This window comes from Mucilaginibacter sp. P19 (genome assembly GCF_050632265.1).
In the GTDB taxonomy this organism is placed as follows: Bacteria; Bacteroidota; Bacteroidia; order Sphingobacteriales; family Sphingobacteriaceae; genus Mucilaginibacter; species Mucilaginibacter gossypii.
On the sequence record NZ_CP192586.1, the window covers coordinates 922,747 to 1,038,089 of the forward strand.

At 42.8% G+C, this 115,343-nt stretch carries 101 protein-coding genes, 2 tRNA genes and 4 pseudogenes (2 of these 107 only partly in view); 71 read left to right on the plus strand and 36 right to left on the minus strand.

Going from position 1 to position 115,343, the window contains the following annotated elements; translation table 11 throughout:
* The 3 genes from ACQ86K_RS04480 to ACQ86K_RS04490 all read right to left on the minus strand — a co-directional run.
* Positions 1-1,094, minus strand: partial view of a cellulose binding domain-containing protein gene (locus ACQ86K_RS04480; RefSeq protein ID WP_431199878.1) — the 5' portion only. It extends 6,076 nt beyond the left edge of the window; the window shows 1,094 of its 7,170 coding nt (coding positions 1-1,094); it begins with the start codon at positions 1,092-1,094; its stop codon lies beyond the left edge, outside the window.
* A 572-nt stretch (positions 1,095-1,666) separates the two neighbouring features.
* The gene (locus ACQ86K_RS04485; protein WP_431199879.1) at positions 1,667-2,461 is read right to left on the minus strand and encodes a glycosyl hydrolase family 28 protein; all 795 of its coding nucleotides are present in this window, start codon (positions 2,459-2,461) and stop codon (positions 1,667-1,669) included.
* Positions 2,462-2,465: 4 nt separating this feature from the next.
* Positions 2,466-3,149: a hypothetical protein gene (locus ACQ86K_RS04490; protein ID WP_431199880.1), complete on the minus strand. Its 684-nt coding sequence runs from the start codon at positions 3,147-3,149 to the stop codon at positions 2,466-2,468.
* 291 nt (positions 3,150-3,440) lie between these two features.
* Between ACQ86K_RS04490 and ACQ86K_RS04495 the strand changes: the two genes are divergently transcribed.
* From ACQ86K_RS04495 to ACQ86K_RS04530, 8 genes and pseudogenes are all read left to right on the plus strand, one after another.
* Positions 3,441-5,237 (plus strand): glycoside hydrolase family 97 catalytic domain-containing protein, encoded by a 1,797-nt coding sequence (locus ACQ86K_RS04495; RefSeq protein WP_431199881.1) that lies wholly within the window; start codon positions 3,441-3,443, stop codon positions 5,235-5,237.
* A 92-nt stretch (positions 5,238-5,329) separates the two neighbouring features.
* Positions 5,330-5,677 carry a LacI family DNA-binding transcriptional regulator gene (locus ACQ86K_RS04500; protein ID WP_431199882.1) on the plus strand — a complete coding sequence of 116 codons (348 nt, stop codon included), beginning with the start codon at positions 5,330-5,332 and terminating at the stop codon, positions 5,675-5,677.
* Positions 5,569-6,333 (plus strand): substrate-binding domain-containing protein, encoded by a 765-nt coding sequence (locus tag ACQ86K_RS04505; RefSeq protein WP_431199883.1) that lies wholly within the window; start codon positions 5,569-5,571, stop codon positions 6,331-6,333. Before ACQ86K_RS04500 ends, ACQ86K_RS04505 begins: the two co-directional genes overlap by 109 nt.
* A 517-nt stretch (positions 6,334-6,850) precedes the next feature.
* Positions 6,851-10,957, plus strand: coding sequence for a hybrid sensor histidine kinase/response regulator (locus ACQ86K_RS04510; RefSeq protein WP_431199884.1), 4,107 nt, complete (start codon positions 6,851-6,853; stop codon positions 10,955-10,957).
* A gap of 254 nt (positions 10,958-11,211) precedes the next feature.
* Complete coding sequence (locus ACQ86K_RS04515) at positions 11,212-11,796, plus strand: RNA polymerase sigma factor (protein ID WP_176622361.1); 585 nt, start codon at positions 11,212-11,214, stop codon at positions 11,794-11,796.
* A gap of 82 nt (positions 11,797-11,878) precedes the next feature.
* The gene (locus ACQ86K_RS04520; RefSeq protein WP_431199885.1) at positions 11,879-12,826 is read left to right on the plus strand and encodes a family 43 glycosylhydrolase; all 948 of its coding nucleotides are present in this window, start codon (positions 11,879-11,881) and stop codon (positions 12,824-12,826) included.
* 247 nt (positions 12,827-13,073) lie between these two features.
* Positions 13,074-15,521 carry a bifunctional YncE family protein/alkaline phosphatase family protein gene (locus tag ACQ86K_RS04525; RefSeq protein ID WP_091172262.1) on the plus strand — a complete coding sequence of 816 codons (2,448 nt, stop codon included), beginning with the start codon at positions 13,074-13,076 and terminating at the stop codon, positions 15,519-15,521.
* A gap of 370 nt (positions 15,522-15,891) precedes the next feature.
* Positions 15,892-17,074 (plus strand): annotated as a pseudogene (locus ACQ86K_RS04530) (acyl-CoA dehydrogenase).
* Between the two features lie 279 nt (positions 17,075-17,353).
* On the opposite strand, the gene ACQ86K_RS04535 reads toward ACQ86K_RS04530, so the two are convergent.
* On the minus strand, positions 17,354-18,268 hold the full coding sequence (locus ACQ86K_RS04535; protein WP_091172319.1) for a PfkB family carbohydrate kinase: 915 nt from the start codon (positions 18,266-18,268) through the stop codon (positions 17,354-17,356).
* Positions 18,269-18,584: 316 nt separating this feature from the next.
* Here ACQ86K_RS04535 and ACQ86K_RS04540 point away from each other — a divergent pair.
* The 11 genes from ACQ86K_RS04540 to ACQ86K_RS04590 all read left to right on the plus strand — a co-directional run bounded on the left by ACQ86K_RS04540 (position 18,585) and on the right by ACQ86K_RS04590 (position 30,750).
* A tRNA-Asn gene (locus tag ACQ86K_RS04540) sits at positions 18,585-18,658 on the plus strand.
* Between the two features lie 319 nt (positions 18,659-18,977).
* Positions 18,978-20,084, plus strand: a complete 1,107-nt coding sequence (locus ACQ86K_RS04545; protein WP_091172264.1) for an acyltransferase family protein — start codon at positions 18,978-18,980, stop codon at positions 20,082-20,084.
* A gap of 224 nt (positions 20,085-20,308) precedes the next feature.
* Entirely contained in the window at positions 20,309-21,118 is an 810-nt protein-coding gene (locus ACQ86K_RS04550; RefSeq protein ID WP_091172266.1) for a 3-keto-disaccharide hydrolase, read from the plus strand.
* A 342-nt stretch (positions 21,119-21,460) separates the two neighbouring features.
* Positions 21,461-21,967 carry a ligand-binding sensor domain-containing protein gene (locus ACQ86K_RS04555; RefSeq protein WP_431199886.1) on the plus strand — a complete coding sequence of 169 codons (507 nt, stop codon included), beginning with the start codon at positions 21,461-21,463 and terminating at the stop codon, positions 21,965-21,967.
* A complete protein-coding gene (locus ACQ86K_RS04560) occupies positions 21,871-22,884 on the plus strand; it encodes a ligand-binding sensor domain-containing protein (RefSeq protein WP_431199887.1) in 1,014 nt (337 codons plus the stop codon). The genes ACQ86K_RS04555 and ACQ86K_RS04560 overlap by 97 nt, the downstream gene beginning before the upstream one ends.
* A complete protein-coding gene (locus ACQ86K_RS04565; RefSeq protein ID WP_431199888.1) occupies positions 22,851-24,023 on the plus strand; it encodes a ligand-binding sensor domain-containing protein in 1,173 nt (390 codons plus the stop codon). The genes ACQ86K_RS04560 and ACQ86K_RS04565 overlap by 34 nt, the downstream gene beginning before the upstream one ends.
* A 35-nt stretch (positions 24,024-24,058) precedes the next feature.
* Positions 24,059-25,606, plus strand: coding sequence for a response regulator (locus ACQ86K_RS04570; protein WP_431200792.1), 1,548 nt, complete (start codon positions 24,059-24,061; stop codon positions 25,604-25,606).
* A gap of 87 nt (positions 25,607-25,693) precedes the next feature.
* Positions 25,694-25,767: transfer RNA gene (locus tag ACQ86K_RS04575), tRNA-Asn, on the plus strand.
* Positions 25,768-25,962: 195 nt separating this feature from the next.
* On the plus strand, positions 25,963-26,739 hold the full coding sequence (locus tag ACQ86K_RS04580) for a hypothetical protein (RefSeq protein WP_431199889.1): 777 nt from the start codon (positions 25,963-25,965) through the stop codon (positions 26,737-26,739).
* A 50-nt stretch (positions 26,740-26,789) separates the two neighbouring features.
* The gene (locus ACQ86K_RS04585; protein WP_431199890.1) at positions 26,790-30,224 is read left to right on the plus strand and encodes an NACHT domain-containing protein; all 3,435 of its coding nucleotides are present in this window, start codon (positions 26,790-26,792) and stop codon (positions 30,222-30,224) included.
* 238 nt (positions 30,225-30,462) lie between these two features.
* Complete coding sequence (locus ACQ86K_RS04590; RefSeq protein ID WP_431199891.1) at positions 30,463-30,750, plus strand: acyl-CoA thioesterase; 288 nt, start codon at positions 30,463-30,465, stop codon at positions 30,748-30,750.
* A 280-nt stretch (positions 30,751-31,030) separates the two neighbouring features.
* Here ACQ86K_RS04590 and ACQ86K_RS04595 read toward each other — a convergent pair whose 3' ends face one another.
* Together ACQ86K_RS04595 and ACQ86K_RS04600 are read right to left on the minus strand one after the other, a co-directional pair.
* The gene (locus tag ACQ86K_RS04595; protein ID WP_091172274.1) at positions 31,031-31,426 is read right to left on the minus strand and encodes a DoxX family protein; all 396 of its coding nucleotides are present in this window, start codon (positions 31,424-31,426) and stop codon (positions 31,031-31,033) included.
* Positions 31,427-31,937: 511 nt separating this feature from the next.
* On the minus strand, positions 31,938-32,996 hold the full coding sequence (locus tag ACQ86K_RS04600) for an alpha/beta fold hydrolase (RefSeq protein WP_091172275.1): 1,059 nt from the start codon (positions 32,994-32,996) through the stop codon (positions 31,938-31,940).
* A gap of 330 nt (positions 32,997-33,326) precedes the next feature.
* Here ACQ86K_RS04600 and ACQ86K_RS04605 point away from each other — a divergent pair, with 330 nt between their 5' ends.
* The 3 genes from ACQ86K_RS04605 to ACQ86K_RS04615 all read left to right on the plus strand — a co-directional run bounded on the left by ACQ86K_RS04605 (position 33,327) and on the right by ACQ86K_RS04615 (position 37,419).
* Positions 33,327-35,618: a GH92 family glycosyl hydrolase gene (locus tag ACQ86K_RS04605; protein ID WP_091172277.1), complete on the plus strand. Its 2,292-nt coding sequence runs from the start codon at positions 33,327-33,329 to the stop codon at positions 35,616-35,618.
* A gap of 131 nt (positions 35,619-35,749) precedes the next feature.
* Positions 35,750-36,868, plus strand: a complete 1,119-nt coding sequence (locus ACQ86K_RS04610; RefSeq protein WP_091172279.1) for a Gfo/Idh/MocA family protein — start codon at positions 35,750-35,752, stop codon at positions 36,866-36,868.
* A 284-nt stretch (positions 36,869-37,152) separates the two neighbouring features.
* Entirely contained in the window at positions 37,153-37,419 is a 267-nt protein-coding gene (locus ACQ86K_RS04615) for a DUF4342 domain-containing protein (protein WP_090534028.1), read from the plus strand.
* 52 nt (positions 37,420-37,471) lie between these two features.
* On the opposite strand, the gene ACQ86K_RS04620 is transcribed toward ACQ86K_RS04615, so the two are convergent.
* On the minus strand, positions 37,472-38,359 hold the full coding sequence (locus ACQ86K_RS04620; RefSeq protein ID WP_091172280.1) for a dienelactone hydrolase family protein: 888 nt from the start codon (positions 38,357-38,359) through the stop codon (positions 37,472-37,474).
* A gap of 69 nt (positions 38,360-38,428) precedes the next feature.
* Between ACQ86K_RS04620 and ACQ86K_RS04625 the strand changes: the two genes are divergently transcribed.
* Positions 38,429-38,527: a DUF2135 domain-containing protein gene (locus ACQ86K_RS04625; RefSeq protein WP_143020839.1), complete on the plus strand. Its 99-nt coding sequence runs from the start codon at positions 38,429-38,431 to the stop codon at positions 38,525-38,527.
* 238 nt (positions 38,528-38,765) lie between these two features.
* Here the strand turns inward: ACQ86K_RS04625 and ACQ86K_RS04630 are convergent, their stop codons facing one another.
* From ACQ86K_RS04630 to ACQ86K_RS04660, 7 genes are all read right to left on the minus strand, one after another.
* Positions 38,766-39,368, minus strand: a complete 603-nt coding sequence (locus ACQ86K_RS04630; protein ID WP_091172283.1) for a DUF1684 domain-containing protein — start codon at positions 39,366-39,368, stop codon at positions 38,766-38,768.
* 472 nt (positions 39,369-39,840) lie between these two features.
* Positions 39,841-40,242, minus strand: a complete 402-nt coding sequence (locus ACQ86K_RS04635) for a nuclear transport factor 2 family protein (protein WP_218134524.1) — start codon at positions 40,240-40,242, stop codon at positions 39,841-39,843.
* Positions 40,243-40,260: 18 nt separating this feature from the next.
* Positions 40,261-40,800, minus strand: coding sequence for a carboxymuconolactone decarboxylase family protein (locus tag ACQ86K_RS04640; protein ID WP_090534021.1), 540 nt, complete (start codon positions 40,798-40,800; stop codon positions 40,261-40,263).
* Between the two features lie 20 nt (positions 40,801-40,820).
* Positions 40,821-41,393: a DUF417 family protein gene (locus tag ACQ86K_RS04645; protein WP_091175966.1), complete on the minus strand. Its 573-nt coding sequence runs from the start codon at positions 41,391-41,393 to the stop codon at positions 40,821-40,823.
* 67 nt (positions 41,394-41,460) lie between these two features.
* Positions 41,461-42,318, minus strand: coding sequence for a helix-turn-helix domain-containing protein (locus ACQ86K_RS04650; RefSeq protein ID WP_431199892.1), 858 nt, complete (start codon positions 42,316-42,318; stop codon positions 41,461-41,463).
* A 222-nt stretch (positions 42,319-42,540) separates the two neighbouring features.
* Positions 42,541-43,743 carry an aminotransferase class V-fold PLP-dependent enzyme gene (locus ACQ86K_RS04655; protein WP_091175970.1) on the minus strand — a complete coding sequence of 401 codons (1,203 nt, stop codon included), beginning with the start codon at positions 43,741-43,743 and terminating at the stop codon, positions 42,541-42,543.
* Between the two features lie 5 nt (positions 43,744-43,748).
* On the minus strand, positions 43,749-44,216 hold the full coding sequence (locus ACQ86K_RS04660) for a GNAT family N-acetyltransferase (protein ID WP_091175973.1): 468 nt from the start codon (positions 44,214-44,216) through the stop codon (positions 43,749-43,751).
* A gap of 91 nt (positions 44,217-44,307) precedes the next feature.
* Here ACQ86K_RS04660 and ACQ86K_RS04665 point away from each other — a divergent pair, with 91 nt between their 5' ends.
* The gene (locus ACQ86K_RS04665) at positions 44,308-45,753 is read left to right on the plus strand and encodes a PLP-dependent aminotransferase family protein (RefSeq protein WP_091175976.1); all 1,446 of its coding nucleotides are present in this window, start codon (positions 44,308-44,310) and stop codon (positions 45,751-45,753) included.
* Positions 45,754-45,930: 177 nt separating this feature from the next.
* Complete coding sequence (locus tag ACQ86K_RS04670; protein ID WP_176844591.1) at positions 45,931-48,213, plus strand: histidine kinase dimerization/phosphoacceptor domain -containing protein; 2,283 nt, start codon at positions 45,931-45,933, stop codon at positions 48,211-48,213.
* A 6-nt stretch (positions 48,214-48,219) separates the two neighbouring features.
* Here the strand turns inward: ACQ86K_RS04670 and ACQ86K_RS04675 are convergent, their stop codons facing one another.
* From ACQ86K_RS04675 to ACQ86K_RS04690, 4 genes are all read right to left on the minus strand, one after another.
* Complete coding sequence (locus ACQ86K_RS04675) at positions 48,220-48,642, minus strand: DUF1801 domain-containing protein (protein WP_091175981.1); 423 nt, start codon at positions 48,640-48,642, stop codon at positions 48,220-48,222.
* 41 nt (positions 48,643-48,683) lie between these two features.
* A complete protein-coding gene (locus tag ACQ86K_RS04680) occupies positions 48,684-49,346 on the minus strand; it encodes a LytR/AlgR family response regulator transcription factor (protein ID WP_431199893.1) in 663 nt (220 codons plus the stop codon).
* A gap of 73 nt (positions 49,347-49,419) precedes the next feature.
* The gene (locus tag ACQ86K_RS04685) at positions 49,420-50,169 is read right to left on the minus strand and encodes a sensor histidine kinase (protein ID WP_431199894.1); all 750 of its coding nucleotides are present in this window, start codon (positions 50,167-50,169) and stop codon (positions 49,420-49,422) included.
* Positions 50,166-50,552 (minus strand): hypothetical protein, encoded by a 387-nt coding sequence (locus ACQ86K_RS04690; protein WP_431199895.1) that lies wholly within the window; start codon positions 50,550-50,552, stop codon positions 50,166-50,168. The genes ACQ86K_RS04685 and ACQ86K_RS04690 overlap by 4 nt, the downstream gene beginning before the upstream one ends.
* A gap of 674 nt (positions 50,553-51,226) precedes the next feature.
* On the opposite strand from ACQ86K_RS04690, the gene ACQ86K_RS04695 reads away from it, so the two are divergent.
* Positions 51,227-53,680, plus strand: a complete 2,454-nt coding sequence (locus tag ACQ86K_RS04695; RefSeq protein WP_431199896.1) for a TonB-dependent receptor domain-containing protein — start codon at positions 51,227-51,229, stop codon at positions 53,678-53,680.
* 71 nt (positions 53,681-53,751) lie between these two features.
* Here ACQ86K_RS04695 and ACQ86K_RS04700 read toward each other — a convergent pair whose 3' ends face one another.
* A complete protein-coding gene (locus ACQ86K_RS04700) occupies positions 53,752-54,648 on the minus strand; it encodes an AraC family transcriptional regulator (RefSeq protein WP_091175988.1) in 897 nt (298 codons plus the stop codon).
* Positions 54,649-54,886: 238 nt separating this feature from the next.
* Here ACQ86K_RS04700 and ACQ86K_RS04705 point away from each other — a divergent pair, with 238 nt between their 5' ends.
* From ACQ86K_RS04705 to ACQ86K_RS04720, 4 genes and pseudogenes are all read left to right on the plus strand, one after another.
* Positions 54,887-55,921: an aldose epimerase family protein gene (locus ACQ86K_RS04705; RefSeq protein ID WP_091175991.1), complete on the plus strand. Its 1,035-nt coding sequence runs from the start codon at positions 54,887-54,889 to the stop codon at positions 55,919-55,921.
* Between the two features lie 140 nt (positions 55,922-56,061).
* Positions 56,062-57,378: pseudogene (locus tag ACQ86K_RS04710) on the plus strand (sugar porter family MFS transporter); the annotation flags it as partial.
* A 14-nt stretch (positions 57,379-57,392) separates the two neighbouring features.
* Positions 57,393-60,731: a DUF5107 domain-containing protein gene (locus tag ACQ86K_RS04715; protein ID WP_091175996.1), complete on the plus strand. Its 3,339-nt coding sequence runs from the start codon at positions 57,393-57,395 to the stop codon at positions 60,729-60,731.
* Between the two features lie 15 nt (positions 60,732-60,746).
* On the plus strand, positions 60,747-62,960 hold the full coding sequence (locus tag ACQ86K_RS04720; RefSeq protein WP_256337572.1) for an alpha-galactosidase: 2,214 nt from the start codon (positions 60,747-60,749) through the stop codon (positions 62,958-62,960).
* Between the two features lie 324 nt (positions 62,961-63,284).
* Here the strand turns inward: ACQ86K_RS04720 and ACQ86K_RS04725 are convergent, their stop codons facing one another.
* Both ACQ86K_RS04725 and ACQ86K_RS04730 read right to left on the minus strand, forming a co-directional pair.
* A complete protein-coding gene (locus ACQ86K_RS04725) occupies positions 63,285-64,010 on the minus strand; it encodes a hypothetical protein (RefSeq protein WP_431199897.1) in 726 nt (241 codons plus the stop codon).
* Positions 63,976-64,287 carry a hypothetical protein gene (locus ACQ86K_RS04730; RefSeq protein WP_431199898.1) on the minus strand — a complete coding sequence of 104 codons (312 nt, stop codon included), beginning with the start codon at positions 64,285-64,287 and terminating at the stop codon, positions 63,976-63,978. The genes ACQ86K_RS04725 and ACQ86K_RS04730 overlap by 35 nt, the downstream gene beginning before the upstream one ends.
* A gap of 294 nt (positions 64,288-64,581) precedes the next feature.
* Here ACQ86K_RS04730 and ACQ86K_RS04735 point away from each other — a divergent pair, with 294 nt between their 5' ends.
* Positions 64,582-65,370 (plus strand): helix-turn-helix domain-containing protein, encoded by a 789-nt coding sequence (locus ACQ86K_RS04735; protein WP_090533985.1) that lies wholly within the window; start codon positions 64,582-64,584, stop codon positions 65,368-65,370.
* Positions 65,371-65,389: 19 nt separating this feature from the next.
* Here ACQ86K_RS04735 and ACQ86K_RS04740 read toward each other — a convergent pair whose 3' ends face one another.
* Entirely contained in the window at positions 65,390-65,881 is a 492-nt protein-coding gene (locus tag ACQ86K_RS04740) for a DUF6265 family protein (protein WP_091176002.1), read from the minus strand.
* 327 nt (positions 65,882-66,208) lie between these two features.
* Between ACQ86K_RS04740 and ACQ86K_RS04745 the strand changes: the two genes are divergently transcribed.
* Positions 66,209-66,643: a pentapeptide repeat-containing protein gene (locus ACQ86K_RS04745; protein WP_091176006.1), complete on the plus strand. Its 435-nt coding sequence runs from the start codon at positions 66,209-66,211 to the stop codon at positions 66,641-66,643.
* Positions 66,644-66,862: 219 nt separating this feature from the next.
* On the opposite strand, the gene ACQ86K_RS04750 is transcribed toward ACQ86K_RS04745, so the two are convergent.
* The gene (locus tag ACQ86K_RS04750; protein ID WP_091176009.1) at positions 66,863-68,740 is read right to left on the minus strand and encodes a M1 family metallopeptidase; all 1,878 of its coding nucleotides are present in this window, start codon (positions 68,738-68,740) and stop codon (positions 66,863-66,865) included.
* Between the two features lie 146 nt (positions 68,741-68,886).
* On the opposite strand from ACQ86K_RS04750, the gene ACQ86K_RS04755 reads away from it, so the two are divergent.
* From ACQ86K_RS04755 to ACQ86K_RS04765, 3 genes are all read left to right on the plus strand, one after another.
* The gene (locus tag ACQ86K_RS04755) at positions 68,887-69,123 is read left to right on the plus strand and encodes a hypothetical protein (RefSeq protein ID WP_091176012.1); all 237 of its coding nucleotides are present in this window, start codon (positions 68,887-68,889) and stop codon (positions 69,121-69,123) included.
* Between the two features lie 189 nt (positions 69,124-69,312).
* Entirely contained in the window at positions 69,313-69,873 is a 561-nt protein-coding gene (locus ACQ86K_RS04760) for an NUDIX domain-containing protein (protein WP_091176014.1), read from the plus strand.
* Between the two features lie 221 nt (positions 69,874-70,094).
* Complete coding sequence (locus tag ACQ86K_RS04765; RefSeq protein ID WP_431199899.1) at positions 70,095-70,643, plus strand: lysophospholipid acyltransferase family protein; 549 nt, start codon at positions 70,095-70,097, stop codon at positions 70,641-70,643.
* Between the two features lie 173 nt (positions 70,644-70,816).
* On the opposite strand, the gene ACQ86K_RS04770 is transcribed toward ACQ86K_RS04765, so the two are convergent.
* Positions 70,817-71,224 carry a hypothetical protein gene (locus ACQ86K_RS04770; RefSeq protein ID WP_431199900.1) on the minus strand — a complete coding sequence of 136 codons (408 nt, stop codon included), beginning with the start codon at positions 71,222-71,224 and terminating at the stop codon, positions 70,817-70,819.
* A 590-nt stretch (positions 71,225-71,814) separates the two neighbouring features.
* On the opposite strand from ACQ86K_RS04770, the gene ACQ86K_RS04775 reads away from it, so the two are divergent.
* The 4 genes from ACQ86K_RS04775 (at position 71,815) to ACQ86K_RS04790 (ending at position 73,747) form a co-directional block, all read left to right on the plus strand.
* Positions 71,815-72,288 carry a ribonuclease H-like YkuK family protein gene (locus ACQ86K_RS04775; protein ID WP_091176022.1) on the plus strand — a complete coding sequence of 158 codons (474 nt, stop codon included), beginning with the start codon at positions 71,815-71,817 and terminating at the stop codon, positions 72,286-72,288.
* A 59-nt stretch (positions 72,289-72,347) separates the two neighbouring features.
* Positions 72,348-73,184, plus strand: coding sequence for a sulfurtransferase (locus ACQ86K_RS04780; RefSeq protein ID WP_091176024.1), 837 nt, complete (start codon positions 72,348-72,350; stop codon positions 73,182-73,184).
* A gap of 205 nt (positions 73,185-73,389) precedes the next feature.
* Complete coding sequence (locus ACQ86K_RS04785; protein WP_431199901.1) at positions 73,390-73,536, plus strand: hypothetical protein; 147 nt, start codon at positions 73,390-73,392, stop codon at positions 73,534-73,536.
* Positions 73,517-73,747, plus strand: a complete 231-nt coding sequence (locus ACQ86K_RS04790) for an SRPBCC family protein (RefSeq protein WP_431199902.1) — start codon at positions 73,517-73,519, stop codon at positions 73,745-73,747. The genes ACQ86K_RS04785 and ACQ86K_RS04790 overlap by 20 nt, the downstream gene beginning before the upstream one ends.
* Positions 73,748-73,887: 140 nt before the next feature.
* On the opposite strand, the gene ACQ86K_RS04795 is transcribed toward ACQ86K_RS04790, so the two are convergent.
* Both ACQ86K_RS04795 and ACQ86K_RS04800 read right to left on the minus strand, forming a co-directional pair.
* A complete protein-coding gene (locus tag ACQ86K_RS04795) occupies positions 73,888-75,066 on the minus strand; it encodes an MFS transporter (protein WP_091176029.1) in 1,179 nt (392 codons plus the stop codon).
* Between the two features lie 14 nt (positions 75,067-75,080).
* Positions 75,081-75,830, minus strand: coding sequence for a DeoR/GlpR family DNA-binding transcription regulator (locus ACQ86K_RS04800; protein WP_090533966.1), 750 nt, complete (start codon positions 75,828-75,830; stop codon positions 75,081-75,083).
* A gap of 66 nt (positions 75,831-75,896) precedes the next feature.
* Here ACQ86K_RS04800 and ACQ86K_RS04805 point away from each other — a divergent pair, with 66 nt between their 5' ends.
* Entirely contained in the window at positions 75,897-76,457 is a 561-nt protein-coding gene (locus ACQ86K_RS04805; protein ID WP_091176060.1) for a 5' nucleotidase, NT5C type, read from the plus strand.
* Between the two features lie 70 nt (positions 76,458-76,527).
* On the opposite strand, the gene ACQ86K_RS04810 is transcribed toward ACQ86K_RS04805, so the two are convergent.
* The 4 genes from ACQ86K_RS04810 to ACQ86K_RS04825 form a co-directional block, all read right to left on the minus strand.
* Positions 76,528-77,370 carry a hypothetical protein gene (locus tag ACQ86K_RS04810; protein WP_143020905.1) on the minus strand — a complete coding sequence of 281 codons (843 nt, stop codon included), beginning with the start codon at positions 77,368-77,370 and terminating at the stop codon, positions 76,528-76,530.
* 27 nt (positions 77,371-77,397) lie between these two features.
* Positions 77,398-78,735: an acetylxylan esterase gene (locus tag ACQ86K_RS04815; RefSeq protein ID WP_431199903.1), complete on the minus strand. Its 1,338-nt coding sequence runs from the start codon at positions 78,733-78,735 to the stop codon at positions 77,398-77,400.
* 7 nt (positions 78,736-78,742) lie between these two features.
* Complete coding sequence (locus ACQ86K_RS04820; protein ID WP_143020906.1) at positions 78,743-79,975, minus strand: acyltransferase family protein; 1,233 nt, start codon at positions 79,973-79,975, stop codon at positions 78,743-78,745.
* Positions 79,976-80,362: 387 nt separating this feature from the next.
* On the minus strand, positions 80,363-81,319 hold the full coding sequence (locus ACQ86K_RS04825; protein ID WP_256337574.1) for a TIGR01212 family radical SAM protein: 957 nt from the start codon (positions 81,317-81,319) through the stop codon (positions 80,363-80,365).
* Between the two features lie 282 nt (positions 81,320-81,601).
* Here ACQ86K_RS04825 and ACQ86K_RS04830 point away from each other — a divergent pair, with 282 nt between their 5' ends.
* Positions 81,602-82,009 carry a hypothetical protein gene (locus ACQ86K_RS04830; RefSeq protein WP_431199904.1) on the plus strand — a complete coding sequence of 136 codons (408 nt, stop codon included), beginning with the start codon at positions 81,602-81,604 and terminating at the stop codon, positions 82,007-82,009.
* A 30-nt stretch (positions 82,010-82,039) separates the two neighbouring features.
* Here the strand turns inward: ACQ86K_RS04830 and ACQ86K_RS04835 are convergent, their stop codons facing one another.
* Positions 82,040-82,846: a DUF5995 family protein gene (locus ACQ86K_RS04835; protein WP_091176037.1), complete on the minus strand. Its 807-nt coding sequence runs from the start codon at positions 82,844-82,846 to the stop codon at positions 82,040-82,042.
* A gap of 182 nt (positions 82,847-83,028) precedes the next feature.
* Here ACQ86K_RS04835 and ACQ86K_RS04840 point away from each other — a divergent pair, with 182 nt between their 5' ends.
* A complete protein-coding gene (locus tag ACQ86K_RS04840; protein ID WP_431199905.1) occupies positions 83,029-83,670 on the plus strand; it encodes a hypothetical protein in 642 nt (213 codons plus the stop codon).
* A 434-nt stretch (positions 83,671-84,104) separates the two neighbouring features.
* Here ACQ86K_RS04840 and ACQ86K_RS04845 read toward each other — a convergent pair whose 3' ends face one another.
* Both ACQ86K_RS04845 and ACQ86K_RS04850 read right to left on the minus strand, forming a co-directional pair.
* Positions 84,105-84,650, minus strand: a complete 546-nt coding sequence (locus ACQ86K_RS04845; protein ID WP_091176042.1) for an REP-associated tyrosine transposase — start codon at positions 84,648-84,650, stop codon at positions 84,105-84,107.
* Positions 84,651-85,078: 428 nt separating this feature from the next.
* Positions 85,079-85,807 carry a class I SAM-dependent methyltransferase gene (locus tag ACQ86K_RS04850; RefSeq protein ID WP_431199906.1) on the minus strand — a complete coding sequence of 243 codons (729 nt, stop codon included), beginning with the start codon at positions 85,805-85,807 and terminating at the stop codon, positions 85,079-85,081.
* Between the two features lie 144 nt (positions 85,808-85,951).
* Here ACQ86K_RS04850 and ACQ86K_RS04855 point away from each other — a divergent pair, with 144 nt between their 5' ends.
* From ACQ86K_RS04855 to ACQ86K_RS04880, 6 genes are all read left to right on the plus strand, one after another.
* Complete coding sequence (locus ACQ86K_RS04855) at positions 85,952-86,821, plus strand: helix-turn-helix transcriptional regulator (RefSeq protein WP_431199907.1); 870 nt, start codon at positions 85,952-85,954, stop codon at positions 86,819-86,821.
* A gap of 402 nt (positions 86,822-87,223) precedes the next feature.
* Entirely contained in the window at positions 87,224-87,712 is a 489-nt protein-coding gene (locus ACQ86K_RS04860; protein ID WP_431199908.1) for a hypothetical protein, read from the plus strand.
* Positions 87,713-87,911: 199 nt separating this feature from the next.
* Positions 87,912-89,093 carry an Eco57I restriction-modification methylase domain-containing protein gene (locus ACQ86K_RS04865; RefSeq protein WP_431199909.1) on the plus strand — a complete coding sequence of 394 codons (1,182 nt, stop codon included), beginning with the start codon at positions 87,912-87,914 and terminating at the stop codon, positions 89,091-89,093.
* A gap of 121 nt (positions 89,094-89,214) precedes the next feature.
* A complete protein-coding gene (locus tag ACQ86K_RS04870; protein WP_431199910.1) occupies positions 89,215-89,361 on the plus strand; it encodes a hypothetical protein in 147 nt (48 codons plus the stop codon).
* 165 nt (positions 89,362-89,526) lie between these two features.
* The gene (locus ACQ86K_RS04875) at positions 89,527-90,291 is read left to right on the plus strand and encodes a hypothetical protein (RefSeq protein WP_431199911.1); all 765 of its coding nucleotides are present in this window, start codon (positions 89,527-89,529) and stop codon (positions 90,289-90,291) included.
* A 103-nt stretch (positions 90,292-90,394) separates the two neighbouring features.
* Positions 90,395-91,015 carry a hypothetical protein gene (locus tag ACQ86K_RS04880; protein ID WP_431199912.1) on the plus strand — a complete coding sequence of 207 codons (621 nt, stop codon included), beginning with the start codon at positions 90,395-90,397 and terminating at the stop codon, positions 91,013-91,015.
* A 68-nt stretch (positions 91,016-91,083) separates the two neighbouring features.
* Here ACQ86K_RS04880 and ACQ86K_RS04885 read toward each other — a convergent pair whose 3' ends face one another.
* The 3 genes from ACQ86K_RS04885 to metK form a co-directional block, all read right to left on the minus strand.
* A complete protein-coding gene (locus tag ACQ86K_RS04885) occupies positions 91,084-92,160 on the minus strand; it encodes an AAA family ATPase (protein WP_431199913.1) in 1,077 nt (358 codons plus the stop codon).
* Positions 92,161-92,646: 486 nt separating this feature from the next.
* The gene (locus tag ACQ86K_RS04890; protein ID WP_431199914.1) at positions 92,647-93,180 is read right to left on the minus strand and encodes a hypothetical protein; all 534 of its coding nucleotides are present in this window, start codon (positions 93,178-93,180) and stop codon (positions 92,647-92,649) included.
* A gap of 193 nt (positions 93,181-93,373) precedes the next feature.
* Positions 93,374-94,624, minus strand: coding sequence for a methionine adenosyltransferase (gene metK / locus ACQ86K_RS04895; RefSeq protein WP_091175761.1), 1,251 nt, complete (start codon positions 94,622-94,624; stop codon positions 93,374-93,376).
* A gap of 217 nt (positions 94,625-94,841) precedes the next feature.
* Between metK and ACQ86K_RS04900 the strand changes: the two genes are divergently transcribed.
* From ACQ86K_RS04900 to ACQ86K_RS05010, 23 genes and pseudogenes are all read left to right on the plus strand, one after another.
* Positions 94,842-95,729, plus strand: coding sequence for a diacylglycerol/lipid kinase family protein (locus ACQ86K_RS04900; protein ID WP_431199915.1), 888 nt, complete (start codon positions 94,842-94,844; stop codon positions 95,727-95,729).
* A 5-nt stretch (positions 95,730-95,734) separates the two neighbouring features.
* Positions 95,735-96,070: a translation initiation factor gene (locus ACQ86K_RS04905; RefSeq protein ID WP_129571484.1), complete on the plus strand. Its 336-nt coding sequence runs from the start codon at positions 95,735-95,737 to the stop codon at positions 96,068-96,070.
* Positions 96,071-96,501: 431 nt separating this feature from the next.
* Positions 96,502-97,336 (plus strand): annotated as a pseudogene (locus ACQ86K_RS04910) (MotA/TolQ/ExbB proton channel family protein).
* Positions 97,337-97,423: 87 nt separating this feature from the next.
* On the plus strand, positions 97,424-98,065 hold the full coding sequence (locus ACQ86K_RS04915; protein WP_431199916.1) for an ExbD/TolR family protein: 642 nt from the start codon (positions 97,424-97,426) through the stop codon (positions 98,063-98,065).
* Positions 98,053-98,598 carry an ExbD/TolR family protein gene (locus tag ACQ86K_RS04920; RefSeq protein WP_090533926.1) on the plus strand — a complete coding sequence of 182 codons (546 nt, stop codon included), beginning with the start codon at positions 98,053-98,055 and terminating at the stop codon, positions 98,596-98,598. Before ACQ86K_RS04915 ends, ACQ86K_RS04920 begins: the two co-directional genes overlap by 13 nt.
* 40 nt (positions 98,599-98,638) lie before the next feature.
* Positions 98,639-99,469, plus strand: a complete 831-nt coding sequence (locus ACQ86K_RS04925) for an energy transducer TonB (RefSeq protein ID WP_091175774.1) — start codon at positions 98,639-98,641, stop codon at positions 99,467-99,469.
* Positions 99,470-99,472: 3 nt separating this feature from the next.
* Complete coding sequence (locus tag ACQ86K_RS04930; RefSeq protein ID WP_090533924.1) at positions 99,473-99,703, plus strand: hypothetical protein; 231 nt, start codon at positions 99,473-99,475, stop codon at positions 99,701-99,703.
* Positions 99,693-100,613 carry a PstS family phosphate ABC transporter substrate-binding protein gene (locus ACQ86K_RS04935; protein ID WP_431199917.1) on the plus strand — a complete coding sequence of 307 codons (921 nt, stop codon included), beginning with the start codon at positions 99,693-99,695 and terminating at the stop codon, positions 100,611-100,613. The genes ACQ86K_RS04930 and ACQ86K_RS04935 overlap by 11 nt, the downstream gene beginning before the upstream one ends.
* Positions 100,614-100,630: 17 nt before the next feature.
* Entirely contained in the window at positions 100,631-102,328 is a 1,698-nt protein-coding gene (locus ACQ86K_RS04940; RefSeq protein ID WP_091175778.1) for a hypothetical protein, read from the plus strand.
* Positions 102,329-102,504: 176 nt separating this feature from the next.
* A complete protein-coding gene (locus tag ACQ86K_RS04945) occupies positions 102,505-102,876 on the plus strand; it encodes an NADH-quinone oxidoreductase subunit A (RefSeq protein WP_090533920.1) in 372 nt (123 codons plus the stop codon).
* 123 nt (positions 102,877-102,999) lie between these two features.
* Positions 103,000-103,542, plus strand: a complete 543-nt coding sequence (locus ACQ86K_RS04950) for an NADH-quinone oxidoreductase subunit B (protein WP_091175781.1) — start codon at positions 103,000-103,002, stop codon at positions 103,540-103,542.
* On the plus strand, positions 103,542-104,045 hold the full coding sequence (locus ACQ86K_RS04955) for an NADH-quinone oxidoreductase subunit C (protein WP_091175783.1): 504 nt from the start codon (positions 103,542-103,544) through the stop codon (positions 104,043-104,045). The genes ACQ86K_RS04950 and ACQ86K_RS04955 overlap by 1 nt, the downstream gene beginning before the upstream one ends.
* A 137-nt stretch (positions 104,046-104,182) precedes the next feature.
* Positions 104,183-105,394 carry an NADH-quinone oxidoreductase subunit D gene (locus ACQ86K_RS04960; protein ID WP_175490103.1) on the plus strand — a complete coding sequence of 404 codons (1,212 nt, stop codon included), beginning with the start codon at positions 104,183-104,185 and terminating at the stop codon, positions 105,392-105,394.
* The gene (gene nuoE / locus ACQ86K_RS04965) at positions 105,387-105,911 is read left to right on the plus strand and encodes a complex I 24 kDa subunit family protein (protein ID WP_090533912.1); all 525 of its coding nucleotides are present in this window, start codon (positions 105,387-105,389) and stop codon (positions 105,909-105,911) included. Before ACQ86K_RS04960 ends, nuoE begins: the two co-directional genes overlap by 8 nt.
* 3 nt (positions 105,912-105,914) lie before the next feature.
* A complete protein-coding gene (gene nuoF, locus ACQ86K_RS04970) occupies positions 105,915-107,273 on the plus strand; it encodes an NADH-quinone oxidoreductase subunit NuoF (RefSeq protein WP_091175787.1) in 1,359 nt (452 codons plus the stop codon).
* Between the two features lie 168 nt (positions 107,274-107,441).
* A complete protein-coding gene (locus ACQ86K_RS04975; RefSeq protein WP_371328329.1) occupies positions 107,442-108,431 on the plus strand; it encodes a 2Fe-2S iron-sulfur cluster-binding protein in 990 nt (329 codons plus the stop codon).
* On the plus strand, positions 108,431-109,462 hold the full coding sequence (gene nuoH, locus ACQ86K_RS04980; RefSeq protein WP_091175791.1) for an NADH-quinone oxidoreductase subunit NuoH: 1,032 nt from the start codon (positions 108,431-108,433) through the stop codon (positions 109,460-109,462). Before ACQ86K_RS04975 ends, nuoH begins: the two co-directional genes overlap by 1 nt.
* Before the next feature lie 17 nt (positions 109,463-109,479).
* Positions 109,480-109,977 (plus strand): NuoI/complex I 23 kDa subunit family protein, encoded by a 498-nt coding sequence (locus ACQ86K_RS04985; RefSeq protein ID WP_090533905.1) that lies wholly within the window; start codon positions 109,480-109,482, stop codon positions 109,975-109,977.
* A 57-nt stretch (positions 109,978-110,034) separates the two neighbouring features.
* Positions 110,035-110,538 carry an NADH-quinone oxidoreductase subunit J family protein gene (locus ACQ86K_RS04990; protein WP_091175794.1) on the plus strand — a complete coding sequence of 168 codons (504 nt, stop codon included), beginning with the start codon at positions 110,035-110,037 and terminating at the stop codon, positions 110,536-110,538.
* The gene (gene nuoK, locus ACQ86K_RS04995; protein WP_090533902.1) at positions 110,538-110,867 is read left to right on the plus strand and encodes an NADH-quinone oxidoreductase subunit NuoK; all 330 of its coding nucleotides are present in this window, start codon (positions 110,538-110,540) and stop codon (positions 110,865-110,867) included. Before ACQ86K_RS04990 ends, nuoK begins: the two co-directional genes overlap by 1 nt.
* 143 nt (positions 110,868-111,010) lie before the next feature.
* Complete coding sequence (gene nuoL / locus ACQ86K_RS05000) at positions 111,011-112,924, plus strand: NADH-quinone oxidoreductase subunit L (protein WP_091175797.1); 1,914 nt, start codon at positions 111,011-111,013, stop codon at positions 112,922-112,924.
* 25 nt (positions 112,925-112,949) lie between these two features.
* Complete coding sequence (locus ACQ86K_RS05005; protein ID WP_091175800.1) at positions 112,950-114,425, plus strand: complex I subunit 4 family protein; 1,476 nt, start codon at positions 112,950-112,952, stop codon at positions 114,423-114,425.
* Positions 114,426-114,447: 22 nt separating this feature from the next.
* A pseudogene (locus tag ACQ86K_RS05010) lies at positions 114,448-115,343 on the plus strand (NADH-quinone oxidoreductase subunit N) (it continues 488 nt past the right edge of the window).

Genomic DNA, 115,343 nt, shown 5'->3' on the forward strand with positions numbered 1-115,343 from the left:
CCGCCGGCCGGAGAATAATTGGTGGAGCCAGGCTGCATTAACGCAGCCCTCATTCTGTCGGTATTAGGGGTAGGGATGCCCTTACGTACAGCGTAAGCGCTGTAAATAATATTAGTCATATCGCCGACCCTCGCTCCGGGCTGAATCCCCCAGCCGGTCCAATAACTTGCATAGCCCCCCAACGGGATAAAGGTCATTGTTGCTCCGTCAAAAGCGTATTTATGATACAGCTCACCGATAGCCAATACACGGTTATCCAATTCGGCAAACATATCTGCACCTTGCTTGTAGGCAACTTCCGCGCCCCAGGCCAGTGCGGCTGCCTGTACGCGCCAATGGTCGTCGCGGCCCGAATCTCCTACTTCACCACCGGGCAACGAATTGCGCATACCTCCGCCGGCATCCATCCGGTACACTTCCACCGCCTGGTTAAACCGGGTGACATCATCACAAAAAACTGATGCGGCAAGCGCTATTTTTAACTGAAGAGCCCCTTTATTCGCGTCGCGCAAGGGGCTTGGCACCCAGGAAGTAGGGAATAAAACATTAGCAAAATAATTTTTTACATGCTGTGTATTGGCTGGGGTCCAACCAGGAAAAGTAGATCGAAGGATTTCGGCACCTACGCCCCAATACTGTGCATAGTCGCCAATATCCAGCATTGATTCTCCGCCGCCCCAGGTAGTATTGGTTACAGCCCAGGCATCGAGCAGGTTTGTAGCTTTACGGGCATAAGTAGAATCGCCTGTAAACCACCACATCCAGGCAAGGTTGTGAACGGCCTGCATGTCTTCAATCCAGGCACTGTTGTTTAGGTTTGGCGCCCTTGTAACTGTTGCAAAAGGCCCTTTTTGCCCATAGCTTAATTGTGAATGCGAGTCGTTTTTAAATGCATTATAACCGGAAAGCCATGGTTCGCGGCTAATGTTGGCTTTCAACTGATCCAAATCGGCCCGGTTAAAGGCCACGCCAGGATGGACAAAAGGTTGGGCGCATACACCCATCGTGACAAACATCGACAGCGAAAACAACAGCAGCCTTATCTGCCGGTGCGTACCTGTCAAATAATTACAAAGCGTAAAAAGTTTTTTCATGGTTTAATTGTTTAGGTAAACATATTTACTGCCGTTCCGGTATGTTTGGAAGTCGTGTAAGAGCGTGGAACAAAACAGTTTTATAATCGGACACACCAAAGACAATGACTGCTGTAAATGATACTCACAGCAAACTGGTGTTTTTTGAAATTTTTATGACGTTAAAGTGCTTGGAATAAGCTGCTTTGTGTATGGGTAAGTATTGTAGAAGTAATTAAAGATTCTTTCAATTCCTTTCTTGAGCTATTGTCTGTACACTCCTTCAATGATTTATTATCAATTGAAAAACGATGTCATTTCGACGAACGTAGCGTCGGGAAAGTGTGTTGGGGGAGGAGAAATCTTCTACACCATGTCCGCGAGCTTTTCACGTTACTTGGCATATCGTATAAGATCTCCTTTGCTCGCTCGCTCAGGCCTCCACAGCTCTATTGAAATGACATTTTCTTTTAGTTGAAAAGAAGTGTACACAACAGTAGTTTCCCAAGAAGGGAATCGCACAATTTAATACCTTAAAAATATTAGTGGAGATATAAAAGATTGCACACAAGGACAGGTAGTCAATCTTACCCTCAATCCTTCCTCAAAAACTGGATCGCGTCCACATGTTCACCCACAAATATGTTAGCCATATCGCTTGTTTTATAAAAGCCGGGTTTGCCCGGCATCTTATCGAATATCAGGGTGCCGTTTATCTTCAGGTTTTCAAATATAACGTTCCTGATGCCGTGTTTGTCATCGTAGCCGGCTATAACAGACATATTAGCCCGCTTCCCGTTATAATTAACATTCCTGAACAATATGTTCTCGATCCCCAGCCCGGGAGAGGTGTTATATTTCCGGTTATACATCACTCTTAAATTAAACAGTTGCCCCTTGCGGATATCCTCAATCTCCACGTTTTCAAAACTGGCGTTCCTGATCAGGTTGCTGTCGCCGGCATTAAGTGATATGCAGCCCTGGTAATCAAGCTGGTTTTCGTTATGGTCAAGTACGGTCATATTTTGAACCCGGATATTCTGTAAGGTATCGGGATGGTCGGTATCGCCGTGGGTGCCTATCAGCAGCGGGTGGGCTACATCTGCCCATAAAGTGACGTTGTTAACTGTAATATCGGAGGTATTGCCGTAATAGTTCCAGCGGTGACCGTAAATAGCGATACAATCGTCAGAGTTTCGCATGTATATATGATCGAGCTTAATATCCTGACTGCAGAAAATGTCGATACCATCGGCATTACCGGTAGAACTAAAAGCTTTGAAATTGCTTATTTTCACATGCTTTGATTCGCCCATCAAAATAGAATAACCCGTTGGTAATTCAATAATCCCGTCAACACTGATGTTATTGCTGTTCTGGATGATCAAATGGTCATTCCTTAACTTTGAGAGTGTTCCTGTAGTATTTGGGGGTAACGCTGTCGCCCTGTACCGGGTGCTGTGTAAGGATTCCGCGGCCGCAGATCCTGACGTTCTCTGCATGATCTATAACAAATGAACCTTCAACAATAGCGCCGCCGGCCACATACACGGTTTTACCCGAGGGGATCACCATCCGGCCGATTTTATGGATGCCCGGGCCGAAATAAAGTGTTTGCGCATCGGCTTTTGTGGGACGGCTGTTTTCTATAGGATTAGCAAAAATCTGCAGGTTTTCAAAAATGTTGCCGTTTACCTCTAACGAAACATATTGCGAAGCGTTTAATTCAAATTCCACAACGTTGCCTTTAACCTCGGGCTTGATGCCGTATGCCGTAGGTCTGATCCTTACTTCTTTGATATTCCCCTGGTTTAACTTAATCCGAAGCTTTACTGAACCGGAACAATCAAAATAAGTAAAAGCGGTTTTTTTAATAATGCGCTGCGTGTCAAAACGAGCCGCAACATCGGCGTTATATACATCTAAGGGCTGCCAGTTGCCTGTACCCTGCCGCACATCTACTTTAATTGTATGATTAACTAAGTTACTTTCGGGTGCTTTATAAGTTATGATTTCTGCCTTGACTGTTTTTAATAAAAATACGACTGCACATGCCAGTGCCAGGAATTTGTTCATAGAAGTTTTTATAGTGTATAGAGGAAGACAATAAAGGCGGATTCTCATACTCAATAAAAAAACTATATCGAAAAAATAACTGCATTTGCCTGAGATAATGTGCCCTAATGAGATACCTAGGAACAATTTGAACTAAATCACTAATCTCTTTGAGTATATTTAATAGCATTGCTTGTCCTTATTACTGTTGTTGCCCCGTATCCTGAACAATGAAGAATAAATACCTTTTTTTGCCTTTTTTTAGCCCTTTCTCCCTTTTGCAATAATGCTGTGTCCGCAAAGCAAAAGGTTGTGGCACTGCTTTATTCACCAGATAACCGTACGCGGGCGCAATTTTCACTGGATGAGCAAGGGCAGCTATATTATCGGTTAATTTTCAATACACGGTTAATTGTTAACTGGTCGCGTTTGGGGATCGAAACTACCGGTTCTTCGTTAGTTCAGGGCATCACGTTAAAGGGATCGGCCAAAAAAGAAATCAATGAAAAGTTTTTGTGGCCGCTGGGGGAGGATGCCAGCCTGGTAAACCATTGTAACGAGCTCACGCTTCATTGCACCTCTGGCAGAGGTAATTCTGATATTATCGTAAGGGTATATGATGGAAGCCTGGCGTTTAGGTATGTCTGCAAGCAGCTTGGTGATAGCATTGTACAACTTAAATCGGAGCTAACGGAGTTTAACCTTGCAACAAGCTATTGCATTTACCAGTATCACGAAGAATCTGTTTTCAGGCCGGTTATGGTCGATTCATTGCCGGGTACCAGTGACCTCCCTTCAACGCTTACAGCCGCACAGTCATATATAAGTATCGGTGAAGCCGATAACCGCAATTATACCAAATGCGTATTGGTTCACGGCAGCCGTCCCAATAGCCTGTCGCTACAATTTTATACCGATACCATTTACCGCGACCATCGCGTTCAGTCCGTTCGGAAGGATTCGTTGATCCGGTTCATCGATAGTCTCATTACTCCCTGGCGAACCATCAGTTGCAGTAGCACTGCCATAGGTTTGCACGCGTTTAGTGAGCTTAATCTAAAACTGGTTAAACCGCTTAGTAATGAGGTGCCCGATTATGTAAAACCCGGAAAGGTTTTCAGGGTACCTATCAGTACGCAGGGCGCCCTTGATGGAATTGATTTTGCTCAAAAAATGAACTTTCAATACATTTTAGTTGATGCAGGCTGGTACGGTGCCGAATTTCGAACTACTTCTGATCCTTCCAGATACTTACCTGATTTCCACTTGCCGGATATCATTGCCCATGCCCGGCAAAAAGGCATCGGTGTTATTTTATACGTAAATTATGTGGGGCTCAAAGCTAAGATAGATACCATATTGCCGCTTTATAAAAAGTGGGGAGTTAGCGGGCTAAAGTTTGGCTTTGTGGATGGCGGCACACAGAAAGGCCTTGCCTGGCTTGATTCGGCCATGAAAAAAGTAAATGATTATGGCATGATACTCAACGTACATGATCATTATAAACCCACAGGTTTGAGCCGCCGGTACCCGTATGTGCTTAGCCAGGAAGGGATCAGGGGCGACGAAAACAGTCCCGATGCTTTCCATAATACCGTATTGCCATTTACGCGTTACCTGGCCGGCCCTGCCGATTTTACCTTTTGCTACCCCAACAAGGTGAATGATTACAGTAAAAATATCCGGGTAAGCAAAGCCCAGCAAATGGCCCTGACCATTGTATACTTTGACCCGCTCCAGGCGATTTTCTGGTACGGGCGGTCGCAGGATTACCGGGATGAGGCGGATATCGACTTTTTTAAATATGTGCCCACCGTATGGGATGAAAGCAGATATGTGAAGGGAGAGATAGGCGAAGGCATTACCGTAGCACGCCGTAAAGGCCGTACCTGGTACATGGGCAGCGCTGCAGGCCTTCAGAAATGGGGAGGAAGCTTCAAGCTCGATTTCCTGGAAAAAAATCAGGTATACACTGCTACTGTTTATGGCGATGACGGACAGGGCGGCATACAGGTAAAAAAGGTTGAGCTAAGGCACAATGATGCTTTTGTTATTGACCTGGATGCAAAAGGGGGCCTGGCCGTTATCATAAGACCTCAAATAAAATAGAAGGCGGGGCTTTTGTTGTGCGGTATTATTAACGATTGTATTAGTTTGACTTAAGGAGGATTCAGCTTTGGGCGAAATGAAAAAAATTGGCTTTGAAAGATATTGCTGCCGCGTTAAAAGTGTCGGAAGCATCTGTTTCCTATGTTCTTAATGGCAAGGCGAGGCAATATGGCATCAGCGTGGCGCTGGAAAATAAAATACTGAGGTTTGTTGAAAAGGTAGGTTACCGGCCAAACCGGCTGGCAGCCAGCCTGCGGACAGGAAAAAGTAAAACGGTGGGCATGATTGTAGAAGATATCAGCGATCCTTTTTTTCGGCCATCGCCAGGGTTGTGGAAGAGCATATTTATAAAGAAGGTTACCGCGTTATTTATGGCAGCTCAGAAAATTCGACTGTTATTGCCCGTGACCTGCTGCAAACCTTTAAAAATTACCAGGTAGATGGGTACATTCTGGCGCCTACTGCCGGCTTGGACGATGATATCAACCAGCTTGTAAAGGAAGGTTACCCGGTAGTAGTGTTCGACCGCGCCTCGCCTGATCTGCAATGTTCCAAAGTACTTGTCGATAACTTTCGCGGCAGCGAGACTGCGGTTTTACATTTGATAGATAACGGCTTCCGTAACATTGCCATGGTTACGCTTGCGGCCGGGCAGGACCAAATGAACGAACGTGTTAACGGTTATCACGCGGCCCTCCAAAAACACGGGTTGCCGGCTATCCTAAAAGAAATTATCTATAATGAAGATCCACACAAAACCATCCAGAACCTTAAAAGCCTGCTGAAATGTAAAAAGGACATAGATGCCATTTTTTTTGCGACCAACTATCTCGCCTTAAGCGGCCTGCAGGCCCTGAAAGAATCAGGACTGATTATTACCAGGGACATCGGTGTTGCTGTATTTGATGATATTAACAATTTTGCCCTTTTTAACCCGGCCATAACCGCTGTTGCCCAGCCAATTAAAGAGATCGGGCTCAGGGTTACCAAAATTTTATTGGAAGAGCTTCAGGATAACCACATAATCGATTCGCAAAATATTTTATTGAAAACCAAACTGATCATAAGGGATTCATCCGCAAGGTTACTGGTGTAATTTATCCGAAATAAAAAAATTAAAAAAATGAGTATCAAACCTGTTTGGGATTGTCTTTGTTGTAACTCTCCCCTAATAAACCGTCCGGTTTAGCAAAGTTGGTTATAATAAGGCTTCTGAAAGGAAGCCCTTTTTGTTAATGATAAACAGCAGGGAATATTGAGGAAAATGATCGGTAGGGGCACGGATATAATCCTTGTTCTTTATTTGTCAGATAATTATATTTTTGTTTTGAGTAAAATGTTACAGGGTGCAGACATGATAGTTTATCGATTTATGAAAAAAAGCGAAACGAAGCGGAACCCTTAGAGCTATTTCAGATAAAGAATCCGAAAGCAGACGAGACAAACGATCAAAAAAAGCTGGAATTCAATAGTTCAGAAAATAAATCAGGACCCTAAAAAGAAGCGCCAGGAGTAATGTTTAGCCTGACGGGACAGTTTTTGAAACACAAACCAAATGTTTCGCGGCACTTATATTCAAATTGAGCAGTATTCAACAACCGGCATCCTCCTATATGCGGCTATTTAAAGCGGCCGCACGTTGGTGTTGTGTAATTATTTTAGGAGCACTGATTTTAAACAGCAATGCCGCGGCGCTTGCTTTACCCAATATTCAGCGGCTTGGCCTCAAAGACGGGCTTTCCAACAGCGAAGTACGATGTATTTTCCAGGACCATTCAGGCTATATGTGGTTTGGCACTTACGACGGCTTGAACCGTTTTGACGGATATGACTTCCGTATTTACCGCAATCAGCCCGAAAAGCAACATTCAATTATTCATAATTTTATTAATTGTATTGCAGAGGATGCGGCCAATAATTTATGGGTAGGTACGCGCCAGGGCATAAGTATCTTAAACCCGGTAACTGAAGAGTTTTCTCCGGCATATGCAATTTTGGCCGGCAAAGAAACACCCGTGACATCTTTTGTAAGGGACATTAAAACGGACCGCTCCGGGCGTATTTTCATTGCCACTCTTTCCAACGGCCTTATCGTTATGGATAAGGGCAAACGAACCGGCCATGTTATACCATACTATGATAATGGAAAAGCTGTACAGAGTTATAACGTTAGCGCGTTGTATGTAGGGCCAGGCGACCAAATCTTTGCGCTGATCAGCGGCGCGGGCCTTTTTACGTATGATGCGGTACACGGTACTTTGAAGTTACTGAACACTTCGGTTACCGGCGCTACCTGTATTTATCCCGAAGGCAATGGTTTATGGGTAGGCACAACTCAGGGCCTGCACCATTATGATTTCAAAACAGGGCAATATGACCGTCTTTTTGACGAGTTTAACGGGCCTTTCAAATCGGGCAGGATAACGAGCCTGCAAGTCATGCCCGATAGTACACTTTGGGTGAGCACTGATGGCGGCGGGATCCAGATCATGGATAAAGGACGCGACAAGATTACCTATCTGCCTGCGGGGAGTGACGAGCACTCACTTTCAAGTGATGCTGTTTATGCTTTATTTTTAGACCGCGAAGGCAGAAAGTGGATCGGTACATTACGGGGCGGAGTAAATGTTATTGATGAGGTAAAAGAACGTTTTGTAAATATCAGGCATAATGACCTGAACACGAATAGCCTTATCAGTAACTTTGTTAAATCGTTATATGAAGCCCCCGATGGCAGGCTGTGGATAGGCACCGACGGCGGCGGATTGAGCATTTGGGACCGGCAGGCCCATCGCTTCACTAATTTTCGCCATGATGCTTCACAGCCGGGCACCCTAAGCTCAAACTTTGTAACCAGTATTGCCGGGGATAGGGAAGGCAGGACCTGGATTGCCACTTATGGGGGCGGCATTAACCTGTACCAGCCGGGTTCCAATACATTCACTACATTTCGGGGTGTAGACAGGCAGGGAGCTGCCAGCCGGATAGTGTTCTGGTGCCTGTACCTGGACCATGCTGGAAATCTTTGGGCCAGCGGCTTACAGGACGGGCTGTTTCTATATGATAAGCATAATAACCAATTCAGGTTGTATGACGCGGCTCTGACCAATATCCTTTCAATGGGCGAAGATCATTTTGGAAACCTTTGGGCTGGAAATTTCGAAGGGGTTTATAAGATTGATCAAAAAAGCAACGCACGTAAGTTTTATCCGGTAGGTAAAGCGGTAAGATCAATGCAGAAAGCAGGCAACGGCGACATGTGGTTGGGTACAGAAGCCGGCTTGTTGTATTTTTCAGCATCTAAGGAAAAAATAATTCACCACTATACCACCAGTAACGGACTTAGTAATAATACGGTACTGGCCATTTTGGAAGACGCGCAAAAGCGTTTGTGGCTAAGCACTTACAACGGGCTTTGCCGCTTTGATCCCAAAGTCGTTAGTTTTACCAATTTTTTTGAAAGCGATGGCCTGGCGAGCAATGAGTTTAACTTTAACGCTGGCTTAAGGCTAAACAATGGTCAGCTTGCGTTTGGGGGGATCAATGGTGTCACGATGTTTCATCCGCAGGCAATCCTGCCCCTGCATGATATCCCCAACATTGTTATAACTGATATTAAAATTAACAATAAGCCCATAAGTACTTATCCGGACTATGTGAAGACGGATGCTGGGAATGTTATCCGGTCGTTAGAGGTTCCTTACGATCAGGCATCAATAGCCGTTAGTTTCGCAGCTATCGAATTTACCGCGCAGGATAGGATCGGTTACCGTTATACGCTCCAGGGCTGGGACAGGGGATGGGTGTATGCAGCGCGTCAGCGTAATGCGCTTTATACCCGTTTGGAGCCCGGTACGTATACATTAAAAATTAACTGTACCAATGCCGAAGGCCAATGGATCAGCCGGGAAATCCATCTTCATATCATTATTTTGCCGCCCTGGTATCGTACCGTCTGGGCCTACCTCATTTACGCGATGTTGCTTGCGGCAGTTGTTTACCGGTACCTGCGTTATAGGTTTAGGGAAACACGGCTTAAATATGAAGTACAACTGGCCAATGCCGCCGCTGCACACCAGCGCGACCTGCAGGAAAAGGAACGCGAATTGAATGACAGGCGCGTAGAGTTTTTCACGGGCGTTTCTCATGAGTTTCGTACGCCCCTTTCGCTCATCATCAACCCCTTAAGGGATTTGCTCGCCAAAATTGGCCCTGAGAACCGTGCGGAACTTAATATTGTTTATCGTAATTCAAGGCGCCTGTTAAGCCTTGTTGATCAGCTGCTGCTGTTTCGTAAGGCCGATTCGGGCGCTGGGATCCTGCAAATTGCGCCAATGGACATTACCCTTGTTTGCCGGGAGGTATTTTTATGTTTTGTGCAGCAGGCCAGGCTTGCGGGTATCAGTTTTGAATTAAACGTGCCGGAAGAGCCGGTACTGATATACGGAGACAGGGAAAAGATTGAGATTATCCTGTTTAACCTTATATCCAATGCTATTAAATATACGCCGGCCGGGAAAGCCGTGTGCGTTGGCCTGCAATCGGGGCCGGATGAGGTAGTGATCAATGTGATTGACAATGGACCGGGAATATCTCCGGAAGCGGGGAAGCATATCTTCGAAAAGTTTTACAGGTCAAATACGCATGGACAGGCGGCAAAAGGAGGCTTTGGGATCGGTTTATTCCTGGCCCGCCAGTTTACGATAGATCACGGCGGTTCATTAGCATTTGAAAGTGAGCCGGGCAAAGGTTGTGATTTTTGTTTAACCCTGTTAAAGGGTAAAGCTCATTATTCGCCGGATGTAGCAGCGGCAGCCGATACCGCTGATTTATCGCCTTTGCTTAGTGAAATGGTTGAAGACCAGCCGGCAATAGCTGAAGCCGGCCAAATTAATGATATTGGTTTTAAAGCTGATAAGATTTTTACCGACAAGCAAAGGATCCTGGTTATTGATGATGACAGCGAGATCCGGGCTTACATTTGTTCCATTCTTGAAAGCCGTTACAGGGTTTACGAGGCAGATAATGGTTTGACCGGTTTACAGAAAGCGAAAGAAAAGCAACCCGATCTTATTATCTGCGATGTAATGATGCCTGGTTTAAATGGCATTGAACTTTGCTCAACCATTAAGCAGGACCAGCAATTGAGCTATATCCCAATGATTTTACTAACAGCCAGCTCATCTGCCGAAAATAAGATCAAAGGACTGGAAAGCGGCGCCGATGACTATATATCCAAACCTTTTGATAAGGATGTACTGGTTGCGCGCATTGCCAATCTGCTGCAAAACAGGAGTAACCTTCAAAGCTATTTTTATAATACCATTACCCTCAAATCGGTTAACGTCACTATTTCGGATGAGTATAAAAACTTCCTGGAAAAATGTATCGAAATAGTTGAGCAGCATATTACCGACGAAAACTTCAATATCAAAATACTGGCTTCAGAGATCGGCATGAGCCATTCAAATCTTTACCGCAAAATTAAATCGCTGTCGGGTCATACCGTTAATAGCTTCATACGTTACATACGCCTCAGAAAGGCGGCTGAGCTATTGATCCAGTCGGATATGAATGTTAATGAAGTAGCCATTGAAACAGGCTTTAACAGCATTAAATACTTCCGCGATCAGTTTTTTAAACTGTTCGGCGCTAACCCATCAGACTTTCTTAAGCAAAAAAGACCTATATTTAAGAAAAATAAAAACATAATTAACTGATATTGAGTTATTTATTTGTGTTCTCTCCATTGCTTAATCAATTGAGTAATTTGATAAAATGCCGAATTTATACCGCATAAATGACCAATTTAAGTCCCATCTGCCGAATAAAATCTATTCATATTAGCTTATATAAACCAGTTATTAGAACCATAGGCAAACTTACTTAATCGATTATGTAAATCGGTTTTTCAGCTTAGGTTCCTAAAGTCGGTAACGACCAATTTAAAGAGAAACCAGTTTTTAAAGCCAATATGAACAATTGTAACCAGCTAACTACATGGTGGGAAGAAGCCCTCCACGGAAATGTCAAATCTTTTGGCAGGATACATGACGAACTGTATTCCGGTTTGTATTTCTACCTCTATAAAATTATCAAAGATGAGGATGCAGCCCAGGATGTTTTACAGGAACTGTTTATAAAAATGTGGGAGCGGAGGATAACATTTGGACCTATTAAAAATGTTAAATACTATTTCTTTAAATCGGCGCGGTCACTTGCCATTAATTTTTTAAAGGCCGCGAGGCCCGAGTTTGTAGGCTTATCCGCAAGCCATGATATCGATATTGTTTTTTCGAGGGAAGATGTGCTTGTTTTGGAAGAAACCGGGAGAGAAGTGGAGCACATGCTTGCGCTTGCCTTGAATACCTTGCCAAGGCGCCAGAAGGAGATGATCTTTTTAAGATATTTTGATAATTGGAATTACGATCAGATTGCTGAAGTAACGGGGTTACAATATCAGTCGGTAGTTAATCATGTACACCGGGGCATCAATCAACTGCGTATTAAACTTTCTGAAGGCAGTAAGATAGCCACAACCGAACTGGTGCTTTCATAAAAACATTATATAAGATTTCCTGACTTTCAAAAAACACCGAATGATTAAAAAAATACTTTTAAAAAGAATAACCATGGCTGTCATGACTTTGCTGATTACAGGCCAGGTATATGCACAGCATCAAAAAATCATAAACCCCGGAGAAGTTTGGCCCGATAACCGGGGAGAACATATCCAGGCGCATGGCGGAGGGATTATAAAAATAAAGAACACATACTACTGGTATGGAGAAGAAAGACGTCGGGGACTGGATTCAAATAAACGTTATGTTAGCTGTTATGCGTCAAAAGACCTGACGAACTGGACATTCAAAGGTGATGTTGTTCAGATGACCGATCCCGAAAACCTGGGGCAGCGCTGGGTTCTGGAAAGGCCCAAAGTTTTCTACAGCAAAAAGAGCCGGCAATATGTCATGTATTTCCATCTTGACAATGCAACTTATAAGTTTGCTCGGGTTGGCATCGCCGTAAGCGACCGCCCTGATGGTAATTTTAAATACCTGAAAAGCTTCAGACCCCTGGAGCATGAAAGCCGGGATATTGGCCAGTTTATAGATGATGATGGTACGCCATATCTTGTTTTCGAAGACCGTCCGCTCGGGTTTCATATCGTCCGGCTTTCGGAGGATTGCCTCAGCATTGACCGGGAGATGTGCCTGATAGCCGAGCATATGGAAGGTGGGGCTATAGTGCATTATAATGGCCTTTATTACGCAATAGGCTCCGCGCTTACCGGCTGGAAGCCCAATCCTAACCGGTATGCAACAGCAAAAACCCTGAAAGGCCCGTGGTCGGAGTTTAAAGACATAGCGCCGAAGGAAAAAAACACATATGGTTCGCAATCTACCTTATTACTCAAAGTTAGCGGGAAGAAGGATACGACAGTATTGTTCCTGGGGGATATTTGGAAGCCGAAAGAACAATGGAATTCCCGGTATTTATGGATGCCTGTTCAGATCGGGGATGGTAAGCTTTGGCTTCCTGAGCCCGCTCCGTTTAAGATCGACGTGAAAAACGGCACTGCAAATTAATCAGCATTTTTATACAATTCATTCTTCATAAGGTTAGTTAATAGATTAAGGGGCAGGGGTGCCCCTTTTTCGTTTTTACCGGCCCGGCACGTGCCTGAGCTGCGCCGTTTTTTGACCGGTAAAGTTGGTACCGGTTAGCGCCCGCTGATTTCCATTCATTTTGTTACAATCAAGCTGGTGATCTTCGCCCATGATTTAATAATGTATTAATATTGGTGGTCTACTTTTACCGGCATATCATTATCTTATGTCACTAAAAAAAATGCTCTGCCTAATCGTTTTGCTGCTTATCTGCAGCAGGTTCGTTCGGGCGCAAGAGCTTGCCGCTATTGAAAATAAACGGGTAAAATTGCCCAATGGGTGGTCATTAACACCTGTTGGCAAGAGCCTTCCCCTGGGCGATCTGCCCCTGAATATCGTTGTGAGCAAAAGCCATCATTATGCCGCGGTTACCAATAATGGGCAGAGTGTTCAAACCATTCAGCTTTTAGACGCACGTACAGATCGTGAACTGGACAAAGTATTGATCAGCAAAGCCTGGGGAGGCCTGGTTTTTAGTGCAGACGAGCAATCACTCTACGCCTCAGGAGGTGACAATAACTGGATTATTCGTTACGCCATCAATAATGATAAGCTGCTGGCGACTGATACCATAAAACTGGGCGAAGCATGGAGCAAAAAGCCCAATTCGGTATCCATTTCACCTACCGGGCTGGCCCTTGATGATAAGCGCGGTGTTTTATATGTAGTTACCAAACTGGATAACAGCCTGTACCTTATCGATCTCAAAACAAAAACAGTCATTCAGCAGGTTAAATTGGGCACAGAGGCTTATACCTGCCTGTTATCGCCGGATATGTCAAAATTGTACATCAGTCTTTGGGGTGGCGATAAGGTAGCTGTATTTGATACAAAAGAAAATAAACTCACAGATGCAATTGCGGTAGGGGATAACCCCAATGACCTGTGCATTTCCCGGAATGGAAAATACCTGTATGTAGCCAACGCCAACGATAATACAGTATCGGTAATTGACGTGCGCAAAAGTAAAGTACTTGAAACCCTGAACACGGCAGTATCACCTACGCCGCTTAGCGGTACCACCAGTAACTCGGTAGCCCTGAGTAAGGATGGCAAAACATTATACATTGCCAATGCCGATAATAACTGCCTGGCCGTGTTTAATGTAACAAAGCCAGGTGCCAGTCAGTCGCTTGGTTTTGTGCCCACGGGCTGGTATCCCAGCGTTGTGCGTGTTATTGATGATAAATTGTACGTAGCCAATGCTAAAGGCTTTTCGTCGCTGCCTAATCCGCATGGGCCTAACCCGGCAGCCAAAAGTCAAACCGTTGTACTGCATGGAGGCGATCCGTTCAGGCCCGCACGTACAGAATATATCGGCGGCGGCTTATTAATGGGTACTTTGAGCATCATCCCCACGCCAACAGATAAGCAGCTGGCGGTTTATTCGCAGGCAGTAGTTCGTAATACACCTTATCACCGGGAACAGGAAACAGGGGCTTATAGCGAAGAGGGCAATCCCATTCCGGCTAAAGTAGGAGCTGCATCGCCAATCAAATATGTTTTTTATGTTATCCAGGAAAACCGGACGTATGACCAGGTACTGTCAGATATGCCGAAAGGCAATGGCGATACCAGCCTGCTGCTGTTTGGCAAACGGATTACGCCCAATCATCACGCTTTGGCCGAAAACTTTGTGCTGCTGGATAATTTTTATGTAGACGGTGAGGTTAGCGCCGACGGGCATAACTGGAGCCTGGGCGCGTACGCTACTGATTATATGGAAAAAAACTGGCCTACCAGTTATGGCGGCCGCGGCCCGGGTGCTGTAGGCCTCACTGCAAAAAATAAGCTCTACATCTGGGACCAGGCCAACCGGTTCAACGTAACTTTCCGTACTTACGGCGAGTTTATCAATGCAGATAATACGCCGCAGATACCTATCCTGAAAGACCATTTTACAAAAGCCTATCCCACCCGCGACCTGCGTGACCCTGACACCTTGCGGTACCAGGCCTGGGAACATGATTTTGACTCGCTGATGCGCAACAATGCCTTGCCGCGGCTAAATACCATCCGGATGCTGTCAGATCATACGGAGGGCACCACCCCGGGCAGGCCGACACCCTTTGCCCATGTGGCGGATAATGATCTTGCTGTTGGCCGGCTGGTGGAGCATATCAGTAAAAGCCCGATATGGGAAAACAGCGTGATTTTTATACTTGAAGATGATGCACAGAATGGCCCTGATCACGTTGACGCCCATCGTTCACCTGCCTATATGGCGGGGGGATTTGTAAAACGTAATTTTGTTGACCACACCATGTATTCCACTTCGTCGGTGCTGCGTACTATCGAGCTGATTCTCGGGCTGCCGCCTATGACGCAATATGATGCATCGGCTACAGCCATGTGGCGTTGTTTTAATAGAACGCCCGATACCAAACCATTTAACAGCCTGCGTTCAAATATTAACCTTAATGAACTTAATCCTAAGGGCACAAAGCTTGCAGCAATGGCCAGGGGGCTTGATTTTTCGGCAGTTGACCGGGTACCCGACGAGATCATGAACAACATGATATGGAAAGCGATTAAAGGAGAAAATACAATTGTGCCCACGCCGGTACGGGCAGCCTTTGTAAAGGCCGTTCAAAAAGCAGACGATGATGATTAACATAAGAAAAGCCTGATAAGGATGAATGAAAAAATTGTCCAGTCATTTTTATCAGGCTTCCCGCCTCATCAGAGGTTTGGAGATTAGGTTAGCTCATAAAAATTGACGGTATTTCACCTGCAAAGTGATGTACCACCTGGCCTATCGGCTGACTTAAAGCTTCAAAAGCCCCTATGGGACTGCCAGGTTAATCCCTGCTCCAACAATTCCTGAAAAATATTTTTCATCAGTTTCCTCTTCCCGAAACCACTCTATTTTAACTAAACCTATAATTCATACCCAATACCAAATTGTTCTTGATTTGCAGGCTTTTACGGGCAAACCAATCTCGTTTTTTATGCGTTATTTTGTAGTAACCAATTATAAATGTATGGATACTTTGTTAACCGATACCCCCTCAACAGATGGGTATGATTTTGCCATGAACGAAAATCAGCAAATGGTTGGCCAGATGGCCAAAGACTTTGCCGAACGTTATATCAAACCTCATGTAATGGAATGGGACAGAAGCCCAGGTTTTCCCTGTCGACTTATTTAAACAATTGGGCGAGCTTGGCATGATGGGCGTTTTTGTGCCTGAACAATATGGCGGCTCGGGTTTCGGCTATTTTGAATATGTAACCGTGATCAGTGAAATAGCCAAAGTTTGCGGTGCTATAGGTTTATCGGTTGCCGCCCATAATTCGCTTTGTACGGGACATATCCTTGCCTTTGGCAATGAAGAGCAAAAGTTGAAGTGGCTGCCTAAACTGGCCACTGCCGAATGGCTTGGTGCCTGGGGATTAACCGAGGCCAACACCGGTTCGGACGCGCTGGGTATGAACACCACCGCCGTTTTGGATGGTGACCATTATGTAGTGAATGGCTCAAAAAACTGGATAACCCATGGTAAATCGGGCGATGTGGCGGTAGTGATGGTACGTACAGGCAACAAAGGCGATTCGCATGGGATTTCGGCGCTGGTGATTGAAAAAGGTACGCCGGGTTTTACTCATGGCAAAAAAGAAAATAAGCTGGGTATGCGTGCCTCAGAAACCACGGAGCTTATTTTTGATAACTGCCGTGTGCCAAAGGAAAATTTGCTGGGTGTTGAAGGAGAAGGCTTTAAACAGGCTATGAACGTGTTAGACGGCGGCAGGATTTCGATAGCGGCGCTTTCGTTAGGGATTGCAAAAGGTGCTTTTGAAGCGGCGGTTGCTTACGCCAAAGAACGCCGCCAGTTTGGACAGCCCATTGGTAATTTCCAGGGGATAGCATTTAAGCTGGCCAATATGGCTACCGAAATTGAAGCAGCCGAACTGCTGATCATGCAGGCTGCCGATCTGAAAAACCGCCACCTGCCGGTCACAAAACAATCGGCCATGGCCAAATATTTTGCCTCAGAAACGGCAGTGCGTACGGCCACCGAGGCTGTTCAGATCTTCGGTGGGTACGGTTATACCAAGGATTTCCCTGTTGAGAAGTTTTATCGCGATGCCAAACTTTGTACCATAGGCGAAGGCACGAGTGAGATCCAGAAGATAGTGATTAGCAGGGAAGTGTTGAAAGGATAGGGAACCCGGTTATTCTGCCTGTAGTTATTGATTTACAATTATATTATTTGTAAACCCTCTGTATGTAAAACATATAGAGGGTTTATTTTTTGTATTTTAGAGATTCTTCTGAACATACCCTAAAATGCTTTATAAAAGTTCTTTTTTGTAGAGACGCATCACATGCGTTTCTCATAGGGCAAGCTGCTTTTAAGAGCGTTACTATCCATCTTGAATTGCAAACGGGAGATGCGTGTGATGCGTCTCTACATTGAAAATTGATGTTTTTAAGCAGCTATCTTACAATTCAAATTTAGATAAGCCTACAAACTCCTGGATCCGGGCGGCTATTTCCTCTTCGCTAAGGTTTCTTAATCTTTCTGAACCAAATTTTTCAACACAGAATGAAGCCAGGGCCGAGCCAAAAATGATGGCGTTTTTCATGTTGTTGAAATTAATGGTACCTACTTTGGCCATGTAGCCAATAAAGCCGCCTGCAAAAGTATCGCCCGCGCCTGTGGGGTCAAATACTTCGGCCAATGGAAGGGCGGGGGCACTAAAGATCTTATCTTCATGGAACAGCAATGCACCGTGCTCGCCTTTTTTAATGATGATGTATTTAGGGCCCATGGTTAATATTTTGCGGGCGGCTTTAACCAATGAGAATTCGCCTGATAACTGGCGGGCTTCGGCATCGTTAATGGTTAGCACATCCACCAGCTGGATGGTTTTTAAAAGCTCATCAAGGGCAATATCCATCCAAAAGTTCATGGTGTCCATTACAATAAGCTTAGGGCGGTTTTTAAGGCGCGCTATGACAGTTTGCTGCACTTGTGGAGAAAGGTTGCCCAGCATCAGGTATTCGCAATCCTGGTAACTATCAGGGATAATTGGATCGAAAGCTTCCAATACATTAAGCTCGGTTACCAGGGTATCGCGGCTGTTCATGTCGTTATGGTAACGCCCGCTCCAGAAAAATGATTTTTCGCCCTGTTTTACCTGCAGGCCTTCGGTATTAACGTTGTGCTTTTGTAGGTCCTCAATCTCGTGCTGCGGAAAATCATCGCCAACAACCGCTACAATTTTTATTTTATCATAAAAGTAAGAAGCGCCCAAACTTGCAAAGGTTGCAGAGCCGCCTACAATTTTATCGGTTTTACCAAAAGGGGTTTCAATGGCATCAAACGCCACAGTGCCAATAACTAACAAACTCATGTAAAGATATTTATATTTTTTTGCCGCAAATATTGTGAAAATTAAGGGATAATCATTCATTGATGCCAGTTTGCGATGCCAATTTTCATTGGAGAAAATATAATTTAAGCAGTTTCAGAAACCTGGCGGCAGAAAAAAGGGGCTCTGCAGAAAGAATTGCCATCGCTAAAAAATGCCGCAGTGTGTCTTTGGGTTTTAAGTAGCACATAATCAGGGGCTAAAAAAGCCCGTGAAAAATATTTTAATTTTTTTTTAATAAAAATTGTGAAATATCCGTTGAGTTTTTACCTTTGCCCCACTCCAAACCGGATTAGATTCCTGAGTAGCTCAGCCGGTTAGAGCATCTGACTGTTAATCAGAGGGTCGCTGGTTCGAGCCCAGCCTCAGGAGCAAAAGCCTCACATGTCTGTGAGGCTTTTTTTATATCTGATATTCTGCAGATCACTTTGCAGGCGATGATCCCAAAACATGCGAAAATGAGACGATATGCGTGTATTTTGACACGATATGAAGATATCCCGGCATCACTTTCACTTATTTTTACGATCTGAATAAGACTTCAATTATATATTGTTCATGAACCAATCTAACCGATTTAAGTCATTGGTCTTACCGGCCTGTACATGCACAGGAAAGAAAAATACCCGCTGAACATCGGCAACGCATGCTTTAGCGTCCGGCCCAATATCTACCAACTCTAATCTTATACATGGACAATAATAAACTGATTACCAAACCACATTACCCGATACTGGATGGCTTACGCGGTGTTGCAGCCATTATCGTAGTTACCTTTCACCTAACCGAACCATTGGCGAGCGGTCATCTGGATATTATAGTTAACCACGGGTACCTGGCTGTCGATTTCTTTTTCCTGCTGTCGGGTTTTGTTATCGGTTATGCTTATGACGACCGCTGGCATAAAATGACAATCGGCAGTTTTTTTAAACGCCGTATCGAGCGACTTCAGCCTATGGTAATTCTTGGGATGACATTGGGTGCCATAGGTTTTTATTTTACAGATTCTACGCTGTGGCCGCTCATTCATACTGTACCGGTTTGGAAGATGCTGCTGGTAATGCTGATCGGTTATACCATCCTGCCGGTACCGCTGTCTTTGGATATTCGCGGCTGGCAGGAAATGCATCCTCTTAACAGCGTAGGATGGTCATTGTTCTTTGAATACATCGCTAACATTCTTTATGCGGTTTGGATAAGGAAATTTTCAAAAACTACATTGTCGGTTTTAGTATGCGTTGCAGCTGTAGCACTTGCGCACCTGGCTATCACCAATGGAGATGTCAGCGGCGGCTGGACACTTAATGTGGAGCAGGTACGCGTTGGCATTACCCGCACCATATATCCATTCTTTGCCGGCCTGTTGCTTTCACGTATTGCTAAACCAGCCCGCATCAGGCACGCATTTTTATGGTGCAGTGTTTTAATATCGATAGTAATGTATATGCCGCGCATCGGCGGTGCTGCCCATCTTTGGATGAACGGGATCTACGAGTCCGTTTGCATTATTATCATATTTCCGCTTATCGTTTATCTTGGCGCGTGCGGTAAGGTCCATACCCAAATGGAGAGCAGGGTATGCAGGTTTCTCGGCGATATATCCTATCCTCTTTACCTGGTGCATTATCCGCTGGTTTATTTTTACGTGGCATGGATCAGCAATCATAAAGGCATAACCATAGTACAGGCCTGGCCTTATGCCTTAGCTATTTTGATTGGTGCAATTTTCCTGGCATATATTACTTTGAAATGGTATGATGAGCCGGTTCGTAACTGGCTGCGAAAAAAACTTGGCTAAAAAGAGATCTTGAACAAAAGCGGCCTCAGCGTACCTTGACAGGCAAAGCATTAAAGCATTAAAACATGGCCTGAATTTCTTAAATTCGTAGCACAGGAGATAAAACTTCCTGTAAGGCAGGATCAGCAAATTAATATTGAGCTAACTTTCGAAATGCCGGTTAGCAAAGTGTTAGTGAACAAAAGCATTCAATTTATCTATAAAAGCATAATACCTTACCACCTATGAAAATAACACGCGTTTTTATGTTTTCCTGCCTCCTCATATTGGGCTGCGCCGGGCCGAAAAAGCTGGCTGACGCCGGCAATGCCGACAAGGGCTGGACGAAGCTGTTTAACGGGACCGACATTAACGATTGGTTTGTAAAGATCAATCACCACCTGGTTTGCGAAAATTATGGCAATACCTTTCGGGTAGAAGACGGCATGATCAGGGTTAGCTATGATCAGTACGGCGATTTCAACGATCAGTTTGGTCATTTGTATTACAAAACCCCGTTCTCGAACTATCACCTGCGGTTTGAATACCGCTTTGTTGGTAAACAGCAAAAAGGCGCGCCAGACTATACACTCCTTAACAGCGGTGTCATGTTTCATTCACAGGATCCCCGAACTATGTTAAAGGACCAGGATTGGCCGATATCGATAGAAATGCAGTTATTAGGCGGCCTGGGCGACGGGAAACCAAGGCCAACAGGAAACATGTGCTCGCCCGGCACCGATGTTGTTTATAAAGGAAAAGTTTCGCCCGACCATTGTATCAACTCTACTTCAAAAACCTATGACGGTGACCAGTGGGTAAAAGGCGAGCTGATTGTTCAGGGCAACAAATTAATTACTCATATCATCAACGGCGATACCGTACTTCAATATTCAAAGCCTACCATTGGCGGCGGCGTGGCACATGGCTACGATCCGAAGTATAAGCAGGATGGGAAATTATTGAGCAGCGGCTTTATTGCTCTGCAAAGCGAAGGGCAGCCGGTTGATTTCAGGAATATAGAGATTAAACAGCTGCCGGATACTGACCGGTAGGATGTAAACGAAAGCCGGATCGTTATATTTCTCCTGAGTTAACAACAGCCGTTAATTAGGCAAAAACAACACGTTACACGAAACTATTTCCCGTAAATACCGTATCACTGGCAAGCAGGACTAAGTTAAAACAAGCTCCTGGTAACCCGGAATTATTATGAACGTTAAAGGCGGCTTTGTCAATATAAATTCTTGCCCGATAGAACTTATTAAGACTAAATTCCTGAAACCCAACTAAAAAGTTCCGCAACTTAAGAGGCATTTATTTAGCCGCTGCAATGCTTGTTTTGGCTTATAACATCAACCGAATAGAAATACGATAAAACTACCAGCAAAATAATAATGAGGCCAATATTGCTTTTTATCTGGTGTTTATACCTGCTTTTTTCCGGATTATCCTATTCGCAAACACCAGCCCTTAAATTTAAACAGCTTAGTACAAACGAAGGCCTTTCCCAAAGCCATGTAGTAACCATTATTAAAGATAGTCGCGGCTTTATGTGGTTTGGCACCGAAGATGGCCTTAATAAATACGACGGTTATAAGTTTACCCATTATAAGCACGACCAGAATAATAAAGCAACCATCAATGATAACTATGTATTAGCCATAACGGAAGACAGTTATCATAATTTATGGATTGGAACCGAAAGCGGGCTTGACAGATTTGACCGGGCCTCAAATACATTTATCCACTATTCCAATCATTTAACTTTTGCTGTACAGTCTGTTTTTTTGGATAGTAAAAAAGGATGTGGCTGGGCACCAGCAAGGGTTTATATCTGTTTAATGCTGCAAATGGTTCATTTAAAAGATTCACACATGCCGCGAATGGCACAAACAGTATAGCTAACGATTTCATTTACCAGGTTACTGAGGATAATAATGGCTGGTTATGGGTAGGTACCGACGATGGGCTTTACCACTTTAATCCGCAAAACGGTAAGTTTATTGGTTATGTTCATGATCCTGCAAACCAAAACAGCATCGGTGCCAGCTGGGTAAAAGCGGTATACAAAGATAGCAAAGGCAATATTTGGGCAGGTACACATGGAGGAGGCCTGGCATTATATAACAGTAAAAATAATTCGTTTATAAATTTCAAACACGATCCTAATAACAGCAACAGTATTTGCCATAACGATATTCTTTCGATACTCGAAAACAGCGACGGGAAGCTTTGGATAGGGACCGAAAATGGCGGCATAAGTGTGCTCGATTATCCGGCCAATAAATTTACTTGCTACAAATTTGACGCAAACGACCATCACAGCCTGAGCAGTAACTCGGTTTATTGTTTATATAAAGATGATACAGGGAATACCTGGATAGGCACTTATTCGGGCGGTGTTGATTTTTTGCCTGGCTTTGGCGATAAATTTAGTTCCTACAGTCAAAACCCCAACAACCCGAATAGTTTGAGCAACAACAACGTGCTGGCCATCTCCGGTGATGATAGTGACGAAAATATTTGGATAGGCACCGATGGGGGCGGCCTTAATTTATTTAATCGCAAGAAAAAGACCTTTGTTCATTACCTGCATAGTGATAATAACAGCAACACCATAAGTAATAATTATGTAATGGCTATAGTACCAATAAATAAAGATGTTATTGGTATTGGTTATCACATTGGCGGGTTTGACCTGTTTGATAAAAAAAGAGAACCTTTATACATCACATGCCCCAGGCAAATAATCCGCGTAGCCTCTCCCTTTCAGATATCAACAATATGTATAAAGACCGTGACGGCAATATATGGTTAGGGACCTGGAAAGGGGGCCTTAATCATTATAACGTAAAAACCGGTCTCTTTACACGGTACAGGAACAACCCGGAAGATAACAACAGCATAAGCAGTGATATTGTTACATCGGTGTTTCAGGATAAACAGGGCAATATCTGGATAGGCACTGATGATAACGGGTTGAATGTATTTAACCCTAAAACTGGCCGCTTTACGCACTACACGCACGATGAAAGGGATAAACACAGCTTATCAAACAACACTGTCGAGTCGATTATCGAAACCGATAACGGTGATATATGGATAGGTACCAACGGCGGCGGCCTTAACCTGTTTAACAAGCATAACCAAACATTTACTATATACACCGAAAGAGAGGGTTTGCCTAATAATGTGATCTATGCGATTTTGAAAGACCGCAAAGGTAACCTCTGGTTAAGCACCAACAAGGGGATCTCGCGGTTTAATCCGAAAACAAAAGCCATCAGAAACTATGACATTTCTGACGGATTGCAGGGAGATGAATTTAAAGGCCATTCGTGTTTTCAAACTGCCGACGGGGAAATGTTTTTTGGCGGCGTAAACGGATTCAGTACTTTTTATCCCGATAGTTTAAAAGATAATGACTTCGTACCTCCTGTTTATATTACCGGGCTGCAGATTTTCAATAAGGAGGTAAACGCCGGGGCTAAAAACTCCCCGCTTCAAAAAGATATCAGCGAAACAGACTCCATAAACCTATCGTACAAACAATCGGTACTTACATTTGAGTTTGCGGCCCTGAATTATACCATCCCCGAAAAAAACCAATATGCCTACAAGCTGGAAGGATTTGATAAAGAATGGAATGATGTTGGCAATAAAAGAACGGCCACTTACACCAACCTTGATCCGGGTAGTTACACGTTCAGGGTTAAGGCATCAAATAATGATGGCAAATGGAATAACAAAGGCACATTTATCATCATCAATATTAAGCCTCCTTTTTGGCTTACCTGGTGGTTTAAATTAATTGTGGCTTTAATGTTTATTATCAGCGGCCCGGCATTTTATCTTATCCGCACACGTACTATATTAAAGCAAAAGGCCGAGCTTGAGCGCCAGGTAGAAGAACGTACCGGGCAGCTGGCCCGTGCCATAGAAGTTGAAAAAAATTAGCCCTTGAGGCCGAAGAAGCTAACAAGGCTAAAAGCATATTTTTGGCTACGATGAGCCATGAGATCCGCACACCTATGAATGGGGTAATCGGAATGGCTTCCTTGCTGGCCGAAACTCCTTTGGACGAGGAGCAGCGAACTTTTGCCGAATCTATACAAACCTGCGGTGAAGATCTGCTGGCGGTGATTAACGATATTTTAGATTTTTCGAAAATAGAATCGGGCAATATGGAGCTGGAGGAAAAGGATTTTAGCCTGCGCACCTGTATTGAAGAAGTTTTTGATGTTTTTGCCTTAAAAGCGGCCCACCTAAAGCTGGACCTGGTTTACCAGATTGACTATGATGTACCGGCGCAAATTATTGGCGACAGTTTAAGGCTTCGCCAGATCCTGATCAATTTAATCAGTAACGCTATCAAGTTTACCAAAAAGGGTGAAATTTATGTAGCCGTGCATTTGCTCAGCATATCGGATGATAACCACATCGAATTAGGTTTTGAGATAAAAGATACCGGCATTGGTATTTCTGCCGATAAGCTGCACCGTTTATTTAAAGCATTTTCGCAGGTTGACTCGTCAACCACCCGGCAATACGGAGGTACAGGCCTTGGCCTGGTTATAAGCGAACAACTTGTAAAATTAATGGGCGGCAAAATCAGCGTAGAAAGTGAAGTTGATAAAGGAAGTACGTTCAGGTTCTCTATTCACTCGCAAAAAAGTTTACTGCAGGACTCTGTACAAATAAACCACACCATGCAGGGTTTTGAAAAGAGTGAAATTTTGGTTGTTGATGATAATGATACCAATTGCCGGATTTTAAAAGCTCAGCTGGAGCAGTGGCAACTAAGCCCGGTAGTAGCCAAATCAGGCGAACAGGCTCTTGAGATCCTGGCGCGGCAGCAGCATGATTTTAAGCTTGTTATTACCGATATGCAAATGCCCTTTATGGATGGGATTGAACTGGCAACCTTAATACGGGCCAAATACCCCGAATTACCTATAATGCTGTTGAGCTCCATCAGCTATGTTTTCCATAAAGATAACCCCGGTTTGTTTTGTTCTATACTAACCAAACCTGCAAAACAGCATAACTTATACAAGCACATTATAAAGGAACTTGGCAAGCATGTAAATTCTACCACTCATGAGCCGCTGCACAGCGATACTGCAAATCATAAACTGCCTGATAATTTTTCAGAAAGTTACCCATTGAGGATTTTGGTTGCCGAAGATAACCGGATGAACCAAAAACTGATCATGAAGATATTGAGTAAGTTAGGATATGAAGCCGCTTTGGCAGCAGACGGCCTGGAGGTTTTGGATTTAGTTAATAAAAAAATATTCGATGTTATTTTAATGGATGTACAAATGCCCAAAATGGACGGCCTGGAAGCCACGCGAATAATAAAGAAACGTTTCCCCGAACGGCCTTTTATTATAGCGATGACGGCCAATGCCCTCCAATCCGATCTGCAAATTTGTATAGATGCAGGTATGGACGATTATATAAGTAAACCATTTAAATTGGATGATCTGGTTAAAAAACTTGTAAAATGGGCAGGGAAGAATACAAGTGCCACGTAACGCTGAAACAGCAGAATATAACAAGTTGAATAAAATTGTGAAATATCAATGAAAATTATACTTTTGCAATCCCCAACCGGACAACACTCCTGAGTAGCTCAGCCGGTTAGAGCATCTGACTGTTAATCAGAGGGTCGCTGGTTCGAGCCCAGCCTCAGGAGCCTTAATGGGCAAGCACGAAAAACGGTCGCTTGCCCTTCTTTTTTCCGTAAATGATCGCTAATTACGTTTTTACGCGCGAAAACCTAAAATTAACCATTCATAGATTAATAACAATGTGTGGATGTATACTGAACTTTAGGAGATAGTTAGAAACATCCCAAAACAGCTATCTTTACCAGAAATGTAAACCTGTCATGGTCGATACCCTCGAAATAAAAGTTTTTGTCTCTTGTCCTAGTGATGTTACACCGGAGAAAGATACTATTAAAGCGATTTGTGAGAACCTGAATAACTTCAATATGAATAACAAACGGAAGGTCAGGTTTCGGGTGTTAGATTTCAGGGATATTGTTGCCGATATGGATGGCCGACCCCAAGAACAAATCAATATGATTTTCTCGGACTATGATATTTATATTGGTCTGTTATGGATGCGTTTTGGTACTCCAAGTGGAGCAGATGATCCACTAACAGGTAAAGCCTATTTAAGCGGTACTGAAGAAGAATTTCGCTTTGCTTATCAACGTAAGCAGGCAGGCGAAAACATAAATGTTTACCTTTTATTCAAAGCGCCGAGCGCTATTAAAGGCGGGGCTTCAGAAACCAGACAACTTTTGCAGGTTCAGGAGTTTTATGAAGAGGTTTGCAATTTGGGGTGGGTTATGAAATTCCCGATTACACCGACGCATGATTTTTATAATAAGATCTCTACGATTTTAATGAACCGCGCGGAACAAGTAGATCAGCAAGAGCTTATCAATGAAAAAGCCGCATTTCTAAGTACACACTCATCTGAAGCTATGCCGGCTACTCTACGAAATCCTGCAGAGTTTATCACTAAGGCACCCAAAATAGACACGACTATACCCCGGATATTATTATCGTTTGAGGGACAGAAAGATCCTGTAACAGCTTACATAGAACGAACTGGTGACCTGGAATTAATTAAGTTGGTCAAGGAAAAAAACTAGTCGTTCTATTAGGTAATGCTGGTTCAGGAAAATCAACCGAATTAGCAAAATTGGCTCACTTTTATGCTACCGAAAAAACTCCATTTATACCTGTCTACAGTCGGATGAATACTTATGTAGAAGAAGATATCCGGGATTTTCTTCCAACTGGTTGGGCTGATATTCCAGAAAATACCGCACTGATAATCTTGGATGGATTGGATGAAGTTCAGCCTAAGCATTTTAACACGGCAGTCAGGAAAATTTTAAGTTTTATAGAAGACTTTCCAAATGCACATATCGTAGTGTCTTGCAGAACCAATTTTTATCATTTACCGGATAAGCATTCGGGTGGTACTTTGCCTGATTTTGGCATCTATTTTCTGGCACAAGTTAGTGACGCGCAAACAAAAGGGTTTGCGGAAGAACAATATCAACTGGACTATCAAGCGTTTAGAAAGGGAGCTTATGATCGTGGGTTCCAGGAGTTCACGAGCCAACCGTTCTTCTTAAGAATATTATTAGAGCAATTTAAGAAACGGGGCGATTTGGCTCTTAATCGTGTTGATTTGCTTAATATACTATTAGACGAACGTATTACGCTGGATCAACAACATTTTGAATTAACCACCAACCTGAAAGACCATAAGGAACATATCTTACAGCTACTTCAAAAGATTGCGCTTTGTATGGAATATTTAGGGCGTAATTTTCTTTCATTTAATGAACTATTGAAAGTGCTGCCAACCCCTGAAGATCTGCAATTGGTAAAATTTTCAACAGCATTCCGTAGCATGGAGGATGGCACGAATAATTGGGGTTTTGAACATAATAATATTCAAGAGTTCCTTGCGGCGAAAGCGCTGCTAGCTTTCGATTTGGAGCGTATAAAGACTTTTCTATCCTTCAAAAACGAGCGTATCAAACCAAGTTGGTTAAATACATTATTTTTTCTAATAAGTTTATTACCAGACGCCAAGCGGAATGATTTGATCGACTGGATATTGACCATTGAACCTGAAGTGTTAGTACGTGTAGAACCTGACAAAGTAAGTTCAGCTACAAGGTTCGAGATTTTTAAAACGATTTTCAATCACTACAAAGCGCAACGTGTGTGGTTGCGCTCTAATAAATTTTCCGATCTAGAGTTAGCAACATTTGGCGAAAGTGACGACGCGGTTGATTTTTTGGTTGCTGAACTTAATAACAACGAAAATGCACATACAACCCGCTTCAACGCGATGAATATTCTTAAGTATTTTAAGCTGAGCGGCGATTATCTCAACAAAACAAAGGATGCGATATGGCAACATATTATTGAAAATACAGACGATCAACATATCGTACACAGCGGTATTTATGCGTTAGATTCCTTGGGGGTAGTAAATGCAGAAATGATTGCCGAATTGATGAAACTGTTCGGCAAACGCAGTAATCAATATATTCGTTCAGCCTTATACCGGGTTATCATTGAAACTGGTATGGTCGATGATTATGTAGAATACTTTATAAGTGGTTTTGTGGATGAATTAGACCCAAACGATCGTGGACAAGTAAGTTTGATGGACGAAGATATACTGTTAAGAGAGGGTTTAACTAACATTAAAGATGCTGCGAACATTAAAAAATTACTTGAGTTGTTTGAGAACCCTTATGACCGTCGCATCATAAACTTTTTTGAGAAAAACAAAATACTTGAAAATTTAATCGGGAGGGCTGCAAGCATCTATAAAGCCCACCCTGAACTCTCTGAAGATGTCTACAGAACTTATCTAGCTTATGGCCGGCATTCAGAAGAATTTACCGCGCAAGCCATATCAGTATATTTTCAAAAAACCGGGCAAACTAATGCTGTTTTTCAGCGGATCTTTAGCGATAAGAAAATCGAGGATTACGAAAAAGGTTTACTACTGAGGCATTTAGTTAATCAAGAAAATATCGATTATGTCATTGACCAATATAACACACACAACGCCACTAATGAAGATTTGTTAAAATTCTATAATAATCTTCGGTGGAATATATACCGAACGGATAAGAACGCTGAATTGGAATATCTTACTGAGAAATTGAATGAAGAAACGCAGGTACTCAACAATTTTAATGATATTGATTATGCTAAGATTCGGTTAGAAAATGAGCAAAAGAGCTTTGACTTATATTTTAATGTAGACGCTTTCACCAATGAACTTGTTCAATTTTTTCAGACAAATGAAATTACTGACTTGGATTGGGATACCTTATGGCAATTTCAATATAATCGTAATGATAGAAATTATCACGTTCCCGAAGCTATTCATGAATTATTAATAGAGTTTACCCGTGATAAACAAAGTGCTGATTTAGCATCGGTATTGAAATTTGTGAACGATGAAGAACGTTTTGCTAATTATAGATTTTCAAAAATTAAAGACAAGATTAACAGCCGGCCAGATATTTTAGTTAGCGAAGAACAGATAGAGACAATTACAGCTTGGGTACAACACGTAATTGTGAATACAGATATTGCTAACGCGATCAGAGTTGAAAGTAGTAACCGTACTACTTACAGTAAGTTAGCGATGGTACTATGGGCGTTTATAAAAAATTATAAAATCCCTGTAGTCGCAGAGAAGCTACTTGACTTTACTTTGTTCGATGAAGTTAGAAACAACGAATATCAAGGGTTAGAATTTAGTGCAATTGAAAATCAGTTGGGTAAAGATGCGGTACAAGCCCGGGTACATGATAATTTATTAGCAGGGATTGAATACGATCAGTCTTGGCGAAATAACGCGATATATGCGCTCGAAAATAACATTCCAAATACGATCGGAAGTATTATTAACAGTTTGTTTGATAATCGCAAATCTGAATATTCTCGACGAGCGGTATTAAAAATATTTTTGCAACAGGGTGGCAACCCGGAACTGTTATTGGTTGGATTAAAAATGACGCCCAACAGCGATATGTTGTGGGACATTGTGCGTGAAATCAAAGACTACACAGCTATCGATGCCGATTTGCGGAAGTTTTTAAGTGAAAAGTTAACTAATGGTTATCTTCAGCCACAAGAAAAGTTTCGTGCCGCCACTTACTTAACAGAGAAAGGCGATAAGGAGGGTACAGCTTCCTATTTAAACTATCTTCTTGAAACTGCCAGTCCAAATTTTGATTTTTATCATCAATCGCAGATAATGCGTCAAATCAAGGACATTGAATTTCTCCCTATCTTATTGGAATTACTTAAAAAAGCCAATCAGGAAGAATTTAAGCAGGATGACTTTAATCGTTTTGATAGTATCGTTTCTGACACTTTATATAACCTTGGATTAACTTCTGAGGAAAACCTGTCCAAAGTAAAAACTGCGCTTGAAGATTTCATTAAGAATAACGACGGACAAATTAAGAACGTTAATTTTCTTCATCCAATGATTGAGCGAATGGAGTTTAACTTCTATTTGGCTCAGTCGCAATCAAATGATATACAAGATGCCTTATCTGAAGTGGCTAAACTGTATCAATAATACAATACAGTCTTACCATGAAGATGTAATGGGTAATATATGTTTAAATATCAAAGTACTCTGACAAAATATTATATAAAAGCATTGATAATCATTATTATTTTTACTTTCGAACAAGGAATTGAGCGCCCCAGTTTACATTGAAAAAGCCCGGATTGATCTATTAAAATTCAGATCTCCCGTTTCCTGAAACCAAAAGGTTCAATAGCTTTGCAATCCAACAAAAAGGTTAATTATTATGGAATACTCAAAAACATATATTGCCAAAGATGAGCATATAGATGTACAGGAGATCATGGATGGTTTATATTATCCGTTTTATATGGAATATTGCAGGCATGATTATATCAGGGAAATATTGGGGTTTGATTTTGAAGCCGAAGCTAAAAACGGCATTTACATGGTACTTTCAAATTATAGCATCAGCTTTCTCAGATCACTTAAAAAGGGTGATGAATTTAAAGTTACCTGCACCTTGTATACTGATAAAGGGGCTTACCCAAGTTGCACTTTAAACAATCGATAATATGCAACAATAAGGTAATGACTAAAGCTGTATTTACGGGCACCTGTGTGCCGGCAACAGGCGGCAGACCGTATTTACCGGCCTCGGTATTGGAAAAAATAAAGGATGCCCCTGTTCTTGAAGATTAAGCGACCGGCAGAGCGCCGGCCCTTGCCGGATAATCATGCGGCAGGGTAATGTGTATGCAAAAGAGGCTATCTATGGGGATAGCCTCTTTTGAGATTGCTTAAAGCCTGAAATAACCGATGTATTATGAATCGGCCTGCTGCAACTTAGCATTTTATGCAGCGGCAGGAGCTGTGTATGTAGCCGGATAAAGTTTACGGAACATCAGGTAGGTAACCGTTACCATGATAAATGCAACGATGGCATCTATGGTGGCAGGAAAACCGAGCACAGCGATTTTAGACAAAAAAGCAAATATAATATCGAAGAAAATACCTGCAAATACCCATTCTTTTAATCTAAGCAATATGTTAGGTGTTAAAAGAACTGCTACTCCCGATAGTTTAGCGACACCAAGAATATAAATAAAGTGTGGAGGATAGCCCAGTTTTAAGGTGATATCCCACACAAACTGGTTTTTGGTCAGCTCGCCAAATCCGCTTGCTGCAAACCATAATGAAGTCATTGCTGTTCCTATCCAATAGATTGTTTTTACTGTTTTTGTTGTCATGATATGTAGTTTTGAGTTGTTTGATGGCTCAAAATTGTGGCAAAATCAACGGAGATCTAACCACTTTCGGGATGAAGCAGACAAACCGAGCTGCCGGCCGGACAATCCGGGCCCCAACTTGCATATGTCATTGATACAAACTGCTTCAATATGCTAATTGAAGCCTGACATAAAGCTTTTTGTCCTGTCGATAATGGTTGTAGCGATCCTGGTGATAGGCGTATAAACCAAACACGACGGGGGCGGAAAGACGGGTTTTATCCTGCAGTTAAATGGATTAACATGCAATGCCCGGGCCTAATTTTTCAATGTTTGAAATGTCCGGTTCAGGCACTTCTTTGTCGGGTTAAAGCACTTGAGCTCAACGATGTTTGCACCAGAGGTGCAAAAGGGTTTTAGAAAGGCAGAAAGGTGTGAGCACCTGCTTTTAAGTAAACAAAAAACCAGGATAGGAAATGCGTTTTTAACATTTCCTATCCTGGTTACCGTGTTATTTCAAAAGAGGGATTATTTATCTGGCAAAACTTTCGGCTTCTATAATGGCGTCAGCAAAAGCTTTAGGGGCTTCCTGCGGTAGGTTGTGGCCTACTCCCCCGGTAATAGTGTGATGTGCATATTTACCTTTAAAGCGGGCAGCATAATCAGCAGGCTTAGGATGAGGAGCACCGTTGGCATCGCCTTCAAGGGTTACGGAAGGTACAGTTATAGGAGGCGCGGTTGCTAATTTTCTTTCCATGTCATCATATTTTGCCTCACCTTGGGCAAGGCCCAGGCGCCAGCGATAATTATGGATCACGATAGCAACATGGTCGGGGTTGTCAAAAGACGGGGCGGTTTGCGCGAAAGTAGCGTCGTCAAATTTCCACTTAGGTGATGCTGTTTCCCAGATGAGCCGGTTAAAGTCACGCCTGTTTGCCTCGTAGCCCAATTGGCCGCGCTCGGTACTAAAATAAAACTGGTACCACCATGATAGTTCTGCTTTGGGCGGCAATGGTTTTTTATTTGCTTCCTGGCTGCCTATCAGGTAACCGCTTACCGAAACCATTGCTTTGCAGCGCTCGGGCCATAATGCTGCCACGATATTTGCTGTACGCGCGCCCCAGTCAAACCCGCCAATAATTGCACGGTCTATTTTCAGGGCGTCCATCAGCGTGATAACATCGGTAGCTATTGCTGCCTGTTGCCCATTCCTGAAAGTTTGTGCCGAAAGGAATTGTGTTGTGCCATGGCCGCGCAAATGAGGCACAATAACCCTGTAGCCGGCTTTGGCAAGTATGGCTGATACTTCAGTATAGCTATGTATATCATATGGCCACCCATGAAGCAGGATAACAGGCTGTCCGTTTGCCGGGCCGCTTTCTGCGTAGCCAATATTAAGCAGGCCTGCATTTATCTGTTTGATCGAGTCGAAAGAAGCTGTAGAAAAAAGAGTATTGTTTTGCCGTGCCGGTGAATCTGCCTGTTTGGTTTCGGCTTTAAGTATACCGAGACCGCCTAACTCTGCTGCTGCAACTGTTAATGCGGAGATACCCAGAAAGCGGCGACGGCTGAATGTTGTTTCGTTGTTCATGTTTTTCGGATTGGTTTGATTAATATTTCGCCTTTAGATGCTTTCCTCATCGTCGGGCATAACAAAAGTACACCAGTACCAGGATTATGGAAGTGGTTGATGCATGAACCGGGCAAATGGTGACTTCAGTTGGACATATTCCCCGCCAGATTTGCCATTATCTGAAATTAGTTGGAAGTGGCAGTGCTGGTTGGAGCGCAGTAACGACTAATCCTTACGGTTTACAGTATGGCCAGGTTGTTTATACCTCATTATTTTGCTCGTGCGTGTAACAATTAGCAATGATTGCTGTATTTTGCTGAAATTTTCTTGTTAATACGCTGTCTGAAAATGAAGTTCATCTCCAAAATTGCAAACCGGTTTATTTATATAATTTTCTTGTTGTTTCCGTGGCCGGTTTTTGCCCAAAACCTGGTTAGATATGTACAGCCCATGGCCGGTACAGCTATTGCCACTACAGCTTCCGCACTAAAACATGGACAGGCGGCTGATACGCGGTTTGCCAACACTATTCCCGCGGTTACTGCCCCCTTTGCCATGACACAATGGACACCCGAAACCGAGAGCGGCGAAACCAAGTGCGTACCTCCATATTATTATAAAGACAGCCTGTTCAACGGCCTCCGTGGTTCGCACTGGTTAAGCGGTTCATGTACGCAGGACTATGGCAGCTTTACCATTATGCCCATCACAGGCAAGCTAACAACAGCTAATTATAGTGCTGCATTTAAACATGTTGATGAACTATCGTCGCCGTACCTTTATAGCATAAATCTTAATCAGTATAAAGTGAATGCTGCGGTAACCTCCACAGAGCGTTGCGGCATGATGCAGTTTACCATGCAGCAGGCCGACAGCCTTTATTTATTGATCAAAGCTAATAGCGATTATCATGAAGGCTTTGTAAAAGTGGATCAACAAAAAGGCGAAATATCGGGTTATAATCCTGCTCACCGTATTTACCAGGGATGGGGGAAAAGCGCAGGTTTCAGCGGTTTCTTTGTGATCAGGTTTGAACGGAGTTTAGGTAAAACGGGCACTTTTGATGGCGATAAAATATTTATTGCAGATAGTATCAAAAACGATGCTGGTACAGGGGTTTATGCCGGATTTAAGCTCAATAAAGGCGAAAAGCTAACGATCAGGATAGGCACTTCGTTTGCCAGTTTGGAAGGCGCCCGCAAAAACCTGCAGGCCGAGATGCCGGGGTTTGATTTTCATAAGATGGTAGAAAGCAGCAGGGTAAAATGGGAAAAGGCCTTAGGGCAAATCAACATTTCAACTAAAAATGAGCAGGATAAACGGATCTTTTATACGTCATTTTACCATGCCATGCAGCATCCGCGTCTTTTTAATGATGTTGATGGCAGATACCCCCGTTTTGCCGGCGATTATCAAATTGAACAATTATCAGGCGGCAATTATTATGATGATTTTTCGATGTGGGATATTTACCGGGCACAGTTGCCGCTGTTTGAGATCCTGAACCCATCTTTAATCAATAACCTGGCAAAATCACTGATTTTGAAAGGTAAACAAGGCGGGTGGATGCCTGTTTTCCCCTGCTGGAATAGCTATACATCCGAAATGATCGGCGATCATACGGCTTCTGTAATCAGTTCGGCATATTTAAAGGGGATCACTGATCTTGACGCTAAAGAAGCTTACCAAATTTTAAGGCATAACGCGTTTGAACTACCTGCCAACCGGGTCGACTATGTAGAAGGCAAGGGCCGCAGGGCATTGGGTAGTTATTTAAAATACCGATACATCCCCTTGGAAGATAGCGTACGCGATGCCTTTCATAAAATGGAACAGGTAAGCCGCACAATGGAGTATGCTTATGATGATTACGCGCTGGCGCAATTTGCAAAAGCTTTAAAAAAATCTGCTGACTATATCACGCTCACCAAACGGGCAAAATATTATGCCAATGTATTTGATGCTACAAGTGGCTTTGTTCGCGGCAAGCATGCTGATGGTACATGGATATCCCCCTTTGATCCTGATAAAAAGGCGACTTATATTACAGAAGGTACCGCACGTCAATACACCTTTTATGTACCGCAGGATGTACCCGGTTTGGCAAAGTTGATGGGTGGTGCGAAGAAACTGGAACAGTCGTTAGATAGCCTGTTTGAAAAAGGCGAATACTGGCATGGCAATGAGCCGGGACACCAGATCCCTTTTATGTATAATTACACATCATCGCCATGGAAAACGCAAGCCGCCGTACGCAAGATCCTGGCGACAGAATACAGTGATGGTCCGGGTGGTTTGGGAGGGAATGATGATGCCGGCCAAATGTCGGCCTGGTATCTGTTCGCTGCGATGGGTTTTTACCCGGTAAACCCGGTTTCGGGTGAGTACCTGTTGTGTTCACCTTTGTTTGATAGAATTGCTATCACGCTTCAAAATGGCAAAAAGTTCGAGATCATCTGTCATAAACCGGGCCCCAGATCAATGTATATCCGCTCGGTAAAATTGAATGGTAAAATAATGCCTAATAATTTTATCCGTTACAACGATATCAGCAAAGGCGGTAAGCTCGAAATATATCTGAACGATCAACCGGGAAATAACTGGGCAGTTAAACCATTAAATCAACCTAAGGGGATGTGATAAATGCGCAATCCCGCGTTTTTTATTCCTTAACCCAGAAATGTTCATTGGGCAGATTAAGTAAAAATCAGATGACGTAGGTGCAGTTTACCCGGAAATATGTAAATTGTCATAAACCAAAAAACATACCTATGAATTCTCGTCGTGATTTTTTACAAAAGTTGGGCTTATCGGCCCTGGCCCTGCAACTTGTGCCATACTCAGGATGGGCGGCAGGAACAGATAAAACCGAACAGGTTTATGACGGCCCGGTATTGCGCGTGGCTATTATGGGACTTGGAGGCTATGGAACCATAGTTGCAGAAGCTATGCGGAAATGTACCAAAGCTAAACTGGTTGGGGTAATTAGCGGAACCCCATCAAAAGTTAAAGCATGGCAAAGCAAATATGGCATCCCCGAAAAAAATTGCTACAACTATGAGAATTTCGACAACATCAAAAATAACTCCGATATCGACGCGGTATACGTTATTACACCCAATGGCTTGCACCACGATTTTGTGATCAGGGTAGCTGCAGCCGGTAAACACGCTATATGCGAAAAGCCAATGGCCGTGAATGCCAAAGAGGGGCAGGAGATGGTTGATGCCTGTAAAAAGGCCAATGTAAAGCTGTTGGTTGGCTACCGGATGCATTTTGAACCAAAAACACTTGAAGTGATCAGGATGAGGCAAAACGGCGAGTTTGGGAAGATCAGGTTTTTTCAGGGGCAATGCGGGTTTACCATCGGCGATCCCACACAATGGCGGTTGAATAAAAAGCTTGCCGGTGGCGGCTCTATGATGGATATTGGGATCTATGCCATCAACGGATCCCGCTATATGACCGGTGAAGAACCGATATGGGTTACCGCCCAGGAAACTAAAACCGATACAGTGAAATTTAAAGAGGGGGTTGATGAAACCATCCAGTTCCAGTTCGGCTTCCCAAGCGGGGCCGTTGCGTCCTGTCTGTCAACCTACAATATGAACAATCTCGACCGATTTTTTCTTGATGGAGAAAAAGGCTTTGCCGAAATGCAGCCTTCTACCGGCTACGGGCCAATTAAAGGCCGCACCCATTTGGGCGAACTTAACCAGCCTGTTACCACACACCAAACCGTACAGATGGATGAAATGTGCGAGATTATATTTAATAATAAAAAGCCCGTTGTACCGGTAAACGGCGAAGAAGGAGTGAAAGACCTTAAAATTATTGATGCCATTTACCTTGCTGTTAAAACCGGGAAGAAGGTGGAGGTAAGTGTTTAATAACATTTAAAGGTAAAAACATACGTAGGTGCCGAATTTATTTCGATACCTCACTGGATATTCACGCTTGCCAGGTTTCACAATTAATTCTTGCAGACCTGTCCGTCGCTTACTTTGGAAATGGGGTGCCGAAATAAATTCGACATGACGGGTTTGCTTTTTTGTAACCAATTGAGAAGCCTTTGCAGTAAGGAAATTAATATTCCACCTGCTATTGGCATATTTAGCCAAACCTGTAACAAGCCGCTGGTATGCTCATCTAAATATAAAAACTTAGAAAAAACATGAGCACCAAAGAAACATTTTCAATTAACGGTGAAGCGTTATTGGGAAAGATAAAAGAGATAATTAACGAAGGTAAAGCCAGCAGGATCACCATTTCAGACAAGCACGGTAAAGAGCTAATGACTTTTCCGTTAAGTGTTGGCCTTTTCGGGATGATCCTGGCACCGGTTTTTGCTGCCGTAGGTACCCTGGCCGCACTGGTTACAGAATGTACTATAACGGTAGAACGGGAAGAGGAAGACAAAGAAGATACCCCCAAAGAATAAGGTATCTTCACAATATGATCCTGCGAAACTAAAGACCTGAAACTTCAGGTCTTTAGTTTAAATTCTCATTAAAAAAATCTATAGTCCTTTTCCAGGCCAGTTCTGCCGCGGCTTTGTCATAACGTGGAGTTGTATTATTATGAAAGCCGTGGTTTGCGTTTTCATAGATATAAGCCTGGTATTTTTTGCCATTCTCTTTAAGCGCTTTTTCGTATACCGGCCAGCCATCTGTAATCCGGGTATCCAGGGCCGCGTAATGCAGCAATAGCGGCGCTTTAATTTTAGGGACATCCTCAACAGCCGGCTGACTTCCATAAAATGGAACGGCGGCAGCCAAATCGGGAACACGTACAGCCATCATATTGGCAATTCCTCCGCCAAAACAAAAGCCTACAACACCTACCTTACCATTGCAATCTTTATGGTTTTTCAGGTATTCATAGGCAGCTATAAAATCTTCCTCCATTTCGCCTTTATTTCGTTTGGCCTGCATGGTACGCCCTTCGTCATCATTGCCGGGATAGCCGCCAAGCGGTGTTAGGGCGTCGGGTGCAAGGGTAATAAACCCTGCAAGGGCAGCTCTTCTCGCCACATCTTCAATATAAGGGTTTAAGCCCCGGTTTTCGTGAACTACCACTATGCCACCCAGTTTCTTCTTTGCATCTGCGGGCTCTGATAACAGGCCTTTAATTGTACCGCCGCCTTTGGGCGAAGGGTAATTAATATAGCCCGATTTTAAACGTGGATCGTCGGATTTTACCTGTATGGCACCCTGATAATCGGGCATCAGGAAACTCATTAATGCGGTTACGGTCAGGCCGCCCACTGCATACATGGAGAGCTTTTGCACAAAGGAGCGCCTGTCGAGGCGGCTATGTGCGTAATCATCATACAGGTCGAACACTTCCTGTTTGATATCTTCTTTGCTGATTTGGTTCATATTTCCGGAGGCTTTGTTCAAATTTACCGGTTAGGTTTTGTTTAGGGTGTAACAGTCTCGTTACCGGTAATGTTTTTTGTGTTGATTGCCAGGCCAACCACCGTTATGGCCGAAATGTTTACCCGCTACGGGACGCCTGAAGAAAAGAAAGAAATTATCGTATTATAAATGCAGAACGGCACTAACGGCACTGTTTATATTGGCGATCTGGAAAGCCCGACCGGCTAAATAAACCTATAGAACAAAATATCCAAAAAGTTGGAAAAGTTGCCCTGAGCGAAGTACAAACCAGAGGCATACCAAAAGATTACCTGAACCTTTCATCTTCATCACCGGGAGCGCACATCGATGCAGGTATCTTTATAAGGTAAAAACAATTAATGTGCTTATTTAATGCAGATTTGGATCAATGCCCTTTCCCAAAGTTTTTTTCACCCGCTTCAACAGCCATATCAATCCGGTTTTCGTCAGGCGGTTTAGGGCATGAGTAGCCGCTGCTGAAAGCGCAGTATGGGTTGTAGGCTTTATTGAAATCTATAACAATCGATCCGTTTTTAATGTCTTTGGTGGTAAGGTCGATATAGCGGCCTCCGCCATAGGTTTCAGAGCCGTTTGTAGCATTGGTAAAAGGCAGGAACAGGTAATTGCTGAAAGCAGGGTTTTGCGACAGGGCGATGCTTTTATAAATGGTTAACTGCATTGGTTTACCCTTAAGCTTAAACGAAAGTTGTGCATAACGTACATATTGGCTACCTGCACCGCTGAAGGTAGGTATAATAAAAGTTGATTGATTAGTCAATAATTCAGCTTTAGCAGTTACGCGGTAGATACTATCGGCATCATAAAACCTTAAAAATTGCAGGTCATCCTGTTTAAGCGGAGATCGCGGGTCTTTTAAAAAATCATCCTTATAATTTTGCCTGAAGGCAGCAATTTGCTCTTTATGAGTTTGTGCAAAACTGTGTTGGCCAATGAAAAAGATAAATAAAAGGACAATGAAATATTTCATGTGTGGTGCAGGGATTAGGCTCAAAGATAACTTAGATACAATTCAAAAAAAGCGTCATTTGCGAAGCACGAAGCAATTCCAGGCTTCTGTCCCATCAGGGTCTCTCGCAGAGGACCCTGATGGGACAGACTGTGACGGGAGACAATAACATAAAATGCGCCAAACAGGCGTACTTGCTTGGCGAAGACATCAGGGTCCTCTACGAGAGACCCTGATGGAACGTAACTTTACGAGCTAAAAACCTTTTGCTCCTCTGGCGCATCTGTCCTTGGGCAATTAATACATGTTTATTAAATTGTAAAATCCCCCAGAAGGAGAACAGGTTTGTACAAAACGTCACAGCCCTTACCCGAACCCGAGAGTGGTTCAACTTATCAGGATTACCCAATTTGATTATTGATTTTATGGGTAAACTTAAATCTGCGAGAGATCCTGATGGAACACAAATGAGTTTATGATATGCTGTATGACGTTAAATCACCCCTTCAATAAAAAACTCATTGATCCCTTCAACATCACTCAAATGGGTAGTTATCCGGCTAATCTTATTGTCAGTAATATCGCAAACTATGGCAACCTGCTCATCCAGGATCAAATCGCCACGGCTGGCAGTATTGTGAAGCGACAGGGCTACACTATCCAATCCGTATAAAATATGGTTAAATTGAACCATTACCCCAAAATCACGCAGCTGACCGGCACGTTTAATCACGGCATCGGCACCAACAGCAGGACCCGAAAGCAAACTTGTTCCCGGCAGGGTCCAGGTAACATCATTGGCAAGGGCCGAGCGCATGAGCTCCCAATCACGATTTTTTAGTCCTGTTAAAAACTTATTGGCTAACTGTCCTTTTACTTCTTCTGTGGTTTTCATGATGAAATGTTTTAGATATTAGTTAAGAGGCTCAGCGGCAGGAAAATCTACCGGAACTTCGGTGTTGGCAAATACGTAGTTAGTGTACACACGTATGGTAATAAAGGCTATAAGGTCCATCAAAGCGGCTTCATCAAAACCGGCTTCGTAAAAGTTATTTACTATGGTTTCATCGCCTTTACCTTTATTTTCAACAATTGACTTGGCTAAACCGATAATGGCATTCAATCTGTCATCAGCTGTATGGCCTCTCCTGATATCAAGGGTTTGTTCTTTAGTAAAGCCGCGTTTCATGGCCAGCATACTATGACCGGCTAAGCAATAGGCACAACCGTTTAACTCAGAAACAATGAGGGCAATGGCTTCCCTTTCTTTGGGGGTAAACACGCTTTTGCTCATGTCATCTTCCATATCCATAAACATTTTAAGTGCAGGTGCCGAATAGCCCATGGTGGCATAAAGGTTAGGTACTTTACCAACGCGTTTTGTGAAGGTATCAAACATTACCTGCGCTTCGGCACTTACCTGTTCGCGGGTGGGAACATTTATAGTTTTCATGATTATATTATGGTTTAATATTATTTACTTGTTGTTTTACGTTTAAGATAAAGTTGCGCGGTTTCGCTCATAGTGATGATGGCACCGCCAAGGATCACGACATCTTTAATAACCAAACGACCGCGGCCTGACAGGTATGGGAAGCCCCATTGGTTATCGGTTAAATGTGGTACCCAGCTTTCGGGCGTAGTGACCAGGAAGGAAAGCGTGCCCAAAGTCATGATAAATACCAGGATACTGGCAATCATACTTGGTATTGGTACAACTTTATAAAGTGCAACCAGTATGCCCAGTGTTACCAGGAAAATACCCAGACCAATAGAAAAGCCATAAGTATTATTTTCGATATGCCATTGGTGGTTGGAAGCAATCAGTTCGCCTTCTTTATTGATGTGTTTTTTGTATTCTGTTGGATGGTTGTAAAAGAATGACATCACCGGACTGTTGGCCACAAAGGGCACAACGCCATCGGCTTCGTAAGTGAAAAATTTAAGGCCGCCTATCCAAAGGAATACGACTACGATGCCGAAACGGACTGCTTTTTTGCCAAGCTGATCAAGGCCGGCTATGGTATTTATGATTGAAGTTTTCATGTTGTTGTTTTTTGATAAAGCAAAACTACAACGCTATGAGCCCCGCAAACATGGACGAAACGGGGTTTTATTTGTACAAATCCGCGACGATGGAGATGCCTGTTTTATCGCGAAAAGTTTGGGGCGATACCTTGGTGAACTTTTTAAATACCCGGCTAAAATAAAACTCATCCTGGAATTTAAGGTTATAGGCAATTTCTTTGATGCTTTGCCGGGTTAAATGGAGCTGTTTCTTTGCTTCGAGGATAAGCCGTTCCTGGATAAGCTGTGATGGTGATTTGCGAAAGTATTTGGTACAACGCCGGGTTAAATTATCAGAAGATATGGCGAGTAACGAGGCATAATCTGATGGTTTATGCAGGTCAAGATAATGCTGGTTAAGCAACGTCCGGAACTTTTCCATTATTTCATCTTTTTGAGGTTTATCCTCACCGGTACTGATGCCATTTATTTTTATGCTGCTGGCCTTGGCCAAAAAAGCTGCAGGTAGGCCCGCAATACAATTTCGGATGGTTGCGGCTGCATAAATCTCGTCGTTCATCTGCATCAGTAACAGCTCAAACACTTTTACATCCTGCGGAGTAAGCGCAACTATTGGATCAATATAGATGTTGTTAAATAGTAACCCATTGCAGGCTACTTCTTCACGGTGGTACTCGATACAATAAAAATCACTGTGAAATTGTAAGATATTGCTTTTTATTGCGCGGCACTCGTCTACATAAATAATCTGCAACGGGGTTGAAAACAACAACACCGGGCCTGTAAAAGGGAATGCCCCAAAATCTGCATGAAAGATACCCGACCCCTCAGGAACGAGGTAAACGGTATATTCAGAAAACTGGGCAGGCGTACATAGAATATCTTCCCGTACATCCTGTAACCCAAGTAAAAATTCACCTGCTTTATCGCGGATTGCTTTCAATGGCCAATGATTTATGGCACTAATATAAATATACTCTGCTTTTTATAGCGACAACGACTTTTATGAGGCCGAGTTTGCGCTCAAAAATTACAAAACATCAATAGATGCTGCCGTTTGTTGACAGCTTTTATCAAGCGAGTTTAAGCGTTTTTCGCTTGAACTATAACCCGCTATTGTTGGTGACAACACGAACAATAGCGGGGGCGCTTAATCGTGCGAATGTTAAACACTCACTCTAACCAACTCCTCTAAAACTTCGCATAAGATATCAATCTCTTCCCCGGTATTATAATAATGTACTGAAGCTCTTACGATATTGCCCAGTTTGTTTTTGTTCATATAAATGAGGGTTGAAACCGCCTTGCCAACTGATACATTGATGTGCTTTTCGGCCAGCTTGTTTTTTACCGTTGCGGCCTCCATGCCATCTACCGAAAAAGTTACGATGCCGCATAACTCATCGCCAAAATCATGAACGGTTACGCCGTTAATATTTTTTAGTTTTTCGCGTAATAAGCTGGCTAAATATTGCACCCGCTGCCAGGTACGCTCAACACCTATGTTGAGTGCATATTCAACCGCCTTGCCAAGGCCAAGAGTTAAGGCGCGGCTTTTTTCATACACCTCAAAACGGCGGGCATCATTGCGCGGTTTAAAATCAGTTTCGGTTACCCATTGGGTAGTGAAGCCGTCCATGAAAAACAGCTTCAGCTTATCCTGAATTTCTTTGCGGACATACAGAAAGCCGGTACCCCTCGGCGCCCGCAAATACTTCCTGCCGGTTACGGCCAGCATATCGCAGCCTATTTCCTGCACATCCAGCGGCACATGGCCCACGCTTTGGCAGGCATCAAGCAGGTACAAAATATTGTGTTTGCGCGCTATCCTGCCTATCTCTGCTACCGGGATCATGCTCCCTGCGGTTGAGGGGATGTGGGTTACGGCTATCAGTTTTGTCCGGTCAGAAATGGCATCTTCCAAAGCCTGCAGCCGGAAATTACCCCGCTCATCATTGGGGATTACTTTAAACTCAACACCCAGGGTTTTTTTAGCGTGCAGCAAACCTATCAGGTTGGTTACATATTCCATTTCGCAGGTAATGATCTCATCGCCGGGTTTAAAATCAATGCCGTTAAAGGCAAGCCACCAGCCAATACTGGCGTTTTCAACAATGGCAATTTCATCCTTGCGGGCGTTGATGAGTCGGGCTATGAGGTTGTAGGTGTTTTCAAGCTCTTCGCGGTATGTGTACTCGGTTTCGTAGCCGCCGTTTTGCGCTTCTTCGTACAGGTAATCTATCACGGTATCAACCACCACATCGGGGTGCAGGGACGAGCCTGCATTATTGAAGTGGATGGTTTTTGTTGTGCCCCGGGTTTCGGCCCTTAGTTGCTGTACTTCCTGTTCGCTTAGTATATTTTCCATCAGGTTTAGTTATTTGTGAAATTTATTTCCATCATGATATCCGCTCGTTTGTAGGTGCCGGGCTCAACTGGGATTTCGGTAAAGCCCAGCTTACGGTAAATGTGGATGGCATTTTCAAGCACTCTGTTTGAAAATAGTACCAGCTTTTTTACACCCAGTTCACGCGCTTTATCAATACCGGTTTGACATAGAAACTGACCGGCGCCAGCTCCGCGACTGTCTTTATCCACCGCCATTTTGGTAAGCTCGTAAACACCGTCTTCTATATATCGCAGCGCTACGGTGCCAATAATTTTTTGTTTCGAAGTGATAAAGTAAATGCTGCCGCCTGTTTTAATGATGGCCTCGTCGGGGTTTTCCAGTACCCATTTATCAAAAGGTTCAACGCTAAAATACTCTTCAAGCCATGCTTTGTTAAACTTTTCAAAATAGGGGGCATGTTGTGGCTGATAATCGATAACCTGTAGTTCCATGTGCTTAATTATTTGATCATTACAAAATAAAAACATTCGGAAATAGAAAAACAGATGTAGTTTTGTTAATTTTGAGCATAACAGATTTTGCATGGAAAGCATTGCTCATACTGAGGATTACGATTTTTTATACGCACAAATTGCTGCCCGGATTGAAAAGCAGATTAAGCAAAATCTGCTTAAGCTCGGCGACAAGCTGCCGTCGGTAAGGATGCTGAGCCAGGAGCAGGGTATTAGCATGAGTACAGCTTATAAGGCCTATGTTGAGCTGGAAAACCTGGGTTTGATAGAGGCACGTACCAAATCGGGCTACTATGTAAAATACCTGCCCGCCCGTTTTACCAGCGTGCCCGAAACCAAACCACCGCTTAAAAAGGTTAAACAGGCCAGCGTTGCCGAAATGATTGCGATGGTTTACCGCAACATGTCGGAAGACAGCGTTTTGCAGCTCTCGCGCTCATCGCCGCCGCTCAGCCTGATTCCGCTGGCAAAGCTCAGTAAATCCATGATGGAATCTATACGTAATAGTCCATCGGGTAATATCACTTATGAAAACCCGCAGGGTAATATTGCTTTGCGCAAACAGGCGGCTAAAAACGCCTTTAACTGGGGTGGTAATATTACCGAAGATGATGTGATCACAACGCAGGGCTGCCTGGAAGCTTTAATATTTTGCTTAAGGGCGCTTACCAAGCCCGGCGATACCATTGCTATTGAAAGCCCTACTTATTTCGGGATTTTCAATGTGATGCTCAGCCTGGACCTGAAAGTATTGGAAATTCCGGTGAACCCCGATACCGGCCTCGACCTGGAATACCTGGAACGGGCTATGAATGAAGTGCCAGTAAAAGTATGCCTGTTTGTTACCAATTTTAGTAACCCGATAGGGGTTTGCATGCCCGATGAGCGTAAGCAGCAACTGGTGCGCCTGCTTGCTGAAAAGCAAGTTCCCTTAATTGAGGATGATATTTATGGTGAGATCTATTTTGGAAAAAGCCGTCCGCGCACCTGCAAAAGTTATGATAAGGATGGCTGGGTGATCCTTTGTTCATCGGTATCCAAATCAATAGCGCCTGGTTACCGGGTAGGCTGGTGCGTTCCGGGCAGGTTTAAAGAACAGGTGCTGAATATTAAAATGATGCATTCCATAGCCTCGGCCACACCTACACAGGCAGCTATTGGTCATTTTTTTGAAACCGGGCGATATGACCTGCACATGAGGCATTTGCGGAAGGCGTTATATACCCAGTGCCTGCGGTATACGCAGGCTATCGCAACACACTTCCCGGCAGGTACAAAGATTAGCAGGCCACAAGGCGGCTATGCGCTTTGGGTCGAACTGGATAAAAAGGTAAATGCCTTTGAACTGTACCAATTGGCAATAGAGCAAAGCATCAGCATAGCTCCCGGCCAGATCTTTAGTGTAGACGGGCGGTTTACCAATTTTATCCGCATTAGTTTTGGGTTAGCTTTTGACGGGGTGGTTGAAGATAGTTTTAAGGTGTTGGGGAAATTAGTGAATGGCCTTATATCCTGAACTACAACATCACCAAATAAACTTAATTTTTTCTGAATGGCTGATTAGTAATAAATTAGTATTTTATTTATGGTTATGCCAAATAGTTATCTATAAGGCATTTATTGAATTTTTTATTGTATTTTAAGTTCTGTTTTTAAAAGACGGCAGCACGTTTTAATGGTTATCCCCTTTATCATGAAATTTAAATTTTTACTGCTATGTGTTGCTGTTGTTTGCGTGACAGGACAGCTGTGTGCGCAATCTTCAGCCTCGTTGCAATCGCAAATTCAAAAAAGCAAAGCTGATACCGGCAAAGTGAAGCTGTTGCTTGCTTTAAGCCGTGTTATCCTGCTCAAATCGGGCGCGGGAGCAAAGGAAACAGATAGCTCTTACCGGTTTATGAAACAAGCCGAACAATTAAGCATTCAGCTTAATGATGTTAAAGGGCAGGGGAACGCTGCGTTGATGGCAGCAATGATCAGCAATAAAAAAGGCGATCATAAAGGCGGTGCTGCATTGGCCCAGAGGGGGTTTGATTTTTTTAAGTCGATAGATGATTTGCCGGGTATGGCCGAAGCTTATGTCATTATTGGGCAGCATTATGGAAATGAAGGCCAGGACCTGGATAAAAAAATAGCCTATTATCAAAAAGCCATTGATATTTTTCGGCAAGCGGGTTTAAAGGACAGGGAAGCTACAGCTATCGTAGATATGGCCGATCTGCAAAGCATAAAAGGATCGTATGATATTGCTGTTAAAAACCTGCGCACGGCATTGGCAATATACCAATCGATAGGGAAAAAAGACCTGGATGGTTTGTACAACCTGCTTGGCGGCTGCCTTACCTTCCAGGGAGATGCTGATAACGCCCTGAAGTATCAGTTGAAAGCGGTGAGGCTTGCCGAAGGTCGCGGTGATACCAGTTTGCAAATGTGTACAATATACAATCGGTTTGCCCTTTCGTATTATACGCTGCATAAATTTGGCGATGCCATAATTTATTTTGATAAGGCTGTAAAAATTGCCCAAAAATATAATGACACAGCTTCAATAGTTGTAATAAACGGTAACCTGGCCATGAGCTACTATAAAATGGAACAGCCCGAAAAAGCGCTTGCACGGCTGCAATTGCTCAAAAATATGAACCTGTTTACAACAACGCAGGAAAGATTTGAAAACTACTATGATTTTTGCCTGGTTTATTTGAAGCTTAAACAGTATAAAATGGCCAAAGTGTACATCGACAAAATGGAGGCGCTAAAAAAAGATGCAGGGGCAAATTATACCGAGATGTTAAGGTCATATATTAATTATTATATCGCCATAGGGCAGTATAATAAAGCGTATCCCTACTTGCAGGAAAATGAAAGTTTTTATCAAAAAACAAAGGTGCTGCCTTTTTTGGCACAGAACCAGCTCAACTGGTTTAAGGCCGACTCGGGGATGGGCAGGTACCAAAGTGCTATTAAGCATTATCAGCGCTACAAAATGCTTACCGATTCGGTTTACCTGGTTAACAATGCCAAGCACACCTCCTTTTTGCAAATTGAGTTTGATACGGATAAGAAGAATAAAGACCTGCAACTGCAGGCTAAGGATATCCAACTGCTTAAAAACAATGAGCAGTTGCAGCGCAGCCGGTTTTTAGCAGCACAGGCCGATCGTAATTTGCTTATTGGAGGCTCGGTAATGTTGTTGCTTTCGCTGGGGGTTGGTTATAATCGTTATCGTTTAAAGCAGCGCAGCAATGTACGGTTACAGGCTCAGCAAAACGAAATTAACAAGCAAAACCAATCATTGCAGCTGTTGAACAGTAAACAGGAAAAATTACTTAATGAAAAAGAATGGTTGCTAAAAGAGGTACATCACAGGGTTAAAAATAACCTGCAAATTGTGATGAGCCTGTTAAGCACGCAATCGGCATACCTGGAAAACAACGCGGCCATTGAAGCCATCACTGAAAGCCAAAACCGGGTGCAGGCCATAGCGCTTATACACCATAAATTGTATAGTGCTGATAATGTGGCCAGCATTTATATGCCATCATACGTAACCGATCTGATCCGCAACCTCACCGATTGTTTTGATTCGGTAACCCGTCGTATCAGGTTTGAGCAGGTGGTTGAACCCATTTATCTCGATCTGACCCAGGCTGTTCCGTTCGGCCTGATACTTAATGAAGCCATAACCAACGCTATCAAGTACGCCTTTAGCAGTGAAGGCGGGCAGATCGTCGTCGCGTTGAACCGCGTAGGCGAAGACGGAGTGATATTAACCATTGCCGACAACGGAAAAGGGCTGCCGGCAGGCTTTGATCTTAAAACAGTAACCTCATTGGGTATGGAAATGATGAAGGCCTTAAGTAAACAACTGGGTGGCACTTTTAAAGTTCAAAATAAGGCGGGCGTTACTATCAGTGTTGAATTTAAAATTGAGAAAGTAAGGCACCATAGCGAGGTAGAAAGCAATTTCTTATAATGATCTCTATTTGCAGCGCGTTGTTTCCGCGTGTTTAAATGATTCGTTGAGTAATTGCCTGAGTACAGTATTATCTACATCGGTCAGTTTAACAATATGCGTACAGCAGCCACTTTGCTTGTGCTTACCTAATTTTTGCAGCAATTGTTCCTTGCTCTCAAAGCCTGGAAGATAGAGTGTTAAAGAATTTTTACGGGGCGAGAAGGCTATAAGCGGGGCATCACCCTCACGGCCGCTTTCATATTTGTAATGATAACTGCCAAAGCCTACAATGGCCGGCCCCCACATTTTTGCTTTGTGACCGCTTGCTTCTTCCATTAGCGCGGTCAGCTTAAAGCTGTCGGCCCGTTTGGCTTCATCGGCAATGGTATTGATGAAATCGCTTACGCTTGCTGCGGTTTCCGTGGTTTTATTGGTGTTTTTGGCCATGGCTTAAGCAGGATAAAGGTTAAAAACGATATATAAATATATCACGAAAATTTTATTTTATCCCACAGTTTATTAGCAACAACCTGTCGGATCACCTGCTCGCGGTAATTGCGGCTTATAGGGATGCGGTGCTGACCGATAAAAATATCATTTCCCTCAATACCATCAATTTTACCGGTTGATACGATGTATGATTTATGTACGCGGATAAAGAGTTTGTTATCTAAATTTTGTTCAAGGCTTTTGAGGTTAAGCAGCGTGATATATTTGCCTTTGGCGGTAAATATGGTAACGTAGTTTTGCATCCCCTCAACGTACAGGATCTCATCAAAGTAAATCTTTTCGTATTTATTACCACATTTGATAAAGAAGTAACCTTCATCAGCTTCCGTTTTTGGTGCGCCGGGCTGGGCCCAATTGTTAAGCAGGCGGTGATAATCTTTAGCCTTATTGGCCGATTTAAAAAAGCGGTCGAACGTGATGGGTTTCAGCAGGTAATCGAGCACATTGAGCTGGAAGCCTTCAAGCGCATAGCTGGGGTAGGCTGTAGTGATGATCACCATCGGCGGTTTCTGCATGATCTTTAAAAAATCAATACCGTTCATTTTCGGCATCTGGATATCCAGGAATATTAGGTCGATAGCCTGGTGGTCAAGTAGCTTGATCAGTTCGAGCGGGTTTTCGCAGGTGCCGGTTAAATTCAAAAATCAACCTCGCGTACATAGCTGGCTAATCCTTCGCGGGCTAAGGGCTCATCATCTATTATTACACAGTTCATCATAGTGAGGCCATTTGAAAGGTTGCGGATGATTGTTCCAGTTCGGTTAAAGTTAATTGCAGGTGTACCTCAAAGCGGTCTCCGGTATTTTGGATCTCCAGCTTATGAAGGTCGGGGTAAATCAGGTCAAGCCGGCGCTTTACATTTTTCAGGCCGATACCCCCAAAGTTCACAAGCCCGGTTCCCGGGTCGTTTGATGCGCTGTTGGCAACATGAAAATCGAGCTGATCGTTTTTCAATCCCAATCTAATCGCAATCCAGTTAGGGTGTTCCGCCTCTTTGGATACATGCTTAAACGCGTTTTCTACAAAGGTCATTAATATAAAGGGGGCTATGCCTAAATGACCGGGCATCGGCTCATCTGCTTCAAAGGCAACATGCACATTATTGTTTTGCCGAAGCTTTTCCAGCTCGATAAAGTTTTCGAGATAGCTAAGCTCTTTTCCTAAAGAGATTTGCTGGTCGTTGCACTCGTACAACTGGTACCGCAGTAATTCAGAAAATTTGGCCAATGATGCCGATGCCATACCGGGGTTTTTATGGATCAGGAAAAATATGGAGTTGATGCTGTTGAACAAAAAATGCGGGTTAAACTGGTATTTCAGGAATTTAAGTTCGGTTTCCAGTTTCTCTTTTTCGAGCAGCTGCTGGCGGTGCTGGGTTTGCAGCCAGTTTTTGGTGAGTTTGATACTCATACCCAAAGTCATACTGGCTACGGTAGAGGGGAAGGAAGTATTATAGAAACTCATAAAATTGCCCGGATCAACGCCAAACATTTTTTTACTGAGCAGCCTGCAAAAAAAGCACTTAAATAATAGCCGCCGTTAATAAGCGATGATGTGCCGATGATGGTTAGCGAAAGATAAATTACATATTGGGTAAGCCGCTCTTTTTTCATAAACCGCGGCATTAAGAGGTAAAGGTTAAAATATACCGCCAGCGCCTGGAAAACTACATAAGCCAGGATCTTGACACTATAAGCCGAAAAAAACATGGATTTGGCCGCTGCCACAGGGTTAGCCACCGCTATGGTAAACCAAAAATAATGGTACACACACCAAAATGGGATGTGGTACAGCTTGTATTTAAACAGCCAGTTTTGGTTTAATGTATCAACGGATAAACTGTTCATGTTAAATATCATAATAATAAAAAACAGGTGTCATGGGTAGATCCTCGAAGCATGACGAGCAGGGCCTCTGCGCATGTCCATCGACAGGTTCAGGATGACACCTCTCAATACCCAATATATTTTCCCCGTCCCCTCAGGGTCTCTCGCAGAGGACCCTGAGGGCCGCCGCCCTACCCGAATTGAAAAAAGCGAACCTGCGTGGCGTAGGCATCAGGGTCCTCTGCGAGTTTAAGTTTACCCACAAATTGCTTGTCGTTTAACCAGCAAATCGTCGTGTTTTGCCCCTCTGGGGCAAAGGGTATTCTATAACTTTACGAGCTACAAACCTTTTGCACCTCTGGTGCATCTGTCCTTCAATTAATACATGTTTATTAAATTCTAAAATCTCCCAGAGGGGGAACAGGTTTGTAGAAATTTTCAATATCCTACCTAAAGATACAGCAATTGCACTGATTTATATTTCGTTATTATATCAACCTGCACAAATAATTGACCAAATGCAGGCTTTAACTTATAAGCCGTAAAAAAGGCAGTATAGTTTTGGTTTTAAACCGATTAACCCGCTTCTGCGTATCTCATCAATTATCTCATGTCACTCATCATTCATGTTTTTTAAAGTTTAAAGCACTGTTTTTATTTGCCGGCATAACCTCCAGAAAGGTTACACACGCCATATGAAAACTTTATGCATCAGCCTGTTACTTATTTGCCTGGCACAAATAGTAAATGCCCAGGTGTCGGGCAGGGTTACCACAGCCGGCAGCCAGCCCTTGCCATATGTCACTGTATCGCTTGTCAGAACTGCAGATTCATCTTCAGTTAAAAGTATGCTTACCAATGAACAGGGAGGCTATAATATTGCGGATGCCCCTTCCGGTAATTACCGGTTGCGGTTAAGCAGTATCGGCTATCAAACCTGGTTTTCATCGCCTTTTGAAATCAGCGGGAACAAGGATGCAAAATATCTTGCTGTTATTGTGATGAAGGAGGACACCCGGCAATTGGGCGAGGTGGTAGTGCGGGCAAATAAGCCATTGTACCAGCAGCGCAGCGATGGCTTAGTGGTAAATGTTGAGAGCAGTGTGCTTACCAAAGGCAGTACGGCCCTGCAGGTGCTGGAACGATTGCCGGGGGTAACTATCGATCACCGGGATAATGGTATTGCCCTGAACGGTAAAAGCGGGGCTACAGTAATGATCAACGGCAAACTGGTGCGTATGCCGCTTGCCCAGGTCATGAATTTGCTTAATGGTACCAGTGCCGATAATATTGAAAAAATAGAGCTGCTGAGCACCCCGCCCGCCGGATACGATGCTGAAGGCAGTGCCGGCATCATCAATATTGTAATGAAGAAAAGCAAAAAGCAGGGAACAAACGGCTCCTATTCCTTAACTGGCGGTTACGGCATGGGCGAAAAAGGCACTGCCGGCATCAACCTCAGTCATAATACTAAAAATATCAATCTGTACGGCTCCTACACGTTTCAGCACGACCGGACCTATACCGATCTTTTTATTACCGGAAGTCAGTACATGCCTTTTATCGGAGGTAATGCCGAGGTAGAATTTTACACAAAAACCAAAAGGATCAGCAATAATCACAATGCCACCCTGGGTACTGATATTAAGCTGGATCCTAAAACTACCATAAGCGGTAACCTGAGCTATAACAACAGCCATTCGCCCACTTATACATACAGTAACGCGGGGTATAAGATCCTGCCCGATTCACTGCTCAGGTATATTGGGCATATTAACGGGAACGCGCACTGGGATAACCTCACCAGCTCGCTCAATATTGAACATGTGCTGAAGGAAGGGGAGAAGATAAGCATGGAAGCCGATTATATCCATTATGGAAATAACAGTCCAAGCGAAGTTAATACGTCCTTTGTAAACAAATATGGCGAGCAGGTGTACGCCAACAACAGTGTAAGCGCGCAAAGGCAACGCGGATTTGCCAATACGGCCATCAACGTAGGCGTGTTTAAAGCCGATTATGCCAACCAGCTATCACCCTTACTAAAACTGGAAACAGGTATTAAAGGAGCGCATACCGGCAGTTCAAGCTCATCGGGTATCGAAAGTTTTAATAATGGGGCCTGGGAGCGTAATATGCAGACCGCTGCGAACATATACATGAAGGAAGATATTGGCGCGGCGTATCTGTCCCTTAATTGGCAGCTTGGTAAAAGCATAAGCCTTAATACAGGAGTACGTTATGAATATTCCTATACCAATATGGATAACCCACAAACCGGCAGCAACATTGTAGACCGTAAACTGGGAAAGCTGTTCCCCACAGTGCTGTTCACCAAAAAGTTGGGTGACCGATCCGAACTGCAGCTGTCTTACACCAAAAGGATCAGCCGTCCATCATATGACGACCTGGCCTCATACTTTGCATACAGCGACCCTACGGCGGTTTACACCGGCAATCCTTTTCTTAAACCAACCATCACCAATAATATAAAACTGGGCTATAACTATGGCGACTATAGCTTTTCCCTGCTTTACAGCCGGGATGATAATGCCATAGCCCGCTATCAGCTCAGCGAAAGCCCAGCGCACGATATTTTGTTCATTTCGCCACAAAATCTGCCGTATCAAAACTACTTTACCTTGCAGGCCAATGCGCCGTTTAAAGTAAGTAACTGGTGGGAGATGACCTATAGCTTTGTTGGCGGCCTAAGGCAGTTTAAGGAGGATTATACTTTACATCCGTTAACCAAATCGTACTTCGGATATTCCTTTAATTTTAACCAGTTGTTTAAGCTGCCCGGCAGCTTTTCGGCAGAGGTATCGGGGCAGTACAATTCCCTGTCGTATAATGGCACAACGAGGGTTGATGGTTTTGGGCTGATCAATGCCGGGATCAAAAAAGAGCTGAAAAATAACGGTGGCAGCCTGCAGTTATCAGTGGCCGATGTGTTCAGTGCTACGCAGATCCATGTGCGGTACGGCACACTTACACGGGAGGCTTTTGACATAAAGAGCAATGTACTTGTCAATACCGAAACCAGACGTTTCCCGGTAATTAAACTTACTTATTCAAAGTCGTTTGGTAGTACAAGACCGGCCGGCCGGGGAAACCGGAAAGCGGTTCAAAAGAGGAGAGTGAAAGGATGAGGAGTAACTAAGTCATCTGTTTCATTCCCTGGCATTTCTCGCCACCGGCTTTAACCAAAATCCGCGCTGGCCTATCGCTTATGTGTTTTCCTGTACTTTGACGGCGACATGCCAATCAGTTTGGTAAACAGCCTTGAAAAATAATAAGGGTCGTCAAAGCCCAGCTCTGAGCAAATTTCCTTAATGCTCCTGTCGGTAAAGTACAGGTACTGGCAGGAGGTTTGAATCTTGAGCAGGTTAAAATAGTTAATAGGTGATGAGCCTGTTTTTTGTTTAAACAGCCGCAAATAATGTGATGCTGAAATTCCCTGTTGTTTCGCCAAATGCATCACTTCAAACTTTTGACTAATGTGTTTTTTCATATAAGCGATAGAGTTGCTCACAAAATCGTTATCATAATCAACCGGGTTGGTTTGCTTATAATACACCATCGAGGAGATAAAATTGAGCAGGTTGATGTTAACAATCTCCATTTCTTTTTCATGATAGCTGTGTTCAAGCACGGCGTAGACCTGTTCGTACAGCTTAATCCGGCTGTTGTCGTAGGGAACGGATTGTACCGCAGGCTGCCCGTTTTCGAGCGAGCGCTCATAGATCAGGTGCGAATTTAGCCCGCTGAAGTGTACCCAGTAAATGCTCCAGGGATTGATTTCCGAGCTTTTATAACGGTGTGCCACATTACGGGGGATAATGAAAAAAGTATTGGGTTTAAGGGTGTGGCCCTGGCCCCCCAAATAAACATAGCCTTCTCCATCAACACAATAAAGAAAAATATATTCGTTACTGCCTGTACGGCGTTCACGGTCATGAAAGGCCGCCTTGGGATAATAGCCGATAGCGGTAAGGTAAAAGCCTTTGATCAAAGCATTGCTGGTGATGGCTTTTTTTATGTTTGGTGGCAATACGATCATTTTTTGACCGATAAAACCTTCTTTGATCCGTTTTTTTGGTTCGGCTATCGCATTCATAACGCTGCTGTATAACTGGCGATTAAAGGTATTTATTTTTTTATCCCGGCAAGATTTTAATAGCTGTCAGTAAATGATAGTATTATCCATCACTTTTTAAAGAATATCCATTTTTTTAACACCTGTTTCATAGTAGGTTTACCAAAACCAATTAGGGCTAAAACAAGTCAGGCAAATTACCTGGCTGTTTAATGAAGCGGATAACTTATGAACAAACAATTTAAATATCTGAACGTACATGGCTGTTAACACCACAACCCGTTTATGGGGGCAGCATAACGGTCATAACGTTTATCTTTTCAAAATTGAAAACGAGAGCGGGGCCTATGTTGAACTTACCAATTACGGCGCGGCCATTGTATCAGTTGTGGTGCCCGACAGGCTGCAGCACTTTGAAAACGTGGTGGTTGGTTTTCCTGACCTGAACGGGTATTTAACCGATAGCTGCTACATCGGCTCAACCATAGGCCGGTACGCCAACCGTATCAGCAGGGTAAAATTTCAGCTCGAAGGCGAAACTTTTCACCTGGATGCCAATGAAGGTAAAAATTCCAACCATGCCGGTAAAAGCGGTTTTAACTATAGGGTGTTTACTGCCGAAGCTTTTGATAATGGTGTAATGATGACCCTGACCAGCCCTGATGGCGATGGGGGTTATCCCGGTAAGTTAGAGCTTATGGTTATCTATACCTGGAGCAATGATAATGAGTTGCTGATCAATTATAAAGCTACTACCGACAAAGCTACGATAGCAAATTTTACCAATCACGCTTACTTTAATTTATCGGCATTTAAAAGTAAGATCTATAACCACAAGCTTACCCTGCTATCGGATAGTATTGTGGATTTGCACGAAGACTATACGCCGAGCGGGGCAATTATACCAGCCGGGCAAAAGGCTTTCAATAATAACAAGCTGGGCGATAAATTTAATATAGATGAAAACCATGTTGAAGGCCTTAACCTGTTTTACATTATCAACAGGGGAGCCGGGGAGAACGGCTTAATTTATGCCGCTCTTTTAACCGACGAAGCATCGGGCCGTGCTCTTAGAGTTTATACGGATTATCCCGGCGTGTTCCTGTACACCGGTGATTATTTAAGCAGCACTACGCCTATACATACTGGCCAGGGGGCGAAACCTTTTGATGCGTTGTGCCTGGAGTGTCAGCATTATCCGGATAGCATCAATCATCCTGATTTTCCGCAGGCTGTATTGCGGGCAGGCGATGTATACAATCAAAGTATTTTATACAAGTTTGGCACCATATGAAGCTAAAAGCAAAAGGCAGAAGGCCCAAAGCCCAAAGCTTGTTTAATAACGGACTTTAATTAAAGTAAATTTATACAGAGAGAAGAAACTAACCAATATCAAATGACCATCGATTTTAAAAAGAAGTAAAATTTAACAGCGGCTATATTATAGGGATCTCCTTTATATCGGCACTGGGCGGTTACCTGTTCGGCTTTGATTTTGCCGTAATATCGGGTGCGCTGCCGTTCCTCCGCAAGGAGTTTGCGCTTGACCCTGTTTGGGAGGGCTTCCTTACCGGTTCCCTGGCGCTGGGCTGTATCGTGGGCTGTATCATAGCCGGCCGCATTGCCGAAAAATACGGCCGTAAACCCGGTCTCATGGTTGCGGCGTTTATTTTCGCGGTATCGTCACTGGGTATTGCCTTTTCAACCGGGTTCACTTATTTTATCATTCTGCGTTTTGCAGCGGGCATAGGGGTAGGGATGGCATCAATGCTTTGCCCCATGTACATTGCCGAAATTTCCCCGGCACAGGTGCGCGGGCGTAATGTAGCTATCAACCAGCTTACCGTGGTATTGGGCATCCTGATCACCAACCTGTGCAACTATTTTTTAGCCGACAGCGGCGATAATGCCTGGCGCTGGATGTTTGGTTTGGGCACGGTACCTGCCGCGGTATTTTTATTAGGGGTTATAGCCCTGCCCGAAAGCCCCCGGTGGCTGATCAAGGCCGGTCGGCACGCTGATGCCGAAAAGGTACTTTACAAAATAGGCTCCGAAGAGTTTGTGACTTCAACACAGCAGGCTATTGAAAAATCGCTTACCGGCGCAAAAAAGCAATCGTACCGCGCCGTATTTGAAAAAAGCGTACGCCCTGCCGTATTGATAGGTATTACGCTGGCTGTGTTTCAACAGTTTTGTGGCATCAATGTGGTGTTTAACTATACTTCAACCATTTTTGCCTCGGTGGGTTCAAGCTTAAACCAGCAATTGTTTGAAACTGTATCCATTGGTATAGTTAACCTGGTTTTTACCTTGCTGGCTATGTGGCAGGTTGATAAGCTCGGCCGTAAGCCGTTGATGCTCATTGGTTCATTGGGCTTATCCATATTTTATATTGTATTGGCTTACCTGCTGCAAAATCACCTGGCGGCCGGGCTGGTATCCATATTTGTGTTGCTGGCCATCAGCACTTACGCGCTTTCACTTGCACCTATAACCTGGGTACTTATTTCAGAGATCTTCCCTAATAAGATCCGTGGCGCTGCATCAACAGTGGCCATTGTATCGTTATGGGCTGCCTATTTTATATTGGTGTTCACCTTCCCTATACTGGCTAAGGTGCTGGGCACTTACGGGCCATTTTATATGTACGCGGTGATCTGCTTTTTAGGCTTTTTGTTTGTACTTAAAAAAGTGAAAGAAACCAAAGGCCAAACCCTTGAAGAGTTAGAAGAAAATTTAGTAAGACATTAATAATCATAAGCCACATGAATAATTTGTATGTAAATGTTTGGGAAGAGAAGGTAGTTATCCCAACCTACGGTATAGGGAAGCCCGATAAAAACCCCATGTTTTTTGAAAAGCGCGTTTACCAGGGTAGCAGCGGCAAGGTGTACCCTAACCCGGTTATCGAAAAAATTTACGACGAAAAAGAAGATAAAGAATACGCAGGCCTTTACCTCGAAAATAAATACCTCAAAGTACTCATCCTGCCCGAGCTTGGCGGCCGTATCCAGATGGCTTATGACAAAATCAGGGGCCGTCATTTCATTTATTATAACCAGGTGATTAAGCCGGCACTGGTAGGGTTAACCGGCCCCTGGATTTCGGGCGGTATTGAATTTAACTGGCCACAGCACCATCGCCCAAGCACTTTTGAACCGGTTGATTATAAAATTGAAGAAAATGCCGATGGCAGCAAAACCGTTTGGGTTAATGAAGTGGAGCGCATGTTCCATACCAAAGGTATGGCCGGTTTTACGCTGCACCCGGATAAGGCTTACATCGAAATAAAAGCGAAGCTCTATAACCGCTCGGCCCTGCCGCAAACTTTTTTATGGTGGGCAAACCCGGCGGTGAAAGTTAATGACGATTACCAGTCGGTTTTTCCGCCGGATCTGAACGCGGTGTTTGACCATGGTAAGCGCGACGTATCAACATTCCCGATAGCTACGGGTACTTACTATAAAGTTGATTATTCGCCGGGTACAGATATCTCAAGGTATAAAAATATCCCGGTGCCAACGTCGTACATGGCTATCAACTCCAATTACGATTTTGTGGGCGGATATGAGCATGACAGTCAGGCTGGTTTGCTGCACGTAGCCAATCATCATGTATCGCCTGGCAAAAAACAGTGGACCTGGGGCCACAGCGATTTCGGCCTGGCCTGGGACAGGAACCTAACCGACGAGGATGGCCCGTACATTGAGCTCATGACAGGTATGTTTACCGATAACCAACCCGATTTTACCTGGTTGATGCCGCACGAGGAAAAACATTTTACCCAATACTTTATGCCATACCGCGAGCTTGGCGTAGTAAAAAATGCTACCAAAGATATCCTGCTGGCACTTGATTATAAAGAGGGCAAACTACTATTGAAAGTTTACGTAACCGGCGAGCAAAACAACCTGAACATCAAACTGCAGCATGATGGCAAAGTATTATTGAGCGAAAAAGTTTGCATTGTACCAGAACAAGTTTATACCCGCGAGATAGCCGTTAAGGATATTAACGAGAACCTTTTGCTGCTTACCGTACATTCGGCAGCGGGCAAAGAACTCATTAAATATGATGCGGCAAGCAATAAGCTTAACAATATCCCTGAAGCTGCCAGTCCGGCCCTGCTGCCTGCCGATGTAGAAAATAACGAGCAGTTGTTTTTAACGGGCCAGCACCTGGAGCAGTACCGCCATGCTACTTATAGCCCGGTGCCTTATTATGAGGAAGCTTTACGCCGTGATCCAAAAGATATCCGCAATAATAATGCTTTAGGTTTATGGTATTTGCGTCGCGGACAGTTTGCTAAAAGCGAGCCTTATTTCCGCAAGGCGGTTGAAACCATCACCCAGCGTAACCCTAATCCTTACGATAGCGAGTGTTATTACAATTTAGGTTTGGCGTTGAAATTCCTCGGCAAAAAAGAGGATGCGTACAAAGCGTTTTATAAAGCTACCTGGAGCAATGCCTGGAAAGATAGCGGCTATTTTTCGGTAGCACAGATCGACCTGGAAAACGGCGATTACGAACTGGCGCTTGATCACTCGCTGTCGTCATTAGATAGAAATGCCAATAACAGTAAAGCCTATGTTTTGCGCTCGGCGGCTTTCCGTAAGCTCGGGCGTTTTGAAGATGCTGTCGAGGTAGCTACAGCGGCAATAAAAAGGGATGCGTTTAACCTGGGCGCTCTGTTTGAGCTGGTTTATGCTTACAAAGCTTTTGGTGATGAAGAAAAAGGCACTGCCACCCTTAATGAACTCATTAAACTATCGCGCGGTTATTACCAAAATTACATTGAATACGCACTTGATTACGCCAATGCCGGCCTGTACCAGGAAGCTGCAGATTTGTTGAATTATGCGGTGAACGGTGATGCTACCAGTCCGATGGTGTATTATTACCTGGGCTACTTTGCGTACAGGTTTGGCAATAATGAACAGGCTTCTGCATGTTTTAAACAGGCCTCAGCTGCCGATTCGTACCTGTGCTTCCCCGATAGGCTGGAAGAGATCAGCATACTGAAACTGGCCGCTGAGCTTGTGCCCACCGATGCCAAAGCACCTTATTATTTAGGTAACCTGTTTTATGATAAACTGCAATATGATGATGCCATCGCGGCCTGGGAAACATCAGCAAAACTGGACGATACGTTCCCAACCGTATTCAGGAATCTGGGTATAGCCTATTATAATAAACGTAATGACCCGGCAAAAGCTTTAATTTGTTTTGAAAAAGCCTTTGCGTTGGATCCCGCCGATGCCCGTGTACTGATGGAACTCGACCAGCTTTACAAAAAGCTGAACTATTCTACAGAAGCACGACTGAAATTTGTTGAAGCTAACCTGGAGACTGCCAAACTTCGTGATGATGTTTATTTAGAGCGTGCAACGCTGTATAACTTTTTAGGCGAGCACCAAACCGCGTTTGAACAGGTGATGCAAAGAACATTCCACCCATGGGAGGGCGGCGAAGGCAAAGCATCCGGCCAGTATGTTGCAGCTTTGGTTGAAATGGCCAAGCAAAACATCCGCGATGGTAAATATCAAAAAGCTGTTGAACAGCTGACCCAGGCACAAACCTACCCACATAATTTAGGCGAGGGCAAACTATTCGGCACACAGGAAAATGACATCTTTTACTGGCTGGGCCAGGCCCATGAAGGCCTGCAGCAAACGGAACAGGCAAAGGCCTATTTTGAGCAGGCAGCCATAGGTTTGGAAGATCCGACAGCGGCTGTTTTTTATAACGATCAGCAGCCGGATAAGATCTTTTATCAGGGTTTGGCAAAAAAATGTCTGGGTGACAGTACATCGGCCGAACGAATCTTCAAAAAACTGCTTAATTATGGTATCGGGCACATGGATGATAACGTAAAAATTGATTACTTTGCCGTCTCGCTGCCAAATTTGCTCATTTTTGAAGATGATCTGCAGGTAAGGAACCGCGTGCACTGCTATTTTTTACAGGGACTGGGATACCTCGGTTTACGTGATTTTGAGCAGGCACAAAAGGCCTTTACCGAGGTTCTGAAACTGGATGCCGGGCATTTTGGGGCGAGGATACATCAAAACATGATAAACCAAATTACCGAAGCAGCCGGTTAAACCCAAAAATCACACGTGAGAACTACTCAAACAAAAACTTTACCACTGGGCCTGCTTTTCGCAGGCTCAATGCTGTTTGCCGGCAGGGCAGCAGCGCAGCAAGTAATCATTCCTGTTGAAACACAGCACAACGCTATTGTATTACAAACCGATGCCGAAAAGCACCTGAACATGGTATACCTGGGGGCAAAGCTTGCCAATACAGCCGAGTATGCAGGCATCTCAAAAATGTACAAACAAGCCGATGATTCGGGCGTACAAAACGATGCTTACACACCATCAGGCTCAGCCAGTCTTGGTGAGCCGGCTATTACAGTTACTCATGCGGATGGTAATAAATCATTAAACCTAACCTACGTAAGCCATGCGGTAAGCAAGGTTGATGATGATATTTCATTACTGGTAGTAACCATGAAAGATCCTGTTTATGATTTTGAGGTAAAGCTGTACTACAAAACCTATTTTAAAGAAGATGTAACTGAGCAATGGTCGGTGATAAAACATAACGAAAAGGGGATAGTAACGCTTGATAAATATGCGTCGGCCAATTTAAACCTGAAGGGTAATACTACCGGCGGTTTCTGGCTGAAGCAATACCACGGCAACTGGGCTATGGAAATGCAGCCCGAAGAAGCCCGTTTAACCCACGGTATTAAAACAATCGACAGCAAACTGGGTACCCGTGCCAACCTGTATGAACATTCGATGTTCGCCATCTCAATGGATAAACCTGCTACCGAAGACGAAGGCAAAGTGCTTTACGGGGCTATGGAATGGTCGGGAAATTTCAGGATTGATTTTGAACTGGATGTGGCCAATAACCTGAAAATTATTGCAGGTATTAACAATGCTGCTTCCGAGTATCATTTGAAACCAGGTGTTGAATTTACTACGCCAGCTTTCCTTTACACTTACTCCGACCACGGTAAGGGTGATGCCAGCCGTAAGCTGCAAAGCTGGGCACGCCAATACAAAATTGTTGATGGTAATGGTTCAAGGCTGACATTGTTGAACAACTGGGAGTCGACTTACTTTGACTTTAATGAGAGCAAGCTTGCAGGCTTGTTAAAAGATACAAAAAAGCTGGGTGTCGACCTGTTTTTGTTGGATGACGGTTGGTTTGGCAACAGCCACCCGCGTAACGGCGATAATGCAGGTTTGGGCGATTGGCAGGAAAACAAGCAAAAGCTTCCAAATGGCATCAGTTCGTTGGTAAAAGAAGCGCAGGCCAATGGCGTAAAATTCGGCATCTGGATTGAACCGGAAATGGTTAACCCTGCCAGCGACCTTTACAAAGCCCATCCCGATTGGGTAATTAAACAGCCGAACCGTCCTGAAAAGTATTTCAGGAACCAGTTGGTGCTTGATCTGGCCAACCCTAAAGTACAGGATTTTGTATTTGGCGTGGTTGATAACCTGTTCGCCAAAAATCCCGACCTGGCTTATATCAAATGGGATTGTAATGCGGTTATTTATAACGCTTATTCAGCTTATTTGAAAAAAGACCAGTCGCACATTTATGTTGATTATGTGAATGGTTTATACAATGTATTGAAACGCGTTCGTGCCAAATATCCTAAAGTGCCTCTGATGCTTTGCTCGGGCGGCGGCGGCAGGGTTGACTATGGTGCACTGCAATACTTTACAGAGTTTTGGCCAAGCGATAACACCGATCCGCTGGAGCGTGTATTTATCCAGTGGGAGTATTCATTCTTCTATCCGGCTATCACCAGCTCAAACCACGTTACCGATTGGGGCAAACAACCCATCAAATTCCGTGTGGATGTGGCCATGATGGGTAAAATGGGTTTTGATATTGTGATAGGCAAATTAAGTGAAAGCGAGCTGAGTTTCTGTCAGTCGGCGTTGAAAAACTATGATGCATTAAAAGATGTGATCTGGCACGGCGACCAGTACCGCTTAGCTTCGCCATGGGATAACGACGCGGCATCTATCATGTATGTAAGCGACGATAAATCAAAGGCAGTAATGTTCAACTATTTGGTGAATAACCGTTACGGATCAGGCAGCAAAGTACCTGTACGCCTGAAAGGCCTCGACCCTAATAAAAAATACCGTGTAAAAGAGATTAACCTTTATCCGGGCGCGGGTTCGGTTTTAGGCAAAGAGGATTTAACTTTTACCGGTGATTTCCTGATGAATGTGGGTATTAATCCCGGAAACAACGCTTATCACACCAGTGTGGTGCTGCAGTTGGAAGCGATTTGATAAGATACTTATAAAAACGAGAAAGGGAACGGCTTGTCGTTCCCTTTCTCGTTTTATGAACTGGTTGAAGGTTAGCGGTAGCGTAACTTCGACCTAAAATGGGTTAAGCTTTCAGCTTAACTTAATAAGTAATTAATAGTCGCAGTTTCGGAAGCAGGATGCTTCCATTGTTTTAGGTCGAAGTTTAGCGGTAGCGTAACTTCGACCAGTAATGTTATTAGTTAAAAGAAGCGTCATTGCGAGGAACGAAGCAATCCCCGATTAGCAGGTCGGCCCTGCATAGTTTGAGATTGCTTCGTTCCTCGCAATGACGCTTTTGTATTATTACCGCAGCTTATCTGTCATATCAAAATGTTCAACACGTGTTGCGGCACCCAGCGGTAGTTTGCTGCAGGCAGAGTAGAAAATATAATCCTTATCCTCAGTAATACCCGGTAGTAGTTTGTCAATAACTTTCCCGATCTGCACATTCTCGCTTTTTACTGCGTTGGTATCGGCAATGTTTACTTTGGTTGTATAATAAATTACCGGGAACCAGCCATGGCTGTTTTTTTGATTGCCAATCCGGAATACCCGCGGTTCGCCTGCAACGCCATCAATTACTACCGGGAAACGGTATTGTTTTACTGTTGCCTCGGCAGCATCCTGGAATAATTTGCCTGCATCGGTATCGTGTTCGTAATGCCAGTAGTCGTTAGGGGCGGTACATTGTAAAGCAAGTTCAAGGGTTAAACGGGCATCGGCAAAATGCTGTTTATTGTATTTCTTTTTTCCCAGCTCATAAAGCTCGGGGGCTGTTTTACCGTTAATTTTATAAGTATTTACATTTACCGAGGTTAGTTTCCAGCCATAATCGTATTTGGCATACAGGGCGGTAATCATTTCCTGGTTTGGCAGGTTTTTATCCTTTGGCAAAAAAAGCGCCATGTACATTTCATGGGTAATACCATTATAGATCATTTTATAGCTGTTGATGCCTGCCGACGCATTGCCTATTGTATCTGTACTGCGGTGCTTATTTACAATGTAATATTCTGTCGTAAATATCATAGTCGGCAGTTTTAACGGCGTTGCCTACCAACTCTATTTGTCTGAGATTTGACTTGTCGTCCAGCATTTCCCGCGATTCCATATTGCTGATATCATCACTGTTGCCGGTGCGGAGATCATGGAGCAGTTGTTCGTTAAGTTTGTGGAAATCGTCGCGTTTACCGCCGGGAATCTGGTCGTTTCGCCATGCTCCCGGCTGTTTGATGCAGCTTTGTAATGATAAGGCCAGTAAAGTAAAGGGGATGAGTTTAATTGTGTTTTGGTATAGGGTTTTCATATTACCCGTAATAATATGAAAAAACACTCAGTTGTACTATTGCTACCGGTTTATGAATAACAAAGGTTTTGCATAATGGGATATAGCGGCTGTTTCGCTTTAAACATGTGAAATCCGGTTTGGAAAAGTTAACATTACTGACATTTTGCTAAAGAATCCTGCCAGTTTATGTTAAATATTTATGGGTATCATAAAAAATGGTTTCTTTTGAATTTGCCTTTTCACAACCTGTGGCTATATTGCTTTTAATTACCAAATGTGTTGCGTTCCCGTACAAGGGGAACTGAAATTTATATGGAAAACTTCAATGAGATTTTTGATCTGGAATACTTCTTTCGCTTGTCGCCCGATTGGTTATGTGTTGCCGGGTTTGATGGTTACTTTAAAAAAATTAACCCGGCTGTTTCAAAAACTTTAGGTTATACCGAAAGCGAACTGTTTGCAAGGCCTATCGATTCATTTGTTTATCCCGAAGACAGAAGTATCACCGCCAGTAAACGTGAGAGTATAAAGAAAAACAATCCGCTGTATAATTTTGAAAACAGGTATGTAACCAAAAGCGGAGAAATAGTATGGCTTTCATGGATCTCGATGCCAGTACAAAAACAGCAGCTGGTTTTTGCTATTGCCAGGAATATTACCGACAAAAAGAAACTGGAAGAATTTAGCAAAGTATCACTCGTATCGGTAAAAAATAACGAAATTGAAAGAGGGGCGGAGTTAAGTACACATAATCTAAAGCCAATCAGTGAACTTTCTATTGCCGATCAGCTTTGGCTTTATGAGCTTGAAACGCTGGTAAGAAAATATATTGGAAAAGTTGATTTGATCATTGTATTGTTAAGTAACGAAATGGGTTTAAGTGAAAGGCAACTGCACCGGCGCATAAAAAACACCACGGGTATTACTCCCAATAATTATATCCGGCGAATCCGTTTACTGATGTCGATGGAGGCAATCAATAGTGGTAAATACCGCACCGTGGCCGAAATATCTTATATAGCAGGGTTTGAAACACCGGCCTATTTCCGGAAACTGTTCAAAGAATTTTATGGTCGTGATATAGCCGAATTTTTGCAATAGATATAAAGCTGCTCCTCTCTTATTTGACCCTTTTCATCGGGAATTGTATTGCCTTTTGTCTGCCTTTCTTTGTCCCCGATATTTCGGCCACCAACGAGTCGTTAGTGATTTGGGTATAGGTTATTTTTTGCGGGAAATCATGTTCCGGGTTTTCAAATACCAGATGGTTATTATCTGATGAAGTAAGTGTAAAAATTACCGCTTTTCCATCGTTTTGATTTTTTATCGTTGGGATATAGTAAAGCTGGCCTTTATGTTGCTCCATACGGATATGTTCGGATGATACCGTATCTGCACCAGTCAACGAATAGCTTCTGCCGATAAAGGTGCTGTCGTTAAGCTTTTTCCATGTTTCAATATCCACTGTTTTTGCCGATTGATTTTTCCAGCTGCCGATCAACCATTTAGCATGCGTGATAGGCTGGTTTTTTTGCTGGCCAAAAATGCTATGAGCAGAAGTAATGCATAATACAATAAGTAACTGCAATTTGAATTGGTGGAGCAGGGTCATGAGTGGTAAATAAGTAATTGAAGTTACAAATTGAAAGGAGGAAATCCAAAGCCTGAGTGACGGGTTCGGCTAAAGCCGAAGCTTCATTTTAATTCTCCGTCACTTAAAAGTGACGGCAATGAAGTTGTAATGATATTTTATGTCTGTTTTTGATTCATTGCCGTTGGTTTTAACCAACGGGTATTTAGTGAACCGAGCTGGCTTTAGCCTAAATTTTAAACGAGATAGTGAGTATTCATTTGTCGCAAATACACCCGTCATTTGTCGCGTGTATAACCTTGCTTTGGCGTTCATTTTCAGCATCTTTGAATAAATCAATAATGAATCATGGAAAACTCAGCAAATAACAACCCCGAAATCATTGTTATAAAAGAAACTCAAAAGGTACTTGATGTTAAATGCGCTCTGCTTAATGGTTCAAGCTTTGAGCAAATGATGATGAACAATGCAAGCTTTAAGGATGTTTGTATAACTGGGCTTAAAATTGAAGATGCCAACCTAAGCGATCTGGAAATAAAATATGCCCAACTTGGAGGAGCTTATATCCATGATATAGGTATGCCGCCCGAAGGTCATCCGGCTTATGATCCTGCTGCGAAACAACGCCCCCTTAAATTTGAGAACTGCGACCTGCAGGGCAGCACAATAACCGATTGCAACTTAAGTGGTGTTGATATTACCGATTGCGATTTGAACGGTATGAAAATTAATGGGATTGATGTGGATGAACTGCTGAGGGCGTATCAAAAGCAGGGGATATAGTAAATCTGCATGGCGCATACATCAGGGTCCTCTGCGAGAGACCCTGATGGGACGGTAAGAAGATCGCCATTGCGAGGTACGAAGCAATCGCCGACTTTACAGGGCAAATCTGCATAGCTGCTCTGCTTATTGGGGATTGCTTCGTACCTCGCAATGACGCTTTTTTTGTTTATCACATTATTAGCTTTCGGCTTTGTGCATTCCGCTTTTAGCTTTCAATTATTTAGCACTTACCCACACATTATCCTTTTTATTGCTGTCTGGATCATAGGTAGTACCAAGTACAATCTTTTTAACCGCTTTTTTTGCAGTGAAATTAACTGTGGTTGTTTTGTTACCGGTACACCAAACAGCAATACTTTTGTGTATAAGTTCGGTAGTACCATCGGTATAACTAATGGTTAGGTTAACGGGGATGGGCTTACTGCCAACTTTAGTAATTGTGGCAGCATATTTTAACCCGGCGTTAGTCACTTTGCTGATGGCCAGATCCGTTACGCCATTATCAAAAAACCAGGCTTTCCAAAACCAGTTAAGGTTTACGCCCGAACCGGTGTTCATACAATTAAAAAAATCGTAAGGCATAGGGTGTTTGCCATGCCATTGTGTAATATAGTAATGCAGGGCTTTGGTAAACAGTTCATCGCCAAGCATATCTTTTACATATAAATAGCCCAGGCCTGGTTTGGGATAGCTGTCGGTAAAACCGGCAGGGCCTGTGAGCATTGGTGTAAGTGTCATTACCGGCACATCAACCTCGTGGCCGGCGCTTTGTTCAACAGCGGCAACACCATATGGATCCACTATGGAAGGATCAATCTCCGGACTTACCAGCCATTCGCCGATGGTTGCCCAGCCTTCATCCATCCAACCGTATTTGGTTTCGTTAATACCCATGTAAAACGGAAACATGGTATGGAAGATCTCATGATCGGTAAGCTCAATGGCATCGGCCTTATCTTCCAGCGGATTATCATTCACCATCATCGGGTACTCCATTTGGTCTAACCCATCAAAAACGGTTTCATGCTGGTATGGATACGGCCATTTCGGAAATTTGTAGCTCATCACCTCAACCGTTTTGCGGGCGTAATCAACTACCGCATAATAGTCTTTATGCTTTTCGTTAAACACTGCATCAACACGGGTACGCCTGCCGGTTTTCGGATCAACCACCAGGCTCGATGCTTTCCATAAATAATGGTTGCTGGCAGCAAAAACAAAATCGGTAACGCTATCGGCCTCAAACTTCCAGGTGTTAGTTGGATTATTTTTGGTGATGTTGCCCGATTTGATATCATCTTCGGTAATGATATCCGTTACCTTATCACTTGCGCCGGCATTGGCGATGCGTTTAATGATCCTGCTGTCGTAAACGTCGTCGGCGTTTTTCAGATCGCCTGTTGCCCAAACTTTATAGTCGCCGGGTATGGTGATCTCCGCGCTGAAATGGCAAAAATCGTTATAAAATTCCTGTGAGCCAACGTATGGATAATCGTTCCATCCATCAATATCGTCATAAACTGCTACGCGCGGGAAGAAATAGGCAATGAAGAATGCACCGGTATCAACTTGACCAGTACGGATATGTGAGCCCTTGTTTAATGTATATGCATAGCTGATATCAAAATGTACTTTTTGCTTTGGAGCAATAGGGGGAACACGCTGCGTCATGTTTGTGCCGTTGATACGGCGGGTTTTAGCGCTGTCGGGTGTTTTATTATCTATGCTAAGGCTTTTGATCTGCACCCCATCGGTAAGGTCACCTGCCGAAACCTGCATTTGACGTGCCACGCCTTTTTTATACAAGTTGGGATAGAGCTTAAATTGCACCCTTTTTAACGTATCGGGACTGTTGTTAACATAATCAATACCAACTGTTCCGCTCAACAAGCGGGTTTTGGGGTCGAAATTTATTTTGATCTTATAGTCGGCCGTGTTTTGCCAGTAGTTTTTGCCGGGTGCTCCGGTTGTGGTGCGTGTTCCTTTGGTGTAGGTTTTTTGCAGGTTTACAGCTATGGGTAGGCTTTGCTGCGCCAATGCTGCAGTACCGCTTAATAATAAAGCAAAAGGCAATAATTTTTTAATACTGATCATTTATGCGGATATATATGAGTTATATTTGAGGTAAATATAATAAACCGTTACAGAACCCGGTAAGCGATAATTTTGTATCGCCGGTATGTTACAGGGCAAATCAACTCACGGTTTGAGTAATTTATCCATTTATATAAATAGTATCCATGACTGCCGAAAAAATGATCATTGTAACCGGTAAGCAATACCTTGAGCTTAAACAAAGTTTAGAAAGCGGCGAGGGGCTTACCTATAATATAGGTACTGATAAACACCCCGAAATGGTTAAGATCACCAACATTTATATGGACACTGATCCTGACTTTACCCGCAACCCGCGCCAGTTTGCCCGGATGCATGAAGACCTGAACGTGCAGGTGAAACTGGAGTATGTAACGGAGTAGATAAAAAATCGAACAAACCAGGGATGGGTTTTGTGTGTCATGAGTGAGCAGAAATCTTCTGCGCCCGGCTTTTACAGGTTTAGTTGTAAAGCCTGATGTAGAAGATTTCTGTTTCGCGCCATTACTCACAACCTGCGCTGCTCTGTCGAAATGATATTTTTTTAATAAAAAGATGTCTATTTTTAGGCCATGCATCATCCTGAAGATAATCCCTGGAAAATAACATCTCAAAAAGACATTTACGATAACCCCTGGATCAACGTTACCGAATACCAGGTGATTAACCCTGCTGGTAATCCCGGTATTTATGGCAGAGTACACTATAAAAACCTGGCCATAGGTATTTTACCTTTAGATGAAGAACTAAATACCTACCTCGTGGGCCAATACCGTTTCACGTTAAACCTGTACAGCTGGGAAATGCCCGAAGGCGGCGGTCCTGAGGGAACAGACCCGCTTGAGTCAGCCAAACGTGAATTACTGGAGGAAACCGGTTTGAAAGCTTCACGGTGGACAGAGATCCAGCGCTTGCACCTCAGTAATTCGGTAAGCGATGAACTCAGTATATTGTACCTGGCCCGCGGTCTTGAACAGTTTGAAGCCGAGCCTGAAGAAACCGAGCAGTTGATTATCAAAAAAGTGCCTTTTGCTGAAATGTACCGCATGGTTTGTAATGGCGAAATTACTGATGCCATGACTGTTGCCGCAGTGCTTAAAGTACAGTTGTTACTAACAGAAAACCGTTTGTAAGTTACCGCTTTGCCGAAAAAAATATAACTTCGCCTACTGATGAAAAAGTTATTAGGATATATCCTGTCGCCTATTGCCATAATTGCCTTTTTTTAGCCCTGGTTATTTTTCAGCCCATCCAGTGGATCTGCTTTCGTTTTTTTGGCTATGCCGCGCACAAACGTTCGGTTGATATCCTGAACTTATGCCTGTTTCGCACTTTTTATATCATTGGCGATACGGTGACTTTCATCAATAAACAAAATTTGCCGATGGGCAGGCCAATTATATTTGTAGCCAATCATCAAAGCCTGCTCGATATCCCCCCGCTTATTTATTACCTGCGTAAGTATCACGCCAAGTTTGTTTCTAAAATAGAGCTTACCAAAGGGATCCCCTCCATAAGTTATAATTTGAAACACGGCGGCGGTGCTAATATCGACAGGAAAGACTCCCGCCAGTCCATGACCGAAATGACAAGTTTAGGTGAGCGGATGAAAGCCAATAACTGGTCGGCAGTGATCTTTCCGGAAGGCACCCGCTCCAAAGATGGCGTAGTACGGTCTTTTCAGCCGGGAGGTGTTGCCATGCTGCTGAAAAAATGCCCTGAGGCATTGCTGGTGCCTATCGCCATAAAAAATAGCTGGAAAGTTGTACAATACGGCTTTTATCCGCTTAATACTTTTATATCCATGACCTGGACGGTACTTGAACCCATTGAGCCCGGTAAAACCCCGATTGGCGACCTGGTATTGGAAGCCGAGAACAGGATCAAGGCTGCGCTGTCCTGATTTCGGAATTCGGAGTTTCGATTTCGGGTTTTTTATTTACCCTAATTGATATTGAATGCCGCTGTTGGTGTTGTCACCAACAGTTTCTTTTCCCTCGCCTGGACGAAGTTTTCCGTCCCATCAGGGTCTCTCGCAGAGGACCCTGATGATCTACGCCATGCCAGCTGCTATGTTTAAAGTAGCCTCACCGGTCTCACATGGTTTATGTCTGTCCAAAAATCCCGATAATCTATTATGGTTAAAAATTCATGAGGCTTTGCAGAATGATAAAAGGCTGCACTGCTATGTGGGTATTTAATAAAATCATCGCATAATAACCATTTTCCGGATACCGGATTATGATGAATATAATCTATTTTTTGATAGAGAAAGGCCGTAGAGTATATGGGCTTGGCATCAAATGACTGTTCAAAAACTTTATGCTTTTGTCCTTTGTTTTTTTCTTTTTCGGTACATGCCGCCGAAAGTTGATTAAGAAGGTCGATTTTGCCTGATGCTGTTAGCTTTTTTACAAGTTCATAAGCCATAAATCTTTTGCCATTACTAATTATTTTGTTAAGCCCTACTTCTGTATCGGGCATTTTAATAATCAGATGAACATGATTAAGCATCAATACAAAAACATGAGTTTGCACCTTGTAATTCTCTGCTATAAATCGAAGCCAATCATATAGCATTTTATACGATTGTGTGATTTCGAATAAAGGAATCCAATTATAACAGGTAAAAGTTATAAACCAGGTCTCGCCGGGATCATTGTGTAAAGTTCGGGTAGCCATAGTTAAATATATTTATGAATCTAAATATGATTGCCAACCTCAGGGTCCTCTGCGAGAGACCCTGAGGGGACGAAAAATGTCTTAAGCTTTCAGCCTAACTATACTATCAATTTACTTTTCCGCTTCCGTAAGCAGAATGCTTGCCCTGTTTTGGGACGAAGTTATGCTATCGCTAAACTCGACTAGTAAAAGCGGACACAAATGAATAGGGGAAATTCATCCTCCAAGATTCCCAAATCCAAAATCCGACATCCGAAATGCAATTAATCTGTTAATAATCAGCTAAATGTTAACAAATAAATCACATGTTATTTACGTTAATATGAAACGTTATCGCTTATTTTTATAGACCCATAAAAGAGGTCGCCTAAAATTTACCTAAAATAATTTTTATGACCTGGAGAAAATTCAGCGGCGAAGTAATCCAATCGCCCATTATGGAAGAGGTTGAAAAGGCAATTGAACGCGAAGCCCTCCTCGGTAACAAGCTTAAAGTATGTATCGGCACCGACTCACAAGTTAAAGGATCCATAACGGATTTTGCGACGGTGATCGTGTTTCTGCGCGAAAAACGCGGCGCTTTTATGTTCATACACCAGGAACGCACTTCGCAAAAAATGAGCATTAAAGAAAGGATGCTGAGCGAAGTGCAAAAGTCTATCGACATTGCTTACAAGCTTTGTGATTTGCTCGACCTGTATGATGTGGAGCTTGAGGTACATGCCGACATTAACACCAACCCGATGTTTAAAAGTAACGCGGCCCTGCACGAGGCTATGGGTTACATCCTGAGCATGGGTTTTGTGTTTAAGGCCAAGCCCGAGGCTTTTGCAAGCTCATACTGCGCCAATAAAATAGTGCAGTAAATTTGCCGAAACCCAAAGCGTGTATCTATATTTGATATTAAAACATATCAGATATACCTATGTCGCCACTTATTGAAATCAACGACCCGGCTTTAGCCGCACAGGATACTATTCTTATTGATGCCCGCGGAGGGCAGGACTCTTACCAGCGTTACCTGGCAGGCCATTTAAACCACGCCATCTACGCCGACCTTGATCAGCACCTTACCACTAAACCCGATGACCCGGCCTTTGGCGGCAGGCATCCGTTGCCTAATATACAGGAGTTTGCTGTATTGCTGGGCAACTGGGGCATCACACCTAAGAGCCACGTAGTGGTTTATGACGACAAGTCGGGAGCGTTTAGCGCATCGCGTTTGTGGTGGATGCTGCGGGCAATTGGTCATGAAAACGTACAGGTAGTAAATGGCGGCTTACAGGCTGCTAAAGATGCAAGTATAGCATTGAGCACTGAAGTTTATGCCCCGGTTGCCGTTGATCCGTACCCGGTGACACACGAATATGCAAATACTGTTGAGATAGCGGAGGCTGGAGAAGCTGCACAGGATCCCTCACGACTGGTAATTGACGTACGCGAAACACCACGCTACCTGGGCCAGACAGAACCTTTGGATTTGATAGCCGGCCATATCCCCGGTGCTTTAAATCTGCCTTATATCAACAACCTCGGTGCCGACGGTAAGTATTTACCCGCCGATGAGCTGCGTAAGGCCTACGATGCCGCAATTGGCGATGTAGCGCACAGCGAAGTTATAGTTCACTGCGGATCGGGTGTTACAGCCTGCCATACCCTGCTGGGCATGGATTACGCGGGCATCAGCGGCCCAAAGCTTTACGTGGGCTCATGGAGCGAATGGTCAAGAAGGGATTTGCCGATAGGGAAGGAAGAAAGGTAAATTAAAATAAAATGCGATTGCTGTTAGGAACGACGTGATCGCACAGAAACATAGCAGCTTTAAATCAAAACTCAACTTATAACTATTTTTTATCCCATAGTGAGAACATACGTTTTAAAAAAGAACAATCCATTCCGATCAGCCTTGATCAAGCCTGGGATTTTTTTCGTCGCCATTAAATTTAGCTAAAATCACACCCAGTGATATGAGCTTCGTAGTAACATCTGATTATACCGCTGAGACGAAAATGTACCCCGGAATGATCATTACTTATAAGATCTCGCCGTTATTAGGTATTAAAATGGACTGGATGACAGAGATCACGCATGTTGATGAAAAAATATTTTGTTGATGAACAGCGTTTTGGCCCTTATGCATTATGGCATCATCAGCATCATTTTAAAGCAATAGATGGCGGTGTACACATGACTGATCTTTTACATTATGCTATTCCTTATGGCGCAATAGGAAGATTTGCAAACACTGTTTTTGTTAAAGGGAAGGTGGAGCAGATATTTGATTATCGTACCAAGGTGATTGAGGAGATGTTTGGGAAATTATAAGTAACTGCCGCGGGTTTAGCGCAGCGTAACCCGTGGTATAGCATGGTGTAAGCTTTCAGCTTACCACTCTCCGGCTCAAAGCCGGAATCATGGTAACCACGGGCTGAAAGCCCGCGGTAGATTTATAATTTAATCCTCAATTAATCACCAACCAACACAGCTTCCTCTTCAGCAAGCTCAACCTTTTGCCTGCTGAGTGTTAACGCAAAGAATGCACCGGTTGTAGCCATGATCACGCCAACAATTTCGGGCGAGGTAAATCCCAGTCCCCAGGCTATGGGTAAGCCGCCAAGGAAAGCTCCTAATGCATTACCGATATTAAAAGCAGCTTGTGTAGCAGCTGCGCCAAGCATTTCGGCGCCTTTGGCGGTATTGATCATTAGTGTTTGTATCGGTGAACCAACTGCCATTGAAAGACCACCTGTTATGAATGTCATAACGAGCGACAGGATTTGATTTTGCGAAACAAAGAAGATTACAACCAGCGATATGGCCATAGTGATCATCAGTATTAAGCAGGCTTTTACAGGGGAAGCTTTATCCGCCAGTTTACCGCCAACGAAATTCCCTACAACCATCCCAAGGCCTGCCAAAATCAAAACATAAGGCACGCTACTTGCCGAAAATTTGGAAACTTCGGTCATGAGCGGGGCTATGTAGCTTATCCATGCAAAAAGCCCACCGGTACCAATAGCAGTAAGACCGATGATAAGCCATGCCTGTTTTTTTCTGAAAAATGAAAGCTCCGAGCGGATGTTTCCAGCATTATTTGGAGCCAGCTGCGGCAACCAAAGTTGGATAAATGTTAACGTTAATAAGCCTATCGCTGCAATCATCCCAAAAGTATAACGCCATGAATAATGGTGACCAATATAAGTACCCAGCGGAACGGTGAGCAGATTGGCTATGGTAAGCCCGGCAAACATAATGGATATGGCCTGGGCTTGTTTTCCTTTTTCGGCAAGGCGGGTGGCCACTACCGAGCCCACACCAAAAAACGCCCCGTGGGGCAATCCGGCCAATAGCCTCGAAAACAGCAAAACGTAATGATTAGGGGCAAATGCCGAACATGCGTTGAATACCGTAAAAATGATCATCAATACTGTTAAAATCTTTTTAGGCGGATAACTGCTGGTAAAGGCAACCAGTAGCGGTGCTCCGATGACTACGCCTAATGCATAGGCCGAAATAAGGTGTCCTGCAACCGGAATGCTGGTGTGAAAATCATTGGCAATATCAGGCAGCATCCCCATCATTACAAATTCGGTAGTGCCTATGCCGAGGCCGCCTAAAGTTAGCGGTAGTAAACTCTTTTTCACGTTGTTGTTTTATATTAGATGATATTAATGCCTGCTTCCTTGTATGCCGAAAGTTCTTCATTGTCTGGAGATACATCGGTAATGATGGTATCCAGTTCTGTTACCGGGCCTATGTAATAAGAATCGGCTTTATTTATTTTTTCTAAGGTGGATAAAGCGATAGTTTCTTTAGATACTTCTATCATGGTTTTCTTGATCTCGGCCTCTTCATAATCCCTGGTGGTGATGCCGATGGCAGGGTGCACACTGCAAATCCCGAAAATGCAAAGATCGGCCCGGATATTCCGGAAGGCATTGATGGTTTCATGGCCGATGGTAGTAAAGGACGATTTATACAGACGCCCACCGGCAAATATCACCTCAACCGTTGGATGATCTTCAAGCGCGCTTGCAACCGGAAAGCTGTTGGTAACTACGGTGATCCTCAAGTCATCTGGCAGGCTTTCAGCCACAGCTAAGGTTGATGTACCGCCGTCAAAAAGTACAACCTGTCCGTCTTTTAAAAAGCTCAACACTTTTGATGCGATGACTTTCTTAGAGGCAATGTCATGCTTTTCCCTCGCGCGGTAATGGTGCGGAATGGGAGAGTGGGCGACCGCGCCGCCCCTTACTGCTGTTAATAACTTCTGATCGGCCAATACTTTAATGTCGCGGCGTACAGTATCTTCCGAAACATTGAGTTTTTCGCTCAGTTCGGCAAGCATAACTTTGTTATCTTTTGATACGTGATCTAAAATAATCTGGAGTCTTTCTTCTCTTACCATGTTTGCAATATAATGCAAAGTTATAATTTATTTGCAAAATATTGCAATAATGTTTTGTTTTGCTGCATGAAATTGCAAACAAGAAAAACTATCGCCATCGATATGGACGGCGTTATGGCCGATGTCGAGCCGCAGCTGATCAAATATTATGAACAGTTGTACGGCATCACTACAACCCTTGAGGCTATTGATGGCTTATCACATGCCGAGGCTTTTCCATTGGATGCTACAACGAAGGCTTCGTTGAATTTACCCGGATTTTTCCGCACACTGCCCGTTATGCCGGGCGCTATTGAGGCAATTAAAAAGCTGATGGAAGATTACGAGATATACATCGTATCGGCCGCTACGGAATTTCCGCTGTCGTTATTCGAAAAGTTGGAATGGCTTCAGGAGCATTTCCCGTTTATCAGCTGGCGTAATATTGTGCTGTGTGGCGATAAAAGCATCATTCATACCGATTACATGATAGATGACCATTGTAAAAACCTTGACTATTGCAACGGCAAGGCCATCATGTTTAATGCGCAGCACAATAAACACGAACGCCAACATGTGCGGGTTCACAATTGGGATGAAATATTAAACCTGTTTGAAATGGAAAAAACCTCTGCAGATTTAGCATAGCATAATTTGCAGAGGTTTTTTGATAATGACAACTATCGCTTTAAGCTTTTGCCTTCCGCTTTTATAGGGGCTATTTCGTATCTATCCGGTAATTAAGTGATGCCGAAAAGCTGGTGCCCGCGCCGGTATTGCGCCCGGTAATAAAGGTGCCGCCGGTTAAAAACAGCGACAGGCTTTTGGCAAATGCATGGCCGTAGCTTAGCGATACCTGGTTAAAGGCAAAATTTTTACTGGCGCTTGGGTTTACGTTAAAATCCTTATTGATACTGGTAGCATAAAAGCCGCCTACACTTAAGGAAATTTGCTCGCGGAATTTTTTATCAAGCGTTAAGCCATAAGTGGCATTGTACCTGTCCTGGAAAACGCTTTCGTAACCAAAATATTCGCGTACACCGTTTTCGAGAATGAAGAATGAGTTTTTACCAAACAAATGCCCGCTGCCTGCAAAGGCCAGTTTAAGTTCGGCCCCTTTTTGGTTATAGCCCAGCGCGGTGTTGGTGTACATGGGTAAAATAGCCGTACCCTGTAAGCTGAAGTAATATTTATAATTGATATTGGCCAGGTAGTACCTGATACCCACTTCCAGATCCTGGAAACCTGAACTTTTGCTGGTGCCCAGATCTGTACTAAAGGTATTCATTACATAAGGTGCCAGTACCGACAGGGTAAACCTGCGACTTAAACCAACTTCCGAATATAAAGAATAGCTCCATGAACTGAACTTACCGTTATTGGCAAAGGCACCTTTATGGCTGTCGGCATCCCAGGCTTTATTGGCAAAAAAGTAAGTTGCCGATGGCGATAGTGAGATCCTGCCCGGCCTTACCGGGAACCCTCCGGCATAACTTTTACCCGTAGCAATGGCGAATATTACTATCCCAATAAGCAAATATTTTGATAAAGTATTTTTCAAGGTCATGTGTTTAAGATTTTAAAAGTTTTAAAACAAACCGAAGGTATCGCGCATCCAACGGCCCTCATAATCTTTGTATACCTGGCTCACCTCATGTGCAAGGTTTTTAAATACCATTACGTGTTTATCAGTATTCATTGAGTTAAATACCGCGTAACCATTGGCGGGCGGTACGTAGGGGTCTAAAAGGCCCAAGCCTAAAATTGTTGGACATTTTATAGTTGTTGCAAAGTTTTTTGCATCGTAATAATCAAGATTGTTTAATACCTGGTTAAAGGTTACGCCGGGTTTGCTTAAAACATATTTTTTAATATCGTTAATGGGCCATTCAACAGCGCCCACCAAATTGCGGATATCGCTCATGATGGGGTTTTGTGCCGAGCAAAGGTTTATACGATGATCGACGCCTGAAAGCGCAAGGGATAAATAACCGCCCATACTACCGCCGGTTGCCAGGATCTGATCGTGTCTTAAATTGGGCTGCGCGTAAATAAAATCAACAGCGCGTACGCAATCCATAATTACACCGCGCATTACGTATTTGTTTTTATCCTCAATATGGTAGGAGATAAAGGCATCCCGCTCGGTGTGGATCACATCGCGGCTGTTGTCCGCGGTGTCTAGGGTGATGATCACGAGGTCGGGGTCATCACCTACAATGGGATATAGCTTTACCTGGTAGCCGGGCAAACCCAGCAGTACCGAAAATTTCTTGTTTTTATTTTTGCTGATAGGTACCGTCATGTAACCGCGGATGGTAAGGTTATCCAGCGATTTCATCTCTATTTCGTAAACCTTGCGGTTTCCGGTGTTCATGGATGGTGCTTCGGTAATTTTGTAGTTGGGTTTTACCTTTGCCAGCTCATCTTTAGCGGTTTGCCAAAACTGGTCAAAATCGGCCGGCCTGGCATATTGTGATCTGATTTCCTCCGGCCTGATCCCAAAAGCGCGGCGAGTGGTATCGTCATAATCGCTCACATTGATCATCATGTTAACCTTGTAAAAACCTGTTTTTAGGTTAGGCACCTCAAAATCATATTTGGAAGTGCTTTTTTTGCTAAGGTTTACCGGCTTTGACAGGGTTTTAACAATTTGCCCATTTTCGGTGGTGATATTGTATGATATGCTACCTTCCTGGTTAGTATCATAAGTGTTTTTAATTTCAAAGCTGAACGAGGCGGTTGAACTGAATATACCATCCTTATTATTGATAGTTAATACCGTTGATACTTCATCATCACCACTGCTTTTGTCGGTATTCTCCGCTGGGTCTTTTTCAGTTTCCTGGGCCATGGCCGGTAGGGCGGCGCACCAGGTCAGTAAAGCGAAAGTAATGATCAGTAGTTTGTTAGCGTTTTTTAGCATGTTGTAATTAGGCTTTGATCTTAGCTGATTCATTTTCGGGATTGCGTGCTTGGTTTTTAATCAGGAAATCAGACTTGCGGATATAGTGATTAAGCGGTTCTTCAATTAATTTAAACAGCGTTATGGAAACCATATTTAAAACGATAAAGGCGTACAAAAGGTTTAAACTATCATACTCAAAAGGCGAATGCCAGTCGACACCCCATTTATCATAAAGCTCAAAAACATAATCGTTAAGACTGTTCATGCCCTGATGGATAAAATTGTACATAAAGCCTAAGTGGATCAGGTAAAATATGTAGGAGCTTTTGCCCAGCAGTTCAATAAAAGGGTGTGCTAAAAACTTTTTAAGGAGGGTAGTTTCGGTAAGCAAGCCATAAAAGAAGATTGCAATCGAGGTAGCCAGTAGATAGTTATTGGTTATAATGCCCCAGGGATTATGCAAACCGGCTTCATATCCTTTCGGGATAGTTAACGTAGACATGATCCACACGCAAAAAAAGATCAGGAAAAAGCCCAGGTAAGTGAACTTCTTTTTGCTTGTACCATCCAGCTTTTGTTTGCGTACTATGAGCGCCAGCTGAATGCCCGCATAAAACTCAAAGCATCGGCCTAAAAAGGTGTACAGCATCATGAACGTAAAGTTGCCGAAGAAGCCGAACCAGTTTACATGACTAAAGATGAGTACAAGCAGAGCCCCTAAACCGGTAACCGCGATAGGCTGGATATAAAACTTTTTGTATTTAGTGGCGATAAGGAAAATAAATGGCGCCGAAAAGTAAAAACATTCTTCAACCGTGAGCGACCAGCCCTGGGCAATGCCCGTAAACTTAAACTGGTCAAAAAAGCCGCGCACAAAAACGATATTCATAAAAAACATAACCACCGGGTTTTGTCCTGCTGTTACTGTTTGGTTTTGGGTAAAATGATAAGCTATGAACGCGCCAATGGTAAGCAAGGCATACATGGGATAGATGCGCGCCACCCGGTTTTTAAGGTATTGCAGAAACCAGGCTTTTGTTAATTTAAAACTATCAAAATAACGAAATGCGATCAAAAAGCCCGAAAGCACAAAGAAAATAGTAACCCCGATATGGAACTCGTTAAAGAAACGTTGCACAGAGTGGGGAAATTTCTCATCAAACACATAGGCAAAATGCGATATGAAAACTAGGTAAGCCGCCATGGCCCTTACACCGGTTAACGCCGGGATATAATTGGATTGTGCTCTTTGTGACAAAATAGACGTATTTAACTTTCAGATGAATTTAATTATACGTAAATGTTTGCAAAAGGGATACCAATGTTTAGAAAGTAACAGCTGACAAGTGGTGATATTTTAAGTTGCAGTGGCAGTTTTTAGTTGCAGGGGGAAGAGCATTGATTTGCTTATTCGTTAAACCAGAACCGGGATTTGGGGAATTTGCCGGATTGATGGATTTTACCTGAAAATCCGAGTAATCTCTCGCCGTTGTTGGTGTTGTCACCAACAACTTCTATTTGTTCAATACATCATATTCTAAATGTTGTTGGTGACAACACCAACAACGGCAGAGAGGGAATCGCACAAACCTCGTTTTTTCTGAAAAACTACCACGGCATAAAAAATCCTGACAATCCTCAAATCCTATAAATCAAGGTTCAGACCACTTCCCTGCACCACACCTCTGCTCAAAATTCTTTGATCAATATAATACTGGATCTCTGATTTTTTCAAACCCCAGTTGGGAGCGATGAGCAGTTCGCGGTCGCTGAGACCGAAGAGGCGCTGGATCACGATATCAGGGCGAACAAGCGGTAACAGCTCACACAGAAAATCGGCATATTCGTCAATACCAAACAGGTGGAAGGGTTCGCGTTTGTATTTTACGCCCATTACCGAGCCTTCAACAATATGAAGGTGGTGGAATTTTACAAACTTGATCTGTTTAAAACGGTTGATCTCGTCGGCATATTTCAGCATCATTTCTTTAGTTTCCCAGGGGAAACCGAAAATGGTATGCACGCAAATGTCCAGTTTTGAATTTTCGACCAAACTCAGGGCTTTTACCAGTTCTTCATGGCTGCAGCCGCGGTTAATCTGGTTCAGGGTATCGTTATAGATACTTTCCATCCCCATTTCCAGGTCAACATCAAAACGATCGGTATAGCTTTCCAATAAAGCAATCTTTTCCGCATCGATACAATCGGGCCGGGTACCTACCGAAAGGCCTACGATATCTTTGGTGCCGTAGCTCAGGGCTTCGTCGTAAAGCATTTTGAGGTAATGAGCGGGCGCGTAGGTGTTGGTATTGGGCTGAAAGTAAATAATAAACTTATCAGCCTTGTTGCCTTTACGGGCACGTTCCATACCTTCCTCAACCTGTTGGCGTACTGTGGGGGCGTTACGGCTTACGGAAGGCGTAAATGAATCAACATTACAATAAGTACAACCGCCGTAACCCTTCGACCCATCCCGGTTGGGGCAGGTAAAACCACCATCAACAATTACTTTAAACACGCGATGGCCTTTGTATTTTTCCTTAAGCCATGGCCCGTAATTGTTATAGCCTTTTTCCCAGGTTGTTATTGTTTGCTGTTCCACTTTGCTTTCCTTTTGATGATGTCACCGATTGTTGTGATTATCACCGGTTGAGCGGCAAAGATAGTGAATTTTGGACGAGTCAAAAAGTTAGTCTGTTTGCGCCTGCAGGTCACAAAAAATACCAATTAGTGTCTTAATTATATTTGCAAGTTTGCGTTGCATCTTAAATTTACTTAATTATGTATTATCTAAAGCCTTATCAAAACAATGAAAGTTTTCTTCCTGCTAATTATAGCTCAGCTGTTGTGTAATTGCAATTCAAATACTAAAAGTAAAACAGATATGGGATCTGTACACAAGGTTCGATATAATTCTGCCAGCATGACTTATCAGGAAAAATTAAAAAGTTGCAAGGCAGATTACCCGTTTGTGCGATGGCGCGAAGCATTTAATGAAGGATTTGAACAATACACTGAAGAAAATTGCAATAGGTTTAAACTTATTTTTGATAATTTGATCAGCGATTTAATAAGGCTTGGCGAACATTCGCAAAGTGCTGAGAAGGTGAACGCTTTTAAAAAGGCGGTGTTGACATTAAATAATTTAAGCGCTGAAGACGATAGCCTGATTGAAACCGGCGAGCGGGAGGATCTTTGTGCACTGGTCGATCAAATTACTATAGCCTGCGGCCTCAATCCTAAAGATTTTGGCGGAGGTGAGGGGTTAGCCAGCGAGTGGAGAGAATGGTAAGATAATAACGTGAGATAGATTTTGACTTTGTCAGGTTGAGGGAGTTGGGTTCACCTTCAAATAAGTCTTTTTATAAGTACTCAAAATCTCAGTTATTTTGGATGGGTCCCGTTTTTCAAACAGGTGAATGATCCATACGGTAATACGCAGCATCCCAACCGGGTTAACAATGCCAAGTCCCAGTTTATTGATATCACTATCCCTGCTGGCAATCTGCTTAGGGTAAGCATCCCCGTTACGGGTAAACAGGTCTTCGGCAAAGCACCAGGCGCCATCGCGGGCATTGCCAAGGGCAAACTGGATGAGGATAGAATTATTTTGCGCATGCAGGCCCGCCAGTGACAGCAGCGGCGAGATCCGGTTCAGCTCGCTTATCACCTCGTAAGTAAGCGCCGAAAGTATAGTATTGATGGAATTAAAATCATTATGGACCTCGGTTAGCGGTTGGTTGAGATTTCGCGCCACTTCTACAACAGCAACACCCAAATCAAGGTTGATATGCGCGTTCATGCCAATGAGCAGGTGCTGCAGTACCAGTCTCGACGGTTTATCAAAAATGCTAAAAGCCAACTCCCACGACTGTGAGCAGGGCTGTTTTTGCTGCCAGCAATGATAAGCCATAATGTACCTGTTGGCGAAGATCACGTCCAGTTGTTCCATACGGGCAGGGTTTTCAAACTCACCGTTCTGGATGCCTTCCCTTACCTTGCAGGTAACCTTATGGTACAGGGCTGCAAAATATCCGGCGCGGCTGTCGGTTTTTATAGCATCGGCAATAATGGCCTCTAACTGTTCAATAATCTGGTTAATAGTTTGGGCTGGTGCAATAGGTTCCATAGCAGGAAGATAAGTCCAGGTAAATTAATTATTTTAAAGATATGATTTTTGTTGGTCGAAAAATCAGGTAATATCGTTATTGGGTGCTATTGGTAATTTGTGTATTTTCACAGCATTGTATACCAACAACACCTGAGCTTTATGCGCAAATTTTTTCCCTCCTGTTACTGTGTGCTGCCTTTATGGATGCAGGTGCCCAGCAAAAAAGCGTACTTAGCCGATGGAACCCCGGAAGCTATTACGACCTGCAAAACAACAAAATAACCGGCTTTATTAGATGGAATGTCCCTAATCGTAGTCTTTTCAAAGGCGTAGGTGATGATTTTCTGTATCGTGTTACTGTTGATGGCGATAAACAAAAGATTAAAACTGCGCAGTTTCGGGCTTTTGTAATAGGGATAGATAGCTTCGTAGTATCGCATAATAAAGACCTTGAGCTTTTTCCTATTTTGCTGGTGCTTATTGATAGGCCAACCAAACTATATGTACGCCTGCGTTATAATCAAACTGCTGTGGGAGGCTTTGGTAGCGGAGCCACCATGTTTTACTCCAATCTTGACAGAACTTATTACTATGGCCCGGATCCCGACAACGTTACTGAGCTCGACCGCCAACATTTTATTGAAGTTATGAGCGATATAGTGAGCGATAAGCCGAGACTGGTGGAAAAAATCAAGAACAAAGATTACCGCAAAGGCGATATGGAGGACATTCTTGACGAATATTATTTTGAACGGAACGCCCAAATAGCTAAAGAGGAGGCAGAGAAGAAAAGTGAAGAGAAAAACAAGAAGAAGGGAGAGGCAAAAAATGTTGATGAATAACAATTAACGGCTAAATAGTGTATTGATAGTGAAATATGTTTTTAATTGTAGCGAAAATTTGCTGGTAATAATAATAAATTAATAATGTTTATCCCTTCAAGCGATGAGATTTATAAAAGTGCTTTGAATGTACTAAAAACAAGCTTTTTAATAAAACCATAGCCCGTTTTATACGTACTAATTATAGTATTAATTAATTATTCACCTAAAATTAAACACTATGATTACGTTATTATTGGCATTAAGCGCAAGTGCATTATGCGGTTTTTTTGTTGCGCACAGTACAAAGGAAAATGAATGTTAAATGTAATAGACTAAACGGGGTAATTATGTGAAAAGGCTGATCAGAGATGATTAGCCTTTTTGTTGAAGAAATAACCTTTGAACGCTGGTGCACGCGTGCCGCGTGTATCCTGACTGCAAGTATGTACTATTTATAAAAACTCAATATCGATTAAACCCTTGCCATCTACATAATCTATCGCGCTTGAATATCGCCAATATGAAGGTTCGGTAACAAAACCGGCTTCCACAGGGTTATTATGAATATAATCGGCCTTTTGTTCAATTACCGCTGCAGTCCAAAGTTCGATCGGCTTATTATGATGTTGCCAAAATTGATTCTGTTTAACATTACTACTTTTTGAAGCAGCGCGTTTAAACATCCACAACATCCAGTCTCTTCGTGATTCCTGGATGTTTGATGTAATTGTTGCTATAAGTTGTTTAGCCGTGTATTCTTTAAACCGACCTAAAATAATTTCAGGATTGTTGTTCTTTGCGCTGTAAATTAAATGGATATGACTTGGCATAATACACCAGCAGTATAGTTCCATGCCTAAATTCTTTTGACAATAGGTAAGGCTTTCAATAATAATTTGATTGTATATAGATCGGATAAATACATCAATCCAATAAACTGTGGCAAAACTTACAAAGTATAATCCTTCTTTGTTCAAAAACTTGTATTTGCGACTCATGGATGTTTTAGGTGTATAAAGCTACAATAATAAGGTTCAAATATTAATACACATAATTGATTTTGCTGAAAGCATGTTTATGGCTGGTGCACGCGTGTCGCGTGTATCTAATTTGCTTATAAAGATATGCAGATGACGAGGGATAATGGATTATCGAGCATGCAGGCACATATATAGGCAAGCATGACGTGTTACTTAGCATGCGGGACACACGCGACACGCGTGCGCCAGCGAAAGGCTGTGGGGAATGTGCTGAGTGTCGTAAAATCATTTCTGCTTCTCACCAGCAAAAAAGGCAACACAAAAATGTGATGCCTTTAAATTAAGCTTAGCCGTGCTACTTAACTACCGTAACTTTCAAAAAGGTAGCCTTTATATTAGTATTTTGCTCCCCGCCCGTGTTTTGGTCATTGAACAAAGCTTCCAGTTCATGTTGCAGTCTCGTCACTTTTGTTGTTTTTTTCGGCAGCTTCAAACGCGTTCATGGTTGGGCCATAATAGTTTTTGAAAACCTGAACAAAGTTGGCCGGAGCGTAAGGAGCCTTAAACGTAAAGGATTCTTTGGTAAAAGAAATATTTTCTTCATTTATACCGGCACTTTTAAAACGTTCTGTAACGTTTGCTTCAATACCCCATAACATCGGGCTTACAAAACCTTCGGGCGGTGGCGGCGTATAGGCCGAACTTATCTTAAGGATCTGTGCTACCAGGGTAGGGTCGCCGGGTATCCAGTTACCCATGATTATCCTGCCGCCGGGCCGGGTTACGCGCACCATTTCTTTAGCTACGTCAAAAGGCTTTGGAGCAAACATTGCTCCGAAAATGCTAACCACAGTGTCAAACGAACCATCTTTTAATTCGTGAAGGTCGGTCGCGTCTCCCTCATAAAACCTGCATTGACCCAGTCCTTCGGCCTTTGCCCTTGCGTTACCTGCTGCAACAAGGTTAGCGGCTATATCAACGCCGGTAACATCTGCGCCCAGCCTGGCTTCCGGTATAGCAGTTGTACCATCACCGCAACCCAGGTCAAGTACCTTCATCCCTTTGGTTATTCCCAGTTTATTAACCAGTTCCTCGCCGCTTTCGCGCATGGTAGCTGCTACCTGGGTGAAATCACCCTTTTCCCATAGTGCTTTGTTTGGATTCATATTTTTCATGGGTTTAAGTTTTTGATTTGTATTGTGTTATGTTTATGATATTGAAACAAAGTTAATGAGAGCGATAAGAATATTTTTGTCTGAAAAGCCCAGAATAATGACCTAAAAGTTCAAAATAATTAAATTAGCTTATAGTATTGCGTTATGAATAATTTGTACGACAGGGTGCTGCAACACCCCAACTATTATCGTCAGTTTAACTGCAACGAGTCGCTGATCACTATATTCAGCTGCCCCGCCGAAGCACGCCTGATGAAGAACAAATTTTCGCCGCTCTGGACCCAACACAATTACCTGTTTTACGTAGTGGAGGGTCGGAAGATTTGGCATACCGCCGAAGGGTCGTACGATATTGGTGCAGGTAGCTGCGTGTTTATCAGGAAAGGGGCATTCGTACTTGAACAATTTTTTGACGAAGGATTTTGCCTTGTACTCTTCTTTATTCCCGACGAGTTTATTTGTCAAACCCTCGGCCAAAAATTTAGCGCGCCTGTAAAAAGCGCCGGGCACAGGCAGGTGATCACCTTGAATTCCAGCGAAACCCTGGCGGGTTTCTTTCATTCCATGGCTTCTTACTTTGCCGAAGCCAGGGAACCTGCGCAATCCCTTTTAGAATTAAAATTTAAGGAGCTGATCCTAACTATAGCGGATAATCCCGTTAACAGCGAATTGCTCTCCTACTTTTGCTCACTGGTAAACGAGCCCCGCGCAGTAAGCCTGGAAAGGGTAATGACAGACAATTACCGTTACAATTTAAAACTGGAGCAATTTGCCCAATTAACCAACCGCAGTCTTTCGGCATTTAAAAGAGATTTTCAGGCAACCTTTAACAGTACGCCCGGCAAGTGGTTATTAGAAAAGCGCCTGCAATACGCCAGAAGCCTGCTGAGCATGTACAGTGAAAAAACGATAAGCGACGTGGCTTTTGAAAGCGGATTTGAAACCACAGCCCACTTCAGCAGATCATTTAAGCAGCGTTTTGGCGTAACGCCCTCCTCGGTGGGCAGCAGTTAGATGTTTTTGCAGGTGCGAATGAAATAAAGCCTGCTGATTTTGATATGTTGCCAAAGGGCCTGCCCGGGACAATATACCTTTTGGGCAGGTTACCAACCGCCGGTTTATCGACGTATATTTATTGCATAGGTCAGGATTTGCTTGCGGTGGCGGGGAGGCATGGCTGATACTTTAATGTAATGCAGATGCATTGTTTTATACCTTGCATGTGGGCTACAAGGCACAGCCTTGCGGCAGCGTTCCCGATTTTTTGCTACCGCAAGCGGTAACAGGGGCATGCGCCAGCGGTCGGTAAGTGTCTAAAACTAAATCCAGGAGTATTTTGACTTAAGGGGTAATTAAATATTAAATTTGCCTACGCAAATCAGAGATTTTTCATTAATTTGCTAAAAAAATTGGCAATTGGCAAGCAGGCAGTTATTAGAATTATTAGAGAGCTTAAATTTACTTTCCACAGAAGCGATCTTTTTCAGAGATGAAAAGGACGGATCGACTTTCCATGCCCTTTCTACAGATATTCAGAAAAGATTAGAATTAATTGAACCTGATGCTTTTTTTATATTTAATAATCAGCCCTATATTTTGTTTTTTGACCTTACCATAGGTAAGAATCCTTCCCGGGAACAACAAATTCATAGACAAGTGTGGTCTTTTGACTATTCTCCTATAATTTTTATATTAAAGGATGGCGAAATTCAGCTATATAATGCATTTAATTATGATAAAAAATCAGACCAACTTCAAAGGATAAATATTGAAGATAATGAAAGGAATAAGATATTTTCTTTTTGGAACTTACAAAGTGGGGAAAGTTGGAAATGGTTACAAGTAAATTACTATAAAAGTACTATTCATAAAAAAGAGTTAACCAAAGGTTATTCGATAACATAAAAGAAGTTAGGCAAAAGCTTACGGATACAGCGTTAAATGGTAATAGTAGTTTAACCGAAGATCATGCGAATATATTAATCTTACGATTAATATTTATAAGATATCTTATTGATAGAGATGTAATTATAAGCGATGGATATATTCAAGGCAATTCAATCATTGAAAAGAGACGGGGGTTAGCGAGCTAATTAATAATCCTGTGAAGTTGAACAGCTTTTTTAGGTTTTTAAATGAAAAGTTTAATGGAGTATTATTTAAGGATACAGATATTACACTTTCACAGCTCCAAGCTTATTCGTTATCATTGATATTTGACGGTAGCAAGAATAAAGTAGAACCCACTCTTTTTGACAATCTGCTTGAATTTTATTTCGATGTCTTTGATTTTAGTATAATTCCAGTAGAAATTATTAGTGGAATATATGAATCTTTAATAAATGAAGAAACAAGAGAGGAGCATTCTGCAGTTTACACACCTTCTTTTTTGGTAGAGTATATCCTTGCTGAAACTGTTGACAAACATTTATTGAACAACTCAACAGCAGAATGTAAGGTATTTGATCCCTCATGCGGTTCTGGAATTTTTATTGTTCAATCCTACAGAAGAATGGTTGACAAGGAACTTGCTCTCAATAATGGCAAAGTGACTAAAACCAGACTTAGAGAGATCGCCCAAAATAATTTATTTGGTGTCGATCTAAATGAACAGGCTCTCAAAGTAACTTGTTTTTCCATTTACATAGCAATTTTGGATTATCAAGATCCAAAGACTATCGTTGATAATTTTAAATTTCCGAAATTAATAGATGAAAATCTTTTTAGTGGGGACTTTTTTGATACCAATCATCCATTTAATGAAATTGTAAAATCAAAGAATCAGGACTTTATTTTAGGGAATCCACCTTGGAAAAGTAATAAGGGTGATAAACATTTGGCATGGCTAAAAGAAAATAAGAAGGTTACAGGTCGGTTCGAGATCGCACAGTCTTTTTTGCTAAGATCAAAAGATTTTATGCACCCAAATACCGTTTCTGCTTTAATTATAACCAGCACTATTTTCTATAACATTTCTGATAACACTAAGGCGTTCAAAAAGGAATTTTTAACAACCTATTGCTTAGACAAATTTTTTGACCTTTCCCCAGTTAGAAGATTGGTTTTTGAAGAAAAGAATAGTCCCGCTGCTATTGTTTATTATCGTTTATCCGATGACAACAAGCACTTAAGTAATATTGTAAAGCACATATCGATAAAGTCGAACATCTTTCTAAAGTATTTTAAGACCCTAATTATTGAAAAGTTCGATCAAAAAGAAATACAGCAAAAAAATTCTTGGAAAATGACTGGATGTTTAAGGTGGCACTTTATGGAAATACTTTAGACTTTGTTTTTCTAAAGAGATTGCAAAAAACAAAAAAACTATTAACGATCTAATAGATAACAAAATATTATTTGCAGGAGCTGGCGTTAAATCGAATAAAGGGGAGGATTTTGCTGATTTCTTGATAGGACTGCCGCTTATCGAAAATAAGGAAATAAAAGAATACTATACAGCAATTGATCCTGCACGTAACCAACTTAGGGAAGAAGATGTATATTTTGAAAGTGGTAGAAAAAAACTTGTTCTATGGGAAAAAGATATTGATTAAGGAGCAGGCAAGAAATGAAAGCGAATTAGTAATATCATATGCTGATAAAGATTGTGTTTATAAAAATGGAATATGGGGAATTGCTTCTTTAGACGAAAATGCGCTTAAACAATTGATGGCCTATTTTATTTCTGATCTTTATACATATTATATTTATATAACGGCATGTTCCTGGGGGTGTCAACAAGACCTCAAATCAGATTGCATGATGAATATTTATCGTTTCCTTTCGTGGAGGCAGAGCCATCTATTGAGGATAAGTTACCATTGTTAATTGACAAGTTTTTACAGCCCTTAGAAGCATATTATTCTAAGATCCTACAATCTCAAACGCTACCAATAGCGAAAAAAGTCCTTAGTGAAATAAACGATATTATAAATTCTACCTATCAAATAAAAGGGTATGAGAAAGATCTTATTGATTACGTCTTAAATGTTTCACGATATCAATTTCAAGAAAGTAAGCAAAGAAAGTTTACCCAGAGAGTTGATAATAATCAAGAATATCTTAAAGGATACATAAGTATTTTCATTAAAGAGTTTGCAAATCTTTATGAGGACGAATATTTACATGTTGAAGTTTATTCATTAACTCATTTTATTGCAATAAATTTTATTTTTTCCAAAGAAAGGAGAGAAAGTTTAACTGCAAATATTGAATATATAAAAGATGAATCAAACATTAAGGAATTGCTAAAGCGGATTGCAAATAGTCTCAGCATATCCAAATTGATTAATACCCAAGACCCAACTAAGAATCTATTTATCCAAAAAGACATAAAGGGCTTCGAGAAGAACTCGTTTTACATTATTAAGCCAAATGAATATAAATGTTGGCATAAGGCTATTGCCTGGTATGATGTTGCCGAAATAAAAAAAACTATAGAACAGGCAGAATTAAGTTATATAACTAAACAAACTAATGCCTGATAACGCTCATTCCTTTATAATATCGAGGACGAACCCGGTAGCAATAACGCGGAAACGTCTGATCTCTATTATTCAGTATATTATTTATTGCTATCAGTTGCAATTGGCTAATAAAACAGTCTATAGTAAATCAAAAAGATTCAGCAAGCAAAAATTTGAAGATTACCTAAAAACAAAGTTTGTTGATGACTATTTGAGAAAAAATAAGGACTACTTCAACAGTATCAATTCAGGTATAGAAGATATATTTTTTGGTAAAGAAGCAACAGAAATATATACTGACGATACAAATATTGAGCAGGAAGATAAAATTGATATTTGCGTAAAAGAATTAGGACTCCAAAAAGCATGGTCGAGTGATAATAAGCAAGAAATCTATTTTGCGATTGAGTGTAAAAGAATTGAAATACTTTCAGATTCAAAAAATTATGTATTGGATATTCAAAAATTTGCAGATAGAGAGCATACAGAATTTAGGCTACCATTTGAAGGCATGATGGCGTTCATTGAAAATGCCAATTTAAGCCATATAACCCTTTCTAAGAGAATAACGGAATTATTAAAGGCGACAACCACCATTTCAACATCTCAGCATTTATCCCCAATCAAACTGTATGCTACTTTTGATGGTAGTTATATGTCTTCGCACAACAAAAACTTCGATAACTCAATATTCTCGATCTATCATTTGCTTTTGGATTATTCTACTCTTGTTTCTGATTAGCTATTATGCTTACAATCCCCTATAATGCCCCTCGCTGCCGTTTGCAGTAGCATAAATAGAAACATTCCTCATCCCCCCGCAACCCCTAACACCCTATTTACCGCCGATAAACTCATTTCCAATCTTCCGGCAATCTGCCTTTGGCTCAAACCCTGTTTATGAAACGCGAGCACATCTGCGGCCCGGCGTTGCCGTTCTACCTGGCTGTAGCGGCGCAGGTGTTTAACCTCATTATCGGTATGGGAAAATACAAACTGCAAAAAGCCGTTTAGCTTTTCCAGCCGGCCGAGGCATACGTTATGGCTGCCGTACATTTCGGCGGTGTTGCGTTGTTTTACCTGTTTTAGGTAGCGGTAGCCGGGCTGGGTTTGGCTTTCGGCCATGGCGAAAGCGCTGTCGGCAAAGTTGATGAGCATTTTGCTGCCTTGCAGGTCGTTGCGGGTAATGGGCAGTGAAGGGTTGCGTTTAGGGGTGTGGGCCAGCACGAGAATACTGAGGCCATGCCGGGTTTTTAGCAGTTTGAGCTGTTTCATGAGCGAGAGCGCCTGGCTGCTACGCTCGGTACCATTGCGCAGGCAGGTAATATTATCAATAATGAGCACCCTGGCATCGGTACGTTTAATAGCGCGACTAAGGCCGTGGGTGATAAACTCATCAAAAGTTTTAAAATCTTGCGGCAGGCCGGTCATCTGGTTAAACTCACCCCGGTAAAAATTTTCGTGAAAGGTGTGGGTGGCGCTGCCATCGGTATAGCGCTGTTCAAACTGTTTGCCGGTTAGTTCAAAATCAATGTAGAGAACCGGGCAGGGTTCGGCATCCATTTTAAAAGGTGTGATGGCTTTGCCGCGGGTAATGCTGTCGCCCAGTTGTACGGCCAGTAAACTTTTGCCCATATTGGTATCGGCAAACAGGATACACAGCTCACCTTCAAGCCAAAACTCGCCGAACAGCATCCGGGGCGTTTGGCGTTCGCGTTCCATGGCCATCCATGTACTGGCCTGGTGAATAATAAAAGCATCGGGAATGATAGCGTCAGGGTCATAAACCCTCGGGCGAATCCCTCTTTTAGCGTCTCTTCGCGCCGCCTCGCGCACATCGGCGCGGATCATTTCCACAACCAGTGGTCGTCCATTTTTTTCAATCATAGCGTTATGTCGTAGATAAATTAATGCTTAATGTTTAGGGCAAAGTCGTAAGTCAGAAGTTGTAAGTCATAAGTCCCGGCTATAGCGGAGAAAACCCGACTTATGTCTTCCGGCTTAGTACTATTGACTTAATGCCCCCCGGGGATTTTCATAAGCCCTCTCCAAAGGAGAGGGTTGGGTGAAGACCAAATTTAGCTGTAGGTTTTTGCAATATTGGTGGCGCTGTTTTGTCAGTACCTGCCTGTAAAATGGAGAGTTCGAATAAAAATCCCCAAAAACAGCAAAAAAACGTGAAAAATAAAAGATGAAAAACGCGTTTAACCGCTGCTTTAATGAGCGGTTGAATTTACTGGTAAAAAACTTTAATTATTGATAATCAAATATTTAACTATGTTTCACCGAAAATGCTAAATAGTTGATTTTTAAGGTGTTTCATTAAACGCCTGTTTCGCGTTTCGGCTCTCAAAAAATGGAACACCCGGTTTTTTAAAAAAAGAAGGGGTTAGGGAATTTCACTTTTTTTCGGGAATCAAAAAAATGGGACACCTCATTTGTTACAATTCCGGGGTGCAGGCTAAACACCACTTTAACTTGTAATACAATACTTATAACAAGGCAAACCAACCATGCCGCAAACCATTTAAGCGATAGCCGCGTACTTATAATGGCCTTAAAAAAGAATATGGTCATTACCAGCAGGGAAAAAGCCATGGCGTAGGTGAATTGCTGCCAGCTGCTTCCGGGTATATATCTGAACGCATAAACAGAAAACATGGCGCAGCTTCCCGCCAGGCTGGCAAACGCCGTACGCCTGATAAATAACCATTTGTTTTCTTTAAGTAAAACCATTGCCGCAATCGTCATCACTATCCATTTAATGGCTGCAACAATGTTGGATAGTAATATGGCATCTGGAGTTACCACATAGCCAAACTTTTGTTCAATGAACCATGCCGTTATCATAACTGATACAGCAAAATAAATGATAGCGGTTACGGCATTACGGGTATTAGTGGGCATTAATTAGGTTCGGGGGATTTTGGGTGATAAATGTATGTATTTATAATTTAATTAGGAAGGAGCCTCACCCTAAATCCCTCTCCGGGGAGAGGGGCTTCAATTCTCCCCAACCGGGGGAGATATAGAGGGGCTTAAACAACAATAGCGACAGGTAAGCCCGCCGCTATTGCGTATATTATATAGGTGTAATTAATTACAACCCGAAGGCTGCTTTAACCTTATCAACATGATCAAGCTTTTCCCAGGTAAACAGCTCAACTTCGCGTTCCAACTTGCTGCCGTCGTGGCCAACAAAAGTTTTGGTAACTATTTCGTTAGGCCTGCCGAAATGGCCGTAAGCCGCGGTTTCGCTGTAAATAGGGTTACGCAGTTTAAAGCGGGTTTCAATGGCGTATGGGGTCATATTGAAAATACCTTCTACTTTTTTGGCAATGTCGCCGTCATGCAGGTCGACCTTGGCGGTGCCGTAAGTATTTACGTAAATACCCATTGGTTGCGCTACGCCGATTGCGTAGGATACCTGTACAAGCACTTCATCGCACAAACCGGCGGCAACCAGGTTTTTAGCAATGTGGCGGGTGGCGTAAGCAGCCGAGCGGTCGACCTTTGAAGGATCTTTACCCGAGAAAGCACCACCACCATGTGCACCTTTACCACCGTAGGTATCCACAATAATTTTGCGGCCGGTTAAGCCGGTATCGCCATGCGGCCCGCCGATAACAAATTTACCGGTTGGGTTGATGTGGTACTTAATATCGTCGTTAAAAAAGTGGGCGTATTTAGGATATTTAGCTTTAACACGCGGAATCAGGATACTGATGATATCGGCGCTGATTTTGGCAAGCATGGCCGGTTCGTCGTCAAAATCATCGTGTTGAGTTGATATAACGATGGCATCAATACGCTGCGGCTTGTTGTCGTCGCTGTACTCAAGCGTAACTTGCGATTTTGCATCCGGGCGGAGGTATTTGATCTCATTGTTTTCGCGGCGGATGGCTGCAAGCTCAATTAATAAAGCGTGGGCTATATCAAGGGCAAGCGGCATATAGTTGTCGGTTTCAACAGTGGCATAGCCAAACATCATGCCCTGGTCGCCGGCGCCCTGCTCTTCTTTGGCGGTGCGGTCAACCCCCTGGTTAATATCGGGCGATTGTTCATGGATGGCCGATAGCACACCGCATGAACTGCCGTCAAACATATATTCGCCTTTGGTATACCCGATCCTGTTGATCACCTCGCGGGCAATCTTCTGTACGTCGAGATAGGCTTTTGATTTTACTTCGCCGGCTAAAAAAACCTGGCCTGTGGTTACCAGCGTTTCGCAGGCAACTTTCGATTCGGCATCAAATGCTAAAAAATGATCAATCAGCGCGTCCGAGATCTGATCGGCCACTTTATCCGGGTGACCCTCTGATACAGACTCTGAAGTAAATAAATATGACATAAAATTTAAATAAGTAAAGTAAAAATCGACTGGGAGGGTTTTAAGGCGGATCGGGCAGTAAAAAGAAGCATGGTTTTAGCACTTTTTTACGTGGTTGCAATCCGGCTCCGGTGTAAAAGGGAGCATTAAATCAGTCCACATTCGGGCGGTAAAAATAAAACAAATTTCACAAAGCCGAAAATACATTTACTTTTGACGATTGAAATAATATATATAGTTGAAACGGAAAGCGTTATTTGTAATAAACCCAATTTCGGGCGGGAAGAAGAAGGACGGGGTGCCTGAACTGATTAAAGATACTGTTGATGCCGGTGTAATGGAGCCGGTTATAGCGTTTAGCGATGGCATAGCCCATGCGCGGGTAATTGCGGCCGAGGCTGTAGGCAAATTTGATACCGTGGTGGCCGTTGGCGGTGATGGCACGGTTAATGAAGTGGCTTCGGCCATTGTAGATACTGATACATCGCTTGGCATAGTACCATTTGGCTCAGGCAACGGGCTTTCGAGGTTTTTAGGGATCCCTATGGATACAAGGGATGCCATTAAAAACCTTGCCTCGGGCCGTACCGAAATTATTGATTCGGCCAGGATTAACGGGCAGCCATTTTTTAATATGGCAGGCATGGGGTTTGACGCTCACATCAGCGAGATCTTTTCGCATGGTAAAAAGCGTGGTTTTATCAGTTATATAAAATCGTCGATAAAAGAGGTGGTTGGCTACCAGCCGCAAAATTATCACCTGGATATCGACGGGAAAAAATATGATTATAAGGCATTTATGCTCAGTATAGCCAATTCTTCGCAATATGGCAATAATGTGCATATATCGCCCAAGGCAAGCCTGCAGGATGGCTTGCTGGATGTTTGCGTGATAAAGCCTTTTCCGCTGTGGAGGTTTCCGGAGATGAGCATGCGTATGCTGATTAAAGCAACCGAAAGCTCAAAATACGTAGAAATTATCCGCGGTAAGCAGATCCTGATCAAAAGGGAGCACGCCGGCCCTATTCACCTGGATGGCGAACCCCAGGTGGCGGGTACGGGCATAGATATTAATATATTGCCAAAATCATTAAAGGTTATAGTTGGCCCGTCATTTAAAAATTGATCAATATGGCTAAGAAAAATTTTACAGGCGTAGTTTACTCAACCGACCCCGATTTTCAATACCAGGAAACCGGTGGGGGAGGGGCCGAAACATTGCCGCCACAGCAGCAAAATCTTAAAATATATCTTGACCGTAAAGGAGGCAGCAAACTGGTTACGCGCATTGCGGGGTTTATTGGCGCCGATGCTGACCTGGAAGCGTTGGGGAAAAAATTGAAATCGAAATGCGGGGTTGGTGGCTCGGTTAAAGATGGCGAAATACTGATCCAGGGCGATTTCAGGGATAAAATACTTGTATTATTACAAACCGACGGGTATAAAGCTAAAAAAGCCGGCGGGTGATCTGAAAAAAATAAACAATTATAAACCGATAGTTTAACAAACTTATTTGAAAGAAGCATTTTTAAACAAAGTGCACAACTATCTGTTACAAAGCTTGCATCATAGTTAAAAGGTACAGATACCTTTTATAAACTTAAAAAAACGGGCTATTTTAGCTTGGTAACACAAATTTTATGTGTTATCACTTGCTATTTTTAAAAAAAATGGTTTTCATTGCATATAATTGTGTTGGTAACACACAATAAAATTGTAATGTTGCGTTTATATTCACCAACAATACACAGAATGATATTCTGTATTAAAAAATTGTAAAGAATAACATAAATGGTTTTTTTAATTCAATAAAATTCTATTTTTGTTATTCCCAACAAACAGCGCATTTTAACTAACTTATAAAATAAACAAAAACAAAAACTAAAAATTCAAAAGTAATGGCAAACGCACCAACAAAACCAACTACTCCTGTTAAGAAAGAAAGCTCAAGTGCATCTGGCATGTTTGCTTCTTTAACCATTCCAATCTGTCTTATTGTTACAACCTGTATCTTTATATTCATTTTAGGTGATCCAAGCCACTTTAAAGGTGGTGATGTTAACGCTTATCCAACAGACATTTTCGGCACAGTTCACAGTGGTGGTGTTATCGTACCGGTGATCATGGGTTTCTTATTAATGGTTATCGTTTTCTCTATCGAGCGTTTCATCGTTATCAGCAAAGCTTCAGGTACTGGTAGTGTTGATAGCTTCGTAAGGAAAATCCAATCTCTTTTAAATGCCGGTAACATTGCAGGTGCTTCTGCAGAGTGCGACAAACAAAAAGGTTCTGTTGCTAACGTTATCAAATCAGCACTGAAAAAATACGGCGAAATGGAAGCTGAACCAAACCTTGACGTTGATCAAAAAACTTTAGCTATCCAAAAAGATATTGAAGAAGCTACAGCTTTAGAAATGCCAATGCTTGAGCAAAACTTAACTATCATCGCTACTTTGGTATCTATCGGTACATTAACCGGTCTGTTAGGAACGGTTGTGGGTATGATCAAAGCGTTCTCTTCATTAGCAACTGCCGGTGTACCTAACCAGGTTGAACTATCAGCTCACATTTCTGAAGCCTTGATCAACACTGCATTCGGTATCAGTACTTCAGCTATTTCAATTGTTATGTACAACGTATTTACATCAAAAATTGATAAGTTGACTTACGCTATTGACGAGAACAGGATTTAGCATTGTACAAACATTTGCTTCATCTCACAAAAATAAATAAGAATATATTAGTGCTATGCCTCATGCACAATAAGTTAGGGGCAAGATAGTTAATACTGAAACACTATATATTTTTAAGAAATTTAACATGGCAAGGATAAAAGTTCCAAGAAAGAGCACCGCAATTGACATGACCGCTATGTGCGACGTGGCGTTTCTGCTGCTTACTTTCTTCATCATGACCGCAAAAGTAAAAACCGAGGATCCGGTACCTATTGATATACCAAAGTCTTCAATCCAGCAGCCAGTGCCTGAGTCTGATTTTGCTACAGTATCTGTAGGTGATCAAAAAGCTTTCTTTGGTGTTGAAGGTGTTGATATCCGTAAGGAAATGTTGAACCAGATGGGTTCGATATATCATATGACCTTTACCCCTGAAGAGCAAACCCGTTTTTCATCTATCAATTCATTTGGCGTGCCAATGAACCAGTTGAAACAGTTTATTGCTTTATCTGCTGATCAGCAAAAGAAATATGCACAGCCGGGTATCCCGAGAGACTCTGTTTCGGCAGAGCTTACCAACTGGATTCGCCAGGCCCGTATAGCTACCAAAGCCTTACACAACAAGGAACTTCGTTTAGCTATTAAAGGTGATAGCAAAGAGGAATATCCGGTTATAAAGGATGTTATCGGTATTTTGCAAAAGCAAAAAGTTAACAAGTTTAGTTTAATTACGGATTTGGGCAGCGCCGGTGGTGCTCCAAAAAATAAAAGACCATGGCAGAATTAGATACCTCCGGGGGAGGCAAACATAAAGGCGGTAAGGTTCGCAGTAAAAAGCAATCAACCCGTGTAGATTTAACCGCGATGGTTGACCTGGCTTTCTTGTTGATCACCTTCTTCATCATGACCACTACACTCGCTAAACCAAAAGCGATGGACTTGGCCATGCCTGATAAGGATGAGAAAACAAAAGATCAGATGGATATTGCCGCTTCTCGTTCGATGACCATTTTATTGGGAAGCGACGATAAATTGGAGTGGTACATCGGCGAGCCGGGAAAATCAGCGCCCACAATTGACAATTTTGGCCCTAACGGGTTACGCAAAACGTTAATTGAAAAAAGCAAAGAAGTACAGCAAAAAACAGGCAAATACATGTTTGTTGTGATTAAACCAAGCGATAAATCAAAATATAAAAATATGGTTAGCACGCTTGATGAGATCAATATCGCCAATATCCAAAGCTATGGTATTGTTGATATTTCAGCACCGGAGATTGAGTTGCTTAAAAAAGACGGCTTGTACAACGATAATAAATAATATTAAATAACGTTATAAACTTCCATTAAAGCCTTAACAGATGTTAGGATCAAAATTAGACATACTAAAGCAGGAATGGATCGACGTTGTTTTTAGTAATCGTAATAAAGCCTATGGCGCTTACGAGCTAAGGAAAGAGAATTCAAAAAACACCAGCAAGTCGTTGATCATTGCTATTGTGGTTTTTGTATTTATAGTTTCTTTGCCAACTATCATCAACAAGATCAAAGGTCTTATCCCAGCGAAAGACGAAAAAGTGAAGATAACAGACGTGGTTCTGTTACCTCCGCCACCGGTTGACCAAACCAAAAAACCACCTCCGCCGCCACCTGAACCACCAAAACCAAAGGTAGACCAGGTACGTTTCCCTCCTCCGGTTGTAAAACCAGATAACGAGGTTAAGGAGAAAGATCCACCGACAGTGAAAGAGCTTGCTGTTGCCGATCCGGGTCAAAAAGACCAAAAAGGTGATCCTAACGCCGACATCAGGATTGATGAGCCGGTAGGTAACTCAGACGTTAAACAAGTTGTTGAAGCCGATCCTAACCAGATCTTTACTTCAGTTGAGCAGGTTCCTGAATTTGCCGGCGGTTTAGAGAAATTTGGTCAGTATTTGAGCAAAAACATCAGGTATCCGGCTGTAGCACGTGAAAACAATACGCAAGGTCGTGTAATTTGTACATTCGTTGTGGAAAAAGATGGTTCTTTAACTGACATCAAAGTTGTTAGGGGAATCGGCAGCGGTTGCGACGAAGAAGCGGTTCGTGTATTGAAAAATTCACCAAAATGGAAACCAGGTATACAAAACGGTCGTCCGGTTCGTGTACAGTACAGCGTTCCAATCAGCTTTACTTTAGCATCTGAAGAATAAGTAATGCCATTTAATTACAATAAAGAGCAAAAATCGCCCAAAAGGCGGTTTTTGCTTATTTTAGGAACTGCTGCATTTATTTGCTTTGTGGTTTTAGGTCTCATGATCATGTTTTGGGACGCGCTCCCGCTGCAACTGCAACATTATCAACGTTTACTTTTCGGTGCGTTTATTATAGGATACGCGATTTTGAGGTTTTCGAGATTGTTTAAGAAGGATCAGTATGAAGATTAAATTAGGGGTTGTATATGTATTGGTTTTAATTGTTTTAATAGCCGGTTTACAGGCTTGCAAGCAAAAACAAGTAAAATCCGTACCAACCGACAGCTTCAACGCCGGAAGAGCAACTTTCGTAGCCGATGAATCTTTTTCTCCAATAGTAGCACAGGAAGAATATGTTTACAGAAGCCGGTACCCCAACGCCGACCCGGTATTTATTTATAAAACAGAAAACCAGGCTGTAAATATGTTGTTAAACGACAGTGTTAGGCTTGCGGTATTATCGCGCAGGCTTGATACCGCGGAGCGTAATATAATAACCCGCCGTACATTGAGTGTTGAGGAAGTACCTTTTGCAGTTGACGCAATTACATTGATAGTTAATAAGGCGTCGAATGATACCGCTATTACTGTCGCTCAATTAAAAAAGGAGCTTAAAGGCCAGGGGGACGGAAATAAAACTATAGTTTTTGACAATCCGAACTCAAGTTTGGTAAGGTATTTGAAGGACTTCTCTGGTAATAAGGAGTTTAAGCAGAAGAATATATACGCGCTCAAATCAAATATCGAAGTTATTAAGTACGTAAGCGAACATCCTGATGCATTAGGCATTATAGGCTTTAGCTGGATTAATAACCCGGAAAAAGAGTACGCAGATTATGTTGAAAAAGTGAAAGTTGTAGGGGTTAGAGATGAAGGAAACAAGCAGTATCCTATTGAATATTTTAAACCTTCGCAAGAATCACTTGTCTTAAAACAGTACCCTTTGAGCAGGAGTTTATATTTGATCAACTGCTCAAGTAAGAATGGTTTAGCAGCAGGATTTGTTACGTTCCTGGCCAGTGATGTGGGGCAACGGATAATATTGAAATCGGGTTTACTACCTGATTCAATTCCCCCGAGAGAGATAATTTTAAAAAAGTAAACTATAACTAAATAAAGATGAAAATGATCAGTAAAATAGCTAAGGCTTCATTAGGACTGGTATTTTTAGGTTCATCATCAGTTTTTGCGCAAAGTCTTGCCGACGCCAAAAAAGCTATTGACGCCGAACAATATCAGAAAGCAGAGTCGATGCTCAAAACGCTTACTACTACTCAGCCAACCAAAGATGAGAATTTCTTTTATCTGGGTTGGGTGTACATTAAACAGGACTATGCTGATTCGGCGAAAGTCGTTTTCAATAAAGGTATTGCTGCAAATCCAAAATCAGCATTAAATTATGCCGGTTTAGGTGCTGTTGCCCGTTTAGATAAGGATAACTCCGGTGTAACAACTAACTTTAATCAGGCTGTAGCTTTGGCAGGTAAGGACGCAAAACCTTACACGTATGTGGGTTTATCATATTTGCTGCCTACCACTGCCGATAAAAAAGTAACTCCTGCTGATGCAGATGCTGCTATTGCAGTACTGACTAAAGGAAAAGCTATCAATGCAAAAGATGTTGATTTGCTTATCGCTCTAGGTGATGCTTACCGCTCTGTGTTAAAAAGTAACGAAGCGTACTCAAACTATTCTGACGCTTCTACGCTTGATCCTAAAAACCCGGCTGCTAAGGTTGCAACCGGTGTATTGTATAAATTTGCTAATAACTTTGATGGCTCTGAGCAGCAATTTAAAGACGCATTGGCTATCAACGCCAACTATGGCCCTGCTTACCGCGAATGGGCTGAAACCGACCTGCGCTGGTCGTTAACTGACCCCAAAATGGCTTCTGCTAAAATTAAAGAAGCTGTTGATCACTACAAACAATACCTGAGTTTAACAGATCAATCGGTAGAATCTCAAATGCGTTATGCCGACTTCCTGATCCTGGCTGGTGATTATAAAACTTTACAACAGGTAGCTACTGATCTGTCAAAATCAGCAAGCACTAATGCAAGGGTTTATCGTTACCTGGCTTATGCGGCTTACGAAAACAAAGATTATCAAAATGGTTTAACTGCAATCAACACCTGGTTCCAGAAAGCTGATCCAAAACGTATCATCCCGCGTGACTATTTATATCAGGGTCGTTTGCAGATCGCTCTTAATCAGGATTCGGTAGGTATCATTACATTACAGAAAGCTTTAACTCTTGACAGTACTCAGACTGATGTGTACGCTGAGATCGCTAAATCGTATTTCCGCCAAAAGAAATACGCGCAAGCTGGAGATGCTTACAGGGAAGTTACTCTTAAAGGTGGCCACAGCGTTAAGTTAACCGACTATTTTTACGAAGGTATCAGCTATTATTATGGTTATGATACAAAAGCGCCTAACGATTCACTGCTTACACGCGCCGACAGTGCATTTAGCTATGTAATAGCCAAAACAGCTAGCAGTCCGTTTGCAGATGCTTTTTTATATCGTGCACGTGTTAACGATTTAAAAGAAAAAGACCGTAATAACATTTCAGGATATGCGAAACCATACTACGAAAAGTATATAGAAGTGGTTAACGCAAAGGGCGCCCCTGACGAAAAAACTAAGAAAAGTTTAGCGGAAGCCTATGCTTATCTAGGCACGATTTACCAGTATAAAGAGAAAGACGACGCTAAAGCATCCGAAAACTTTGCTAAAGCGCGCGAACTTGATCCTGCTAACAAAAGTGCCGCCGCCTACTTCCAACGCAAGGGCGGAGCTGGAAAAGGTAAATAACATTATATAAACAGATATGAAGGGCCTCCTGAAAAGAGGCCTTTTTTTATTTCTCCGGTTTGAGAAATTGATTAATGATGGCGATTTGTAATCAAGATTAGTACTGAATTGCAGAAATGATTAACAACCTTATAAATCACACTTTTTTATTATTAAGGCATTAGTATATTTGCAGCATGGAAGCACAAAGTTTACCGGTTAATTATTTACCCATCATATTTCAAATGGTGGTTGCTTTAGGGTTTGTGGTAACAACAATGTTTGTAACGCACAAAATAGGGCCCAAAAGAAAAACAAAAGATAAGCTGACACCTTTTGAGTCGGGTATTGAGGTAGTGGGTAATGCCCGGACACCAATCTCTATTAAATATTTCCTGGTAGCCATTTTGTTTGTGCTGTTTGATGTGGAGGTTATTTTTATGTACCCCTGGGCGGTAAATTTCAAGGCGTTAGGTACTACCGGTCTTATTGAAATGTTTATTTTCATGGCGACACTTCTGCTGGGTTTTATCTACGTAATAAAAAAGGGAGCTTTAGATTGGGATTAAGTTTAGATTGATTCTAAATATACCCCCTCTATACCCGTAGTGTACTTTTTACATCGTTATTATTGTAAATTTGCTGCTATTATCCACATTTAGTGGTGATGGTTTTTCTATCAATTTAGTTCAATGAGTGATATTCAATTAGTTGATGCCCCTGCCGGAGTTGAAGGCGCCGGGTTTTTTGCTACCTCGCTTGATAAAGTAATAGGCATAGCGCGCTCAAATTCATTATGGCCTTTACCATTTGCTACTTCGTGTTGCGGTATTGAGTTTATGGCCACCATGGCATCTCACTATGATCTTTCACGTTTTGGTGCCGAGCGTTTGAGTTTTTCACCACGACAGGCCGATTTGTTAATGGTTATGGGTACTATAGCCAAGAAAATGGCTCCTGTACTGCGCCAGGTATACCTGCAAATGGCCGAACCGCGTTGGGTAATGGCTGTTGGCGCGTGCGCTTCAAGCGGTGGTATATTTGATACTTACTCGGTTTTACAGGGTATTGACGAGGTGATCCCGGTAGATGTTTACGTGCCGGGTTGCCCGCCGAGGCCAGAGGCTATTATAGATGGTTTTATGAATATTCAGGAGCTGGTAAAAACGGAATCCCTGCGCCGCAGAAATGAGCCTAAATACCAGGAATTGTTAGCTAAATACGGAATCCAATAATGGCTAAGATACCTAACGAACAGCTTATTAAAGCTATAGCCGATAAATTTGATACTTCAGTAACAGTTATTGGCGAACCATATGAATTGCTTACTGTTGAAACAGGTCGCGAAACAATCATTGATCTGCTTACATTCCTGAAAACGGATCCGGCTCTTAGGTTCATTTTTCTGACAGATATTACAGGTATCCATTACCCTGAACAGGAAAAGCCGATAGGCGTTATTTATCACCTGCATAGCCTCACTACCAATACCCGCATTAGGATCAAGGTATTTTTGGCCGATGCTGATGTGCATATCCCAACTGCTACGGTGCTTTGGGATGGTGCAAACTGGATGGAACGCGAAACTTATGACCTTTTTGGTGTACTATTTGACGGTCACCCGGATTTGCGCAGGATTTTGAACGTAGATGATATGACCGCTTTCCCAATGCGTAAGGAGTTTCCGCTGGAAGATCCTAACCGTGTTGACAAGAAGGATTTCTATTTCGGAAGATAATACATAGATAGAAACAAGAAATTGAGACATAAGAAACAAGAAATAGGAAAGTAAGAAAGGGGGAGAAGTTTCCCGTCTTGACTCTTTATTTCTTGATTCTTGACGCTAAAAATTCCTGACTCTAATTAATAATACTGATGCAAAATCATCCTGTATATACAGATAACGATCCGCAAAGCGAGCTATCAACCCTTAACCTGGGGCCAACTCACCCTGCTACCCACGGGGTGTTTCAAAATGTGCTTCAGCTTGATGGCGAACGCATCGTTAGCGGTGTATCAACCATTGGTTATATACACCGCGCATTTGAAAAAATTGCCGAGCACAGGCCTTTTTACCAGATAACCCCGCTTACCGACCGTTTAAACTATTGCTCATCACCCATCAATAACATGGGCTGGCATATGACAGTTGAAAAGTTGTTAAATATCCAAACTCCAAAGCGCGTTGATTACTTGCGCGTAATTGTGATGGAGCTTGCCCGTATAGCCGATCATATCATTTGTAACGGTGTATTGGGTGTGGATACCGGCGCGTTTACAGGCTTCCTGTACATGATGGAGCACCGTGAGGCTATTTATGAAATATATGAAGAAGTGTGCGGATCGCGCCTTACAACCAACATTGGCCGTATCGGTGGTTTTGAGCGTAACTTCAACAGCCGTGCATTCGATAAGCTGCGCGCATTTTTAAAGAACTTCCCTAAAACCCTTAAAGAGTTTGAAAGCCTGTTTAACCGTAACAGGATCTTTGTTGACCGTACCAGGGACGTAGCTGCTGTTAGCGCTGAAACCGCTTTGAGCTACAGCTGGACCGGGCCGCTTTTACGTGCTGCCGGTGTTGATTACGACGTAAGGGCTATGAACCCATATTCATCATACGAAGACTTTGAATTTGAAGTGCCGGTAGGCGACAATGGTGATGTTTACAGCCGTTTTTTGGTTCGCAACGAAGAAATGTGGCAAAGCTTAAGGATCATTGAACAGGCTTTAGCCAAACTTGATAAAGAACCAAGCGATATTTTCCACGCTGATGTACCTGAATTTTACCTGCCTCCAAAAGAGGAAGTATATAATAACATGGAAGCTTTGATCTATCACTTTAAAATTGTGATGGGCGAAATTCCAACCCCCAAAACCGAAGTTTATCATTCGGTTGAGGGTGCTAACGGCGAGCTGGGCTTTTACCTGGTTAATGATGGTGGCCGCTCACCGTACCGTTTACATTTCCGCAGGCCAAGCTTCATCAATTACCAGATGTATGCACCAATGAGCCGCGGTATGTTATTATCAGATGCTATTATTAACATGAGTAGTTTAAACGTTATAGCCGGAGAGTTAGATGCTTAGAGTTGACGAAGCTCAGGAACCGGTTGAATTTTCGCCGGCACTGATCAGCAAATTTGATGAAATAGTTAGCCGTTATCCGCAGGGGAAGCAAAAATCGGGCTTACTGCCGATCCTTCACCTGGTACAGGCCGAATTTGGCTGGGTAAGCGCGCCCGCGATGGATAAGGTTGCCGAATATTTAAGCATCCTGCCTATTGAGGTATACGAGGTTGCTACATTTTATACCATGTACTTTTTACGCCCGCAGGGCAAGTATGTGCTGGAAGTTTGCCGCACAAGCGGTTGCTGCCTGGTAGGTGCCGAAAAGATCATGGATCATATAGAGGAAACCCTTGGTGTAAAAGAAGGTGAAGTTACTCCCGACGGCTTATTTAGCTGGAGAGGGGTGGAGTGCCTTGCTGCCTGTGGTTTTGGCCCTGTATTGCAAATTGGCCCTGAGTATACTTTTTATGAAAACCTGACCAACGAGTCGGTAGATAAATTGATCAGTGATTTAAAAGCGAAAGCTAAGAATTAAATTATGGGACGGAAACTACTTTTAGAACATATAAACGTACCCGGCATCAATACTTTTGATGTTTACCGTTCAAAAGGCGGCTATGCTTCTGTGGAGAAAGCATTGAAAACCATGTCGCCTGAGGCGATTGTTGAGGAGGTTAAAAAATCGGGCTTACGCGGTCGTGGCGGTGCGGGTTTCCCTACCGGCATGAAATGGAGCTTTTTGGCTAAGCCCGAAGGCGTTGCGCGCTACCTGGTTTGTAATGGTGACGAATCGGAACCTGGTACTTTTAAAGACCGCTACCTGATGACTTATATCCCTCACTTGCTGATTGAGGGCATGATTGTATCAAGTTTTGCGCTTGGTGCTAATACATCATACATCTACCTGCGCGGCGAAATGATGCCACAGGTAAGGATCCTGGAAAAGGCTATCGCTGAAGCAAAAGCAAAAGGCTTTTTAGGTAAAAATATATTAGGTACCGGTTACGATCTTGAGCTTTACGTTCAGCCAGGCGGTGGTGCTTATATCTGCGGTGAAGAAACTGCTTTATTGGAATCATTGGAAGGTAAACGCGGTAACCCTCGTATTAAACCACCGTTTCCGGCTATTGCCGGTTTATATGGTTGCCCTACAGTGGTGAACAATGTTGAATCTATAGCGGCGGTTGTACCTATCATTAATGAGGGTGGCGACGAATATGCTAAAATAGGTATCGGTCGTAGTACAGGTACCAAATTGATCTCTGCAGGTGGTAACCTGAAAAAACCTGGGGTTTATGAAATTGAACTCGGTGTACCTGTTGAAGAATTTATTTATTCTGATGAGTATTGCGGTGGTATCGCCAATGGCAAACGCCTGAAAGCTGTTGTTGCCGGTGGTTCATCAGTACCAATTTTACCGGCTAACCTCATCCTGAAAACTATCAATAATGAAGCCCGCTTGATGAGCTATGAATCATTATCAGATGGTGGTTTCGTAAGCGGTACCATGTTGGGTTCGGGTGGTTTCATCGCTTATGATGAAGATGCCTGTATTGTACGTAATACCTGGAATTTCGCCCGTTTTTATCACCACGAGAGTTGCGGACAATGTTCGCCTTGCCGTGAGGGTACTGGCTGGATGGAGAAAGTATTACATCGCTTGGAATATGGCCATGGCAAAATGAGCGACATGGACTTGCTGGTAGATGTATCTAAGAAAATAGAGGGAAATACCATTTGTCCGCTGGGTGACGCGGCAGCATGGCCTGTGGCCAGTGCTATTCGCCATTTCAGGGATGAGTTTGAATGGCACGTAACTAACGCGAGCGAAGCAACTTCAAGAAACTACGGTTTGGCACATTACGCTGATCCGCTGAAAGTTGCAGAGACGGCGTAAATATATAACTATATGTCATTGTGAGCGGAGCGTGGCAATCTCGTCGCATGAAAAGAATAGCTACGAGATTGCTTCGTGCCTCGCAATGACATAGTGGTTTAGCTTTTAAAATTGATTTAGAGGCGAAGAATTTTAGAAATTAACAAACGACGTTATTATTAAATGTCAATGAAAGTAACAATAGACGGAATAACCGTTGACGTAGAACCCGGAACAAGCATCCTGAACGCCGCAAGGCAGATAGGAGGTGATATTGTTCCGCCTGCTATGTGCTATTACTCTAAACTGCAGGGCAGCGGTGGTAAATGCCGTACCTGTTTGGTTAAAGTTACCAAAGGATCAGAAAAAGATCCGCGCCCTATGCCTAAGCTGGTGGCTTCATGCCGCACTGGTGTTATGGATGGGATGGAGGTACAAAATATTACTTCGCCAGAAGTTATTGAAGCCCGTAAAGGCGTGGTAGAAATGCTGCTGATCAATCACCCGCTTGATTGCCCTGTTTGCGACCAGGCCGGCGAATGCCACTTGCAGGATCTGGGCTTTGAGCATGGGGCAGCTAAAACGCGCTATGAATTTGACCGCCGTACATTTGAAAAGATCGACATAGGTGACAAAATTCAGCTGCACATGACCCGCTGCATCCTTTGCTACCGTTGTGTGTTTACTGCCGATCAAATTACCAATACCCGTTTACATGGCATCCTGAACAGGGGCGATCATTCTGAAATTTCCACATATATCAGCAAAGCTGTTGATAACGATTTTTCGGGTAACATGATTGACGTATGCCCGGTAGGTGCTTTAACTGATAAAACTTTCCGCTTTAAAAACCGTGTTTGGTTTACCAAGCCTGTTGAAGCACACCGCGATTGCGATAAATGCTGCGGTAAAGTAACACTTTGGTATAAAGGCGAAGATGTGATCAGGGTAACTGGCCGTAAAGATGTTTATGGTGAAGTTGAGGAATTTATCTGCAATACCTGCCGATTCGATAAAAAGAAAACTGCCGATTGGGTTATTGAAGGCCCACGTAAAGTATCTCACCACTCTGTGATCAGCGCTAACCATTACGAGTTTACACCGCTGCCGGTTGTTAAAACCAACCCGGTACTGATGGAAGCTAATAAAGAACAATTTGAAAGGGAGACCCGCTTATAATGGAAACTACCGATTTAATATTCAGGATCGTACTGATCGTTGTGATTTTCGCTATCAGCCTGGTTGTGGCTATGTATTCAACCTATGCCGAACGTAAAGTTGCTGCATTTTTCCAGGATAGGATAGGCCCTAACCGTGCCGGCCCCTGGGGTATTTTACAACCCCTTGCCGATGGTGGCAAGATGTTTTTGAAAGAAGAGATCATCCCTACCAATGCAACCGGCTTCCTGTTCATTGTGGGCCCTTCACTGGCTATTTTAACTGCTTGCATCGGTTCGGCTGTTATTCCATGGGGATCGGCTATCCAAATTGGCGGTCGCACTTTTGATCTCCAGGTTACCGATATTAACGTAGGTGTACTCTACATTTTTGGTGTGGTATCATTGGGCGTTTATGGTATTATGATTGGCGGCTGGGCTTCCAATAATAAATACTCATTATTAGGCGCTATCCGCGCGGCATCACAAAATATCAGCTATGAAATTTCGATGGGTTTATCCATCATCGCATTGCTGATGCTTACCGGTACTTTAAGTCTTAAGGAAATCGCGGAGCAACAACATGGTTTTGCCTGGAATGTTTGGAGACAGCCACTTGGCTTCCTGCTGTTCCTGGTGTGTGCTTTTGCCGAAACCAACCGCTCACCGTTTGACTTACCTGAGTGCGAAACCGAGCTTGTAGGTGGCTATCACACCGAATACTCATCAATGAAATTAGGTTTTTACCTGTTTGCCGAGTATATCAACATGTTCATTTCATCGGCAGTAATGGCTACCCTGTACTGGGGTGGTTACAATTACCCTGGTATGGATTGGGTTGCGGCTCAGGCCGGACCAACCATTGCACCGCTTATTGGCGTTGTTGTATTATTTGGTAAGATATTCTTCTCTATCTTCTTTTTCATGTGGGTGCGTTGGACTATCCCGCGTTTCCGTTATGACCAGTTGATGGACCTTGGCTGGAAAATATTAATTCCATTGGCCATCACCAACATCGTGCTGACAGGCGTGATTAGTACATTACTTAAATAGATTGGAGTTTTTAAAAAATGGAATCATTAAGCAATAAACGAAAAGTACTGGAAGTTAAGCCACTCAATTTTTTAGAGCGTGCTTACCTGCCGGCCATTGTGGGCGGTTTATCCACTACAATGAAACACTTTTTCAAAAAGCCGGTAACCATCAGCTATCCTGAAGAAAAGCGTGAATTTTCAGAGAATTTCCGCGGCATGCACTCGCTTAAACGCGATGAGGATGGCAGGGAGCGTTGTACAGCCTGCGGCCTTTGCGCATTATCGTGCCCGGCAGAAGCTATTACCATGACAGCTGCCGAACGCCAGAAAGGCGAGGAGCACCTGTACCGCGAAGAGAAATACGCTGCTGTTTATGAAATCAACATGCTGCGCTGCATTTTTTGCGGTTTATGTGAAGAGGCCTGCCCTAAGGAAGCTATTTATCTTGACGGTGATATCGTACCTGCCGACTACTTAAGGAAGGATTTTATTTACGGTAAAGACAAATTAGTAGAAGCACCCTTAAATCAATAAAGAAGTTTTATACCTTTGCCCTGCCTAAAAGGGTAAAGGTATTTTGTAAATAAAAACATGAGTACATTTTACTTCATCGCATTTTTGTCCATATTCTTTTCGATATTGGTAATCTCGGCCAAAAATCCGGTACATAGTATCCTTTATCTGATCCTTACCTTTTTTACTTTCACCATTCACTACATTTTGCTTAACGCTCAATTTTTGGCGATTGTAAACTTCATCGTGTACATGGGCGCTATATTGGTATTGTTCCTGTATACGCTGATGCTCATCAACCTTAACAAGGAGTCGGAGCCTGTAAAGCCTTTCATGGTTAAAATAGCTGGTGTTTTTGGCGGCGGCATCTTGGCTGTAGCTGTTGCATCTTCACTTAAACTGATGGGCGCATCAAACCCGGTATTGTTACAAAACCCTGATCTGGGCCTTGTAAAAAACTTAGGTAAAGTATTGTTCAACGAATTTTTATTGCCATTTGAAATATCATCTGTATTGCTTTTATCAGCTATGGTAGGTGCGGTATTATTGGCTACTAAAGAAAAAGAACCTAAAGCAGCATAATGGAAAGTTTAACAAATACTATGCACGCCGTGCCGCTTAATCATTACATATTGTTAAGCACAATCATTTTTGCTATAGGCGTAATGGGCGTATTGATCCGCCGTAATGCCATCGTGATCTTCATGTCGGTTGAGTTGATGCTTAATTCGGTTAACCTTTTGCTTACCGCGTTTTCGGTATACAGGGGTGATGCAACCGGGCAGGTATTCGTGTTTTTTATCATGGCGCTGGCCGCTGCTGAAGTTGCAGTTGGTTTGGCTATTATCGTGATGATCTATCGTAATACAAACTCAATTGATATCAACGTACTAAACAGGTTGAAATGGTAACAGGTATTTCCGATTTCGGAGTTTCAATTTCGGAATTGTAATAGCTGATTAGTAATAAAACAAACGTTGTTGCCTCTTTCCCGCAATAGCGATTAGATAATTAAAAACGTATAACGTAACGCGTAAAACGTACAACATCGAACATGGATAAATATATCTGGCTTATTCCAATACTACCGTCAGCCGGTTTTGTTATAAACGGACTTGGCCGTAATTCATTATCAAAAAGTGTAATTGGCTTTATTGGCAGTTTGCTTGTACTGGTATCATTTGGTTTAAGCATTGCAGCTTTTTTCCAGGTAAAATCAACCGGAGTTCCTATTAATGTCAACTACTTTACCTGGTTTGCGGTTGGGTCATTAAAATTTCCTTTCGCATTCCTTATAGATCAGTTAAGCGCTATCATGCTGCTGATCATTACAGGTGTTGGCTTCCTGATCCACCTGTATTCTATTGGCTACATGCATGACGACGAAGGTTTCGGGAAATTTTTCGCTTATCTCAACCTGTTCGTTTTTTTCATGCTGCTGCTGGTTTTAGGTTCAAACTACCTCATCATGTTTATTGGATGGGAGGGCGTAGGCTTGTGCTCATACCTGCTGATCGGTTTCTGGTTTACCAACCCTGATTATGCAGATGCAGCGAAGAAAGCGTTTGTAATGAACCGTATCGGTGACCTTGGTTTCTTATTAGGCATCTTCACCATTATTTATGTTTTCGGTAGCATCCAGTTTGCAGAGATCTTCCCGAAGGCAGCTGTTATGAAATCAGGCGCTGGTCCACTGTTTATCATTACCATTTTACTATTCATTGGTGCCTGCGGTAAATCTGCGCAGTTGCCGTTATTTACCTGGTTGCCTGATGCGATGGCCGGCCCAACTCCGGTTTCGGCTTTGATCCACGCTGCTACCATGGTTACAGCCGGTATCTATATGATTGCCCGCTCAAACATATTCTACACTTTATCTCCGGATACAATGGAGATCATTGCTTATGTAGGTTTGGCCACGGCGCTTATCGCGGCTCTTATTGCATTAACGCAAACAGATATTAAAAAGGTATTGGCTTATTCAACTGTATCTCAATTAGGGTATATGTTTTTAGGTTTGGGGGTTGGTGCTTATACAGGTGCTTTCTTCCACGTGTTAACACATGCTTTCTTTAAGGCTTTATTATTCCTTGGTGCAGGCTCTGTGATCCACGCTATGAGCGGCGAACAGGATATGCGCAAAATGGGCGGCTTAAAAGGCAAGATTAAAACTACATTTACCACCATGATGATTGGTACTGTAGCTATTGCCGGTATTCCTCCGTTGGCAGGCTTCTTTTCAAAAGATGAAATATTAGCACATGCTTACGCGCATAGCCCTATATTTTGGGCCGTAGGTGTATTAACCGCTATGTTAACTTCATTCTATATGTTCAGGATGATGTACCTTACATTTTACGGAAAGTTCCGTGGTACTCATGAGCAGGAGCATCATTTACATGAATCGCCTCCAACAATGACTATTCCGCTTATCGTATTAGCTATCCTTTCAATTTTAGGAGGCTTTATAGGTGTGCCGGAAGTATTACACGGACATCATGAACTGGCACATTTCCTTGAGCCTGTTTTCCATAAATCAAACGAAATTTTGGGCGAGCATCATTTGTCCGAATCACTTGAATACGCGTTAATGGGCACTTCGGTAGCATTGGCTTTAGCTGCTATGGCTTATGCCTATATGAAATATGCTAAAAATGGCAGTGTACCTGTTGCTGATACTGAAGAGCGCCCGGCACTTACAAGTCTGTCATACCACAAGTTTTACCTTGATGAACTTTATGACCTGATTGTTCGCAAACCACTCGACTGGCTTTCAACCTTCTTCTATAACATCATAGAGCGTTTAGGTATCGATGGTTTGGTGAACGGGATTGGCAGAGGAACAATTGAAACCAGTAAAGGCCTGCGCCTGCTGCAAACCGGTAACGTAGGGTTCTACATATTTGTAATGGTACTGGGAATTATCGCGGTATTAGTATATAGCGTATTTGGATTAACTAAAATATAAACGATAAGCGTTTAGCAACATAAAAATGACCGTTAGTATATTACTTTTTTTGCCAATAGTTGCCGCTGTTATAACTGCCCTACTTAAAAACGGGATAGCTAAACATGCTGCATTATTTTTCTCTGTTGCCCAACTGGTAATAGCGCTTATATTTTTAAGCAAGTTTGTTCCGGATGCATCAACCCAGTTTGTAATTGATGTGCCATGGATCAGCAGTTTTGGAATTTACTTCAGTGCCGGTATCGACGGGATCAGTATGATCCTGGTTTTGTTAACCACGGTGCTTGTACCATTAATTATTTTAACAACCTATCAGCATCAATACAAAAATGAAGGTGCCTTTTATGGTCTCATCCTGTTTATGCAGGCTGGTATGCTGGTTGTATTTACCGCCCTCGACGGATTTTTGTTTTACGTTGGATGGGAAGCGGCATTGATCCCGATCTACTTCATTTGTGCCCTTTGGGGAGGTGAAAACCGCATCCGTATTACCATTAAATTTTTCATCTACACCTTTGCCGGTTCGTTGTTCATGCTGGTAGGCATTATCTACCTGTACCTCCAATCTCCAGACAAAACTTTCGACATCCACAATTTTTATAAAATGACTTTGGATGTTAAACATCAGAGCTGGATCTTCTGGGCATTTTTTCTGGCCTTTGCCATCAAGATGCCTTTGTTCCCTTTCCATACCTGGCAGCCTGATACTTATACCGAAGCTCCATCTGGCGGTACCATGATGTTATCAGGTATCATGCTTAAAATGGGTATTTACGGTGCTATCCGCTGGATGATCCCTAATGCCCCGCTTGGCTTTTATCATTTCCAGGCGTTGGCCATGATCCTTGGGGTTATAGGTGTAGTTTATGCTTCTATTATCGCCTTTAAACAAAAAGACGGAAAACGTTTGGTGGCTTATTCATCAATAGCACACGTTGGCTTGATTGCTGCGGGTATTTTTGCCTGGAATATTGCCGGTGTTCAGGGCGCCATGATTCAGATGCTTAACCACGGTATTAACGTTGTTGGTATGTTCTTTATCTGGGACATCATCAGCCGCAGGCTGAACACCCGTGAGATAGATCAGCTTGGCGGTATCGCGAAGGTAGCCCCTAAATTTGCAATAGGTTTCCTGATCATATTATTAGGTACAGTGGGATTACCGCTTACCAATGGTTTTATCGGCGAGTTCCTGTTGCTGAAAGGTGTATTTGATTTTAGCGTACTGCACTATGTAAACCTGGTACTGGCTGCCGTTGCGGGCCTTACCATCATTTTTGGTGCGGTTTACATGTTACGCCTTTATAAAAACGTAATGCAGGGCGAAACCAACCCGCTTACAGCGACTTTTGCTGATGTTAGCGGTACTGAAAAGTTGACGTTGTGCATCATTTGTGCCCTGGTTATTGTATTGGGAATTTATCCTCAGCCTATTCTGCATATCTCTGAAGCTGCGGTAACGCAACTGGTAAATCAGATAGGTTCAAAGTTTACAATGTAGGTTTAAGATTTTAAAGAAAAGAATGAATACTATAATCATCATATCTGTTTTACCTATAGTGCTGCTGTATTTAGGGTTATATAAAGCGCAAAAGGCTTTGCTGCCCGTTACTGTTATAGGATTGCTGGCTGCTTTGGGTTTTGCAATTTGCCAATGGACTTCAAAAGATACAGCTGAGCCGCTTTATACCGGCATGCTGTTGTTCAATAATTTCTCGGTTGTATTTTCAAGCGTTACCATTATATCTACTATCCTGATCCTGTTGCTGTCAAAAGGTTACTTTGAGCGTATCAGCAGGCACACGGCGGAATATTATGCTATTATCCTGTTTTCACTGACAGGCATAATCGTAATGGTATCGTTTAATAACCTTGTGATGCTGTTTATCGGCATCGAGATCATGTCGGTGAGCTTATACATCCTGGCGGGTATTAAAAAGAGCGATTTCGCTTCAAATGAAGCAGCTTTGAAATACTTTTTGATGGGTGCTTTTTCAACCGGTTTCCTGCTGTTTGGTATGGCGCTGTTGTACGGATCGTCGGGTTCATTCAATATCGATACTATCAGGGAGTATGTAATTAACCATCCACATATCGACCCTATGTTTTATACAGGCATAGCCCTGATCATTGTAGGTTTATGTTTTAAAGTAGGTGCAGCCCCCTTTCATTTCTGGACACCGGATGTATACGAAGGTGCGCCTACGCTGATCACGGCTTTCATGTCTACAGTAGTTAAAACAGCGGGATTCGCAGCCTTCCTGCGTTTGTTCTCTGCCTGTTTCCAGCCATTATCTGACTTCTGGACACCAATAATACTTGTAATTACTATCATTACCTTATTTATAGGCAATATCACCGCGTTGTATCAGCAAAGCTTTAAGAGGATGCTTGCATTTTCAAGTATCTCTCACGCCGG

What these genes read in the sequence shown, in the direction of transcription:
- ACQ86K_RS04960 (WP_175490103.1), top strand. Translation starts at nt 104,183, where the DNA reads ATGCAAAATCATCCTGTATATACAGATAACGATCCGCAAAGCGAGCTA.
- ACQ86K_RS04790 (WP_431199902.1), top strand. Translation starts at nt 73,517, where the DNA reads ATGAAAAAATATTTTGTTGATGAACAGCGTTTTGGCCCTTATGCATTA.
- ACQ86K_RS04760 (WP_091176014.1), top strand. Translation starts at nt 69,313, where the DNA reads ATGCATCATCCTGAAGATAATCCCTGGAAAATAACATCTCAAAAAGAC.
- ACQ86K_RS04515 (WP_176622361.1), top strand. Translation starts at nt 11,212, where the DNA reads ATGAACAATTGTAACCAGCTAACTACATGGTGGGAAGAAGCCCTCCAC.
- ACQ86K_RS04835 (WP_091176037.1), bottom strand. Translation starts at nt 82,846, where the DNA reads ATGGAACCTATTGCACCAGCCCAAACTATTAACCAGATTATTGAACAG.
- ACQ86K_RS04955 (WP_091175783.1), top strand. Translation starts at nt 103,542, where the DNA reads ATGGCTAAGATACCTAACGAACAGCTTATTAAAGCTATAGCCGATAAA.
- ACQ86K_RS04625 (WP_143020839.1), top strand. Translation starts at nt 38,429, where the DNA reads ATGTTTTTTGTGTTGATTGCCAGGCCAACCACCGTTATGGCCGAAATG.
- ACQ86K_RS04745 (WP_091176006.1), top strand. Translation starts at nt 66,209, where the DNA reads ATGGAAAACTCAGCAAATAACAACCCCGAAATCATTGTTATAAAAGAA.
- ACQ86K_RS04700 (WP_091175988.1), bottom strand. Translation starts at nt 54,648, where the DNA reads ATGAATGCGATAGCCGAACCAAAAAAACGGATCAAAGAAGGTTTTATC.
- nuoE (WP_090533912.1), top strand. Translation starts at nt 105,387, where the DNA reads ATGCTTAGAGTTGACGAAGCTCAGGAACCGGTTGAATTTTCGCCGGCA.
- ACQ86K_RS04845 (WP_091176042.1), bottom strand. Translation starts at nt 84,650, where the DNA reads ATGAGTCGCAAATACAAGTTTTTGAACAAAGAAGGATTATACTTTGTA.
- ACQ86K_RS04850 (WP_431199906.1), bottom strand. Translation starts at nt 85,807, where the DNA reads ATGAAAAATATGAATCCAAACAAAGCACTATGGGAAAAGGGTGATTTC.
- ACQ86K_RS04620 (WP_091172280.1), bottom strand. Translation starts at nt 38,359, where the DNA reads ATGAACCAAATCAGCAAAGAAGATATCAAACAGGAAGTGTTCGACCTG.
- ACQ86K_RS04675 (WP_091175981.1), bottom strand. Translation starts at nt 48,642, where the DNA reads ATGGCCAAAAACACCAATAAAACCACGGAAACCGCAGCAAGCGTAAGC.
- ACQ86K_RS04490 (WP_431199880.1), bottom strand. Translation starts at nt 3,149, where the DNA reads ATGAACAAATTCCTGGCACTGGCATGTGCAGTCGTATTTTTATTAAAA.
- ACQ86K_RS04655 (WP_091175970.1), bottom strand. Translation starts at nt 43,743, where the DNA reads ATGGAAAATATACTAAGCGAACAGGAAGTACAGCAACTAAGGGCCGAA.
- ACQ86K_RS04950 (WP_091175781.1), top strand. Translation starts at nt 103,000, where the DNA reads ATGAGTGATATTCAATTAGTTGATGCCCCTGCCGGAGTTGAAGGCGCC.
- ACQ86K_RS04755 (WP_091176012.1), top strand. Translation starts at nt 68,887, where the DNA reads ATGACTGCCGAAAAAATGATCATTGTAACCGGTAAGCAATACCTTGAG.
- ACQ86K_RS04770 (WP_431199900.1), bottom strand. Translation starts at nt 71,224, where the DNA reads ATGCCCGATACAGAAGTAGGGCTTAACAAAATAATTAGTAATGGCAAA.
- ACQ86K_RS04730 (WP_431199898.1), bottom strand. Translation starts at nt 64,287, where the DNA reads ATGAAAACCCTATACCAAAACACAATTAAACTCATCCCCTTTACTTTA.
- ACQ86K_RS04670 (WP_176844591.1), top strand. Translation starts at nt 45,931, where the DNA reads ATGAAATTTAAATTTTTACTGCTATGTGTTGCTGTTGTTTGCGTGACA.
- ACQ86K_RS05005 (WP_091175800.1), top strand. Translation starts at nt 112,950, where the DNA reads ATGACCGTTAGTATATTACTTTTTTTGCCAATAGTTGCCGCTGTTATA.
- ACQ86K_RS04685 (WP_431199894.1), bottom strand. Translation starts at nt 50,169, where the DNA reads ATGAGTTTCTATAATACTTCCTTCCCCTCTACCGTAGCCAGTATGACT.
- ACQ86K_RS04945 (WP_090533920.1), top strand. Translation starts at nt 102,505, where the DNA reads ATGGAAGCACAAAGTTTACCGGTTAATTATTTACCCATCATATTTCAA.
- nuoL (WP_091175797.1), top strand. Translation starts at nt 111,011, where the DNA reads ATGGATAAATATATCTGGCTTATTCCAATACTACCGTCAGCCGGTTTT.
- ACQ86K_RS04590 (WP_431199891.1), top strand. Translation starts at nt 30,463, where the DNA reads ATGGAATACTCAAAAACATATATTGCCAAAGATGAGCATATAGATGTA.
- ACQ86K_RS04520 (WP_431199885.1), top strand. Translation starts at nt 11,879, where the DNA reads ATGACTTTGCTGATTACAGGCCAGGTATATGCACAGCATCAAAAAATC.
- ACQ86K_RS04615 (WP_090534028.1), top strand. Translation starts at nt 37,153, where the DNA reads ATGAGCACCAAAGAAACATTTTCAATTAACGGTGAAGCGTTATTGGGA.
- ACQ86K_RS04855 (WP_431199907.1), top strand. Translation starts at nt 85,952, where the DNA reads ATGAATAATTTGTACGACAGGGTGCTGCAACACCCCAACTATTATCGT.
- ACQ86K_RS04665 (WP_091175976.1), top strand. Translation starts at nt 44,308, where the DNA reads ATGGAAAGCATTGCTCATACTGAGGATTACGATTTTTTATACGCACAA.
- nuoF (WP_091175787.1), top strand. Translation starts at nt 105,915, where the DNA reads ATGGGACGGAAACTACTTTTAGAACATATAAACGTACCCGGCATCAAT.
- ACQ86K_RS04605 (WP_091172277.1), top strand. Translation starts at nt 33,327, where the DNA reads ATGAAGTTCATCTCCAAAATTGCAAACCGGTTTATTTATATAATTTTC.
- ACQ86K_RS04635 (WP_218134524.1), bottom strand. Translation starts at nt 40,242, where the DNA reads ATGAAAACCACAGAAGAAGTAAAAGGACAGTTAGCCAATAAGTTTTTA.
- ACQ86K_RS04715 (WP_091175996.1), top strand. Translation starts at nt 57,393, where the DNA reads ATGAATAATTTGTATGTAAATGTTTGGGAAGAGAAGGTAGTTATCCCA.
- ACQ86K_RS04690 (WP_431199895.1), bottom strand. Translation starts at nt 50,552, where the DNA reads ATGAACAGTTTATCCGTTGATACATTAAACCAAAACTGGCTGTTTAAA.
- ACQ86K_RS04600 (WP_091172275.1), bottom strand. Translation starts at nt 32,996, where the DNA reads ATGAACAACGAAACAACATTCAGCCGTCGCCGCTTTCTGGGTATCTCC.
- ACQ86K_RS04560 (WP_431199887.1), top strand. Translation starts at nt 21,871, where the DNA reads ATGTGGCTGGGCACCAGCAAGGGTTTATATCTGTTTAATGCTGCAAAT.
- ACQ86K_RS04805 (WP_091176060.1), top strand. Translation starts at nt 75,897, where the DNA reads ATGAAATTGCAAACAAGAAAAACTATCGCCATCGATATGGACGGCGTT.
- ACQ86K_RS04990 (WP_091175794.1), top strand. Translation starts at nt 110,035, where the DNA reads ATGAGTACATTTTACTTCATCGCATTTTTGTCCATATTCTTTTCGATA.
- ACQ86K_RS04725 (WP_431199897.1), bottom strand. Translation starts at nt 64,010, where the DNA reads ATGATATTTACGACAGAATATTACATTGTAAATAAGCACCGCAGTACA.
- nuoK (WP_090533902.1), top strand. Translation starts at nt 110,538, where the DNA reads ATGGAAAGTTTAACAAATACTATGCACGCCGTGCCGCTTAATCATTAC.
- ACQ86K_RS04705 (WP_091175991.1), top strand. Translation starts at nt 54,887, where the DNA reads ATGGCTGTTAACACCACAACCCGTTTATGGGGGCAGCATAACGGTCAT.
- ACQ86K_RS04510 (WP_431199884.1), top strand. Translation starts at nt 6,851, where the DNA reads ATGCGGCTATTTAAAGCGGCCGCACGTTGGTGTTGTGTAATTATTTTA.
- ACQ86K_RS04595 (WP_091172274.1), bottom strand. Translation starts at nt 31,426, where the DNA reads ATGACAACAAAAACAGTAAAAACAATCTATTGGATAGGAACAGCAATG.
- ACQ86K_RS04750 (WP_091176009.1), bottom strand. Translation starts at nt 68,740, where the DNA reads ATGATCAGTATTAAAAAATTATTGCCTTTTGCTTTATTATTAAGCGGT.
- ACQ86K_RS04535 (WP_091172319.1), bottom strand. Translation starts at nt 18,268, where the DNA reads ATGAGTTTGTTAGTTATTGGCACTGTGGCGTTTGATGCCATTGAAACC.
- ACQ86K_RS04550 (WP_091172266.1), top strand. Translation starts at nt 20,309, where the DNA reads ATGAAAATAACACGCGTTTTTATGTTTTCCTGCCTCCTCATATTGGGC.
- ACQ86K_RS04735 (WP_090533985.1), top strand. Translation starts at nt 64,582, where the DNA reads ATGGAAAACTTCAATGAGATTTTTGATCTGGAATACTTCTTTCGCTTG.
- metK (WP_091175761.1), bottom strand. Translation starts at nt 94,624, where the DNA reads ATGTCATATTTATTTACTTCAGAGTCTGTATCAGAGGGTCACCCGGAT.
- ACQ86K_RS04565 (WP_431199888.1), top strand. Translation starts at nt 22,851, where the DNA reads ATGTATAAAGACCGTGACGGCAATATATGGTTAGGGACCTGGAAAGGG.
- ACQ86K_RS04645 (WP_091175966.1), bottom strand. Translation starts at nt 41,393, where the DNA reads ATGAAAACTTCAATCATAAATACCATAGCCGGCCTTGATCAGCTTGGC.
- ACQ86K_RS04800 (WP_090533966.1), bottom strand. Translation starts at nt 75,830, where the DNA reads ATGGTAAGAGAAGAAAGACTCCAGATTATTTTAGATCACGTATCAAAA.
- ACQ86K_RS04815 (WP_431199903.1), bottom strand. Translation starts at nt 78,735, where the DNA reads ATGCTAAAAAACGCTAACAAACTACTGATCATTACTTTCGCTTTACTG.
- ACQ86K_RS04885 (WP_431199913.1), bottom strand. Translation starts at nt 92,160, where the DNA reads ATGATTGAAAAAAATGGACGACCACTGGTTGTGGAAATGATCCGCGCC.
- ACQ86K_RS04905 (WP_129571484.1), top strand. Translation starts at nt 95,735, where the DNA reads ATGGCTAAGAAAAATTTTACAGGCGTAGTTTACTCAACCGACCCCGAT.
- ACQ86K_RS04580 (WP_431199889.1), top strand. Translation starts at nt 25,963, where the DNA reads ATGGTCGATACCCTCGAAATAAAAGTTTTTGTCTCTTGTCCTAGTGAT.
- ACQ86K_RS04780 (WP_091176024.1), top strand. Translation starts at nt 72,348, where the DNA reads ATGTCGCCACTTATTGAAATCAACGACCCGGCTTTAGCCGCACAGGAT.
- ACQ86K_RS04785 (WP_431199901.1), top strand. Translation starts at nt 73,390, where the DNA reads ATGAGCTTCGTAGTAACATCTGATTATACCGCTGAGACGAAAATGTAC.
- ACQ86K_RS04630 (WP_091172283.1), bottom strand. Translation starts at nt 39,368, where the DNA reads ATGAAATATTTCATTGTCCTTTTATTTATCTTTTTCATTGGCCAACAC.
- ACQ86K_RS04975 (WP_371328329.1), top strand. Translation starts at nt 107,442, where the DNA reads ATGAAAGTAACAATAGACGGAATAACCGTTGACGTAGAACCCGGAACA.
- ACQ86K_RS04930 (WP_090533924.1), top strand. Translation starts at nt 99,473, where the DNA reads ATGCCATTTAATTACAATAAAGAGCAAAAATCGCCCAAAAGGCGGTTT.
- ACQ86K_RS04640 (WP_090534021.1), bottom strand. Translation starts at nt 40,800, where the DNA reads ATGAAAACTATAAATGTTCCCACCCGCGAACAGGTAAGTGCCGAAGCG.
- ACQ86K_RS04740 (WP_091176002.1), bottom strand. Translation starts at nt 65,881, where the DNA reads ATGACCCTGCTCCACCAATTCAAATTGCAGTTACTTATTGTATTATGC.
- ACQ86K_RS04985 (WP_090533905.1), top strand. Translation starts at nt 109,480, where the DNA reads ATGGAATCATTAAGCAATAAACGAAAAGTACTGGAAGTTAAGCCACTC.
- ACQ86K_RS04920 (WP_090533926.1), top strand. Translation starts at nt 98,053, where the DNA reads ATGGCAGAATTAGATACCTCCGGGGGAGGCAAACATAAAGGCGGTAAG.
- ACQ86K_RS04830 (WP_431199904.1), top strand. Translation starts at nt 81,602, where the DNA reads ATGGGATCTGTACACAAGGTTCGATATAATTCTGCCAGCATGACTTAT.
- ACQ86K_RS04875 (WP_431199911.1), top strand. Translation starts at nt 89,527, where the DNA reads ATGTTCCTGGGGGTGTCAACAAGACCTCAAATCAGATTGCATGATGAA.
- ACQ86K_RS04545 (WP_091172264.1), top strand. Translation starts at nt 18,978, where the DNA reads ATGGACAATAATAAACTGATTACCAAACCACATTACCCGATACTGGAT.
- ACQ86K_RS04660 (WP_091175973.1), bottom strand. Translation starts at nt 44,216, where the DNA reads ATGGAACTACAGGTTATCGATTATCAGCCACAACATGCCCCCTATTTT.
- ACQ86K_RS04555 (WP_431199886.1), top strand. Translation starts at nt 21,461, where the DNA reads ATGAGGCCAATATTGCTTTTTATCTGGTGTTTATACCTGCTTTTTTCC.
- ACQ86K_RS04890 (WP_431199914.1), bottom strand. Translation starts at nt 93,180, where the DNA reads ATGCCCACTAATACCCGTAATGCCGTAACCGCTATCATTTATTTTGCT.
- ACQ86K_RS04840 (WP_431199905.1), top strand. Translation starts at nt 83,029, where the DNA reads ATGGATGCAGGTGCCCAGCAAAAAAGCGTACTTAGCCGATGGAACCCC.
- ACQ86K_RS04610 (WP_091172279.1), top strand. Translation starts at nt 35,750, where the DNA reads ATGAATTCTCGTCGTGATTTTTTACAAAAGTTGGGCTTATCGGCCCTG.
- nuoH (WP_091175791.1), top strand. Translation starts at nt 108,431, where the DNA reads ATGGAAACTACCGATTTAATATTCAGGATCGTACTGATCGTTGTGATT.
- ACQ86K_RS04940 (WP_091175778.1), top strand. Translation starts at nt 100,631, where the DNA reads ATGAAAATGATCAGTAAAATAGCTAAGGCTTCATTAGGACTGGTATTT.
- ACQ86K_RS04775 (WP_091176022.1), top strand. Translation starts at nt 71,815, where the DNA reads ATGACCTGGAGAAAATTCAGCGGCGAAGTAATCCAATCGCCCATTATG.
- ACQ86K_RS04695 (WP_431199896.1), top strand. Translation starts at nt 51,227, where the DNA reads ATGAAAACTTTATGCATCAGCCTGTTACTTATTTGCCTGGCACAAATA.
- ACQ86K_RS04925 (WP_091175774.1), top strand. Translation starts at nt 98,639, where the DNA reads ATGTTAGGATCAAAATTAGACATACTAAAGCAGGAATGGATCGACGTT.
- ACQ86K_RS04935 (WP_431199917.1), top strand. Translation starts at nt 99,693, where the DNA reads ATGAAGATTAAATTAGGGGTTGTATATGTATTGGTTTTAATTGTTTTA.
- ACQ86K_RS04915 (WP_431199916.1), top strand. Translation starts at nt 97,424, where the DNA reads ATGGCAAGGATAAAAGTTCCAAGAAAGAGCACCGCAATTGACATGACC.
- ACQ86K_RS04525 (WP_091172262.1), top strand. Translation starts at nt 13,074, where the DNA reads ATGTCACTAAAAAAAATGCTCTGCCTAATCGTTTTGCTGCTTATCTGC.